Consider the following 114,507-nt stretch of genomic DNA (forward strand, 5'->3'; position numbering starts at 1 on the left):
CGTGCCGATCGTGACGCTCTGGAACGAAGACGGCGTGATGATCTACAACGACGCCTATTCCGATTTCGCCGGGCGCCGTCATCCTAATCTCTTCGGCTCGAAGGTTCGCGAGGGCTGGCCTGAAGTCGCCGACTTCAACGACCATGTGATGAAGGTCGTGCTGGCTGGCGGGACGCTTGTCTATGAAGACCAGGAGCTGATGCTCTATCGCCGTGGCACCAGCGAGCCGGAGCGGCTGTGGACGAAGCTCGATTATTCGCCGATCTGCGACGAGACCGGAAAACCGGTCGCGGTCATGGCGATCGTCGTCGAGACGACGGCCAAGGTGAAGGCGGAACGGCAGCTCAGGGCCGAAAAGGCGCGGCTGCAGAAGATGTTCGAACAGGCGCCCGGCTTCGTGGCGACGATGAGCGGGGAAGACCACCGTTTCGAAATCGCCAATGCGGCCTATCAGCAGCTTGTCGGCCACCGTAACGTCGTCGGAAAGACGATCCGCGAAGCGCTCCCTGAAGTCGAGGAGCAGGGCTTCGTCGCCCTGCTCGATCAGGTGCGCCGCACCGGCATCCCTTATATCGGCAGCGAACAGCTGGTGAAGCTGCAGCAACGGCCGGATGCCGAACTGATCGACCGCTACCTGGATTTCATCTACCAGCCGCTGACCGGCGATGACGGCGAAATCGGCGGCATTTTCGTCCAGGGCTACGATGTCACCGAGCGCAAGGAAGCCGAGGACGCTGCGCGCGAAAGTGAATCGCGCTTCAGGCTGGTCGCCGAAAATGCCCCGGTCATGCTCTGGATGAGCGACGAGGCGATGCACTGCCTTTATCTCAACGCCTCGATGCGGCAGTTCTGGGGTGTGGCGGAGCGCGATATCTCGACATTCGACTGGAACGCCACGATCCATCCCGACGATGTCCCGCCGCTGATGGACCAGGTGACAAAGGCCGTCGCCAGGCGCGAGGCCTTTGCGGTCGAGGCGCGCTATCGCAACGACGAAGGCGAGTACCGCCTCTTGCACACCGACGCCCGGCCCCGCTTCGGCGTTCGCGGCGAGTTCCTCGGCATGATCGGCGTCAACAGCGATATCACCGACGCACGGCACGAGGAGGCGCGCCGCATCGCTCTGATCGATCTCGCAGACTGCATCCGCCAAACGACCGAACCGACTGAAATTGCTTATGCCGCAGCCGAAATCCTCGGCCGGGCCATGCACGTCACCCGGGCCGGTTACGGGATCATCGATCCGGTTGCCGAAACGGTGACGATCGAGCGGGACTGGAACGTTGCCGGCAATCGGAGCATTGCAGGCACGCTGCATTTTCGCGAATACGGCACCTATATCGACGACCTCAAGCGCAACGAGACGGTGGTCTTTGCCGATGTCGACGAGGATCCGCGCACAGCTGCCACCTCCCATGCGCTGAAGGCGATCGGCGTCCATTCCGCCGTCACGGTTCCCTTGAGCGAGAATGGCCAGATTGCTGCCGTTCTCTTCCTCAACAACGCAGTGCCCCGCGAATGGCCCCAGGTCGAGCTCGATTTCATCCGTGATTTTGCCGAGCGCACCCGCACTGCCGTCGAACGCCGCCGCGCCGAAGAGGCGCTGCAGGAATTTGCCGCATCGCTGGAGAGGAAAGTCGCGGAACGCAGCGCTGAACTCGACCGCGTCTGGCGCAACGCGGGTGACATTCTCGTCGTCATGCGGCCCGATGGCGAAGTGCGGGCGATCAATCCGGCATGGTCCGAGCTGCTCGGCCACCGCCGGAAGGAAGTGGCGGGTCACCGCATGTGCGAGTTTCTGGTGACCGGCGACGCAGCGGTCTTCGACACCGCCCTGAAGCAGGCCGTTTCCGGCGGCGAATTGCAGGGCGTCGAGCTCCGGTTCAACCACAAGCAAGGCGGCCAACGCACCGTTTCCTGGCGGTTTTCTTTCGAGCAGGAGATGGTCTATGCCTATGGACGCGATGTCACGGCCGAAAAGGAACAGGCCGCGGCACTGCAGGAAGCCGAGGAACTGATCCGGCAAACGCAGAAAATGGAAGCAATCGGCCAGCTAACCGGCGGTGTTGCGCATGATTTCAACAACTTGCTGCAGGTTGTTGCCGGTAATCTCTACCTTCTCAGCAAGGATGTCGTCGGCAACGAGCGCGCGCAAAAGCGCATCGATCACGCGCTTGCCGGCGTCAATCGCGGCTCGAAACTGGCGAGCCAGCTGCTCGCTTTCGGTCGGCGCCAGCCGCTTGAGCCGAAGGTCGTCAATGTCGGGCGCTTCGTCGCCAACATGGGCGAGATGCTGCGGCGGACCATCGGCGAAGCCATCGAGATCGAGACGATCCGTGCCGGAGGATTGTGGAACACCTTCGTCGATCCGGTGCAGATCGAAAACGCCATCCTCAATCTGGCGATCAATGCCCGCGATGCGATGGATGGAGGCGGCAAGCTGACGATCGAGGTCGGCAACGCCTTTATCGACGACGACTACGCGCGCCGGCATGCCGATGTCAGTGCCGGCCAATATGTGATGCTGGCGGTCAGCGACACCGGGTCCGGCATGCCGCCCGAGGTCATCGGCAAGGTGTTCGAACCGTTCTTTTCGACCAAGCCCGTCGGCAAGGGAACCGGCCTCGGCCTTTCAATGGTCTACGGCTTCGTCAAGCAATCCGGCGGCCACGTGAAGATCTATTCGGAGATCGGACAGGGCACAACGGTACGTCTTTACCTGCCGCGCACTCTGGAAGAAGAGGATCTGCTGACCGAAGGCGACCATGGCCCGGCGACCGGCGGCCAAGAGACCATCCTTGTTGCCGAGGACGACGAGGAAGTTCGCGCCACCGTTGTCGAGATGCTTGCCGATCTCGGCTACAGCATCCTCAAGGCCAAGGACGCAGCCAGTGCCCTGACGGTCATCGAAAGCGGCATTCCGATCGATCTGCTGTTCACCGACGTCGTCATGCCCGGCCCGCTGAAAAGTGCGGAATTGGCGCGCAAGGCGAAGGAGCGCCTGCCTGATGTCGCCGTGCTGTTCACATCCGGCTACACGGAAAACTCGATCGTCCACGGCGGGCGGCTGGATGCCGGCGTCGATCTCCTGTCCAAGCCCTATAGCCGCGAGGCCCTCGCCCGCAAGATCCGCCACGTTCTGAACAATCAGCGCCAGCGCAATCTGGCGCGCGCCGCGCAGGGCGAACGGCGGAGTGCCGCAGCTGCGGCCCCGGCGGCCGCTCTGCGGATCCTCTATGTGGAGGACGACGATTTCATCCGCATGGACACCGCCGAGATGCTGCAGCAATCCGGGCACCGCGTCAGCGAGGCAGGCAGCGCAGAAGAGGCGCTGGCGAAGCTGTCACCCGACAGTTTCGACCTGCTGCTGACCGATGTCGGCCTGCCCGGCCTCTCGGGCGCCGAGCTGGCGAAGAAGGCGCGCGCCCTCGATCCCAAGCTCCCCGTGATCTTTGCGACAGGCAATACGTCTGTCGCAGGCTTCGAGGCCGATCAAAGCGCGTTTGTTCTTCTCAAGCCCTATAGCCAAGCCGATCTCGCCGCCGCAGTCTTAAGGCAGACGCGCCCGCGTTAGCGGGCGCTATCCTGCCGATCGGCATCAGCCCTTCTGCAGTTTCCAGGTCCGGATTTCGAAGGGCATGATATCGGCGGGACCTTTCCGCTCCAGCGGCTCCTCGAGGATGTTCAGAGCGCCGGAGGCCTTCCATCCGGAGGGTAGCGACAGCGAAAGCGTGCCGCGGCGCCCGGCCGGCTCGTAGAGGCGCAGCACCAGCCCCTCGCCCTCCTCTGCAGGCTTCAGGCCCGAGAAGGCCACCGGCGTGCCGGCAATGCGGACAGGTGACAGCGTTCCGGTTGCCAGTCCGCTTGCCTCGACCGTCATCAGCGGCTGGTTGAGATCGAGCGCCTCGTCGAGAACGCCGCCCTCATGCCAGGCGCCTTCGTGCGGCATCAGCGCATAGGTGAATTTCTGAGCGCCTTCGTCGGCAAGCGGATCAGGATAGACGGGCGCGCGCACGATGCTCATGCCGATGACATTGCCACGGGCGCTATGGCCGTATTTGGCATTGTTGAGCAGCGCCACGCCGAAGCCCGGCTCGCTGATATCGACGAAGCGGTGGGCGGCCGCTTCGAACATTGCCTGTTCCCAGGAGGTGTTCGTATGGGTCGCGCGCTCGACCACGCCATAAGCGCATTCGAACGTCGCCTGCCGGGCGCTGACGGCGACCGGGTTCAGGGTGCGCAGCATCGTGCGGCGGTCGTGCCAATCGATCTCGGTCTCGATATCGAGGCGCTTGGCATTGGCCGTCAGCACATAGGTGTTGGTGACGCGCGAATTTCTGTAGCGGTGGACGACGCGGATCGCCGCCCGAGACGGACCGCTCTCGACCAGCTCGATGCTGTCAGGCGTATCGAGGCGTATCGCCTTGGCGGTATAGTCGGCATCGACATCCCAGGCATCCCAGTTGCGCGGCTTGTCGGCCGGATAGACCCAGAGCTGGTTGGCTGAGCTATCGACCGCCTCACGGTCGCTTGCCTTGTGAATCAGGCTCGTCACCGAACCATCCGTGCCGATTGTCACGGAGAGATGCTCGTTCTCCAGCGCCTGCCTGGCTGCCTTCAGGCCGCCAGCCGGCTTCAGAGCGCTACGATCGAAAACCGCGACGGAAAGCGGCGCGACGATATCGGCAGACGAGATGGCCGTTCCGTCAGGCAGCGTGGCGTTCAGCGGCCGGGCTGCAAGCGACGGATTGACCACCACAAGCGCAGATGATGCCGCGCCCCTTGGCAGGACAGAGGCGAGCGCGGTCAGGCCTGACGCCTGCTCCTGGCGGGCGTTGCCGATCACGCCGTCGAGCTCGTGTTCGGCATCGGCATAGACCTCGCGGATACTTGACCCCGGCAGGATGTCGTGGAACTCATTCTTCAACACCACGCGCCAGTCGCTTTCGAGGCTCCGCGGCTTTTCCGCACCCAGCATGTGAGCGAGCGAGGCAATGGTTTCGGCGGTGATCAGAGCGCGCTCGGCCTGACGATGCTTGCGCTTGACCCCGCTCTGCGTCGTCAGTGTGGCGCGATGCAGTTCAAGATAGATTTCCCCATCCCAGACCGGCAGCTGCTTTTCCGCCGCGGTCTTGTGCGCCTGTTCGTAGTAGCCTTTCACCGTGCCCCAGCGGGCCTGCGGGATCGCCGGGAAATCGCGCAGCTGCACCTCGCGCTCGACCATTTCAGGCGTCACCCCGCCACCGCCATCGCCGTAACCGACGGCCAGAAGCGAGGTCTCGTGCTGGGTCTTGCCGCGGAAATTCTTCCAGGTCGGCACGAAGCAATCCGGCTGCACGAAGCCGTTATAGCCGTGCATCGGATTGTCGAACGTGTGGGTCAGCACCTGGCTGCCATCGAGACCCTTCCACCAGAACAGATCGGAGGGAATATGGTTGGTCTCGCTCCAGTTGACCTTGATGGTGAAGAAGCTGTCGATGCCGCCAAGCTTGAGGATCTGCGGCAAGGCGCCTGAAAAGCCGAAGCAATCCGGCAGCCAGCAGACGCTGTGGCGGATGCCGAAAGTCTTTTCGAAATAGCGCTGACCATAGAGAACCTGGCGGACCAGGCTTTCGCCTGTCGGCATATTGGTATCGGGCTCGACCCACATGCCGCCGACCGTTTCCCATTTGCCCTCGGCGACCTTCGCCTTGATCCTCTCCAGAAGCGCCGGATCATCCTCTTCCATCTGCGCATAATAATGGGCGGTGGACTGGTTGAAGCGGAAATCGCCGGAGCGCTCCATCAGCGACAGTGCGGTATTGAAGGTCCGGCGCATCTTCCGGCGCGTTTCGTTATACGGCCACAGCCAGGCGAGATCGATATGGGCGTGGCCGGTCAAAAGCAGTTCTCCATTCGGCGGGAAGCGCTTCCGCAGTTCCTTCAGTCTGATCGTCAGCGTATCGAAAGCTGCCTGCGCCGTGGCGCTCTGCTGGTCGTCGAGCCCGGCCGGATGATCCTGCAGCTCCGGCAATTCCCAGATCTTCTGCTGCATGAACGCACCCGACGTGCGGGACACATAGGCTGCCGTATCCGACGGCCAGTCGAGACTGCCGAGCGCCTGTTCTGCCGCCTCTATCATATGCGCGACAGCTTCATGCCCGTCGAGCACATCGACAGCTTCGGTGATCTGCCGCAGCAGCAGATGCAGCCGGTGAACCGGCTCGTCCAGCCAGATCAGCCGCGCCTTGTTCAGCCGCGGCGCACGGTTGGGCTCGCCGAAGGGGAAACGCGCCACACTCTCCGTCGAAATGGAAAACTCGCGACCTCTGACAGGAAACTCCTGATGATAGGGATCGAGCCCGAACGTCTCAGCCTCCTCACCGCCGTAGTTCAGCGTGACCAGACTTTCGCCACCGAGATCGAGCTGCAGGCGGATCTTGTCCAGCGGCCAGTCGGCCGGCGCTTTTGCCGAAGCGGAAAAATGCACCGTGCCCTTGCGATGCGGCCAATCCTGGTGATGGGCGATCGGCTCGCCGTCGAAGGTCCAGCCGTCGATTTCCACGCTCTGCCTGTCGCGCCAATGGGCGAGTTCGGCGGTGCGTGCTTTCAGGCTGTCGAGACGCTGGGCAATGGTGAGAGACATAGCGTGTCCTATCGAATGATGTCGAATGCTCGGGCGGGGAGAGTGGAATGGCGCGGACGAGCCGCCAGCGGCGCGGCTCCGTCTCCTCCAACAGATCGCGCGGCCTTCTTAGATTAAGTAACTTTGTTTTCACGTCAAGCATGCAAGAAATCAGTTGCGAGAGTTTCGGGCGTGATACACAAGCAAGACAGTGCTCAAGAAAGACGGTCATGCGGTATCTTCGATCAGGGCCGCGGCGTCAGACCCAGGAACCGGGCGTTGCGCGCGGCAAAACGGTTGGTTTGCGATCCGGAGAAATCGCCGACCGGAATATCCGCGTCATCCTGGAGGCGATCCGCCGACATGGGCCGCTAACGCGGATGGAGCTTGGCCAGCACTCCGGACTGACCGGCCCGGGGATCACCAACATCCTTCGCCGCCTCGGCGAGGAGGGCCTCGTGACCTCGAACCGGCGCAATGGCGCGGGCGGCGGGGCGGCCGCTGCCGAATTCGCATTGCGCCCCGGAGGCGCCTTCTCGATCGGCATCAGGATCCGTGAACGCCGCTGCGAAGCGGTGCTGATCGATCTCAGCGGCCAGGTGCATGACCGCGCCTATTTCCAGCCTGATCCGGCTGCCATGGTGACGTCCGTCCATAGCGCCATCAAGGAAATGATGGACCGCCACGCGGCTTTGCCGATCATCGGTGCAGGCATCGGCTCGAATATCTGGACGGACGAGCAAAACGAGCAGCTTGCCGCGCTTTCCGGCCTTCCGAAACCCGAAGTCGAAAACGAATGCACCGCCAGCCTGCTCGCCGAGCGCACGATCGGCAGCCCGGCAACGGTGGGCGGCCTCGCGATGATCATTCTCGATGAGGACGTCCAGGCCGGCTTCCTCGTCCGCGGCGCGCCCTATTCCGGCGTTCATGGCAGGGCGGGCGGCATTGGCGAAATGCTGACCGGTCCCGACAATGTCAGGCTGAACAGCGTGGCCGGGTTCGGAGCACTGCGCGCGGCTGTCGGCGGCGAGACCTTTGCACGCGTTCTCGAAGATGGTGAGGCCTCGCCACCCGAACTCGCTCAGTGGATTCGCGATGCCGCAAGCCATCTGCTCGACCCGATCATCGCGATCGCCGGCTTCGTCGCGCCAAGCGTCATCATGATCGGCAGCGATCTCCCGCGCGCTACCATCGAGGCGCTGATCCACCAATTGTCGGTGGAGCGCCGCGATACCTCGAAGCGCCCGTTTCTAACGCCGTGGATCTCGCCGATGAAACCGGCCAGCTTCAGCGGCGGCGGCATTGCGCTCGGAGCGGCATTGCTGCCGTTCCTCAACACCCTGCTGCCGCCGGTTTCGGCCTGATCTATGCCAGCGCCTCGTCCGTATGGCTGAGATCGGAAGCGAGCGCCTTGTCCAGAACCTTCTGGATACTGGCCGCTCGCCGGAACGACGGCTCCTGCGTCTTCCCGGCACGCACCGCCTGCACGAAGCGCTGGTAGTTGGTCTCGACGGGATCGAAACCGATATCGCGCCAGGTCGCGGTGTGCACGTCCTCGCCAAGGCAGGCGCGCAGCGTCGATTTTCCGGTGTCATAGACCATCTCGATCGAGCCGGTCTCACCATAGACCCGCAGACGAAGCTGATCCATCTGCCCCGCCGCGGTTCGCGTCGCCTGGATGGTGCCGATCGCCCCTGAGGTGAAATCGACATTCATCGTGAAGCTGTCATTGGCGTCGAGATCATACTCGCCGATCTTGTCACCCGGCGCCTTGCTGAAGGTCTTCAGCCTGGCGAAGACATGGGCGACGTCGAGCCCCGAACCGTAAGAGGCGAAATCGACGATGTGGATGCCGATATCGCCGAGCGCGCCGTTCGAGCCGTGCTTCTTGCTAAGCCGCCACAGCCATTTGCTCTCGCTCTTCCAGTCGCCCCAGTGGCGGCCGACCAGCCAGCTCTGCAGATGCGAGGCCTCGACATGCCTGACAGCGCCGATCTCGCCAGCCAGCACCATCTGCCTTCCCTTCTGGAGGGCCGGCGAATTGCGGTAGGTGAAATTCACCATACCGACCTTGCCCGATTTCTCGATCGCTTCGGTCATTTCCATCGCCTTGGTGGCGTCCGTTGCCAGCGGTTTTTCGCAGAACACATGCTTGCCGGCTGCGATCGCCTGCAGCGTCGTCGGATGATGGATCCGGTCAGGGGTGACATTGGCGACAGCATCGAATTCGCCCCAGGCCAGCGCCTCCTCAAGCGTGCTGAACTGCTTGGCGATGCCGTGTTCGGCGCAGAAAGCCGCCAGCCGCTCGGGAACGACATCGACGCCGCCGACAACGCTGACCCCTTCGATCTCCTTGAACCGCGCAGCGTGCTGGTTCGCCATTCCGCCAGTGCCGAGAATGAGTAATCGCATCGTATCCTCCATAGATTTCAGGTTCGGCCACCGCAGCGGCAGCCGGGCAAAACACATCCTTTGCGTGTTGCGATGCCGCAAGACGCCCGCTTGATCTCATGGAAATAGCGGTTTTAACCCGCCTAGCTTGTGTTGAATGTCGCCAGCATCTCATTCCTCCCAAGTGCGGCTTGACATCAAATCAAAGTAACTTAATCTAATTAATGCAGCATGGAATTGAGGAGAGGTCAACTGACCACCAGGCTGTATCCGTTGAAAATGGGGAGGAGACCCATCATGAAGAGAGCGTTCGTCGGCGCATTGGCGCTGAGCACAATGTTATTTTCAGTGCCTGCCGCATTTGCCGAAGAACTGGCGACGAAGGACAGGATCGGCCTTGCCGATGCACCGAAGTCCCTCGTCGTTCGCCTGACAAACGACAGTCCCAACAATGCCGACGCAAAGATCGCCGAAGGCTACCAGAAGCTCTTCGTCGATTTCATCAAGAAGCATCCCGACTGGAAGCTGCAGATGCAGTTCATGTCGGCCGATATCGGCACCGAACAGGCCAAGATGCTCGAGCAGGCCAAGGCCGGAAACGCGCCGGATTGCGCCGCGGTCGATTCCTTCGTGCTCTCGCAATTCATGGTCAACCATGTGCTGGCCGACTTCACGCCATACTTCTCGAAGGAAGAAGTGGACGACCTCTTCCCCTTCATCCGCGAGGGCATCACCGACAAGGACAAGAGCGTCCGCGCCTGGTGGTGGGATACCGACTTGCGCGTGCTCTATCGCAACAAGTCGATCGTCGCCGACGCGCCCCAGACATGGGACGACCTGAAGAAGGCCGGGATCGCATCGGTTGGCGAAGGAATGGAAGGCATCCTCTTCAACGCCGGCCGTTATGAGGGCTCGACCTTCGACTGGCTCGCCAACTACTGGGCACTCGGCGGCAAGCTGGTCGACGATTCAGGCAAGCCGATCTTCGGCGAAGGTGAAAACAAGGAGAAGTTCCTCAAGGCGCTCAACTATTACAAGGACCTCGTCGATTCAGGTGCCGCACCGAAGCGCGTGACGACGATCGGTAACTATGACGACCTGAACGCCGCGGCTGCGGCCGGAACCACCGCCCTCTTCATCGGCGGCAACTGGCAATACGCGCAGCTGAAGGCCACGCTCGACAACGACGAGTTCAAGAACTGGACCTTCTCGCCGATCCCCGGCCCGACCGCCGACCAGCGCTCGACCGGCACCGGTGGCTGGACGATCGCCTCCTTCGCCAAGGACAAGGACAAGGTCGAGATGTGCGCCAACCTTGCCCGCGAGGTCTATATGGGGCCGGCAAACGCTCTGCAGCAGCAGCTTCCTACGCGCAAGTCGCTGTTCACGAAGTATGACGTCTTCTCGACCGAAGCCAACAAGACCTTCGCCGACGCCCTGGTGAACGGTCAGGCGCGGCCGGGTGCACCGATCTATCCTGAGATCTCCAACCAGATCCAGATCATGATGGGTGACGTCCTCTCCGGCACCAAGAAGCCGGAAGAAGCACTGGACGGCGCGTTCAATGCGACGATGGAGGCTTACAAGCGTCTCTAGAGATTGTGATCGTGGCGGCGCCCGAAAATGGGCGCCGCCGGCATTCCCAAACCCGGACAGAGAAGCCCAATGAGCCCTATCGCCATCGAGGCCGTCAGCCCGCCTCACAGCAGATCGTTCATGCGCCGTTTCGCCGGGGCACCCTTGCCCTGGATCATGCCCGTGATCATCGTCATAGGCATCTTCTATCTTTACCCCGTCATCGACGTGTTCCGCCTGTCGTTCACCAACGCCACGCTGATCGGCGACAATCAGGATTATACGCTCGGCTCGATCTCCAATGCGCTGAGCTCGCCGCAGCTGCCTGATATCCTGTGGGCAACGCTGATCTTCGTCGGCGGCAGCGTTATCGGCCAGCAGATCCTGGGCCTTGCGGTCGCGGTGGTCGTCGTTCGCGGCGAGAAGCGCGGGCTGTTCGGCACGACGATCCTGCGCACCACGGCGCTTGTCGCCTGGGTAGTCCCGGGCATCGCCGGGGGCATCATCTGGCAGATGCTGTTCTCCGAAGCGCCTTATGGCGCGCTGAACAGCATCCTGAGAATGATGCACCTGCCCGCCGTCGCCTGGCTCTCGGATCCGTCGATCGCGCCCTGGTCGGCCCTGATATCCAACATATGGCGCGGCGCCGCCTTCTCGATGGTCGTCATGTACGCCGCGCTCAAGGCGATCGACCCCTCGCTCTACGAGGCGGCGGAAGTGGATGGCGCAACCGGATCGCAGCAGTTCTTCTTCGTTACCATTCCTCAGCTGCGCGCCGCGATCCTGGTCAACATGATCCTGATCACCATCATGACGCTGAACACCTTCGACGCGATCATCACGCTGACAGGTGGCGGTCCCGGCCGTGCGACGGAAGTCATCTCGCTTTACGTCTTCAACATCGTCTTCAGAAATTACGACCTGTCGGGCGGCAGCGTTCTCTCCGTGCTGATGCTGATCATCAGTCTCGGGCTCGCCTTCGTCTATGCGTCGTTCCTGCCCAAGGAGGAAGAGCAATGAGCGGGCGCACCGGCACGCGGTTCGGCGATTTTCTGAGCTATCTGTTCATGCTGGCGATGTTCGTCTTCTTCGCCGGCCCCCTCAGCTATCTCTTGTCGATGGCAATGCGCGACCGGCGGGAAATCTACCGCGGCGTCGCGCGCTATATCCCGCATAACCCGACGATGGAAAACTTCGTCGCCGTTCTCAACAACAGCTATTTCCCGCTTTATCTGTGGAACGGGCTGAAGCTTGCGGCGCTCAGCGGTCTCGGCGTTCTCATCGTGGCGCTGCCTGCAGCCTATGCCTTCTCGCGCTTCCACTTTCGCGGCAAGGGCCTGTCGATGATGGGGCTGCTGCTCTTCCAGATGATCTCGCCGCTTGTGATCATGGTGCCGCTCTACCGCTACATGAACAAGCTAGGCCTGCTCGACACGCATTTTGCCGTCGTCATGGTCTATATCGCCCTCGGTGTGCCGCTGGCGACATGGCTGCTGAAGAGCACGGTCGATAGCATCCCGCGCAGCCTCGACGAGGCGGCGATGATCGATGGCTGCAATCGCTTCTCGGTGTTCTGGCGGATCGTCCTGCCACTGTCGGCGCCGGGCATCGCCTCGGTCTTCATCATCACCGTCATTGCCGGGTGGTCGCAATTCCTGGTGCCTTTTCTGCTGCTGACCCAAAACAATCTGATGCCGATCGGCGTCGGTATCTTTAACTTCCGCGGCATGCAGACCGACTCGTCGATCCAGCTGCTTGCGGCCGCCTGCCTGATCTCCGTCGTACCGGCGATCGTGGCCTTCCTGTCGCTCCAGAGACTGATCCTCGGCGCGATGACCAGCGGCGCAGTCAAGGGATGAGGCCGGTCTGATGTCGATGGAAGATGAAGGATCGCGACCATGAACCAGACCGCGGGCGTCAAGCTCTCCCCCGATCTCAGCGGGGCCAATGTCGAAGATGCAGGCGAGCATAACCGCGCCGTCGTGCTGCGCTGCATCCACCGGCAGGCGCCGATTTCCCGCGCCGAGATCGCCAGGCAGACCGGCTTCACCAAGCCGGCCATCGCCCGCATCGTCGACCGGCTTCTCGATGAAGGACTGATCATCGAGGCGCGCCGCCGCCACGGTTTGCGCGGACAGCCCGCCATCGAGCTCGAGATCAATCCGGACGCGTTCTTCGCCATCGGCATCAATATCGACCGCGATCATCTCACCATCCTTGCCGTCGACGCGGTTGGCAATGTGCGTGCCCGCGTGCATCACGAAAAGCGCTACATCCTGCCCGCCGAATTCATGCAGCTGTCGGCCGACGCCATCTCGCATTTTCAGCGCAGCCGCCTGATCGACGACGCTCATCTCGCCGGTATCGGGCTCGCCATGCCCGATTGGCTCGGTGAGATTTCGTTTCCAGGCAAGCCGGCCGACTATTCGGAATGGCTGGAATTCGACGTGCGCGCGGCGATCGAAGGGCTGACGCAGCACCCCGTCTTCATCGAGAACGAAACCAATGCCGCGGCACTGGCCGAACTCGACTATGGGCTCGGCGCTGAAAGCCGCAGCTTCCTCTACATCGCCATCAATGCCTGCCCCGGCGGCGGCCTGGTGCTGGATGGCAATGGCCACCGCGGCGCCATGGGCCTCAGCGGCGAAATCGGCTGGCTGCCGATTGCCGACGGCAAGGACGAGCGGGCGCAGAAGGTGCGACTGCTCGGCGAGATCTTTTCGCTGTTCTGCCTCTACGAGTTCCTCGCGGAACACGGCATCAAGGTCAGCGTACCGCAGGATCTGCTGACGCTCGATACGCGCGGCAAGCGGCTGGTCTCGCAATGGCTGCGGGAGATGAGCGCCCATTTGGCCGTCGCTGTCCGGCATATCGGCATGATCATCGATCCCGACGCCATCCTGGTCGGCGGGCGGCTGCCGATCCGCATGATCGACGAGCTGCTGCGCTATGTGCACGAGCATCTCGATGCGGCCGACGCCGCCCTGCCCTCGCTTCACCGCGCCTCGCTCGGCGACGATGCTTCGGCGATCGGTGCTGCGGCCATGCCAATGGCGGCAGCGCTGATGCTGGCGTCGGCGGATGAGGTTCAACGCACCCGTTCACCCCTGAAATACATGGATCGCCTGAACAACTAGAACAGCCGCCGCGGCGGCGCCTGGGAGGATTTGATGAAGATCGGTTTCTATACGTCGACGTTCAACGACCGGCCGCTGGAAGAAGTGGTCGACTTCGCGGCTTCCGCCGGTTTCGATGCCATCGAGATCGATGTCGGCGGACATATCAAGACGCCCGACAAGGTTCGCTCTGCCGTGGCACTTGCCCGCGAGCGCGGCCTCTTCGTCTCCTCCATCACCTATTTCGGCAACCAGCTCGACGCCGACAATGCCAAGCGCAAGGATCTGCGCTCGCGCACCTCGGAGTTCGCCCAGGCGATCGGCGAGGTGGGCGTACCGATCTTTGTGATCTTCCCGGGACGAAACGATGAAGCCAGCGACGAGGCCAATTACGACGACTTCGCGGCCTATACCAACGGCCTGATCGCCGAGACGGCGGCAAGCGGACTCATCTTTGCGATCGAAAACTGGCCGGGACCGAAGGACAATTTCGTCGGCACGACGCCGAAGGGCTACGAGGAGCTGTTCAAGCGCATTCCAGACCGCCGCTTCGGGCTGGAATTCGACCCCTCGCATTTCCTGCGCATCGGCGTCGATCCCTATAAGGCGCTCGAGGACGTCAAGGATCGCATCGCCATCCTCCATGCCAAGGACACCGCGATCGATCCCGCCGTACAGCAGGCCATCGGCTATCATGGCAAGGGCTGGTGGCAATACAAGCTGCCCGGCCTCGGCCTGCTCGACTGGACGAAATTCCTGCGACAGGCCGTGGGCTACGGTTTCGACGGCACGATCTCCATCGAGCATGAGGATGCCGCCTATGGCTGGCCGGGCAAGGACCTGGAGGCCCGCAAGGAGGGTGAGCGCGTTGGGCTCAGCTATCTCCGAAACACCTTGAACAAGCTCTGATCGCAGCCTGGGGAGGACGATAATGGCTCATGTTTCAGTCAATAATGCACGCAAGGACTACGGCGCGTTCAAGGCCATCAAGGGCGTCTCCGTCGATATCCGCGACGGCGAGTTCGTCGTCCTTGTCGGCCCGTCCGGCTGCGGGAAGTCAACGCTGCTCAGGATGATCGCAGGCCTCGAAGGCATTACCGGCGGCGAAATCCAGATCGGCAAGCACGTCGTAAACGAACTGGCGCCGAAGGACCGGGACATCGCCATGGTGTTCCAGAACTACGCGCTCTATCCGCATATGACGGTCGCCAAGAACATGGGCTTCTCGCTGCGGCTGAAGCGCATGCCGCGCGAAGAGATCGACAAGCGCGTCGGCAATGCCGCCAAGATTCTCGGCCTCGAAAGCCTGCTCGAACGCTATCCGAAACAGCTCTCCGGCGGCCAGCGCCAGCGTGTTGCCATGGGCCGGGCAATCGTCCGCGACCCGGCCGTCTTCCTGTTCGACGAACCGCTCTCCAATCTCGATGCAAAGCTGCGCGTCCAGATGCGCTCGGAGATCAAGGAACTGCACCAGCGGCTGCAGACGACGACGATCTACGTCACCCACGACCAGATCGAGGCCATGACGATGGCCGACAAGATCGTCGTCATGAAGGACGGCCGGATCGAGCAGTCCGGTTCTCCGCTCGATCTCTACGACCGGCCCAATAATCTGTTCGTCGCGGGCTTCATCGGCTCGCCCGCCATGAACTTCATCAAGGGCAGCATGACGGATGTGGGTTTCCGCACCGAAGACGGCATCATCCTCCCAAGCGACCGCCGTCCGGGCGATGCGGTAACCTACGGCATCCGCCCCGAACATCTCCGGCTCGACCCCGGTGGCATCGAGATCACCACTGTCGTCGTTGAGCCGACGGGATCGGAAACGCTCGTCATCGCCAGACTGGGTACACAGACGATCAGCTGCGTCTTCCGCGAGCGGATCAGGGCGGCGCCCGGCGACATCTTGAAGGTTGCGCCCATTCATGATGCCGTTCATCTTTTCGATGAAGGCGAGCAGCGTATCGTCAGCGGCGAGGCCCGGCTCAACTGATAGGGAGTGACAAGCCGACGATAATTTGCGAAGACGGCTGTGTTGAGAGACAGGGGCGTTCGCCGAAAGGCGGGCTGAGAAGTACCCTTCGAACCTGAACCAGATAATGCTGGCGGAGGGAGTCGCTCGAGGCCCTCCGCAGCGATTGCCCGGCCTCCCGCGTCTTGCCCCGCTCCAAAAGGGACGCAAGATGACGACTTCGAGATCACCCGGACAATTGCTGACCGCGCTGCGCGCCGCGCCGCCACTCGTCCACTGCATCACCAACTACGTCGCGATGAACATTGCTGCCAATGTCGTGCTGGCGGCGGGCGCCTCGCCTGCCATGGTGCATGCAGAGGAGGAAGCCGGTGAGTTCGCGGCGATATCAGGGGCGCTGACGATCAACATCGGCACGCTGTCGCCCGCCTGGGTCAGTGGCATGAAGCAGGCAGCGAAGGCGGCTGCCCGCAACGGCAAGCCCTGGGTTCTTGATCCGGTCGCCCACTACGCCACTGGTTTCCGCCGCGAAACGACGGCCGCACTCCTGGACCTCAACCCAACGATCATCCGCGGCAACGCTTCGGAGATCATCGCGCTTGCCGGCAGCGAAAGCCGTGGCCAGGGCGTCGACAGCCGCGACCCCGTCGAGCAGGCCGAAGGTGCGGCGCGCAGCATTGCCGCGCAGTATGGCGCAGTCGTTGCGGTCACCGGTTCGGTCGATTTCGTCACCGATGGGACGCGTGCTGTCAGGATCGCCGGCGGCTCGGCCCTCATGCCGCAGATCACCGCGCTCGGCTGCTCGCTGACCTGCCTGACCGGCGCCTTTGCCGCGATTGCGCCCGAGGAGACTTTCGATGCGACGGTCGCAGCGCTGGCAATGTTTGCCGTCGCCGGCGAACAGGCGGCGCTGGAAGCGAAAGGCCCCGGCTCCTTCTCCTGGCGTTTCCTTGATGCGCTCGCGGCAATCGACGGTCCGGGCCTCGATCAGGCGGCAAGGATCAGCGTGGCGTGAAGACCTTCGACCTCTCCCTCTATCTCGTCCTCGATCCGGATCTCTGTGCCGGATACGGGCTTGTCGAAACCGCGCGTGCCGCCGTTGCCGGCGGGGCGACCATCGTGCAACTGCGCGACAAGACGGCGGACACCCGGCAAATGATCGAAACCGGCCGGGCTTTGCAGCATGTGCTCACGGGCAGCAACGCGCTGCTCATTGTCAACGACGATGTCGAGGCGGCGATCGCGCTCAATGCCGACGGACTGCATATCGGCCAGGACGATCTCGGCGCGATTGAAGCTCGCCGGAAGATCGGGCCGGACATGATCCTCGGCTTGTCGGTCGAGACGGCGGCGCTTGCCGCCGCGGTGGATCCCGCCATCGTCGATTATGCCGGAATCGGCCCGGTCTTTGCCACCGCGACGAAGCCTGACCATAAGCAACCGGTCGGCCTTACAGGTCTGGCCGATCTCGTTCGCGCCTGCCCGGTTCGCTCCGTAGCGATCGGCGGGCTGAAGGCCGAGCATGTCGGCCCGGTGCTTGCCACCGGCGCCGAGGGCCTTGCGGTCGTCTCGGCGATCTGCGGCCAGCCCGATCCGCAGGCGGCGACCGCAGCCATCGCAGCCAGCATTAGAAAGGCACGCTCATGATCCGTAACGTTCTCTCGATCGCCGGGTCCGACCCCTCGGGCGGCGCCGGCATCCAGGCCGATCTCAAGGCTTTCTCCGCGCGTGGCACCTACGGCATGGCCGTCCTGACGGCGCTGACGGCGCAGAACACGACCGGCGTTTCCGCCGTGCAGACGGTCTCTCCGGACTTTGTCGCCGAGCAAATCCGCATGGTTTTCGCCGATGTGCGCGTCGATGCCGTCAAGATCGGCATGATCGCCAATGCCGCGATTGCCGAGGCGGTCGCCGATGCCCTGAAGCCGCATCGCGGCATCCCCATCGTGCTCGATCCCGTCATGATCGCCAAGGGCGGCGCCACCCTCCTCGACATTGCCGCAATCGGCGCGCTGACCACGCGTCTCCTGCCGCTCGCAACGACGCTGACCCCAAACCTGCCGGAGGCGGCCGCGCTGCTGGGCGAGCAACATGCGGAAAACCGCGATGAGATGCAGGATCAGGCGCGCAGACTGCTGGCGCTGGGTGCCAAGATGGTGCTGCTCAAGGGCGGGCATCTCGGTGGCGCCGACAGCCCCGATGTCCTGGCGAGCGCCGACCACATCACCTGGTTCGAGGCACCGCGGGTTGCGACCAAGAATACCCATGGCACAGGCTGCACGCTGTCGAGCGCACTTGCCGCAGAGCTCGCCAAAGGCAAGTCGCCCGAGGCGGCGCTCGGCATTGCCAAACGATACCTCGCTGATGCGGTCGCGGCAGCCGGTGAACTGACCGTCGGTTCCGGCCACGGCCCTGTGCAGCACTTTCATGCGCTCTGGGACGGGGCCGAGTTCTGAGACTCAGCCCTTCGGCTTCCTGTTCTGCGGATAGATCGTCTCGCCTTTCGCCAGCATCTCGACGAAAGCAGCGATCTTCCGCTCCCGGCCTGCAGGCGTCTTCATATTGTGTATCCGGAAGGCGAGCGCGAAGCGGTTCTGCTCGCTGAGAGCAGCAAGCATCTCGCTTGCCTTCGGATCGGCATCGATCGCAGTCTGAAGATCGTAGGGGATCTCCATGTTCTTGCCGCTGCCATAGGCACGGTCCCAGCGGCCATCGGCCTTGGCGGCCTCGACCTCGCGCAGACCGTGACCGGTCATCCGGCCTTCGCTGATAAGGCGGGCGACATTGTCGACGTTGATCTGGCTCCATGTTCCGTTCTTCGTGCGCCGGGTGTAGCGCTGCAAATAGCTTTTCTCATCGAGGCTTTTGCGCACCGCATCGATCCAGCCCCAGCAGAGCACGGCATCGATCGCCTCGACGGGCGTGATCGATGGCAGGCCCGAGGCCACCTTGAAGATGCGGATCCAGACCTCGTTTTCTTTATCGTGATGCTTCGAAAGCCAGTCGTAGAATTCCCCCGCATTGCCGAATTCATGCACCTTGTCCGGATCGACGACGATCGGAGCCATTCGCTTTATCCCCCGTGAAGCCTGCGCCCGGCCATGGTAGCGGCCACGGCGCAAACTTCAACTCGCTCAGGACTTCACCGCTCCCGCCGTCAGGCCGGCGATGATGTGTTTTTGGGCCAGGAAGAAGACGATGATGGTCGGCATGATCGTCAGCGTGATGAAGGCAAGCACCAGCTGCCATTCGGTGCCGAACTCGCCGCGATACACCATGATGCCGAGAGGCCAAGGATACTTCGATTCCGAATTCAGCATGATCAGCGGCAGGATATAGCTGTTCCAGCTGCCGACGAAGGAGATGATGCTGACCGTGGCGATGATCGGCCGAGATAGCGGCAGCGAGATGTACCAGAAGAAGCGCAGATAGCCGCAGCCATCGACGAAGGCGGCCTGGAACAATTCTTCCGGGAGGTTGCGAAAATAGTTCCTGAACAAGAGAATGCTCATACCGAGGCCAAAGGCCACCTGCGGCAGCACCACGCCCCAATAGGTATCCAGCAGCCCGAGATCGCGGATGCGGATGAAGAGCGGCAGGATGGCGGTGGCAGCCGGGAACATCAGCCCGAGCAGGAAATAGTTCAGCAGGAAGGACGAGCCGAAGAAACGCACATGCGCGAATGTGAAGGCCGCCATCGACGAGACGATCAGCGTCAGTGACACCGTCAGCACCGCAATGACCAGCGAGTTGAAGATCTGTAGCCAGTAGCGCTCGCCGAACAGGATGTCGGTATAGTTCGACCACTGCCATTCGGCAGGCAGACCGAAGGGATTGACGCGGAGATCGCCCAGCGTCTTGAAGCCGCCAAGCGCCGTTGTCAGCAGCGGGATCAGCACCAGGGCGGCGATCAGCGTCAGCGAGACGTAGAGATAGACCTTCGTCCCCGTTTGCATGCGAATTGTGTCGGTCGTGTCAGTCATTGCGCATGAAAATCCTTTTGTAGCCAAAGGCGAGCGTCACGCAGATGATGAACAGCACGACGCCGACGGCGCTGCCGAGGCCGACCTGCATGCGCATGACGCCGTAGGTGTAGAGGAAGGTGACCATCGTCTGCGTAGAGTTCGACGGCCCGCCGCCGGTCAGCGGCATGATCATGTCGAAGAGCTGCAGGGAGCCGATGACCGCAAAGAAGATCGACAGGCGCAGCGTCGAGCCGAGCAGCGGCAAGGTGATGTACCGAAACTTCTGCCAGCCGGAAGCGCCGTCGATATCGGCTGCCTCGAGCACGTTCTTGTCCACGGATTGAAGGCCGGCGATGAACAGCATCATGTGGAAGCCGAAGTACTTCCAGACGACGACGCCGAGCACCGCATAGATCGCCACGTCCTTGTCGGCCAGCACATAGGGATTGGCAAAGCCGAAGAAGTTGGCCGTCGCAGCAAACAGGCCATAGTCGCCATCGTAGACGAAGCGCCAGATTAGACCGGCCGCGACATCCGCCAGGACGTAGGGCAGGAAGAAGATCAGCCTGTAGGTGACGACACCTGGAATGCGGTGCGCCAGCATGGTCGAAAGCCAGATCGCCAGCGGCACCTGGATGGCGATTGAGATGATGATGATCAGTCCGTTATTGATCAGCGCCTGACTGAAGGCGGCATTGCGGAACAACACCTGGAAGTTCTTGAACGCGATGAATTCGGTTGGCGTGCCGTAGCCGTTCCACTTGTAGAAACTGTACCAGGCCGCCTCGCCCATCGGCATGATGACGAAGAGCGTGAAGAGGATCAGCGCCGGCGGCAGGAAGAACAGCAAGATGGCCCAGCGGTCATGCGCGATCGAACTGCGGTTCTTTCGCGCACTCTTGGAAAGGCCTTTCGCGCCGATGCCAGTTGAAACGGAAATATCAGCCATGTGTCCTGCTTTCGCATGCGCCTGGTCAGGTCCCGGCGCCTTGCGGGCGCCGGGAAGAGAATGCGGAGTGGATCACTGCTCCAGTTCGAACGCGTCCTGGATCTGCTGCGCGCCATCCTTCGAGCTCATCTGGCCCGAGACGATTTCCACCGAGACATCATTGACGACGCGGCCGACGGCGGCGCCGAGATCCTGATCGAAGAAGTTCTGGTGCCATGTGGATCCGGCGAGCTGCTTGGCAGATTCGGCGAGCAGCGGGTTGACGACGCCGTCATCGGCACCGACAGCGACCGGCAGCAGCATGGCGTTCTTCGCCATTTCCCGCTCGTTATCGGCATTCGTCAGATAGGCGAGGAAATCGATTGCCTCCTTGGACGCCTTCTTGGTGACCACCCAGCCGTTCAGACCGCCGAGCGTATCAGTAGCTTTACCCGCGCCACCATCGACCGTCGGGAAGGCAAAGCGGCCGATATTCTCGGGCGCCAGGCCCTTGCCGTCACCGGCATTCTTGCGCTGGTTGGCTTCGGTATTCTCGAAGCCGAGGATCATCGCCGCCTTGCCGTCGCCGAAGACGCCGAGCGCCTGCGGCCAGGTCACGCCTAGATAGCCGGGTTGGAAGGGTTCGAGCTTGCCGAGTTCGGCGAGATCGTCACCGGCCTTGATGATCGCCGGATCGAGAAAGCCTTCGCCCTCGCCCTTCTTGGCAGCGTCGAACACCTTCTGGCCGCCTTCGCGCATGACGAGGTAGCTCCAGTAGAAATGGATCGGCCACTTCTCACCGCCGCCACCGGCGATCGGCACGACGCCGCCGTCCTTGAGCTTCTTCACGGCATCAAGGAAATTGGCCCAGCTCTTGATGTCTTCGGCCTTCACGCCGGCCTTGGCAAACAGCTCCTTGTTGTAGAAGAAGCTGACGAGGCCGACCTTGTAAGGAATGGCCCAGACCTTGCCGTCGAAGGACATGCCGTTCACGGAGGCGGGCGTGAACTGTTTGCGCAGCTTGCCACCATCAGCGTCGAGCGCGGCCGTGACCTCCTGCAGCGCGCCGGTTTCGGACTGCTGTTTCAGGACGCCCCCGCCCCAGCTGTAGAAGAAATCGGGCACGTCGTCGGATTGCAGAAGCGTCGGCAGCTTGGCCTTGAAGGCCTCGTTTTCCAGGAATTGCATCTGGATATCGACATCGGGATGCTGCTCTTCGTATTTCTTGACGATCTCTTCCCATTTCGCCACGAATTTCGGATCAAGCTCCAGATGCAGCCATTTGACGACAGTCTTCGCCGAAGCCGCACTGGCGCCGAGTATCAGCGAAACCCCTGCAGCGGCTGCCAGAAATGCAATGCGCTTGCCGCGAAGGGCCAGGCCCTTGTGCATATACGTCATGATTTTTCCTCCCAGGGGCTCCATCCTCACAATTTTTCCCCTATGCGGATTAATTCAACGGAGCTTTCGCACAATGTCAACCCAACTGCCCAATTTTTTGCCGTTCTGGCTTGACAGAGACCTGTTACTGCCTGTTATTTAATTCGTAACCCGTCGAAAATATTTGGGCCACGGCCCCATTCAAGCGATTGCCCGGCTAGATTTCATGAAGACCGCAGATCCCGAATTGATGCGCGCGATCAATCGCTTGAACGTGCTGGATACGATCCGCCGCCACGGGCCGATCTCGCGTGTGGAGATTAGCGAACGCACCCAGCTGTCGACGACGACTGTTTCCGCGATCACCGCTTCGCTGCTTGACGACGGCCTCATCCTGCCGCGACACGAAGGCGACATCCGCAACGAGGCGGCGCGCGGCCGACCGCGGGTGATGCTGGAGCTGAACCCGGATGCCGCCCGCGTCGTCGGCGCCAAGATCGCCGCCAACCGCATGATTTTCGTCGTCACCGATTTTCGTGGCGACGTGTTGTCAAAGCTGGCGCTTCCGATCCGCATCGACCGGCAGCCGATCGCCGTCATCGCCGATCTCGTGGAAGACGGCGTGCGCCGCTGCGTGGTCGATGCCGGGCTCTCGCTTGAGGATGTCGATACCGTCTGCCTCGGCCTTCCCGGTGTCATCGAACATCGCACCGGCCATGTGCGCAGCAGCCCGATCTTCCGCGAAGTGAATGTCGATTTCGCCGCCGAGATGACGGCGCGGCTCGGCACATCGACGATCGTCGAGAGCGACGCTCACGCCATCACGCTTGCTCATCACTGGTTCGGCAAGGCGCGTGACCTGGAAGACATGGTGCTGATTTCGCTCGAACAAACGCTGGGCCTTGGAGTGCTGCACGGCAACCAGCTCTTCCGCGGCGCGGGCGGCCTCAGCCACAATCTCGGCGACCTCGTGCTCGGCATGGGGCCGCAAGGCACGGTGCGGCTTTCAACGCAGGCAGGCGAAAGCGCTATCCTCGGCGACCAGCAGGCCGACGGCCGTTTTGCCGAAGCGATCCGGCTCGGCCGCGGCATGACCCACGCCCAGGCGCTGATCAAGGCCGAGGACAACACGCTGATCGCCTCGGCCATTCGCGCCGGTGAGGCAGTCGGCCTGACGGTCGCCAATATTGTAACACTCTTTGCGCCGCCCCGCGTCATCCTCGTAGGATCCAGCCTGGCACTGGGAGAGCCGTTCCTGAACAGCCTTCGCGACGCCTATGCGGTGGCGATCCCGCCATCTCTCAAGGGCGTGACCGAACTCATCTTCGACGATTCCAGCGACGATTTCTGGGCGCAGGGTGCTGCCGCCGTCGCACTTTACGAACTCTATGAATCGCCCTGGAGCACCACGGGGCCAGCGCTGTAGCGCTGAGACAGATACATATCCTGGGAGGAACTTATGGAAAAAGTCGGTATCGGCATCATCGGATGCGGCAATATTTCGGGCGCCTACCTGAAGGCGATGGCTTCCTTCCCGATCCTCGACATCAGGGGCGTGGCCGACCTCAACCGCGACCTGGCGGATGCGAAAGCGGCGGAATTCAATGTCCCGGCAGAGAATATCGACGAGCTTTTCGCCGATCCCAAGATCGAGATCATCGTCAATCTGACGGTGCCGAAGGCCCATGTCGCCGTTGGCCTGCAGGCGCTGGACGCAGGCAAGCACACCTATTCCGAAAAGCCGCTCGGCATTAATTTCGCGGAAGGGAAAAAATTAGCGGAAGCCGCCAAGGCGAAGAATCTTCGCATCGGCGCGGCGCCCGATACATTCCTCGGTGGCGGCCATCAGACGGCGCGGACTCTTATCGACCAGGGCGTCATCGGCCAGCCGGTCGGCGGCACGGCAACCTTCATGTGCCCCGGCCACGAGCGCTGGCACCCGAACCCGGCCTTCTACTACGAAGTCGGCGGCGGGCCGATGCTCGATATGGGGCCGTATTACATCACCGATCTCGTCAATCTCTTCGGTCCGGTCGCGCAGGTTGCCGGTTTCGCCGTGGCGCCGCGCAAGGAGCGCGTCATCACCAGCGAACCGCGCAACGGCGAGAAGATCCCGGTTCACGTGCAGACCCATGTGGCCGGTGTCATGGCCTTTGCCAATGGCGCGGTCGTGCAGATCGGCATGAGCTTCGATGTTGCGGGCCACAAGCATGTGCCGCTTGAAGTCTACGGTACCGAGGGCACATTGATCGTCCCCGATCCGAACCATTTCGGCGGCGAAGTGCAGTTCCTCAAGAAGGGCGGCAGCTTCGAGCCGCAGGAACTGACCTCGCCTTATGCCGATGGCAACTACCGCTCGATCGGCGTTGCCGACCTTGCCCATGCCATCCGCTCGAACCGGCCGCATCGCGCCAACGGCAGCCTGGCGCTGCATGTGCTCGAGGTCATGGAAGCCTTCCACACGGCCTCTGAAAGCGGCCGCACGGTCACTATCACCACGGCCACGGAGCGGCCCGCGCCGCTATCGGAATCGCTCGTCGACGGGCGGCTCGCCAAGTAATCTTCAGGAGGAATATGCATGCGTGAAGCACTGATCGTCTGGGGCGGATGGAGCGGCCACGAGCCGCAGGAATGCGCCGTCATCATCAAGGACATGCTGGAGGAAGACGGCTTCAAGGTCTATGTCGAGCACAGCACCGAAGCCTTCGCGGACCCTTCCGTGCACGATCTCAGCCTCGTGGTGCCGATCGTCACCATGTCGAAGATCGAAAAGGAAGAGATCAAGAACCTAGCAGCCGCCGTCGAAAACGGCGTCGGCATTGCCGGCTACCACGGCGGCGCCGGCGACAGCTTTCGCGAGTGCGTCGAATACCAGTTCATGATCGGCGGCCAGTGGGTCGCCCACCCGGGCAATATCATCGACTATAAGGTCAACATTACCAAGCCCAATGATCCTGTGATGGAGGGGATCGTCGATTTCCCCTACACGTCGGAGCAATATTACATGCATGTCGATCCGTCGAACGAAGTGCTGGCGACCACCACTTTCACCGGCGACCATGCCTATTGGATCGACGGCGTCGTGATGCCAGTCGTCTGGAAGCGCAAATATGGCAAGGGCCGCGTCTTCTATTCCTCGCTCGGCCATCAGGCCAAGGAATTCAGTGTACCTGAAATGAAGACCATTTTCCGCCGCGGAGCCAATTGGGCAGCGCGCTAAATCACTGATCTTGCAAGAGCCTTGGATAGCCCGGCGCAGCGCCGGGCTATTTGCGTTCTGCCGCCCCCTGCGCGGCGTTCTGTCCTCACCCAGATTCCCTGTTGACATCCAGGATCGAAACGACGAAGTCTATGTCATAAAAAGGGGATACATTCCGTAATAACGGAATATTGGAGGACGACAGGTGCCCGACCTGCTGGTAAACCTATATTCGAAGACGCTCGACGGACTGAGATTAAAGGCCGATGAAACCGGTGTCACCATCCGTCCGGCTCTGCCGCCGGAAATGCATGTCGTTACCGCCTGGGTTCGCGAGCATTTCAGCGAGAACTGGGCGAGCGAAGTCACCGTGGCGTTTTCCCGCCAGCCCAATGCCTGTCTGATCGCCGTCGATGGCCGCAAGCTTCTCGGCTTTGCCTGCTACGACACCACGGCACGCGGCTTCTTCGGCCCGACCGGCGTGGCACCTGAAGCCCGCGGCAAGGGCATCGGCCTCGCCCTCTTTTCCGCCTGCCTTCAGACGATGAAGACGCTTGGCCACGCCTATGCCTTCATCGGCGACGCAGGCCCGGTCGATTTCTACGCCAAGACCGCTGGCGCCGTACCTATCCCCGCGCCCGACAAGGGCATCTACGAAGGCATGCTCAGAAGCAAGCCAAAGACCTGAACTGATACCGGAGCATAAAGAGTGTCCAAGACCCCCCTCGCCCTTTTCGTCGGCATGCCCAACCCGACCCTGTCGGACGACGAGTTCGCGCTGTTTCGCGAAACCAATCCGCTTGGTCTCTTCGTCGGCCGCCGCGACCTGAAGACCCCCGGCGACGTCAAGGTGCTGATCGAACGCTTCCGCGAGGCTGTTGGCCGTGAGGATGCGCCGGTTTTCACCGACCAGGAAGGCGGACGCGTCCAGCATCTGGATGCCGGTCCATGGCCGCTCTTCCGCAGCTTCGGCGCCTTTGCCGAGCTCGCTCAGCGTGATCTCGAACTCGCCAAGCGTGCACTTCGCCTTTCCTCCCAGGCCATGGGCGCGATGATGACCGAGCTCGGCCTGACGAGCGGCTGCTCGCCGGTTCTCGACCTGGTCTTCCCGACCACGAGCGCCGTCATCGGCGCCCGCTCGTTCGGTGCCGATCCCGACATCATCGCCGCCCTCGGCCGCGAGGTCGTCGATGGCCTGCTCGAAACCGGTAACATGCCCGTCATGAAGCACATTCCGGGCCACGGCCGCGCAACGCTCGATTCTCACAAGGAGCGCCCGGTCGTCGACGCATCGCGCGAGACGCTCGAAGCCACCGATTTCAAGCCCTTCGTGGCGCTGAAGGACACGCCTTGGGCCATGGTCGCCCACGTCGTCTATACCGCCTATGACAAGGAACTGCCCGCCTCCATCTCGCCGGTCATGCATGACGTGATCCGCAAGGATATGGGCTACGAGGGCGTTCTGATCTCGGACTGCATCTTCATGGAATCGCTGCAGGGCACCATGCCGGAACGCGTCAAGCAGGTGCTCGACGCCGGTTTCGACATCGCGCTTCACAGCCACGGCGACATTCCGGAAAGCGAAGCAGCCGCCAGGGCCGCCCGCCCGCTGACGGATGCAGCGCTTGCCCGTATCGAGGCCGGCAAAGCCCGCCTCGGCAATCTCAAGATCGACGTCCGCGCTGCACATGCGGAAGTCGAGGACATGTTCAAGACCGTGCTGGCCGCCTGATCAGCCCGGTTCGCGAAGCAACCAACCAAGGGGAATAAAGTGAAAAAATACATATTCGCCGCCGCAACAGCTCTGTCACTGCTGTCCGGCACCGCCATGGCGCAAACCGTTTTGACCGCCAACATCGAACCGGCGACGACCTGGGTTCGCAACTTCAACCCGTTCAACCAGACCTCGTCGCGCCAGTCCACGCTCGACTTCATCTATGAGCCGCTGGTGATCTTCAACCGCTTCGACAGCAACAAGCCGGTCTTCCGCCTGGCCGAAAGCTTCAAGCAGTCCGACGATCTGAAGACGATCGAGTTCAAGCTGCGCTCGGGCCTCAAGTGGTCGGACGGCAAGCCGCTGACGGCTGCCGACGTCAAGTTCACCTACGAATATCTCAAGAAATTCCCGGCGCTCGACTTCGTCAGCATCTGGAGTTTCATCACCGGCGTCGAAGCCGTCGATGGCCAGACCGTCCGCTTCACGCTGAAGGACCCGAGCTCGCTCGCGGCCGAACAGCTGTCGCAGCTGCCGATCGTTCCCGAGCACGTCTGGAAGGACGTTGCCGATCCGGTCACCTTCGCCAACGAAACGCCCGTCGGCAGTGGTCCGCTGACCGAAGTTCCGCGCTTCACCGGCCAGACCTATGACCAGTGCCGCAACCCGAACTACTGGGATGCCGAGCACCTGAAGGTCGACTGCATGCGCTTCCCGCAGCTCGCCGACAACAACCAGATCCTGACGGCAACTGCCGACGGCACGCTCGACTGGGGCGTTTCCTTCATTCCCGATATCGACAATGTTTATGTCTCGAAGGACCCTGATCACTATCACTACTGGTATTCGCCGAGCAGCATGGTGGCCTTCCTGTTCAACCAGGAAACCGCCAACGAGAGCAACAAGAAGGCCTTCAACGACGTGAAGTTCCGCCGCGCGGTCTCCATGTCGCTGGACCGCAAGACGATGATCGACGTCGCAGGCTACGGCTATCCGACGCTGAACGAAGATCCCGGCCTGATGGGCGAGCTCTACAAGAGCTGGGCGGACCCGTCCGTGAAGGCCGATTTCGGCAAGTCGGCAGCCTATGACGCCGACGCCGCCAAGGCGCTTCTCGACGAAGCCGGCTACAAAGACAAGGATGGCGACGGCTTCCGCGACAATCCGGATGGTTCGAAGATCTCGTTCACGATCATCGTGCCGAACTCCTGGACCGACTGGATCGATACCGTCAACATCGCCATCGAAGGCATGCAGGCCGTCGGCATCGACGCCAAGATCGAGACCCCGGAAGAAGCCGTCTGGACCTCTGACTTGATCGAAGGCAAGTTCGACGCCGCGATCAACAGCCTGCCGGCCTCGTCGTCGCCCTACTATCCCTACAAGCGCGCCTTCAGCGCTTCGGACAAGGGCAAGACACGCTTCACGGCGCAGCGCTGGTTCAATCCCGAGGTCGAAGCTCTCGTCACCCAGTTCACGCAGACCGCCGATCTCGGCAAGCAGAAGGAAGCGATGAACAAGGCTCAGCGTATCGTTGCCGAAAATCTGCCGATGATCCCGGTCTTCAACAACCCGAACTGGTATCAGTACAACACCAAGCGCTTCACCGGCTGGTCGACCAAGGAGAACCCCTTCGTCAATCCGTCCATCTCGCGCACCAACCCCGCTCGCCTTCTGAACCTGCTCGCTCTCGAGCCGGTAAAGTAAGCACGGACCCTCGGGAGCGGCTCCCCTCAGCCGCTCCCGGTTTCACGGAGTTTCCATGGCTTTCCTGCTACGCCGCCTGGCTTTCTACTTGGCAGCCTTCATCGCGGCGGCAACGATCAATTTCTTCCTGCCGCGCCTGATGCCGGGTGACCCGGTGCAGATCATGTTCTCGAGCGCCGGTGCCGAACTGCCGCCGGAGAGCCTGCAGGCATTGAAGCTGACTTTCGGTTTCGTGGACGGGCCGCTGTGGCAGCAATATCTGACGTATCTCGGCAGTATCTTCACCGGTGATCTCGGCCGCTCGGTCAAGTATTTCCCGTTGCCGGTCACCTCGGTTCTCGGTCATGCCCTCGTCTGGACCGTCGGCCTGATGGGCACCGCGACGGTCATCAGCTTCACTATCGGCAGCTTCCTCGGTATTCTCGCCGCCTGGCGGCGCGGCAGCGCTTTCGACGTCATCGTCTCGGTCGTGGCGATCTTCGCGACGTCGGTTCCGGCCGTCGTCACCTCGCTGATCGTCGTCTTCATCTTCGGCTTCACGCTCGGCTGGTTTCCGAACGGCTATGCCGCCGATCCGTCGCTCGATCCGGCCTTCACGCTGCAATATATCGGCAGTGTGCTCTATCATGCCATCTTGCCGATGATCACGCTCTGCGCCGTCATGACCGGCGGCTTTGCCGTCACCATGCGCAACAACATGATCAACCTGCTCGGCGAAGACTATATCGTCATGGCCCGCGCCAAGGGCCTCTCCGACCGGCACGTGATGATCTGGTATGCCGCGCGCAACGCGCTGCTGCCGACCGTCTCGTCGCTCGCCATCGCCATCGGCACCATCCTCGGCGGATCGCTGGTCACGGAGGTGGTCTATAACTATCCCGGCCTCGGCAACATTCTCTACCAGGCAATCCTGGCCCGCGATTACCCCGTTATCCAGGGACAGCTCCTGATCATGACCACCACCATGCTGGTCGCCAATTTCATCGTCGATGTCAGCTATGTGCTGCTTGATCCGCGATTGAAGGGAGCGTGACATGAAGACCCTCATTTCCGGCCTGCTGCGCAATCGCAAGGCACTCGTCGGCGTTGCCATCATTCTCTTCATCATCATCGTGGCGATCGCCGCGCCTTTGATCACGCAATATGATCCGACCGCGCGCACCGGCCGTCCGCATCAGGCGCCGTCGCTCGATCATCTGCTCGGCACGACGCGCATCGGCCAGGACGTGTTTTCGCGGCTGATCTACGGCGCCCGCACCTCGCTTGCCGTCGGGTTCGGCGCCGGCCTGCTGATAACCATTGTCGGCACGGCGCTGGGGATCATCTCAGGCTACCGCGGCGGCAAGACAGACGAGGTCATCAGCTTCTTCACCAATATGGTGCTCGTCGTTCCGAACCTGCCACTGCTGCTCGTGCTCGCCGCCTTCATCGGCCAGGCCAGCCCGCTCGTCATCGCGCTCATCCTTGGCGGAACCTCCTGGGCCTGGGGCGCACGCGTCACCCGCGCCGAGACGCTTTCGGTCAAGCAGAAGGACTTCGTCAAATCGGCAGAAACGATGGGCGAGCCGCAATGGCGCATCATGCTGTTCGAGATCTTCCCGAACGTCATCTCCATCGTTGGCATCAATTTCATCGGCAGCGTCATCTTCGCGATCATCACCGAAGCAACGCTGGAATTCCTCGGTCTCGGCGATCCCCGGGCCGTTTCATGGGGAGCCATGCTCTATAACGCACAGAAGGCATCCGCACTCTCGGTCGGCGCCTGGTGGGACATCCTGACGCCCTGCTTCGCACTGGCGCTGCTCGGTATCGGCATGTCGCTGCTGAATTTCGCCGTCGACGAGGTGGCCAATCCACGGCTTCGCACCGGCGGTCAGCTCGGTCGCTGGAAGACATTGATCCGCACCGGGGAGGGCCGCCTGTGAGCCAGCCACTGCTGTCGGTCAAGAACCTGACCATCGATTACATCGGCGAGGAAAAGGATTTCCGCGCCGTCGACAATGTGAGCTTCGATGTCGCTCCTGGCGAAGTCTTCGGCCTTGCCGGTGAATCCGGTTGCGGCAAGAGCACCATCGCCTTTGCCATCAGCCGCCTGCACAAGCCACCGGCGCTGATCCGCAAGGGCAGCGAAATCCTGCTTGCCGGCCGCGAGGTCCTCGACCTCGACCCGCAGGCACTGGCGGCCTTCCGCTGGCGCGAAGTCGCCATGGTCTTCCAGAGCGCCATGAATTCGCTGAACCCGGTTCTGCGCATCGAGGACCAGTTCTACGATGTGCTGAAGAAGCACAAGGGAATGACCAGGGCTGAGGCCCGCGAGCGGGCAGCGGAAATGCTGAAGCTCGTCGATATCGCCCCGGACCAGATGCGCAACTATCCGCATCAGTTTTCCGGCGGCATGCGCCAGCGCATCGTCATTGCCATCTGCATGGCGCTCGATCCCAAGCTCGTCGTCATGGACGAGCCGACGACAGCGCTCGACGTCGTCGTGCAGCGCGAGATCCTGCAGCGCATCAACGAGCTGCGCCGCCAGTTCGGTTTCTCGGTGCTGTTCATCACCCACGATCTCGGGCTGATGGTGCAGTTCTGCGACCGCATCGGCATCATGCTGGCGGGCAAGCTTGTCGAGCAGAACAGCGCCGAAGACATCTACAAGAACCCGCAGCACGACTATACGGAAAAGCTCTGGGCCTCCTTCCCGTCACTGCATGGAGGCGTGCTCGCATGAGCGAAGCGATCCTCTCTCTCGAAAAGGTCGACAAGACCTTCGGACATGGCAGCTCGACGGTGCATGCCGCACGGTCGATCTCCTTCGCACTCCACCCCGGCCGCGCCCTGGCGCTGGTCGGCGAATCCGGCAGTGGCAAGACGACCTGCGCCCGCATGGCGATGCGCGAATATGCGCCGACCTCCGGCCAGATCCTCTACAAGGGCAAGCCGGTCGAGGCCGCAGGCCGAGCCGAACTCGCCGACTACAGGCGCTCGGTGCAGATGATCTTTCAGGATCCTTTTGCCTCGCTGAACCCGGCACATACGATCGCCTATCACCTGACACGGCCGCTCAAGCTGCACCGCCCCGATATCAAGGCGTCGGCGATCGAGGCAACGGTGCGCGAGCTGCTCGAGCGCGTGCGCCTTGACCCCGATCTCGTTGCCCCGAAATATCCGCACGAGCTCTCCGGCGGCCAGCGCCAGCGCGTCAACATTGCGCGTGCGCTTGCGGCGAAGCCCGAGATCATCGTGGCGGACGAGCCGACCTCGATGCTCGACGTCTCGGTGCGCCTCGGTGTCCTCAATCTGCTGAACGAGATGAAGCAGCAGATGAATCTCGGCCTTCTCTATATCACCCATGATATCGCGACCGCACGCTACGTCGCCGAGGATATAGCCGTCATGTATTCCGGCCAGATCGTCGAATGGGGACCGACTGCGGAGGTGATCGACAACCCCATCCATCCCTATACCCGGCTGTTGCTCTCGGCCGTGCCGGATCCGGATGTCCGCTTCGACGATCCGAAGACGCGGCTGAAGCCGGAAGAAGTCGATGGCATCCGCAAGGCGGCTGCGGCCACCCAGGACACCATCATCGAGGCATCACCGGGACATTTTGCCCGCAGCCTGTGACTTCATCTATCGCTTGTGCTAGGGGAGCGGCCGAACGGAAGGCGAAACGGCATGCTCCCCTGGATCGAACTCGACAAGGCAACCATCCCCGGCGACGGCGGCGACCTGCGGCTGAAGCAGCGCGGCTCGGAATTTTCCATCATGCTCGGCGCGAACGAGCTGATGAACAGCCGTCTCAGCGGCTCGGAAGAAGCCCTCGCCACCCTCTCCTACGAGCGCATCAAGAGCCACAAGCGGCCGAAGGTGCTGATCGGCGGTCTCGGCATGGGTTTCACACTGCGGGCGGCGCTTGCTGTTCTCCCTGATGACGCGGAAGTTGTCGTTGCCGAGCTCGTTCCGGCCGTCGTCGCCTGGGCCCGCGGGCCGATGGCCGAGGTGTTCAAGGGATGCCTGGATGATCCGCGCGTGACGATCTTCGAGGGTGATGTCGGCGAAGCGATCCGCGCCGCAAAGGCCGGTTTCGATGCGATCCTGCTCGACGTCGACAATGGCCCGGACGGGCTGACCCGCAAATCGAACGACAGGCTTTACGATTTCGGCGGCATAAGCGCGACCAAGGCCGCACTGCGCGGCGGTGGCGTGCTGGCCGTCTGGTCGTCGGGACCGGACACCAGCTTCACGCGCCGTCTCAAGGATGGCGGTTTTGCCACCGAAGCGGTGAGTACGCGCGCCGGCAAGGGGCGCGGCGCGCGCCACGTCATCTGGCTGGCTGTGAAGCCAAACCGTTAAGCCTTGAAGCCCTTCCGGGCGGCCGCGATCTCGCGGGCGGCGCCGTTGCGCAACTGCGTGGAGTCGCCTGCCGCGATCACCAGATCGCAACCGAGCGTCAGCATCTCGCCGGCCCGCGCTCCATCGCTGCCGAAGGCACAGACAAACTTCTTGTGCGCCCGGCAGCGGGCGATCACATGCGACAGCTCCTTGTCGATCTCCGGCGTATCAGGGGCAACCTTGGCGCCGTTGGACAGCGCGATCGAGAGATCCGAAGGGCCAACGAAAATGCCGTCGATACCTTCGACGCCAAGGATATCGTCGACTGCAGCGAGTGCTGCCCGGGTCTCGATCATGGCGATCGTCACGGTCAGATCGTTTGCGGTTTTCAGATAATCGCTCGCCGAAATCCCAGTATGGTTCAGGGCCAGGGTCGGTCCCCAGCTGCGCTCGCCGAGCGGCGGATACTTGGTGAAACTGACCAGCGCTTCGGCATCCGCCTTTGAGTTCACCATCGGCGCGATAATCCCCGAGAAACCGGCATCGAGCAGGCGCGAGGCAGCCGCGAAATCGCCGACCGGAATACGCGCCAGCGCCGGCTTTCCCGCCGCCCGGATCTGCGAGACGGTCGCCGCCGCTGTGCCGAGGTCCCACATGCCGTGCTGCATGTCGAGAACGAGCGTATCAAAATCCTCCTGCGCCAGATGATTGACCATCAGCGGCGAGGGAATGCCGATCCAGGCTGAAACAAGACCGCCGTGGCCGCCCTTTTTGATCTTTGCCGCGAAGCCGTCGATAGCCGATGGGGCGCTCATGTCATGTCTCCTTGCATTTCAAGCGATTGCGCGTTGGCGTGTGTCCAAGAAGTCCTCGATGAAGGCCTTCTGCAAAAGGATGCCATCCCACTCGTCCGCGAAGAAGGGCGAGTCATAGATCAGCGTGAACGGCCCGGCGTAACAGGCCGATCGGCTGGCCTCCAGGCATTTGCCGTAGTCCTCAGCATCCAGACCCGTTGCTTTATAATCCGCCTTGGCGTGGCAGAGCTCGGCGCGGCCCATGATATCGGCGAGACCGGCATATTTCGCAGGCGCCGCCCAGTTGCCGAGGTCACCGTTGAGGCCGATCTTGCCGTCGAGACCGTCGAGCAGCCAGTTCATCTCCTTGGGTGCCGGCAGCAGGTCGAACCAGTTCTCGACGACGACGCGGACACCGGTTCCCTCAGCCTGCGCGGCCAGCCATTTCAGGTTCGTCAGCGCCCGCTGCAGGTTTTCTTCCGACGGCTTCTGCTTGCCTGCGATGACGCGCATGTTCTCGGCGCCGAGCGCCTTTGCGATTTCGATCCAGCCGGCCATCCAGCGGATATCGCGCTCGCCGTTTTCAGGATGGCTCGGATCGCCGTCTTCGACGAGCAGCGTCTGGAACAGGATACCCGACGCCGTCATCGCGGCGCGAAACTCTGCGAGATAGGCCGGATCGAGGCTCGGCAGATGGAAGGAGCAGACTTCGAGGCGATAGATGCCGCGCTCGGCAAGCTGCTTCGGCAGTTCGATGAGCGAGGCGCCACCGGTGCCATATGGCTCCTGGCGTGCGGCGCTCTTTGCCGGATCCGGGCTGTAGGGATAGGTCGGCCCCAACAGACGGTGGAGTGACCAGGTGGAGACCGCGAAGCGGCCGTTCGGCAATGACGTCATTATCTTACTCCTCCGATTTCAGATAATTTTAGGACCCTCTCAGAACCCCTCCTGCACCGCCGGCTCGATCGCGAGCGCCGCCGAAAGCAGCGCTTCGTCGCAGTTGGCAGGCGCCGACAGCAGGAAGCCGACCGGCATATCCGCATCGCCACGGCCGCAGGGCATCGAGACGCCGCACCAGTCGAGGAAATTGCCGATGAGCGTGTTGCGCAGGGTCTTGCCGTTGACGGCGATGAAGAGCTCGTCATCGGCTTCCAGCGGCGCGATCGGCGGGGCGACATGGGCGACCGCCGGGAAGGCGAGCAACCGGCCAGCGATCAGCGCCTCGCTCTCGGCGATCATCCGCCGGCGTTCAGCCAGAATGGCGATGTAATCGGCAGTGGTCGTGCGCTCGCCGAGCCGGGTGCGCATGACGACGCGATGGTCCATCCGCGCCGCTTCCGGCCCTACCAGGCGCTCGCGGTGCAGGGCAAAGGCTTCTGCCGTGACAAGCGCACCGTATTTTGCCATCAACGCGAAAATCTCGTCGAAGACAGGCATCTTGACCCGGGTAAAGCGGACGCCCTTGCGGCTCAGCCGCTCGACTGTGGCTTCGAAGGTGGCGACAACACCGGGCTCGGCACCGTCGAATACGACATTCTCCGGAATGAGGACTTCAAGGCCCTCTATCGGGCGCCGGCTGATCTCGGACGAAGTCCGGCCGCGCATTGCCGCGTCCGCCCACACGGCATCCTGTACCGTGCGGCAGAGCGGGCCAAGCGAATCCAGATTTCCGGACAATGGGAAGACCCCGCCCATGGCGTAACGGCCGTGGGTTGCCTTGTAGCCGGTGATGCCGTTCAGCGCCGCCGGAATACGCACCGATCCGCCGGTATCGGTGCCCATGGCAACCGGCACGAGGCCCGCGGCGACGGCAGCGCCCGCACCCGAAGACGAGCCGCCCGGAATGCGCGGCTGGTCCTTGCCGTGCGGGTTGTGCGGCGTGCCGTAGTGCGGATTGATGCCGAGGCCGGAGAAAGCGAATTCGCTCATATTGGTGCGGCCGACGGCGATCATCCCGGCCTGCTTCAGCGCCGTGACGATAGCCGCGTCGCTCTTTGCCGCCGGCGCATCGGACAGAACGGCCGAGCCCGCCGTCGTCGGCATGCCCTCGATATCGAAGAGATCCTTCCAGGCAATCGGTATGCCATCGAGCACGCCGAGCGACCGGCCCTGCCTCAGGCGTTCGGCCGAAGCCTTGGCTTCTGAAAGGGCGCGCTCCCCGGTCAGTTCGAGGAAAATCGTCTGATCCGGATAGGATTTGATACCGTCGAGGATCGATTCCGTCACTGCGACAGGATCCGCTTCACCGCTTTGAATAAGGACAGAAAGCTGCGCAATGGACATTGCGCCATATGATTTGGTCATGGAAAAAATCCGCAATCTCTGCTGGGTCAAAGAACTATCGCGGATCGCCGCTCATCGCCAGTACCGGATTGGGCAATAACGTCTATTGATACCATTTTCTGAACACAGCGTTTGCTGAGCGACGGCTTAAATTCAATGAGGCGGCTACATAAATGTGTGGCGCACGCGGGCTCCCACCCGCTGTGAGCGGTTAGCTCATGGCAGGTCTCGCGGCGATACTCGGAGTTTCATGCCATGACCAATTTTGACAGTTTTAGCGCCGGCGACGGCGAGCAGGATTATGCCGAACATGTGAAGGCCCAGAGGCTTTCAGGCATCGAGCGGCTCGTCGTCGTATCAGCGATCGCGCTTCTTGCGATCGTCGGCCTCACCGGCCACTTCACCACGCCTGTCGTAACCGATCCCGTGACGACCTCGGCAATTGCTGCGCCCGTCACCGCTGTTCCGCACTCCCACCACCATCTGGATGCGTGCCGCGAATACAGCCCCTACGCCGAAAGAGGCTGCTGACGGCAGCACGTTGGAAATCCACGCCGCCTCCCATATGTTCCCCGCAAAGGGAGGCGCCCCATGTCCAGTGACCTGAATTACGATCTCGATCGTTTCATCGACGCACAAAACGGCATTTATGGCCAGGCTCTGTCCGAGTTGAAGGCAGGCCGCAAGCGATCTCACTGGATGTGGTTCATCTTTCCGCAGATCGCAGGGCTTGGAACTTCATCGATGGCGGAGAAATACGCCATCCGCTCTGCCGAGGAAGCTGCCGCTTATCTCGCCGATCCGATCCTTGGAACCAGATTGCTTCGCTGTGTCGATGCAATGCTGGCGGGGGATGGCCGGAGCGCGCATGATATCTTGGGCTCGCCCGACGACCTGAAGTTCCGGTCGTCGCTCACGCTCTTTGCTGCAATCAGCGACCACGGCTCGCCCTTTCACCGGGCGGTCGACAAATATTATGAGGGAGAATTCGACAAGCGGACTGTCGAGCTTCTGGACGCTGCAAGTTAGCCGCCCGGCGAATGTTCCAAATTGTCGATTTCCTGGGTGACTTCGCTGAGGCGCTGTCGCAGATCCGCTTCGGTACCGTCTTCTACCTCCTCGTCGCCGAAGCAGTCGCGCGCCTCATGCAGCTCGAGCTTGGCTTCCAGTTCGGCGCGCTTGGCATACAGACGATGGAGATAGGTGTAGTTCATATCACTGCCACGGGTTCTTCCTGACGAGGAAGGTAACGCCTCGCCGCCGCGGAGGTTCCACGGCGGTGTGCTTCAGCAATAGGAGGCAACGGCAGCACTTGCCGCTTTGGCGAAATGGCTGCAGCAACCATCGCTGCCCATCGACTGGCGCGTCACGCGCGCACCTTCGAGAAGCAGAGTGAGCGTATCTGCCAGAAGCTGCGGCTCGCTGGCGCCGGCTGCGGCGCAAAGCGCGACGAGGCGCTGACGCTGATCGGCCTTGTGGCGCTCGATGACGCCATAGGCCGGATGGCCCTCGCCCTTGAGCTCGATCGCCGCATTGGCAAGATCGCAGCCCGCCGGCTCGCCGTTCAGACAGTGCGCCCGTCCTTCGACCCAGGCATCGAGCTGGGCACGCGGATTACCCGGGTGAGCAGTTTCCAGATCACGCCAGATCTGCTCCGCCTTTTCAGAGGCGCGCCGCAGCGTTTCGCAGATCAGCTCATCCTTGGAGCCGAAGTGCCTGTAGAGCGTCATCTTGTTGGTGAGTGCCGCATCGGCAATGGCATCGACGCCGATGCCGCGGATGCCATGCTCGCGGAAAAGCTCCGAGGCTGTCGAGACGATGCGCTCCCGCGGGGGGATCTTTTCGTCCGTCATGCCTTGGGAGATTTCATTCGAAGTTTCTGATTTTTTTGAGGACGAAGTCCTTGACATCGATGTGACCGATCGGTAACAAATGCATTGTTACTTACCGGTAACACCGCCGATCGCGAAAGTCAATGCCGAGAGGGCAGACTGCGGCATCGGAACACGGGCGACCGCCCACGAAAGGAGGACTACCATGACAAAGGCCATAGATTTGACCATTTCCGAAGCTCTTCGCGACCCGCTGATCGCCATGGTGATGCGCGCCGACGGCGTGAAGCTTGAAGACTTCAAGCAACTCCTGGAGACGGCCGCCCGCAAACGCGAGCCGAACACCTCCAAGGTCGGCAATTTCATCAACGCCATCGCCAACCGGGCGTCCGCAAATCCGTCTTCGGTTTGCTGCTTCGGTTGACATCCGGGGACCTTCCCTGCCCCCGTGCGAAAGCCGCCGCGATCCCCCACGCGGTGGCTTTCGCTGTTTTATGCGCTTGCCCGTCACCTCTCTCCGGTAATATGACCCTCTCGAGAGTCATGAAGGCGCGGCGATGACGCAGGTTAATCTTGAAGACGTGAAGGCGCATTTCAGCGAACTTGTCGAACGCGCCGAGGCAGGCGAAACCGTGCAAATTCTGAAACACGGCAAGCCGGTGGCCGAAATCGTGCCGATCAGGAAACCCAAGACACCGATCGACCTCGAAGCGTTGCGGGCATTGCGCCAGGCGCAGCCGAAGCAGAGCGTCGATTCCGGCACTTTCATCCGCAGCATGCGCAACAGCGAACGGTACTGAATGTTCTATCTCGATACGTCCGTCATTATCGCCGCGCTGGTCAACGACGATTCAAGCGAACGGGCCAGCGCCTTTCTGTGGGACGCGGTGAACACGAGCCGCGTGGTTGTCAGCGATTGGACGCTGACCGAGTTTTCGTCGGCGATCGCGCTGAAAATTCGCGCCGGGCAGCTGAACAGCCAATATCAGGCCGAGATCCAGCAGGTTTTCGAGGGTTTGGTCCACGAAACCTTCGAGCTGGTTGCCGTCGAAAGACGCCACTTTGCCCTTGCGGCGAAACTTGCCGCCCAGCGAAACGTCGACCTGGGGGCCGGTGATGCGCTTCACCTGGCTTTGGCCGAGGAGACGCGCGCGCAACTCGTAACGCTCGACCGCCGCCTGGCGGATGCAGGCGCCGCACTCGAAATCCCTGCGCGGCTGATCTAGACCGCCACCAGATGCCCCGGTGACACTTCCCGGTATTCCAGCGGCTTGATCGCGTAATCGACGGGCCGGATCGGGCTCTTGATCTCGTCATTCGCCACCGCCCGTTTCTCGCTCCTGCGGTCGGGATCGGGCACGGGGACCGCGGCCATCAGCTTTCGCGTGTAGTCGTGCTGCGGATTTCCGAAAACCGCCGCGCGCGGACCGATCTCGACGATTTCACCCAGATACATGACCGCAACGCGGTGGCTGACGCGCTCGACAACCGCCATGTCGTGGGAGATGAAAAGGAAGGCGAGATTCAGGCTCTGCTGCAGATCGAGCATCAGGTTGATGACCTGCGCCTTGATCGAGACGTCGAGGGCCGAGACGCTTTCGTCGGCAACGATGACCTTCGGTTCGAGGGCAAGCGCCCGGGCGATGCAGATGCGCTGGCGCTGGCCGCCGGAGAATTCATGCGGGAAACGCGAGGCCATATCTGGCGTGAGCCCGACCTTGGTCAGGAGATCGGCAACGCGTTCCTTTGCCTGCTTTGCCGTTCCCATCTTGTGTTCGAGATAAGGCTCGGCAATCGCATCGCCGACACGGATGCGCGGGTTGAGGCTGGCGAACGGATCCTGGAAGATCATCTGAACGATCTTGCGCATCTCGCGCATGCCCGACTTGTCGAGCGCCAGCACATCCTTGCCGTCGGCGATGACGGAACCGCTCTGCGCCTCTATCAACCGCATGATCGCGCGGCCGGTGGTCGATTTTCCGCAACCGGATTCGCCGACCAGCGACAGGGTCTCGCCGGCATGGAGATCGAAGGATACGTTTTCGACGGCGTGAACGCGGCCGGTCAGCTTGCCGAAAAGACCGGAATGAATGTCGAAGCGCTTGGTGAGGTTCTTGACCTCCAGCACCGGGCGCGCTGTGGCTGCGACCGTATCTGATGTCTGAACCGGGATATCGGACTCGCCGGTCGCCGTGTTGACGACGGGAAAACGCAGCGGCCGCTCGTAGTTCTGCATCGAGCCAAGCACCGGCACGGCCGATAGCAGCGCCCGCGTATAGGGATGCTTGCCGCGGTGGAAGATATCGGCGGTTTCCCCGGTTTCCACCTGCTCCCCGCGATACATGACGACGGTCCGGTCGGCGATTTCGGCAACGACGCCCATGTCGTGGGTGATGGAGAGGACCGACGTGCCCTGCTCCTCCTGCAGCATCTTGATCAGATCGAGGATCTGGCCCTGGATCGTCACGTCGAGTGCCGTCGTGGGCTCGTCAGCGATCAAGAGCTTGGGACGCGAAGCGAGCGCCATGGCGATCATCACGCGCTGGCGCATGCCGCCAGAGAACCGGTGCGGATATTCGTCGAAACGCGAGGCCGCGGAGGGAATGCGCACCTTCTCCAGAAGACGGATGGTCTCGGCGCGCGCATCCGCCTTCGACATCGGCCTGTGGCAGAGCAGCGCCTCGGAAATCTGGTCACCGATCGTGAAGAGCGGGTTGAGGCTCGTCATCGGCTCCTGGAAGATCATCGCGACATCGTTGCCGCGGACCTTGCGCATACCCTCTTCGGGAAGAGCAAGGAGATCACACCCGCCAAGCATGATCTTGCCTTCGATGCGGCTCGAATCCGCCTGCAGCAACCGCATGATCGACAGCGACGTGACGCTCTTGCCCGAACCGCTTTCGCCAACGATCGCCACCGTCTCGCCGGGCGCAACATCGAAGGAAACGTCGCGAACCACAGGCTTCCAGGCGCCATCGACCAGAAACGATGTCGTCAGGTTGCGGACGGAGAGGACCGGTTCCGCCGCTGCGATGGTCTGTGCCTGGATGCCTGCCATGATCACTTCCTTCAAATTGCTACTGAACAGCGCGGATCAATCCGGCCAGCGAAGCGCGCCGTCGAAGCGGTGCTTGCTGCGGTTTTCGATCGGCGTCGCGATGATCTCGTTGGAGCCACGCGCCTTGTCGAGTTCCTCGCCCAGACGGCTGGCGACGATCTTTTCCTGGCCCGGATGCAGGTTGCACGGATCGAGATAGAAATAGTGATGCTCGACTTCGTGATCGCGCACGATGATCGGCGGCGTGCCGCGGGCGAGCGCGTCAGCCAGATCCCAGGCGGTGATGTGCGCCTCGTCGGCCTTGACGATCACGCGCATGCGGTCGAGCGGATTGTTGGTCGGATCAGGCTCGATCAGCGCGGTCACGCCCGGACGTCCCTCCAGCTTCTCCTTCCAGAGATTGAGATACCTGGTTTCCCGCTCGCGAATGCCGGCGTGATCGCGCTTTTCCCAGGCTTCCAAGGCCGCCATGACGCCGAAGATGCTTTCCTTGCCGACCTTCATGCCGCGGCCGATGCCCATGTTCTGCAGGAAGGCGTTGCGGACCAGCTCCTTCTTTCCGGCGACGATGCCCGAGGTCGGGCCGCCCAGGAACTTGTGGCCGGAATAGAGCGCAATATCTGCCCCCTGCTCGAGGAAGATCTTCAGGTCATATTCCGAGGCCGCGTCGACGATGACGGGCACGCCCTTGGCGTGAGCGATCTCGACGAATTCCTTGAGGTTCAGCAGACCGTAATCGACGACGTGGTGCGAGACGACATAGACGGCGGCGGCTGTCTTTTCGGTGATCGCATTTTCCATATGGAAGCGATGCGTCGAGGTCGCCTGTCCCACGAACACGACCTTGCCGCCGGCAAGACGGATCGCCTGATCGACCGGCGCGCCGTAGCTGACGACGTGGCCCATCTGCACGAGCACTTCGTTCTTTTCCGTCGTCACCTCAGGCAGCTTCTCGATCGCCAGCAGATTGTTGCCGGTGATGGTGCCTGCGACAGCCAGCGAGATACCTGCCGAGCAGGATGCGGTGACGAAGCCCGCCTCGCCGCCCGTCAGCCGGGCGATGACGGCGCTTGCCTTGCGCTGCAGGTCGTTGACCTCGACGAACTGCGGCAGGATCGCCGACATGGCGGCGATCGCCTCGGGAACGACGATCGACGCGCCGAGGCTAGTCATGGTGCCGGAAACATTGATGACCGGGCGAAGGCCGATCGACGTGCGGATGTCATCAGACATTTGTATCTCCAATTTCGGTGGCCGCTGCGTGAGGGGTGTTGCGATTTGCCTCAGTGACGGCTATGCCATAGTAATGTAATAAACTCGCATATTCAGACGAGGAGCGTGCAATTGGACGGCAAGACATCATCGGCAGTTTACTCCGAAGACGGCGTCTCTGTGGACGAGGCGGGCGGCGGCAAGACTGCGCGCCGTTCGCGCGTAAGCGGTATCGACCGTGCTCTGCAGGTCATTGATTATCTTTACGAAACAGGCTCTCCAGCCGGTGTCTACGCGATCGCGAAGGCCGTCAAGGCGCCGCTTTCGACCGTCTATGTGATCGTCGACGATCTGGTCGAGAAGAACATGCTGTCGCGCAATACGGACGGCTCGGTCTGGCTCGGCTCCCGGCTTTACCACTATGGTCTCGCCTATGCCCGCTCGCTGGATTTCATGAGCGTCGCCACCCATGAAATGCACGACCTCTGCCGCGAGGCGGACGAGACCGTTCAGGTCTGCGGCCGCGACGGCGACTATATGCTGGTGCTCGCCATGGCCGATGGTCCGAGCCATTTCCAGGTCGCGTCCCGCGTCGGAACCCGCGTGCCATTGAACTGGACGGCCTCCGGCCGCCTGCTCGTCGGGCACCTGCCGGAGCCGGAACGCGTCGATCTGTTCAAACGATGCGCCAAGACCTCGCCGACCGGCCGGGCGGAAATGGATGCCGAAGTGCTGTCGGGTTCGGCAGGCGCGGCTTTCCAGTCGCGCCTTTCGATCCAGGCTGGCGAATCCGACTATGCGGTCGCCTGCATCGCCTCGCCGATCTGCGATCGCGACGGCCAGTGCGTTGCCACCATCTCCATCGTCCTTCCCGAGCAGAAGGCCTTTTCGGACGAGAACCGCTACACGGCGCATGTGCGCGCGTCGGCGGAACGCATCGAAAAGATCATGGGCTGGCGCAACCACTGACATTCTCCTCTAGTCGCGCAAGGCGACGATCGCTTCGATCTCGACGGTGATATTTCCCGGCAGCGAGCCGAAACCCACCGCCGAGCGGGCGTGCTGTCCGCGCTCTTCGCCGAAAACATCGATGAAGAGATCGGAGCAGCCGTTGATGACACTCGGATGATCGAGGAAATCAGGCACCGCATTGACCATGCCGAGCAGCTTGACGACGCGCTTGACGCGCGCGAGATCGCCAAGTGCATCCTGCATGACGGATAGCAGGTTGATGCCAGTCAGTCGCGCATGCTTGTAGGCGTCCTCGACGCTGACGGAGGCGCCGACCTTGCCGGAATGCAGGAAGCCGTCGGCCTCCCGCGGTCCCTGGCCGGACAGGTAGAGAATGTTGCCTTCGATGACATGCGTCACGAAATTGGCGATCGGCGGCGGCGCCGGCGGCAAGGTGATGCCAAGCGCCGCCAGCCTCTCCTGAGGCGAACCGGATGGTTTGGCGGTGGTTGGAGACGTGTTCACGTAAGCTCCTGTCATGCGATTTCTATCTTCTTTCTTACCGGTAGGAATAGCCGTGGCTGTGACGCACGAGCTTGCGGGCACGCGGGATATAGCGGCTCGCCGTGATTGCCTCGCTGCCGATGACGGCGTAGCGGGGCTCGAAAAGCTTGTTGAGCACCGATACGTCGCCGTTTGAATCGGTCGCTTCGATGTCTGAATCGATCAGGTCGAAGATCGTGAAGTCGGCGCGCTGGCCGACGGCCAGCCGGTCTTCCATCGACAGCTTGATGACCGAGGCCGGCGCGTGGGTGACGGCTTCGACGACCTTGTCGAACGGCATTCCGACCGACAACAGCTTCGACATCGTCGTCGCTAGGTCCCAGACCGGGAAGTTCATCGAATGGCCATGCAGGTCGGTCGAGATCGAAAACGGCAGCAGGCCGCGATTGATCGCCGCTTCCGCGACCTTGAAGGAGAAGGAGGCGCCGCCATGGCCGATGTCGAGGCGGATGCCCTCTCCGGCGCAGCGTTCGGCGAGATTGAAGAGATCCTCGTCCTCCATGATGCTGGAGCCCGCCTTGCCGTTGAAGCAGTGGGTGACGACGTCGCCAGGACCGAGGATTTCTAGCACTTCGTCATAGAGTGCCGGCGGCTCGCCGACATGAACCATCATCGGGATCTTCAGGATTTTGGAGATCTTCTTGCCGAGCTTGACCGGGGTCACACCCCAGGAGCCGGTGATGACGTGGCTGGCACGCACCTTAAGGCCGACGATGTGTTCGCTGTTTTCGGCATAGCACTCGAGAATGCGGTCGAGATCGATATCCCTGATGTCACGCAGCTCCGCAACGCGGTTACAGGCGACGAGACCGATCGAGCCGAGATTCAGGAAGGCCTTGATCCGCTCTTTCGACGGCTCGATGATATATTCACGGAAGCCGTGGAAGTTGGCTTCGCCGGCAGACCCTGCATCGACAAGCGTCGTAACGCCGCGCTCGGCGCCGCATTCGGACGGGCGGATCGAAATATCGGTGCCGCCGTGCCAGATATGGACGTGCAGGTCCACCCAGCCGGGAGATATCCAGGCGCCCTTGCCATCGACGCGCGTCACCTCTTCGGAGACGGCGAGCTGCGGGCCGATCTTAGCAATCTTGCCGTCGGCATCGACCAGGATATCGACAGCGCCTGCAGGCGTTCCGGCACCGAAAGCCATCGGATTCACATTGGTGAGGAGGAGCGGCTTGCCCGCTTTTTCACCGGTCATTTACAGGTCCTTTCGAAGTTTTGGATCAAGCATGTCGCGCAGGCCGTCACCGACCATCTGGAGCGAGAGCACGGAGAGAATGATGGCGACACCCGGAAACAGCGTCATCCAGTCGGCCTGGCCGATATACTGGCGGCCAGCGGCGATCATCGTGCCCCAGGTCGGAATTTCAGGGCTGACGCCGAGGCCGAGGAAGGAGAGACCGGCTTCGGCCAGCATGGCGCTGGCAAACAGGAAGGTCGCCTGTACCATGATCGGCGACAGCAGGTTCCGAAGCACATGGCGGGTCATGATGTGGAAGGTCGAAATGCCGAGCGCCTGCGCTGCCTCGACATAAGGCAGCTCGCGGATGACAAGCGTCGAGGCACGAACGATACGGGCAAGACGCGGTGCATAGACGATCGACAACGCGATGATCACGGTTGTCAGCGACGGGCCGAGCGCGGCGACGAGCGCGATCGCCAGCAGAATATCCGGAAAGGCCATCATCGCGTCGATCAGACGAGCAATCGGCGTATCGAGCTTCTTGAAGAAGCCGGCAAGCAGGCCGAGCGTCACGCCGATCACCGATGACAGCGCCACGACCGCCACACCGACCAGCAGCGACAGCCTGCCGGCGTAGATCGTGCGCGACAGAACATCCCGGCCGAACTCGTCGGTGCCGAAGAAGTAGGTTCCGCTCGGCGGCTTCAGCCGGTTGACGATAGACAGCTTCGACGGCGAATAAGGCGCCACCCAAGGGGCCAGGACTGCCAGCAGCACGAAGATGACGAGGATGACGAGGCCGAAGGCAACCGTCTTGCGTCTCAGCAGGCGGCGGATGAACTTGCGGTTTTCGCTTTCCGCGGGCTTGATTGCGATATCCGTCATCAGTAGCGCACCCTCGGATCGACGAGCAGATAGAGCATGTCGATCGCAAAATTGATCAGGACGTAGAGTGCCGCGATCACCAGCAGCGCACCCTGGATGACCGGGTAGTCTCGCCGGAGGACGGCCGAGACCACCAGATTGCCGACACCCGGAAGGCCAAACACAGTCTCGGTGACAACAGCGCCCGAGATCAGCACCGCCGCTGTCAGGCCGAGAACGGTGAGGATCGGGATCAGCGCATTCTTCAGCGCATGCTTGAGGATCACCTTGCGCTCCACCAGCCCCTTGGCGCGGGCCGTGCGGATATAGTCGTCACCCAGCACGTCGAGCATCGAGGCACGGGTGAAGCGAAGGATCAGCGCCGATGAGACGATGCCGAGCGCGAAAGCAGGCAAGGTCAGGTGATACATTCGGTCGAGAAATGTCGAGCCCGGGCCGCCATAACCCGACACCGGGAACATGCCGAAGCGGACAGCGAAAACCTGCATCAGAATGAGGCCCAGCCAGAAGCTTGGAATGCTGGCGGCGAACATCGCCAGTGTCGTTGCCGCCTGGTCGACGAACGAGCCGCGCCGGTAGGCAGCGTAGATGCCGATCGGCAGAGCGATCAGGCTGGCGATGGCTAGCGAAAAGATCGTCAGGAAAAAGGTCGGTTCGGCACGGTCGAGCAGCGCCGACGTGACCGGCATGTTGAGGAAGATCGACTGGCCGAGATCGCCCTTCAGAAGCTGGCCGATATAATAGATGTATTGCACCACGAGAGACCGGTCGAGGCCGAGGCTGGCGCGCAGATCGGCAATGTCCTGCGGCGTCGCATCGGGGCCGAGCATCACGGCCGCCGGATCACCCGGCGTGACGCGCACGATGACGAAGACGATCGTGACGACGAGAAACATCACGACGATCATGCCCGCAAGGCGCTGGAGGATGTAGCGTATCATGGGAGCAAGATCCCGTACTCAGTTGGTTTATCTCGATGAAGCGAGGCTGCGGCCCCGCCCTCCCTCATCCCTGCGCTCGTCACAGGGATCCAGCCACGGCGCGTCTGCGCCGTGAGAGGAGTCTTCCGCGCCATGGACATGGCGCTGCTGGATTCCTGTGACGAGCACAGGAATGAGGAGAGATTGGTTGCCACCGCCATCATCAGAGGCCCTGCAGCTTACTTCTTGACGGACGCGTTCCAGAAGTAGGGCCACGGAGCCGGATCGACGCCTTCGAGTTTGGTCGACTTCGCCGAGACGGCGTTGAAGTCGCCGATCTTCATGTAGGGAAGCTCGTCATACATCGCCTTCTGGACATCGGCCCAGAGCGCGATGCGCTTCTGCGGATCGACTTCCGAGGTGAAGGCATCGACGGTTGCCTTGCGCGCCGGCGTATCCCACCAGCCGGGCGAGCTTGGTGACAGCGAACCGATCAGCGCGGGCTCCGGCAGGAACGGGCTATGGGTGATGTAGATGTCCCAGAGCTTGGAGTCCGTGCGGCGCTGCGTCAGCGTGGCCCAATCGACGACCTGCAGGTCGACGGTGAAGCCGGCAAGCTTCAGATACTCGGCTGCGACCTGTGCCATCTTGTAGTGGAATTCGTACTGGCGGCTGGTGAGAATGCGGATCGGCTCACCATTGTAACCGGCCTTTTTCGCAGCCGTTGCAGCGCCTTCGGGATCCGCGACGTTGTAATTACCCTCAACGCCGGCATCGGTGTTCCAGGCGAACGGCTTCGGATAGATATCGCCGTCGAGCGTGTAGAAATCCGTGCTGCCGAAGGCTGCCGCCAGCATGTCTTCCATGCTGAGTGCCTGACGGATCGCCTTGCGGACCTCGACATTCTTGGCAACGCCCTCTTTGGTATTGAAGACGAAGACCGGATAGCCGAACGGCTTCAGGATGACCGGCTGAGATGCGCTCGATGCCTTCAGCTTGTCGAAGGATTCGACCGGGATGGAATCGACATAATCATACTGGCCGGAGACGGCAGCCTCTACGCGGGTATTGGCATCGGGAACCGGCACGAAGCGGATTTCGTCGAGATACTGGTGGCGCGCACCGCCGTAACCGTCGCTCTCGCCGTCGCGCGACTTGTAGCCGTCGAAGCGGACGAGCTGGATATACTGGTCGGCCTTGCGCTCCTTGAGCATGTAGGGGCCGGTACCGATGAATTCCTTCATCGGCTCGTCCTGCTTTTCGGACGGGATGATGATCGCGGCCGAGTTGTTGAAGGCGAGCAGGGAGGTCAGCGGCGCATAGGGCTGCTTGAGCACGATCTTCACGGTCGCCGGATCGACGGCGGTGATCGAATCGATGAAGCCGACGACCTGCTTTCCGCGCGAAGCGATCTTCGTCCAGCGAGTGAGCGAGGCGACCACATCCTCGGACGTCATGTCGGTATTGTCGTGGAACTTGATGCCGGTGCGCAGCTTGATCGTATAGGTCTTACCGTCGGCGCTGATCTCCGGCAGGCTTTCGGCCAGAAGCGGCGTGACGTTCCACTTCTTGTCGAACGTGTAGAGCGTTTCGAAAATGTGCTGCGTGACGATGCCGACGAGATCGGCGGTGGAGGACATCGGATCAAGCGTCGGCGGTTCGCCGATCGTGGCGACGTTGATGACGCCACCCTTTTCCTGAGCCATCAATGTCGTCGGCAGTGCGACCAGCGCGGTGCCAAGAAGGAATGCGACTAGAGTCTTCATTTGCATGCTCCCGGTGAATTGTTCCACTATTATGTTATATCAGGCTTAATAATAGAATATCGGCGGAAGTGGTTCTGTCAACCGGTAAAGTGGCTCTATGAGCAGAAATGAAAAGGCGTGCGCAGAGACTGCGCACGCCATCGCCTGCGGAAGACCATATGCCTAATGATGGAACGGCGTGTATTCGAGGCGCTGGAGATGATCTGCATCGGCAATGGCCTCGATGCGCGAGATCCGGTCTCCATCGAAGGCGATGAGTGCCGCAATGCGCAGCTCGCCCTGGATATGAACGATGAAGCCAAACCCATCGTCGATGAAGGCACCCTGGGCGCCTCGCGCGCGCCCGTTGAAGGTGGTTGCCACGGCATGCGCGCCATGTAGCTCACCGGTATCGCCGAGCCGCAAGGCCGCAGCATCCGGCACGAAGGCGACGTCAGGATGCAGAAGCGACAGCAGCGCCTGGAAGTCACCGTTGCGTGATGCCGCCAGGAATGCCGTCACCAGCGTCTTTCGCCGCTCGATATCCGCAGCGGGTATCTCCGGCTTCCCCTGAATCCGCCGCCGCGCCCGGCTCGCAAGCTGCCGCGCCGCCTCGGATGTCCGGCCGATGATTGGCGCGATATCGTCGAAGGGAATGTCGAACATATCGTGCAGCACGAAAGCAACGCGTTCCGCCGGGTCGAGCTGATCGAGGACAACCAGCATGGCAACGCCGACCGAATCGGCAACCAGTGCCTCGCGCTCCGGATCCGCGGATGCCTTGGTGTCTGCTATCGTTTCGTGGACCGGAAGATCGAGCGGCTCTTCACGCCGCGTCTTCCTCGAGCGCAGCATGTCCAGGCAGATGCGGGCAACCACGGTGCGAAGCCACCCGGCGATATTGGCCACCTCCCCGGCATCCGAGCGGGAAAGCCTCAGCCACGCCTCCTGGACGGCGTCATCCGCCTCGGTGCGCGAGCCGAGCATACGGTAGGCCACCGCCTTCAGATGCGTCCGGTTGGTCTCGAACTGATCTGCCAGAAATTTCTTCTCGTCCATCGGTCACATCCTCCTCGCGTGTTCCGTCAACACCATGACGAACGGCTGCCGGCCGATGTGACAACGGATGGCAGCGTCATCGCTCAAACCACGAAACCGACAAGGAGACATAACATGCAATCAAGAATGGGAAATCCGGCCGTTGTTCTTCCTGAAGCCATGCAGGCGCTGATGGCGCTGAGCAGCGTCCCGCAAAAGGCCGGGCTGTCGCCGAAGCTGCTGGAACTGGTCAATCTGCGCGCCAGCCAGATCAATGGTTGCGGCGTCTGCGTAGACGGCCATCCGCGCATCGCGCGGAAGCTTGGAGAAACGGACGAGAGGCTCTTCGCGGTCGCTGCATGGCGCGAAGCGCCGTATTTCTCCGATCAGGAACGCGCAGCTCTGGCACTTACCGAAGCCGTCACACGGCTCAGCGACCGGGCAGACCCTGTGCCGGACGAAATCTGGGACGAGGCCACCCGTCATTTCGATGGCAAGAGCGTTGCGGCCCTCGTCATCGCCATTGCCAATATCAATGTCTGGAACCGGCTGAACGTCGCCACCCGGCAGATCGCCGGTGAATGGAAGCCCTGAACGCAAAGGGCCGCCGTTGAGACCAATGGCGGCCCGAAGCCTTGGGAGGCAATCTTCAGATGATGCCGCCGCCACCGGCAGCCGAGGCCGGGCGCTCTGCGGAGACCTTCTTGCGGTAGCCGCTGGCGCGGTAGGTTGCGACCGGGTCGATGGCGCCACCGGCGCGGCGGCGCGCTTCTGCGAGGATCGGTTCGACATCGGCGCGGTAGGCGCGCTTCAACGTTTCCGTCGCCATCAGCGCATCGTTTCCATCCTGATAGCCTGCCAGCGCCTTGCGATCGACGAGCAGCGCCTGCGCATAGGCGCGGCGGATTTCGTTGGCGCTGTTGATCAGGCTTTCGATCGGATCGGTCACGTTATGCGACTGGTCGATCATGTGAGCCGGGTTGAAGTCGTTGACGCCCCGCTGTTCGGCATCGACGAGTTCGTTGAAGACGAGGAACAGGCGGTAAGGCTCGATCGAGCCGGCGTCGAGGTCGTCGTCGCCATATTTCGAGTCGTTGAAATGGAAGCCGCCGAGCTTTCCGAACTGCACCAGGCGGGCAACGATCATTTCGATATTGGTGTTCGGCGCGTGATGGCCGAGATCGACAAGGCACTGCGCCTTGGGGCCGAGCGTCTGGGCGATCAGGTAGTTTGTGCCCCAGTCCTGCACGATGGTCGAATAGAAGGCTGGCTCGTACATCTTGTGCTCGGAGAACAGCTTCCAGTCATCAGGCAGAGCCTTGTAGATGTCAGCCATGGAGGCGAGATAGCGCTCAAAGGCCCGGGTGAAATTGCTCTGGCCGGGGAAGTTCGAGCCGTCGCCGATCCAGACGGTCAGCGCCTTCGAGCCGATCGCCTTGCCGATTTCGATGCATTCGAGATTGTGCTCGACGGCCTGCGCCCGCGTTGCCGCATCCGTGTGGCTCAGCGAGCCATATTTATAGGAATGCTTCTGGCCGGGCGCATCGGAAAAGGTGTTGGAATTCATCGCATCGAAGCCGAGGCCGAGTGACTCACCCTTCGCCTTCAGCTCCTTGGCATCCATCTTGTCCCACGGAATGTGCAGGGAAACATTGGGCGTCGCCCGCGTCAGCTCGTTGATCACAGAGCAATCTTCGAGTTTGTCGAAGATGCCGCGCGGCTCGCCGGTGCCCGGGAAGCGGGCAAAGCGCGTGCCGCCGGTGCCGACGCCCCAAGAGGGAACGGCGACGAAGAATTCCGAAACACGGCGCGTAACGGTTTCGATGTCGATGCCGCGGCGGGAAAGTGTCGCGCCCAGCGCGTCATAGTCTTCCTTGAGCGCCGCTGCACGCTTGTCGTTTTCCTGCGCGATCACATCCTGCGCGATCTTGAACTCGGCCATGATTTCCTCCCGATCTGCATCGCGGCCTGGAGAGGTCCGCGGCTCTATCCCTCATTCCTGTGCTTGTCACAGGAATCCAGCCACGGCGCGTCTGCGCCGTGAATAACTGACCAATCGCTGGAGCCTCTAGTCTCCCGCGCCCAAGGACTTGGGCGCACTGGATTCCTGTGACAAGCACAGGAATGAGGGAGGAGAGCAAGGCCCTCGCGTCATACGAAACGACGCCCCCTACCGCGGGAAGCTCTGGGCGTTGCCGGCATCGACATTGATGATGTTGCCGGTTGACTTCGCCGAGAGATCCGACGCCAGGAAGTAGATTGCCTCGGCAATATCTTCAGGGAAGACATTGAGCTTCAGCATCGAACGCTTGCGGTAATGCTCCTCGAGATCATCCACCTCGATCTTCGAGGAGGCCGCACGCTGTTCGCGCCATTCGCCGTTCCAGATCTTCGAGCCGCGTAGAACCGCATCCGGGTTGACCGTGTTGACGCGGATGCCGGCTTCTGCCCCTTCGAGCGCCAGGCAGCGGGCCAGATGGATTTCGGCAGCCTTGGCGGTGCAATAGGCGGCCGCGTTCGGCGAGGAGGCAAGGCCGTTCTTCGAAGCGACGAAGACGACGTTACCGCCGAGGTTCTGCTTGCGGAACAGCCGGAACGCTTCGCGGGACACCAGGAAATAGCCGGTCGCCAGAATGTCGATATTCTTGTTCCACATCGAAAGCTCGGTGCTTTCGATCGGTGCAGACGAGGCGATACCGGCATTCGAAACCAGGATATCGACACCGCCGAACTCGACGCAGGATTCGGCGAAGGTCGAGATCACGGCATCTTCCTTGGTCACATCCAGCTTGACGCTGCGAACGGCGTCGGCACCGAACTTCGCCTTGAAATCGGCTTCCGTCGCTTCGAGTGCGGCCTGATCGATATCGGCAAGCACGACGCAGGCGCCCTCGCCTACCAGACGTGCCGCCGTCGCGCGGCCGATACCGCCGGCGCCGCCGGTGACGAAGGCGACCTTGCCGGCCAGGCTCTTCGGCTTCGGCATGCGCTGCAGCTTGGCTTCTTCGAGCAGCCAGTATTCGATGTCGAAGGCTTCCTGTTCCGGAAGCCCCTGATATTCCGAGACCGTCGAGGCGCCACGCATGACGTTGATGGCGTTGACGTAGAACTCGCTGGCGATACGGGCGGTTGCCTTGTCGCGGGCAAAGGACAGCATGCCGACGCCGGGCACCAGGAAGATAACCGGGTTCGCATCGCGCATAGCGGGCGAGTTGTCATGCTTGCAGTCGTTGTAATAGCGGGCGTAATCGGCGCGGTAAGCTTCCAGCGCCGCGTCCAGACCAGTAATGATGGCATCGACATCCGGCTTTGCCGGATCGAAATCGACGATCAGCGGGCGGATCTTGGTGCGCAGGAAATGATCCGGGCAGCTGGTGCCCAGCGCGCCGAGCGGGCGAAGGCTCTTCGAATTGACGAACTCGAGCACTGCATCCTGATCGTCGAAATGGCCGAGCTTACGCTCCTGCTTGCCGATACGGCCGCGAATTTCAGGCATCAGACGCGCTGCAATCGCACGGCGTTCGGTGACCGGCAGGCTCTGCGCCGCAGCGCCGCCGAAGATCGTCTTGCTTTCGGTCTTTTCGGCAAACCAGACGATCGCCTTGTTGATGATATCGAGGGTCAGTTCGTAGCAGGCCTTGGCGTCGTTCGCCCAGGTAAAGAGACCGTGGCTTTCGAGCACGACGCCCTTGGCATTCGGGTTGGCTTTGACGAAGGCTTCGAGATCGAGGCCGAGCTGGAAGCCCGGGCGGCGCCAGGGCAGCCAGCCGATATCGGCGCCGAAGATCTGCTGCGTCAATTCCTTGGAATTCTTGGAAGCGGCAATGGCGATGATCGCGTCCGGATGCATGTGATCGACATGCGTGAACGGCACGAAGCCATGCAGCGGCGTATCGATCGAGGCGGCGCGCGAGTTCAGGTTGAAGGTGCAGTGGGGCAGGAAGCCGACCATGCGGTCTTCGTCCGCGGTGCCTTTGTAGATGCTCTTCAGCGAATCCAGCTTGTCCTGGTAAAGCGTGGCGAAGCCGTCGAGCTTGATGGTGCCGACGTCGCCGCCGGAGCCCTTGACCCAGAGAACCTTGACCTTTTCGCCGTTCAGCGGGTCGGTTTCCATCACCTTCGCAGAGGTATTGCCGCCACCGTAATTGGTGATGCGCTTGTCGGCGCCGAGGAGGTTGGAGCGGTAGAGCAGCTTGCCGGGCTCATCGAGCTTTGCCGCGTAGCTGTCATCCCAACGGTTATCAAGAAGCCGGATGTTGGCCGCCATGTCATCCTCCCATATGAGTTCTTTTGCGCGGAGCAATCCACGCCCTTGTCGTGACCGATATCGCTCATGAAAATGCGCGTTGTCAATCGAAAACGATCAAAAACAATTATTGTGCAGCGCAATATGAAAATTTTTGATCGTTTTTGATTGACAGCTTTTAACCGATACGAAATAAATGTGACACGGAGGAACCAATGCACGAACGCGAACGCCATCGCATCATCATGAGCGCGGTACAGGAAAAGTCGGTCGTCACGATACAGGATATCGCTGAACTGACCGAGGCTTCCGAGGCCACGATCCGTCGTGACATTGCGGCGCTCCACGTGCAGGGCAAGATCCGCCGCGTACGTGGCGGCGCCGAAGCCGTTCATCCGCCGCAGCTCGGCAATCTGGCCGGCCGCCCGTTCCGAGTTTCAGAATCAGTCAATATCGATAAGAAGCGCGCAATCGCCCGCGCTGCCGTGGATCTCTGCGATCCCGGCGATGCCATCATCATCAATGGCGGCACCACGACATTCCAGATGGTCCACTTCATGTCCGGCCACCGGATGCAGGTGATGACCAATTCCTTCGCCATTGCCGAACATCTGGTGAAGCATTCGAAGAACACCGTCACCGTGCCCGGCGGCGTCATCTATCGCGAGCAGAGCCTCATTCTCTCGCCGTTCGATAATGACGCGATACGCCATTTCTATGCGCGCCGGTTCTTCTTCGGCGCCCAGGGCGTCGGCCCGCACGGCATCATGGAAGCCGATGCGCAGATCATTCAGAGCGAACAGAAGCTGATGCACCAGGCCGACGAGCTCGTCGTCATGGTCGATTCCAGCAAGTTCCGCCGCCGCTCGAGCCTCATTCTGTGCCCGCTCGAGCGCGTTTCGACGATCATTACCGACGATGGAATTCCGGAGGAATCCGTCCGGATGATCGAAGATGCAGGTATCAAGCTCGTTATTGCGAGCGCCGCGGCGCAGGCCGCAAGGGAGGATTCCTCGTCGGTCGCCTGAGGGGCGCCGGCCGGATGTCGTTAGACTTAATCAACGTGGGAGGATGAAAGCATGAAACTCGCAAAGAAACTTGCAATCGGCGTGGCATTTGCCGTCGCCATGATGGCCGGCTCGGCCAGCGCCAAGGACATCAAGATCGGTCTCGTCGTGAAGTCGCTAGGCAACGGCTTCTTCGATGCTGCCAACAAGGGCGCGCAGGAAGCAGCCAAGGAACTCGGTGGCGTAGAAGTCATCTATACCGGCCCGACCTCGACGACGGCCGAAGGCCAGATCGAAGTCATCAACTCGCTGATCGCACAGGGCGTCGATGCCATCGCGATTTCGGCGAACGATCCGGACGCCGTCGTTCCGGCACTCAAGAAGGCTGCTCAGCGCGGCATCAAGGTCATCTCCTGGGATTCGGGTGTTGCGCCTGAAGGCCGCATCCTACAGCTCAACCCGTCTTCCAACGAGCTGATCGGCAAGATGTGCCTGACGCTCGTCAAGGATCACCTCGAAGGCGGCAAGGGCGACTTCGCCATCCTGTCGGCAACGACGACCTCGACGAACCAGAACATCTGGATCGACCAGATGAAGAAGCAGCTCAAGGACTTCGCCGGCCTGAACCTCGTCACGACTGTTTACGGCGACGACCTCTCGGACAAGTCCTATCGCGAAGCTGAAGGCCTTCTGAAGTCCAACCCGAACGTCAAGGTCATCGTCGCTCCGACGACGGTCGGCGTTCTGGCTGCTTCGAAGGTTGTCGAAGACAAGGGTCTGGTCGGCAAGGTCTACGTAACAGGCCTCGGCCTGCCGTCTGAAATGGCCGGCGCGATCAAGTCGGGTGCGACGAAGGAATTCGCCATCTGGAACCCGATCGACCTCGGCTACTCGGCAACGCAGATCGCCTATCACCTCGTCAAGGGTGATGCCGATGGCAAGCCGGGCACGGAAATCGAAGCCGGCCGCATGGGCAAGATCAAGATCGACGACAAGGGCGAAGCCGCCATGTCCGATCCGTTCGTCTACAACGCTTCGAACATCGACCAGTTCTCCAAGGTCTTCTGATCTTCGAAACACGCATGAACACCCGGCGGCTTCGTGCCGCCGGGCTTCTCTTTCTTCATGGTTTTGCTGATGACCACTGCCCTTCAAGAACCCATCGCGGCTGTCGAGCCCAAGGACGCGCCCGCCATTCTGGAAATGCGCGGCATCTCGCAAATCTTTCCGGGCGTCAAAGCGCTCGATAATGTCAGCATCGCGCTCTATCCCGGCAAGGTCACCGCCCTGATCGGCGAAAACGGCGCCGGCAAGTCGACGCTGGTCAAGATCCTGACTGGCATCTATCGCCCCAACGAAGGCGAAATCATCGTCGATGGGCAGGCCGTGAGCTTCACGAGCGCGCAGGCCGCGATCGACGCGGGCGTCACCGCCATTCATCAGGAGACTGTTCTTTTCGACGAGCTGACGGTCGCCGAAAACATCTTCCTCGGCCATGCGCCGAAAACCCGTTTCCGCACCATCGACTGGAAGGCGATGAACGAGCGCTCGCGCGAGCTGCTGATTTCGCTGGAAAGCAATATCGACCCGACGATCCGCCTGAAGGACCTCTCGATCGCGCAGCGCCATCTCGTGGCGATCGCCCGCGCATTGTCGATCGAGGCCCGGATCGTCATCATGGACGAGCCGACCGCCGCGCTTTCCCGCAAGGAAATCGACGATCTCTTCCGCATCGTCCAGGGCCTGAAGGCCAAGGGCAAGGCGATCCTCTTCATCAGCCACAAGTTCGACGAGGTCTATGAGATCGCCGACAATTTTGTGGTCTTCCGCGACGGCAAGGCCGTCGGCGCCGGGCGTCTCAAGGAAACGCCGCAGGATGCGATCGTCAAGCTCATGGTCGGCCGCGATGTCGAGAACGCCTTTCCGAAGATCGACGTGGCGATCGGCGCCCCTGTTCTCAGCGTCGAGAGATACTGTCATCGCACGGAATTCCGCGATATCACCTTCACGCTCCGCAAGGGCGAAATCCTCGGAATCTACGGCCTGATCGGCGCCGGACGCTCCGAACTCTGCCAGTCGCTTTTCGGCATCACCAAGCCCCTGTCGGGCAAGCTGACGCTGGAGGGACAGGAGATTTCGATCGGCTCGCCGCTCGACGCGATCCGCGCCGGTATCGTCTACGTGCCGGAAGAACGCGGCCGCCACGGACTGGCGCTGCCGATGCCGATCTACCAGAACATGACGCTGCCATCGCTGACGCGCACCTCGCGCAAGGGCTTCCTGAAGGCGGCCAACGAATTCGCGCTCGCCCGCAAATATGCCGAGCGGCTGGATCTGCGCGCCGCGGCGCTCTCCGTTCCCGTTGGCACGCTGTCGGGCGGCAACCAGCAGAAGGTTGTCATCGGCAAGTGGCTCGCCACCATGCCGAAGGTCATCATCCTCGACGAGCCGACCAAGGGCATCGACATCGGCTCCAAGGCCGCCGTCCACGGCTTCATCAGCGAGCTCGCCGCCGAGGGCCTGTCGATCATCATGATCTCGTCCGAACTGCCTGAGATCATCGGCATGTCGGACCGTGTGCTGGTCATGAAGGAAGGCCTTTCGGCCGGCCTCTACGACCGCGACAAGCTTTCGCCTGAGGCGCTGGTGCGCGCGGCGACCGGAAATGCGTGAGGGAAAAGCATGGCAAGACTGATCAGAAAACGGGAAACCCTGCTTTTCCTCATCATCGTCGTGATGATCGGCGTCTTCTCGACGCGCGCCGCCGATTTCGCAACGCCCGACAATCTCGCCGGTATCTTCAACGACACCTCGATCCTCATCATCCTGGCGCTGGCGCAGATGACGGTGATCCTGACGAAGTCGATCGATTTGTCGGTCGCCGCCAATCTGGCCTTCACCGGCATGGCGATCGCGATGATGAATGCTGCCTATCCCGACCTGCCGCTGGCCGTGCTGATCATTGCCGCCATCGCCATCGGCGCCTGCCTGGGCGCCATCAACGGCTTTCTGGTCTGGGCGCTGGAGATACCGCCGATCGTCGTGACCTTGGGCACGCTCACCATCTATCGCGGCATGGCCTTCGTGCTCTCGGGCGGTGCCTGGGTCAACGCCCACCAGATGACGCCGACCTTCCTCTCCGTTCCGCGCACGCCGATCCTCGGTCTTCCGGTTCTCGGCTGGGTCGGGATCATCATCGTGCTGATCATGTATGTGGTGTTGAAATACACCCAGTTCGGCCGCTCCGCCTATGCGACCGGCGGCAATCCGACGGCGGCCGTCTATGCCGGTATCGATACCGGCTGGACCAAGTTCCTGGCTTTCGTGCTGTCCGGCGCTCTGGCCGGTCTTGCAAGCTATCTCTGGGTGTCGCGCTATGCCGTCGCCTATGTCGATATTGCGAACGGCTTCGAGCTCGACAGCGTCGCGGCCTGCGTCATCGGTGGTATCTCGATTGCCGGAGGCGTCGGATCGGTGGTCGGCACGGTGCTGGGCGCGCTTTTCCTCGGCGTCATCAAGAACGCCCTGCCCGTTATCGGCATCTCGCCCTTCACACAGATGGCGATATCAGGGACCGTCATCATCCTCGCCGTCGTCTTCAACGCCAGACGCGAGCGCAACCGCGGCCGCATCATCCTGCGTGACAAGGCCGCAGCCGAAACGCCAATCGAGGTGGCAGCATGAGCACGGTTTCCACCGCACCTGAAAAACGCGTCATTCCCGATCGTCTGGGCACGCCGTTCCGCCGCATCATGTCGAGCTGGGAAGTGCTGCTGTTCGGCGTTGCGGTGCTGATCTTCATCTTCAATTCCGTGGCCTCGCCCTATTTCCTCGATGCCTGGAACCTCTCGGACGCCACCTTCAACTTCACCGAAAAGGCGATGATCGCCTTCGCCATGGCGCTGCTGGTCATCGCCGGTGAGATCGATCTGTCAGTGGCTGCCATAATCGCGCTTGCCTCGACGGCCATGGGCGCAGCAGCCCAGGCCGGCGTCGGAACACCCGGTCTCGTTGCCATCGGCATCGGTACGGGCCTCGCCTGCGGCCTCTTCAACGGCTTCCTCGTCTCGGCGCTGAAACTGCCGTCGATCGTCGTCACGATCGGCACGATGAGCCTTTTCCGGGGCATTTCCTATATCGTTCTCGGCGATCAGGCCTATGGCAAATACCCCGCCGATTTCGCCTATTTCGGCCAGGGCTATGTCTTCTGGGTCTTTTCCTTCGAATTCGTGCTGTTCATCGTGCTGGCCATCCTCTTTGCCATCCTGCTGCATGCCACGAATTTCGGCCGTCAGGTCTATACGATCGGCAACAACGACTTCGCCGCCCGCTTCTCCGGCATTCCGGTCGAGCGCGTCAAATTCATCCTCTTCATGCTGACCGGTGTGATGAGCGGCATTGCCGCCGTCTGCCTGACTTCGCGCTTGGGATCCACGCGTCCCTCGATCGCGCAGGGCTGGGAACTCGAAGTGGTGACCATGGTCGTGCTCGGCGGCGTGTCGATCCTCGGCGGTTCCGGCACGATCGGCGGCGTCGTCATTGCCGCCTTCGTCATGGGTCTCGTGACTTTCGGGCTCGGCCTTCTCAATGTACCCGGCATCGTCATGTCGATCTTCATCGGCCTGCTGCTGATCATCACCATCGCCATCCCGATCGTCGCCCGCCGCATCAAAGCCATGAGCTCGAAATGACCCTCGAAAAGCACGCCTTCAAGATGAAGCTCAATCCGGGCATGGAAGCCGAATACATCAAGCGGCATGACGAGATCTGGCCGGAGCTCGTTGATCTCCTGCACAAATCCGGTGCCAGCGACTATTCGATTCATCTCGACCGCGAGACGAATGTGCTGTTCGGCGTGCTGACGCGCCCAGTGGATCACACGATGGCGAGCCTTCCCGAACATCCCGTCATGAAAAAGTGGTGGGCGCATATGGGCGATATCATGGAAACCAATCCTGACAATTCCCCCGTCCAGAGCGACCTCGTCACCGTCTTCCATATGCCATGACCGACTACAGCCGCATCGCCGTTCTCGATATCGGCAAGACCAACGCCAAGGTCGTCGTTCTCGACACGGCGACCGGCGAGGAAATCGCCGTCTCCAGAATGGCGAACACCGTCCTGAAGGACGGCCTCTATCCGCATTATGACATCGAGGCCCTCTGGTCCTTTATGCTCGATGCCTTCCAGCGCTTCGCCAAGGCGCCAGGGTTCGACGCGATCTCGATCACCACGCACGGCGCTTCGGCCGCATTGGTCGACGCCAACGGCACGCTGGCCATGCCTGTGCTGGATTACGAGCACGAGTACCCGCAGCCGATCCGCGACGCCTACACGGCGCTCCGCCCGCCCTTCAGCGAGACCTACTCGCCGCGCCAGACCATGGGACTGAATATCGGTGCCCAGCTGCACTACCAGAAGACAGCCTTCCCTGACGAGTTTGCGAAGGTCGCGGCCATCGTCACCTATCCGCAATATTGGGCCGCGCGGCTGACCGGTGTTGCCGCCAACGAGGCGACATCGCTCGGCTGCCACACCGACCTCTGGAACCCTGGGAACGGTGAATACTCCTCTCTGGTCGATACGCTCGGTATCCGCAGCCTCATGGCGCCGATCCACTCCGCCTTCGACGCGCTCGGCCCGGTCCGTCCGGAGATAGCCGCGGAGATCGGCTCCTCCGTGCCCGTCTATTGCGGCATTCACGATTCCAATGCGTCGCTGCTGCCGCATCTGGTCTCGCGGGAAGCGCCCTTCGCGGTCGTCTCGACCGGCACTTGGGTGATCAATTTCGGCGTCGGTGGTGATCTCGAACATCTCGATCCCCGGCGCGATGCGCTCGCCAATGTCGATGCCTATGGCCGCGCCGTGCCCTCCTCGCGCTTCATGGGCGGCCGGGAATTCGAAATCCTCTCCGCCGAGATCGGCACTGTGCCAGCAAATGAGGCGCTTGCAGCGCTGCCCGCCGTGATCGCCCGCAAGATCATGCTGCTGCCGAATGTCGCGCCGGGCTCCGGCCCCTTCCCCGGACGCGAAAAGCAATGGCTGAATGCCGGCGATGCCAGCGAGGCTGAACGCTATACTGCTGCCTGCCTCTATCTGGCGCTGATGAACGAGGCCTGCCTCGGCCTGATCGGCGCCAAGGGGCCAGTGATCGTCGAAGGACCGTTTGCCGCAAACAGCACCTATCTTATCCTTCTCGCAGCGCTGACGCAGCGGACAGTGATCGCCCTTCCCGGCTCGACCGGCACCAGCCAGGGCGCCTCGCTTCTCACCGGCGTCAAACCGGCGGCAACACAGGAAACACGCTTCGAGCCCTTTGCGATAGAAGGTTTGGAAGCCTATCGCGTCGCCTGGTATGCACTGACGGAATAACAGTCTTTCCAAGCCCGCCCTTTACCCCATCTAACCCGAGCGGCTAGTTTGCGCGCACACATCAGGTGGAGGATAAACCATGACAGATTCGACCTTCGATCCGCGCGCCCTCGCGGCCAAGCTTGCAGGCCTTCGCCACGCGGGCAAGCAGGCTTCCACCGCGGAATTCCCGCTGCCCGGCGACCATCGCCAGGCCATGGACGCGCAGAACTTCCTCTCGGCTGAAGAAGGCATTCGCAGCAACGCCTGGAAGGTCTCGATGCCGGCCGACAATCAGCCGGTCACTGCCCCGCTGCATCCCTATTTCGAAGCCGTCTCCGGCGCGAAACTGCCCTGGGTCGCCGGCACGAAGTTCGAAGCTGAGATCGCCGTGCGCCTCGGCAAGGATCTGCCGATCCGCACCAGCGGCAAGTACACGCGCGCCGAAGTCGCCGATGCCATTGCGGACGCCTATCTCGGTGTCGAGATGTCCTGGACGGCCGTTGCCGAAGGCAGCAAGATTTCCCCGCTACTGTTCCTCGCCGACCGCCTTGCCAATCTCGGCTACGTGCTCGGCCCGGTGATGCCGCGATCGATCCTCGACACCTGCACCGGCACGCCGCTCAAGGTGATGTTCAATGGCCAGCCGATCTACGACGCGGCCGCCAAGCATGTGAAGGTCGACGTTCTCACCTGGCTGGTCGATTATGCCAATGACACGTTCCGCCCGGACAGCTCACTGCGTGCAGGCGCAGTGATCACGACAGGCTCGCTCTGCGGAGCGATCGAAATCGCAACCGCCGGCGAACTCGATGTGACCCTCGGCGATGCCAGCATGCAGCTGGCGCTGGTGCGGTAATCACTCCCTGTTGCGGAACATCTCGATGATGGCGGAAAAGTCCTTTCCGCCATTGCCGAGTTTTTCGAACAGGGCGTAGAGCTGTGCAGCTTCGGCACCCAGCGGGGTGGAGGCGCCGCTGGCGAGCGCTGCCTCTTGCGACAGTCTCAGGTCCTTCAGCATCAATGCCGCCGCAAAGCCCGGCTTGTAGTCGTTGTTGGCGGGAGACGCCGGCACCGGCCCCGGAACCGGGCAATAGCTATTGATCGACCAGCATTGGCCGGATGACGTCGAGGCGACGTCGAACAGCGCCTGATGCTCGAGGCCGAGCTTTTCGGCGAGCACGAAGGCCTCGCAGACGCCGATCATCGAAATGCCCAGGATCATGTTGTTGCAAATCTTCGCGGCCTGACCGGCTCCCGCCTCGCCGCAATGGACAATCTTCTTGCCCATCGCCTCGAGGATCGGCTTCGCCTTCGCAAAGCTCTCGTCCGATCCGCCTGCCATGAAGGTCAGCGTTCCGGCCGTGGCTCCGCCGGTCCCGCCGGAAACTGGCGCGTCGAGCGACAGGCAGCCGGCGCCACGCGCCAGCTCATGCGCCTTGCGCGAACTCTCTACATCGATGGTCGAGCAGTCGATGACGAGCGAGCCCTTCTCGGCCGATTGCAGGATATCGGCCCAGGCCGTCAGGACATGCTTGCCCTGCGGCAGCATGGTGAGGATGATCTCGGCACCCTTGACCGCCTGGCTCGCATGACTGGCAGGTTTCACGCCACTCTCTTCCGCGGCTTTCAATACCGTCGAAGCGAGATCGAACCCGGTCACCTCATGACCCGCCTTCACCAGATTGGCGGCCATCGGACCACCCATGTTGCCGAGGCCGATAAACGCGATCCGTGCCATTGACGTCTCCTATCTGTTGTCTTCGAGGATCATGCTGGCTGCCTTCTCGGCAATCATGATGACAGGCGAATTGGTGTTGCCCGAGGTGATCGACGGCATGACCGAGGCATCGGCGATCCTGAGCCTGGCGAGCGCCCGAAACCTCAACCGCGGATCGACGACACTGTCGCGATCGCCGCCCATCCGGCAAGTGCCGACGGGATGGAAGATCGTCGTGCCGATATCGCCTGCGGCCTGCGCGAGCTCCTCATCATTTCGATAGGCAGGACCGGGCTTGAACTCCTCGGGATTGAAACGGGCGAAGGACGGCTGAGCAACAATCCGCCGTGTCAGCTTGATCGATCTGACAGCTATGTCGCGATCGCGTTCCGTCGAGAGGTATCTTGGCGCAATGATGGGCTGCGCGGCAAAATCCGGGCTCGAGACATGCACCGAACCGCGGCTTTCCGGCCTCAGATTGCAGACGCTGGCCGTGATCGCCGGAAAGGCATGCACGGGGTCGCCGAACTTGTCGAGCGACACCGGCTGGACATGATATTGCAGATCGGGCGTTTCCTTGTCCGGCCCCGAGCGGGTGAAGATGCCAAGCTGGCTCGGCGCCATCGCCATCGGTCCCGAGCGGCGCAGCAGATATTCGAGCCCGATCGCCGCCTTGCCGATCAGCTTCGTCGCCTTCTCGTTCAGCGTCGGAACACCGGTCACCTTGTAGGCGAGGCGCAGCTGCAGGTGATCCTGCAGGTTCTCGCCGACGCCCCTGACCTCGCTGACGACATCGATCCCGGCATTCTGCAGCACGTCTCCGCGGCCGATCCCCGAAAGCTCCAGAATATGCGGCGAGCCGATCGACCCCGCCGAAAGAACCGTTTCCTTTGAGGCGTAGGCACGCTTGGCGACGCCGCCATGCTGAAACTCGACGCCGGTGACAGTGCCTTCCTCGATCAGCAGCCGCCGCACCTGTGCCTTGGTCAGAACCTTGAGATTGCCGCGCTTCATCGCCGGACGCAGAAAGGCCTTGGTGGCATTCCAGCGGATGCCGGAGCGCTGGTTTACGTCGAAATAGCCGGAGCCCTCGTTGGTGCCGCGGTTGAAATCCTCGGTGACGGGGATGCCCGCTTCCTTCGCCGCCTGCTGGAAGGCGTCAAGCACCGCCCATTTGACGCGCGCCTTCTCGACCCGCCATTCGCCGCCGGCGCCATGCATCTCGTCCTTGCCGCGATAGTGATCCTCGGACTTGCGGAAGAACGGCAGAATGTCGTCCCAGCTCCAGCCGGTGCAGCCCATCTGCCGCCACAGATCGTAATCGCGGGCCTGGCCGCGCATATAGATCATGCCATTGATCGACGAGCAGCCGCCGAGCACTTTTCCGCGGGGGTAATTCAGCGCACGGCCGTTCAGGCCATCCTCTGGCGCTGTCGTGAAGCACCAGTCGGTGCGCGGGTTGTTGATGCAATAGAGATAACCGACTGGAATGTGGATCCAGTGGTAGTTGTCACTGCCACCGGCTTCCAGCAGAAGCACGCGGTTGTTGCGGTCTTCGGACAGCCTGTTGGCCAGCACGCAGCCTGCGCTGCCTGCGCCGATGATGATATAGTCGTAGCGATCCATCTTCAGCACCGGCCGCTCAACGGCGATAGACAAAGCCCAATATGCGGCCGATCCGCGACGCATAGAACTCGCCGACGATACCACGGCGGAAGATCAGGACGCAGACCATGAAGACGACGCCGGTGATGATCGTCACCGGAAATTCCGAGGTCGCCAGGTAGTTTTGCAGCGTCACGACCAGCCCGGCGCCGAAGATTGGCCCGATCAGCGTACCGATGCCGCCGAGCAGCGTCATCAGGATCACCTCACCCGACATCTGCCAGGCAACATCGGTCAGCGTCGCGAACTGGAAGACCAGCGATTTGACGGCGCCCGCGAGCCCGGCAAGCGCTGCCGACATGACGAAGGCGCCAAGCTTGTAGCGGGCGACGGAATAGCCGAGCGAGATTGCCCGCTGCTCGTTTTCGCGGATCGACTTCAGGATCATGCCGAAGGGCGAGTTGATGAAGCGCCAGATCAGCAGCATTCCGATCAGGAACACCGCCAGCACGAAAAAATACATGTTGGTGGAATCGTTCAGATCGATGAAGCCGAAGAGATGGCCGCGCGGAACCGACTGGATGCCGTCCTCGCCCTCGGTGAACTTCGCTTGCAGGCAGAAGAAGAAGAACATTTGCGACAGCGCCAGCGTCACCATTGCGAAATAGATCCCCTGCCGCCGGATCGCCAGATAGCCCATCACCAGCCCGAGAAGCGCTGCGCCGGCGACACCGGTGAGGATGCCGAGTTCGGGTGGGAAGCCCCAGGACTTCACGGTATAGGCGGTGAAATAGGCGGCGCCACCGAAGAAGGTCGCATGGCCGAATGAGAGCAGTCCGGTATAGCCGAGCAGCAGATTGAAGGCGCAGGCGAAAAGCGCGAAGCAAAGCAGCTTCATCAGGAAGATCGGGTAGAAGAAGAACGGCGCGAGCACGAGCAGCAGCAGGCCGATGACGAGAAACGCCGCCTGGACCGACAGCGCGGTACGGCTCTTTTCCGGGCGGATGGTTTCGGTGATCTCGGTCATGTCACGCATCCCGGCCGAAGAGGCCCGCGGGCCTGATGAGAAGCACGATCGCCATGATCACGAAGATCACGATGTTCGACGCCTCAGGATAGAAAACCTTCGTCAGGCCCTCGGCGATACCGAGCACATAGCCGGTGACGATGGCGCCCATGATCGAGCCCATGCCGCCGACCACCACGACGGCGAAGACGACGATGATGATGTTCGAGCCCATCAGCGGCGAGACCTGATAGATCGGCGCGGCCAGCACCCCGGCGAAAGCCGCGAGGCCGGCACCCAACGCGTAGGTCAGCGTCAGCAGCAGCGGAACGTTGACGCCGAAGACCTGCACCAGCGTGGTGTTCTCGGTCGCGGCGCGCAGATAGGCGCCGAGCTTGGTCTTTTCGATCAGCAGCCATGTCCCGATGCAGACGACCAGCGAGACGATGACCACCCAGCCGCGATAGATCGGCAGGAACATGAAGCCGAGATTGGTGCCGCCGGCAAGTGCTGCGGGCGTCGCATAGGGCTGGCCGGAGGAGCCGTAAAGATAGCGAAACGTCCCCTCGATCGCCAGCGCCATGCCGAAGGTGAAGAGCAGGCCGTAGAGCGGATCGAGATCATAGAGCCGCCGCAGGAACAGCCGCTCGACCACCGCGCCGAACAGACCGACGACCACAGGCGCCAGGATTAGCGCCGGCCAATAGCCGATGCCGCCATAGGCGAGCATCAGATAGGCGACGAAGGCGCCGAGCATGTATTGCGCGCCGTGGGCGAAGTTGATGACGCGCAGCAGGCCGAAGATGATGGCGAGGCCAAGGCTCAGCAGCGCGTAGAAGGAGCCGTTGATCAGGCCGATCAAGAGCTGGCCGAGAAGCGCCTGGACGGGGATGCCGAAGATCATGGTCATGGGCTCGCCCCCTCGAGGTAGGCGAAAGGCGTCACGGCACCCTCTCCGCATCCCTCATTCCTGTGCTTGTCACAGGAATCCAGCCACGCGAAGTCTTTCGCGTGAAAAGAGTCCTCCGCGCCGCAGACGCAGCGCTGCTGGATCCCTGTGACAAGCACAGGGATCAGGGAGGTATTGGTGGCGGATATGGAGGTCTCATTCAGGTTCACAACCATACCCTAAACCCCCAAAACCTTGTGCAGCGTATCCATCCGCTGCGGCAGTTCCCCAACCGGGAATTCCGACACGATTTGCCCGTGATCCATCAGGTAAAACCGATCGGCAATGCGGCTGGCGAAGCGGAAGTTCTGCTCCACGAGCAGGATCGTCATGCCACGCTGCTTCAGCGTCTTCAGCACTTCGCCGATGCGCTGGACGATGACGGGAGCAAGCCCTTCCGTCGGCTCATCGAGCAGCAGCATCTTCACGCCGGTGCGCAGCACCCGGGCGATCGCCAGCATCTGCTGCTCGCCGCCGGAAAGCTTTGTGCCGGAGCTGGCGCGCCGCTCGTAAAGGTTCGGAAAGAGCTCGTAGATTTCATCGACGGTCATGCCGCCCGGCGCCACGACTGGCGGCAGCAGCAGGTTTTCCGAAACTGTCAGCGTCGAGAAGATGCCGCGCTCTTCGGGCACGAAGCCGATGCCCTTATGCGCCGTCTTGTGCAGCGGCACCTGCATCATGTCGGTTCCGGCAAAGCTGATCCTGCCCTTCCGCGCCCGCACGATGCCGGTGATGGTGCGCAGTGTCGTCGTCTTGCCGACGCCGTTGCGGCCGAGGATGGTGATCGTCTCGCCCTCGCCGACGGTCATGTCGATGCCGTGCAGGATATGGCTTTCGCCGTACCAGGCATTGAGGCCCTGGATTTCGAGCAGCGCCGCCATCAGCCCTCCTCCGAGCCCATATAGGCCTGGCGCACGCGCGGGTCCTGGCTGACGGTGGCGTAATCGCCCTCGGCCAGGATTTCGCCGCGCTGGAGCACGGTCACCTGCTGGCAGATATTGGCGACGACGGAGAGATTGTGTTCAACCATCAGCACCGCGCGATCGCGGGCGACGTCGCGGATGATGGCGGAGACGACGCTGACATCCTCCTGCCCCATGCCGGCCATCGGCTCGTCGAGCAGCAATACCTTGGGATCGAGCGCCAGCGTGGTGGCGATCTCCAGCACGCGCTTGCGGCCGTAGGAAAGATCGGCGGCCAGCGCATCGCGCTCCTTGGATAGGCCGACACTGGCCAGCAGCTGCTCGGCTCTGCCCGTCAGCTGGTCGAGCGCCGAAAGCGGCCGCCAGAACTGTGTCGACAGATTGTTCGGCCGCTGCAAGGCGACACGGACGTTGTCGAGCACGGTCAGATGCGGAAAGACCGCCGAAATCTGGAAGGAGCGGACGAGGCCCATGCGCGCCACCCGGTCGGGCGGCGTCCTGGTGATGTCGGTGCCCATCAGCATGATGGTGCCCGCCGTCGGCTGCAGGAACTTCGTGAGCAGGTTGAAGACCGTGGTCTTGCCCGCCCCGTTCGGGCCGATTAGCGCATGGACGCTGGCATCATGGACATCGAGATCGACATTTTTCACGGCCGTGAAGCCGCCGAAATCCCGGCGAAGGCCGCGGGCGGAAAGCACCACCCGCGGCTTCGCATTATTGACTGGTGCGGAAACCGCCATCGATCACTTCACCAGATCGCAGCCGCTCTTGGCGGGGTCGATATAGGCTTCTTTGCCCGGGATGGTGGCGAGCACGTTGAAGTAGTCCCACGGCTCCTTGCTTTCATCGGGCTTCTTCACCTGCAGCAGGTACATGTCATGGATCATCCGGCCGTTGGCGCCAACAGTGCCGCCGCGGCCGAAGACGTCGTCGACCGGCATTTCATGCAGTTGCTTGGCCACCGCTTCCGTCTCATCCGTGCCGGCCTTCTGGACGGCTTTCAGATACTGGAGAACGGCGGAATAGGTGCCTGTGTGAATCATGTTCGGCATCTTGCCGGTGCGGTCGAAAAACTTCTTGCCGAACGCACGGCTTTCATCGTCGCGGTTCCAATAGAAGCCTTCTGTCAGCGTCAGGCCCTGGGCCGCTTCGAGGCCGAGGCCGTGCACTTCGGCGAGCGTGAAGAGCAATGCGGCAAGCCGCTGGCCGCCCTGGACGATGCCGAATTCGGCCGCCTGCTTGATGGCATTCGCTGTGTCGAGGCCGGCGTTCGCCAGGCCGATGACCTTGGCGCCCGAAGACTGCGCCTGCAGCAGGAAGGACGAGAAGTCCTGACTGGACAGCGGATGACGCACGGAGCCGACGATCGTGCCGCCATTGGCCTTGACGAAGTCGCCGGTCTGCTGCTCAAGCGAATAGCCGAAGGCATAGTCGGCGGTCAGGAAGAACCAGCTGTCGCCGCCCTGCTTGACGAGCGCACCACCGGTGCCGACCGCCAGCGCATGGGTGTCATAGGCCCAGTGGAAGCCGTAGGGGCTGCAGGCCTTGCCGGTCAGATCGGTGGTCGCGGCACCGGTGACGATATCGATCTTCTTCTTTTCCTTGGCGACGGCCTGGACGGCGAGCGCCACCGAGGATGTCGTGAGCTCCATGATCGCATCCACCTGCTCGGTATCATACCACTGGCGGGCAATATTGGAGGCGACGTCAGGCTTGTTCTGATGGTCGGCATCGACGATCTCGATCGGCATATCGAGCACCTTGCCGCCGAAATCCTCGACCGCCATCTTGGCGGCCTCGACAGAAGATTTGCCGCCGAAATCGGCATAGACGCCGGACTGATCGTTCAGAATGCCGATCTTGACCTTACCGTCGGACACCGCCCCGCTTTGGGCGAAAACGGCTGTGCTGCTTGCCAGAAGAAATGCAAGTGACGCAATGAAGCTCTTTCGCATAAGTCTCTCCTCCCAGAGATTGGCAGATCGCGATCTGTTCAAATTTGACGAGCCACCCTCCTCAAGGCAGCCACTCAACGCCCACGATCACGGAATTTCCACGATGAGGCAACCAGACGTTTACAATTAATTCCAAACAGTATCTGTTCATTTTTGCACAGAACCGTACCGAAAGCGCTGAAACCGGCCTCTCTGCGGCGCATCACGCGCAGCTGCATTAGACCAAAGACTAAGGCCAACACGGACCTTCGATGACCAACTCCTCGCAGTTTACTTGGAACGATCTGCAGTTTTTTCTAGCCGTGGCCAGAACCGGGCAGCTGTCGACTGCGGCGCGGCAGCTCCGGAGCAGTCATGCCACCGTTTCGCGGCGGATCGACCGGTTGGAATTCGCGCTGAAGGTCAAACTCTTCGAGCGCAACCCGCGCGGCTATGTGCTGACGGCGATGGGCAACCGCTTCGTTGATACGGCCGAGAAGATGGAGCAGGAGACGGAGCGGCTGCGGGCCGACCTTGCGACTGGTGCCATGGCGCAGCGCGGCGTGGTGCGGCTGAGTGCTCCCGAAGGGTTTGCGAATTTCTTCTTTGCGACGGTGCTGCCGCAATTTGCCGAACGCCACCCGCATCTGTCGCTGGAACTGGTGACGATCCAGCAGATCATGTCGCTGTCGCGCAAGGAGGCGGATATCAGCGTCATCCTCGACGAGCCGAAGGGCGGACCCTATTATGCCGAGAAACTCACCGACTATCATCTGCAGGTCTATGGCTCGCGAGACTATCTGGCCGCCAACGCCCCGGTCGTCAGCCGTGAGGATCTGCTGTCGCATCCCTTCATCAGCTATATCGAGGAGATGATCTTCGCGCCGGGGCTCGATTATCTCGGTGACGTCCATCCGCGCATCAAGCCGCAATTCCAGAGCTCCAGCATCTTCGCGCAGCTGACGGCGACGCGAAACGGGCTTGGGCTCTGCGTGCTCCCCTATTTCTTCGCCAGCCGCTATCCCGAGCTCGAACGCGTATTGCCTGACGAGGTGGATCTGAACCGCAGCTACTGGATCACCTGCCACCAGGACCAGAAGCAGGCGCCGCGCGTGCGCGCTGTCATCGATTTCCTGCGCGAAGCCGTTACCTGGCCGGATGCGCGCTTCATTCCGCCCTTCGCAACACCGGCCGCCCGTAGGGGCGGCTGACGCCCCGGCAGTCCCGCGAAAACCTGGCGTAGCGGCTTGCGTGCAGCCTGAGGCAGGGTCCATGATGCGCCGTCTTTTCGAGTCCATTTGCCCCATGAATTCAGAACCTGATATTGCCATCATCGGAGCGGGCGCCGCAGGCGTCGGCGCAGCAAGAAGGCTTGCAAAGAGCGGCCTTTCCGTTTCGGTCTTCGAAGCCTTGCCCCGGATCGGCGGCCGCGCCTGGACATTGAACACGCCTGTTGCCGCGATCGATCTCGGCTGCGGCTGGCTGCATTCGGCCGACCGCAATCCCTGGACGCGGATTGCCGAAGAGGCCGGCATTAAGGTCGATAGCAGACCAAGCGCCTGGCACCGGCAGGATCGCGATTTCGGTTTTCCGCGCGCCGAGCGCGATGCCGCCCGCGCTGCCTTTGGCCGCTGGGCCGAGCGCGTTGCCGAGGCACCACCTCCGAGCGACTGTGCCATGGACGCTGTGGAGGCCGGCGAGCCATGGCTTGCCTATATACAGGCGCTGAGCGGGTATATCAGCGGCGATGAGCTGGAGCGCATCTCGGCGGAGGATTATGCCGCCTATGACGAGGCCTCGACGGAGAACAACTGGCGTCTCGAGACCGGCTATGGCGCGCTTGTCGCCGCCACGATGCCGGCGTCGGTGGAGCTGCATCTGGCAACGCCGATCCAGTCGATCTCCGTCGACGGCAGCCGTTTGACGGTGCGGACGGAGCGCGGGACCATCAGGCCGCGAGCACTGGTCATCACCGTTTCCACCAATGTGTTCGCCGGCGATGCCATCGCCATGCCTTCCTCGCTCGACCCGTGGCGCGAGGCCGCATTGCAGCTGCCGCTCGGCAACAACGAAAAGCTCTATTTCGAAATCACCGGCGGTCACTGTTTCGACGACGAAAGCCATGTGATCGGCAATCCGCGCGATCCGAAGACGGCAAGCTACTATATCCGCCCATTCGGCAAGCCCGTCATTGAGGTCTTCCTCGGTGGAAGCGGCGCCCGCGCCGTGGCCGAAAACCCGGAAGCGGCTTTCCCACGTGCAATTGAGGAGCTTTCGACCCTGTTCGGTTCCGGCATTCACAGGGAACTTCGCCCGCTTGCCGCGTCCGAGTGGACCAACACCCCCTCGATCCGTGGTGGCTACAGTCATGCCCTGCCCGGCCATGCAGCGGCACGGCAGGCCTTAGCACGGCCGTTCGACAACCGGATCTTCTTCGCCGGCGAGGCAACCAACCGCACAGATTTTTCGACTGCGCACGGCGCCTATGAAAGCGGGCTTCGGGCCGCCGAAGAAGCGCTGCGGGCGCTCGGCCGGTAGAGCCGTATCCCCCAATTGCAACCGGTAGAGCTTTATGCCACGCTGGCCGTGCCGTTTCGGCATTCGCTGAGGAAGGGGACCCCTCGCATGCTTCTATTTCTTGCATTTTTGATCGGGATCATTGCCGGCCTTCGGGCCATGACCGCACCGGCCGCCGTCGCCTGGGGCGCAGCCCTCGGCTGGTTCGATGTCTCGCAGACGCCGCTTGCCTTCATGGGTTACAAATGGACACCGTGGATCTTCACGGTGCTGGCCGCCGTTGAGCTGATCACCGACCAACTGCCGACCACGCCGAGCCGCAAGGTGCCGATGCAGTTCGGCGCCCGCATCATCATGGGCGCGCTGACCGGCGCCACGATCGGCGCATCCGGCGGCTCTTTGGTGGGCGGCCTGATTGCTGGTATCGTCGGCGCGGTCGTTGGAACGCTCGGCGGTGCAGCCGTGCGCGGCAAGCTTGCTGCCACCTTCGGCAAGGATGCGCCGGCAGCCCTCATCGAGGACGCGATCGCCATTGTCGGCGCGCTCCTGATCGTATCGGCCGTCGCATGAAGACCCTTGACGCCATCTTCATCGGGGCCGGTCAGGCCGGCCCCTTTCTCGCTGCCCGCATGGCCGAGAAGGGCATGAAGGTGGCGCTGATCGAGCGCAAATATCTCGGCGGCACCTGCGTCAATGCCGGCTGCATGCCAACAAAAACGCTGGTCGCCAGTGCCCGCGCCGCGCATGTGGCCCGGACCGGCGGCGACTACGGCGTCAGGATTTCCGGCGCCATTGAGATCGACATGAAGACGGTGCGCAAGCGCGCCGAGACGGTGACCATGAATGCCCGCAACGGCCTGATCGGCTGGTTCTCGGGCATGAAGACCATGGAGGTCATCTATGGTCATGCGAAATTCAGCGGCGCCAAGACCGTCGAGGTGAACGGCGAGACGCTGACCGCGCCGCTGATCTTCCTGAATGTCGGCGCCCGCCCGACCGTTCCGGATTTTCCAGGCCTTGCCGATATCGATTACCTCACCAGCACCTCGATCATCCAGCTCGATACCCTGCCCCGTCATCTCGTGGTGATCGGCGGCAGCTATATCGGCCTTGAATTCGCGCAGATGTACCGCCGCTTCGGCGCCGAGGTGACGGTTATCGAACGCGGCCCGAAGCTCGCCTCCCGCGAGGACGAGGATGTTTCGGATGCGATCGAGGAGATCATCGTTTCCGAAGGCATCACGGTTCACACCGGCGCGGAGAACATCGCTTTCGCCAACGCGGCTGACGGTGTCGCTGTCTCGATTTCCGGCAAGCCGGATATCCAGGCAAGCCATGTGCTCGTCGCCACCGGCCGCACGCCGAATACCGGCGATCTCAGCCTCGAAGCGGCTGGCGTCGCGACCGACAAGCGCGGCTTCATCACCGTCGATGACCGGCTGATGACCAATGTGGACGGCATCTATGCGCTCGGTGACTGCAACGGCCATGGCGCGTTCACGCATACATCCTACAACGATTTCGAGATCGCCGCCGCCAACCTGCTGGATGGCGGCGACCGCAAGGTCTCCAGCCGCATTCCGGCCTACGCGCTCTATATCGACCCGCCGCTCGGCCGCGCCGGCATCACCGAGAAGCAGGCCCGCGCCTCGGGCCGCAAGGTCATGGTCTCCAAACGGCCGATGAGCCGGGTCGGCCGCGCCAACGAACGTGGCGAGACCAAGGGTTTCATGAAGATCGTCGCCGATGCGGAGACCAAGGAAATCCTCGGCGCCGCCTTCCTGGGCATCGAGGGCGACGAGGCGATTCACGGCATCATCGATGCGATGAACGCCGGAACCCGCTATCCGGTGCTGCAATGGTCGGTGCCAATCCATCCGACGGTCTCGGAACTCATTCCGACCATCATCGGCGATCTCAAGCCGGTTTGATCAGACAGGCCATCTGACGCCGTTTCCGGACTTGCATTCTTTCCAATTTTGGATTTACCTCGCCCTGTTCTCAGGGCGGGGTGCAATTCCCCACCGGCGGTATCGGGTTTACGCCCGGAGCCCGCGAGCGCTTCCAGCAATGGAAGGTCAGCAGATCCGGTGAGATGCCGGAGCCGACGGTATAGTCCGGATGGAAGAGAGCATGCAGGCAAGAACCTCTCCAGGGAGAGGTGACTGATGCTGTTCGCCCAAGGGAGAATTGGGCCGCCGCGGCGGCTCGAAGCAACAGCCAGAGATGGCACCCTTGAAAGGCAGAGACATGACAATCGCAACCAAACCGCAGGGTCACCGGATCGCCATCGTGCGTGCCCGCTGGCACGCCGGTATCGTCGATCAATGCGTGAATTCCTTTATCTCGACATGGAAGGCGCAGAGCGCCAACGCGGCGGAGGTCGACGTCTTCGACGTGCCGGGCGCGCTTGAAATCCCGCTCCATGCACAGACGCTGGCCCGGAGCGGCAAGTATGCGGCGATCCTCGGCTGCGCCTTCGTCGTCGACGGCGGCATCTACCGGCACGACTTCGTCGCCGGAACCGTTCTCGACGGCCTGATGCGCGTCCAGCTCGATACCAATGTACCGGTGCTGTCGGCGGTGCTGACGCCGCATCACTTCCAGGAAAGCGAAGCGCATATCGAGTTCTTCATGAACCACTTCGTCATCAAGGGTCAGGAAGCGGCCAATGCGTGCCGGGCGATCCTTGAGGCCCGCAGCAATCTCGCGGTCGCTGCACTCTGATATGGCAATGCGCCGGAGAACCATTCCGGCGCATTGATCACTTCGCCGTAAAACGGGGCGCCTTGGCGCGTTCCGTAGCCGGCGCCGTACTGGTCAGCATCTGGCCGTGAAAACGGCTGAGCTGGCCGGTGACGTCGGCGATTTCGCTTTCGACACGCGCCGCGTCCCAAAACAAAGCGGCGGCTGCGATGCCGGCGATTTCCCGCAACCCCTCGATCGTCAGGCGCCCCTCGATTGCCAGCGTCGTGCGGCGAAGCACGATATCAGCGACATGAACGATAAGTTCGTTGCGGGTGATCCAGTCGATTTCCTTGAAGCTGTGCTGTGGCGCACCGGTCAGCCTGGTATCGTCGGAATGAACGGAAGCGGATGTGAGGATCGCCGCGGTCGTCGTGCCGTACCGGCTCAGCAATTCGTCGGCACGCTCGATCGTCACTCCACCCTTGGCTGCCAGATCCTTGATCCAGTGACCGCGCTTCTCGCCATTGGCGGGGAAGCCCTTGCCGCCGCCGATCGCAAGGTAGCGGGTCGATGCGCTGCGGTTCCGCTGCAGGCGCGAGAGAACGGTATCGGCAACCTCCTCGGCGAAACCCCGGAACGTCGTCCACTTACCGCCAACCAGCGAGACGATCGGGAACGGGCGGTTGCCTTCGGGTTCCTTTACCGGTGCGGAATGGTCGCGGCTGATGAGGCCCGGCGCCGTCGCATCCGATGCCGGGAGCGGGCGGATGCCGCTATAGCTGTAGACGATCTGATCGCGGTCGAAGCGCAGCGTCGGCAGCAACGAACGGACGCTTTCGAGGAAATAGTCGGTCTCCGGTTCCTCGCAGCGAACGTCATCTGGATTATCGGCTGGAATATCGGTCGAGCCGACCAACGCCAGGCCGAGGTAGCTGTAGACCAGGCAGATGCGGCCATCGTCGGCTTCGAAATAGATCATGTGGCCGTTCAGGCTGCGTACCAGTTCAGGATGATCGAGCAGGATATGCGAGCCCTTGGTGCCGCCGATCATCTTCGAGGGCGCGCCGAGTGCGGCGTTGACATGATCGATCCAGGGACCGGCGGCGTTGACGACCAGCTTCGGCTTTACCGCGAACTCGCGGCCATCGGCCTGCCGGAATGTCAGCGATCCGCCTGAGACCGTTTCCATCGTGGTGAAATTGGCAGCCAGACTTTTCGGATTGGCATCGAGGCCATCGCGCACGAGTTCATAGACCAGCCGCTCAGGCCGGCTGATCTTGGCGTCATAATAGATACCGCCGGCGACGATCGCTGGCGTCACATGCGGCATTTCCTTGCGGGCCTGCTTCTTCAGGATCAGCCGGTGCTTCGGCATCACCTGATCGCGGGAGCCGAAGAAGTCGTAGAGCCGCAGGCCGATCTTGATCAGCACCGCACCGCGGCTGCGCGGCGCCGTCTTGGAACCAAAGAGCGTGCGGATCGCCGCCCAGATGCCGCGTGTCCAGGAAAAGACCGGGATGAAGGTCGGCAGCGGCTCGACGCAGTGCGGCGCGTTCTTGAGCAGCAGATTGCGCTCCAGCGTCGATTGCGCGACGAGGCCGAATTCGCCGGTCTCCAGATATTTCAGCCCGCCATGGATGAGCCGCGACGGTGCAGCACTCGTGCCCGAACCGAAATCGGCCTTATCGACGATAAGGCAATTGACGCCCTGCACCGAGAGATCGCGAAACAGCCCGGCGCCATTGATGCCCGCGCCGATGATGAGAACGTCGATATCGCCCTCGCCGAGATCGGAGAAGCGCTGCTGCAGGTCGGCTGTCATGATGTCATCGTCCTAAATCGCCCGCCGCAGCAGGCATCATTCATTTCAGTTCACGGCCTGATCAGGCGCAAGCGCCGCGATCTTCGGCCAGAGCGGCGTCATGGCATCGGCGATTTCGCGAAATACCTGGTAACGCTTCTCGTAGTCGGCGCTGCGCGCCGGGTCCGGCTGGCAGGTTTTCTCGATGCTTGCGGTATCGCGCGGATCGCTCTGCGGATCGGCATAGATCCCGGCGCCCGATCCGGCGCAGAGCGCTGCACCCCAGGCCGCCGCTTCGTCGGTTTCAGTCACGGTGACAGGCATGCCGAGGATATCGGCAAACATCTGCACGACAGCGGGATTGCGCGAGATGCCGCCTGCCAGACGCGCCCGGTCAAATGAGAACCCGTCGCGGAGCGCATCGACATGGATGCGGTGGTTGAACGCAATCCCCTCAAGCACGGCGCGAAGCATGTCGCCGCGATCGTGCCAGCCGCCGAGCCCGAAGAACCCGGCGCTCGCCTCCGCGCCATAGGGCGAGCCGAAAAGATAGGGATGAAACAGGGCGGTCGAGGGCCGCTGGAATGCCGCATCGATCTCCGGGGCAAGTAACGCGTGTACGGAGCGGCCGCTCGCCTCGCCCTCCTGCCGCTTGGCAGCGCAGAGCTTGTCGAGAAACCAGTCGTAATTGGCCGTCGACGCCGGCGAGATCGACATGCTGTTCCAGATGCCGGGCGCAATGCCGTTGCGGCAAAACCAGCGCCTGTCGACTCGCGGTTCGGACGATAGCGTCTCGTTGATCGAGTAGGTGCCGGCGATGATGGCGACGACGCCTTTGCCGTATCCCCCGGCGCCGAGCGCCGAGGCGGTGACATCATGCAGACCCGCCATAACGGGCGTGCCTTCAGCAAGACCAGTCAGATTTGCGGCCTCGCGCGTCACCCGGCCGACGATCTGGTCGGAACGTGAAGCCGGCGGCAAGGCGTGAACGAGCTTCTGCAGACCGAAGAGCCGTAGCGCGTCCTGACTGTAGTCCTGTGTCTTCACGTCGGTGAAAGAGGTGCTGGACTCGGTTCGATCCGTGCCGATGATCCCCGTCAGGCAGAAGCGCAGCCAGTCCTTGCAGCTGATGAAATGGCCGATGCGCTTATAGCGCTCGGGCTCCATCTCGCCGATCCAGGCGAGCAGCGCCGAGGGTGCGGAGACATGCGGGATTTGGCCCGTCAGTTCGATGGCGCGCTGGGCGACATCGCCGTCGGTCCATTCGTTGACGATCGGCCCTGCCCGGCTGTCGAGCGACAGGATGGCGCGGCCAAGCGGCTGCTGATCCTCGTCGAGCAGATAGATGCCGTCGCCATGCGCGGTGGCGGCTATACCCTGGATATCGCTTGCGGGGCGCTTGCTGAGCGCGATCGCCTCGCGGATCGCATCGGCCGTTGCCGTCCAGAGTTCGCCCATGTCGCGCTCGATATGGCGCGCCTTGGGAATGAACTGCGTGACGCGGCGCCTGCTGACTGCGAGCGGCGTGCCGTCAATGTCGAAAATGACGGCCTTGGTGACCGTCAGGCCACTATCGATCCCGAGCAGACTCGGCATTCGCCTTCCTCACTGTCAGCAACCGGTGGCCGGGTTACGAGCGCCCTCCGGCGCTCTTGGCGACCACCACGTTGATATCCTTGGACCGCATGCGGTCGATGTGCACGGCGTCGGTCTTGTCGTCGACGATGACGCCGTCGAACTCGTCCAATGCTGCGAAACTATGGAGTGCCCGCCGTTCGAACTTGGTGTGATCGGCAAGCAGGATCCGTTTGACGGAACAGTCGAACATGGCGCGCTTGGTATCGACAGTCTCCGGCGACTGGTGCAGCACCGTGCCGTCGCTGATCGCCGACATGGAGATGAAGGCGATATCCGCCCGCAGCCCCTTGATTTCGCTGATCGTCATCCGGCCCATGAAGGCGTTGCACCAGTTGTAATACTGGCCGCCGAGCGCCAGCAGCGTCACGTCATGCATGCCCGTCAGCGCGTTCATCAGCGTCAGCGAATTGGTGATCGCGGTGACAGGCACCTTCGACGGCAAGTGCGCCGCCATCTGCAGAACCGTCGTCGAATCGTCGAAGAAGATCGCCTGCCCGGGCTCGACGAATTGCATCGCTGCCTCCGCAATCAGCTTCTTCTCCGTTGCCTGCCGGTTCGAGCGATAGACGTCGCTCGATTCGATCAGGTTCGTCGCCGCGGCGGTAACGATGCCGCGCGTCTTGCGGAAAAGCCCACGGCTCACGAGTTCATCGACATCGCGATGGGCCGTCATCAGGCTGATCCCGAAACGATCCGTCAGGTCTTCGATCCGCATCGAGCCTTCATTCATCACGGCCTCCGCGATCATGCGGCGGCGCGCGATCTGGCGCGTCTGCCGGCTGTCGCTTGTCAGCTCTTCCAACAGATCTTCGCCCTGGCTCGTCTTCTGTGTCACGGGGTCACCCTTGTCGCTGAATTCTGGATCCCAGCTTCGTACAGTGATTGCCACGCCAAGGCAAAAAGGTGAAACGGAACGGGCGGTTGCGGCCGCGGGCACCATTTCAGGCATTGCGGAAGCCGGGCGGGTGGATGCCGCCCGGCTCTGAAAGAGCGCCCTGCCGGGCGCCCCTTCGATGTTACTGCGACAGGACGAACGGGCCGGTATACTTGTCGACATTGTCCTTGGTGATCAGCAGGCAATCGAAGAGCTGCTTTTCGCTCTTGGCGCCGGTGCTGCCATTCTTGATGACATTGTCGGCCTGCTTGACGGCTTCTTCAGAGAAGACGGCAACCGGCTGGAGAACGGTGTACTGCAGTTCGCCGGCCTTGATCGCCGCAACAGCGTCCGGAGAACCGTCGAAACCACCGACCTTGATGTTGGCGAGCTTGCCGGCTTCCTTGAGCGCTGCGATCGCGCCGAGGGCCATTTCATCGTTGCCAGAGATGACGCCGACGATGTCAGGATTTGCCTGCAGCATGGACTGCATCTTGTTGTGACCGTTGGTGCGGTCCCAATCGGCAACTTCCTTAGCAACCTTCTTCAGGTCCGGGTACTGCGACAGCACGGTTTCATAACCGTTCGAACGCGTTGCGGCGTTGTTGTCGGAGGGAGCGCCGAAGAGTTCGGCATAGTTGCCCTTGTCGCCGACAGCTTCGACCCACTGCTGCGCACCGAGGGCGGCACCCTGGGCGTTGTTGGAAACGAGCTGCGCCTTCGCCAGGCCTTCCTGGTTGATTTCAGCGTTGACGAGGATGACCGGGATACCGGCGGCAACAGCCTTCTTCACCGCACCGACCGAACCGTCGGCATTGGCCGGGTCGAGAATGATCGCGACCGACTTGTTGGTGATTGCCGTGTCGATCAGGTTGCTCTCGGTGTTGGTGTCACCCTTGTGGGCGCTGACCGAAGCCGTGTAGCCGAGCTTTTCGGCAGTGGCCTTGGCAACATTGCCTTCCGTCAGCCAGTAGGGGTTCGACGGATCGTTGACGATGATCGTCATCGCGCCGGCTGCCCAGGCGGACGTTGCGAGAAGCGGTGCGACGGCCGCGGCGGCGAGAAGAATGCGCATGCCTTTTTTAAACATAGTCTCTCTCCCATTAGTGAGCTCAGTTGTGCCGGGAACCGGCGTTGCTTTCCCCAATCGGCCTTCTTGGAACCCCAGCCTGCCGTCGTGGATAAGTTTCAGTCGCAGCCGTCAGGACGATTTGACCCGGCGGCCGTATTGGATGCTGTTCATCAAGACGGCGAGGACGATCACCGCTCCGGTAAAGACCGTCTGCCAGTAGGCGGAGACGCCGATGATCACGAGACCATCCGACAGAAAGCCGATGACGAAGGCGCCGAGCATGGTGCCGCGCACCGTGCCGCGACCGCCGGTGAGGGCCGCGCCGCCGATGACGACGGCAGCAATCGCGGTCAGTTCGTAGGTCGTGCCGGCGGTCGGGCCCGCCGAGGTCAGCTGCGAGGAGAGCACCAGGCCGGCGATCGCGGCGCAGACGCCTGACAGCACATAGACGATGATCTTGACGCGCTTGACCGGAACGCCGGAGAGGTCGGCCGCACGCTCGTTGCCGCCCGATGCATAGAGCCAGCGGCCAAAAGCCGTACGGCTGAGCACGATGCCGCAGACGATGGCGAGCACGGCAAGCACGATGACGCCGATCGGCACACCGCCGAGGCGATTGAAGCCGAGCCAGTCGAAGCCGGTATTGCCAAGCTCCGGACGGCCGCCGAGATTATTGTAGGTCAGACCGTTGGTCATCAACAGCGCGATGCCGCGGGCCACATAGAGAACGCCGAGCGAGGCAACGAAGGCCGGCACCTTGAGATAGGCGACCAGCACGCCGTTGACCGCACCGACCAGGGCGCCGAGCGCGCAGGTCAGCACTACGACGGCCCAGACCGGCGGATAAAGGATGACGCCGAAATAGCTGAGCGTCACGCCCTGCATCAGGAAGCCAGCGATGCAGCCCGCGAGCCCGAGCGTCGAACCGACCGAGAGGTCGATGCCGCCGTTCAGGATGACCAGCAGCATGCCGATCGCCAGAATGCCGAAGATGGCGACGTGTGAGGCCATGATCAGGAAGTTGTTGAGGCTGAAATAATAGGGCGACAGGAACGAGAAGACCGCGATGATGACGATCAGTGCGAAAAACGCCCTGCCCTCGAGGATGAGACGCACGATATTGGTGTTGCGCTTCTGCCCGTTCGGAACTGTCTTCTTCTGGGTGATATCTGTGACTGACATAATCAGTGCTCCATAATTCCGGGCTAGTGCGCGACCACGGCTTCGCCGGAGGCGGCCATGATCTTTTCCTTGGTGACGTCAGAGCTGAACTCGGCCGAGATCCGGCCGCGGTGCATGACGATGATGCGATGCGCGATGCTCAGGCATTCGTTGACTTCGGAGGTCGAATAGACGACCGCGAGCCCCTGCTTGGCGCGCTCGGCAAGCAGCTTGAAAACCTCAGCCTTGGCGCCGATATCGATGCCGCGGCTCGGTTCGTCGAGCAGGATGACTTTCGGCTGGGTGGCCAGCATCTTGCCGATGACGACCTTCTGCTGGTTGCCGCCGGAGAGCGAGCCGATCGACGCCTCGCCGCCATCTGTCTTGACGTGAACGCGGCGGATCGCATCGTTGACCAGTTCCCGTTCGCGCCGGCCCGAGGTGAAGAGCCCCTTGGTGAAGGCGCCGATGCTGGCAAGCGACAGATTGGTGCCAACAGTCATCGTCTGCACCAGGCCATCGCGCTGGCGATCTTCGGGAACGAGAACGAGGCCGCTCTCGATACGCCCGGCAATGCTGAGGCCGCCGACATCCCGGCCCTCAAGCAGAACCCGGCCGCCGCTCGAGCGCAGACGTCCGGCGACGCATTCCAGAAGCTCGGTACGCCCCGCGCCCATCAGGCCATAGATGCAGACCACTTCTCCCGCGCGCACTTTCAACGACAGCCGGTCGACGGCGTTATAGGCAGCGCCCGACGGACCGGGCACGCTGAGATTCTCGATCGACAGCGCCACCTGGCCGAACTGATGGCCCTCCGGCGGGCTGCCGAGATCGAAATTATCGCCGACCATGTTGCGGACGATCCATTCGAGATCGATGTCCTTGCGCTCGGCATAGGCAGTCATGGTGCCGTCGCGCAGGACGACGGCGTGATTGGTGATCTGCAGCGCCTCTTCGAGATGATGCGAGATATAGACGATCGAAACGCCGCGGCTCGTCAGGTCGTGGATGACCTTGAAGAGCACCTCAACCTCGGTTGCGCTCAGCGCCGAGGTCGGTTCGTCCATGATCAGAATGCGCGAATTGACCGAGAGCGCGCGGGCGATCTCGACGATCTGCTGCTGGCCGAGGCGCAGGTCCTCGACGCGCGTCAGCGGATCGATGTCTTCCTCGAGTTCTGCCAGAAGCGCGCGTGTCTGGCGCTCTTCCTCGGCGAAATCGACCATGCCGCCGGTGATGATCTCTCGGCCCATGAAGATGTTGTCGCGGACGCTGAGATTGGGCGCCAGGCTGAGTTCCTGGTGAATGATCGAGATGCCGTGTTCACGCGCATGGGTCGACGAGGTGAAGCTGATCGGCGAGCCATCGAGGATGATCTCGCCCGAGCTCGGCTGCACGACGCCGGAAAGGATCTTCATCAAGGTTGATTTGCCAGCGCCGTTCTCTCCGAACAGCGTGGTCACCTGACCGCGATGGATGTCGAAATTCACGCCCTTGAGGGCATGCACATTGCCATAGGACTTGGCGATGTTGCGGGCGGCGAGAACGACTTCGCCCTGCACTCCGTTACTGCGCAGCGGCTGGCTCATTTGACTTCGACCTTGACGGGCGTGACCAGCCAGTTTTTTGGATTGATCAGCTTGAACACGCCGACCACGGTCGCGGATTTCCCATCCAGCGTTTCCGAATCGAGGCCGGTGAAGACCGACTTCTTCATCTCGTTGTTGATGGCCGATCCGGCGTCCTGATACTGGATCTGGTTGGTGAACTGGCCGAACTCGATGGTGCCGGTGGCATCGCGGAGGTCCGTGCCGTTGACCGCAGGACCGGTCTGGACACGGACCACCGTCTCGGGAGGCAATCCATCGACTTTGAGTTCGTTGGTGTTCGATTTGCGGGCGCCGAACGTGCCGGTCAGCGTGACGGGAATGACCGGTCCGGTGCTCGTCGCGGTGCCGTATTTCTCGGCGGCCGCCTTCTTGTCGGCGGCGATGGCGGCAGCAAGATCGGCGGCCGGCACGGCGCGCTTCTGCACATTGGCCAATATCTTCGGGAACTGCTCGGCGCCAAAGGTTTCCGGCGAGAAGACCTGCTGCCTGACGTCGTTTTCGGAGCCGATCTTGACCACCGTCGTGTCAACAGCGATGGCGCCGACGACGGCAACAACGAATGCCACGCCCACGATGAGCTTCAGATTGCCGCTGCTCGGCTTCGGTGCTGCGTAATCGGACTGTGTGCTCATGTCGAGACGGCCTTTGACTGGGAGACGATAAAGCGAAGGGGCTGGCGGCAGTTACGATCGCAGACGCGCCACCGCATGGCATCGCGCCGGATCAGAACCCGGCAGGCAGCCCGCGAAAGCGCAACTCTGGACGAAAATCCGCATTGGAAGCCTCCTCTTCAGGACACGGCGCCAGTCTCCTCCGACCGCCTGATCCTGCAATCACCCATCAGGAAGCAGGCTTCCGTGATAGAACTGTGTTACTTATGCCGGAAACAATGTTATAAAATCAGAAGGCTGTCAACGGCACTTTTATGAGAACCTGCGCATCAATGCGGCGCTTCACAGCTTGTTTATCGCGTTGCGGCGCAACATAGGAAGGCAGCAAATGCACAAATAAATACCTGTAAAAGAATTTGGAAAACTCAGTCATAGCATTGATATTTAATATAAATTAAAGACACGCGATATTCGCGGCAAAAGCGGCGACTGCAGTCTTGCGCAAACAGAGGCGGCCGCCACTCATCAAGCTGACGCCCACTATTTTAGCTGAAAAAATTTTCATGACTAGAAAAATCTTGCTGGCCTTGTGATATCTTTATGTTATGTTTATCGGTGAGGCCCATGGGAGGTTTCGGCAGATATTCGATTCATTGCCGGCGGCAGACACACGCTTGCGGCCCGTCACCATGGAATCGATCATGCGGCCGAAGCAGAGCGATGGAATTCGGCCGATCGGGAGGACTGCATGATGAATTGGACGCGCGTATTGCCCGCCGCAGCGTTCCCGGCATTGGCGGGATAACCCTGCGATGACATCGACACAGAATATCATCATCGGCATCGACGCCGGCACATCCGTGATCAAGGCGGTTGCCTTCGATCTTTCCGGACGCCAGATTGCTGCCGCATCCGTACGCAACAGATACGCGACCGGCGACGACGGCTCGGCGACGCAGCCGCTTGCGCAGACATGGGCGGATTGCGCCAGCGCACTGCGCGGCCTCGGCGAGAAAGTCCCCGATCTTGCGGCGCGCACCGCCGCCGTTTCCGTCACCGGACAAGGTGACGGCACGTGGCTCGTCGCTCGTGAGAATGCCCCGGTCGGCGATGCCTGGCTGTGGCTTGATGCGCGCGCCGCATCGACCGTGGTTTCGCTTGCATCCAAGCCGAACAACCGCGCCCGCTTCGAGGCGACCGGCACCGGCCTCAACACCTGCCAGCAGGGCACCCAGCTCGCGCATATGGACCGTTTCGCGTCCGATCTCCTTGATCGCGCCGAAACGGCGCTGCACTGCAAGGATTGGCTTTATCTCAACCTCACAGGCATTCGCGCCACCGATCCGTCGGAGGCGAGTTTCACCTTCGGCAATTTCCGCACCCGGCAATATGACGACGCCGTCATCGATGCGCTTGGCCTCGAACACCGGCGCAAGCTGTTGCCTGACATCATCGACGGGACCGAAATCAGCCATCCGCTGACATCGGATGCCGCCAAGGCCTGCGGGCTGCTGGCAGGAACACCCGTCTGCCTCGGCTATGTCGATATGGTCATGACCGCGCTCGGCGCCGGCGTCCGTAGCGGCGGGCGCAACGCCGCCTGCTCGACGATCGGCTCGACCGGCGTCCATCTGCGCGCCAAGAAAGTCGACGATGTCCACCTCAACAGCGAGGGCACCGGCTATGTGATCGCCCTGCCGATCCCGGGCATCGTCACCCAGGTGCAGACGAATATGGGATCGACGATCAATATCGACTGGATCCTCGATATCGCCGCCTCGCTGATGGCAGACGCCGGCAAGACGGTTTCGCATGCGGAACTGATCGCGCGCATCGATGGCTGGTTTGCCGATAGCAAGCCGGGCTCCGTGCTCTATCACCCCTATATTTCCGAAGCCGGCGAGCGCGGCCCGTTCGTCAACGCCAATGCGCGTGCCGGCTTTGCCGGACTGTCCACGCGCCATCGTTTCCCCGATCTCGTGAGAGGCGTGGTCGAAGGCCTGGGCCTCGCGACCCGCGATTGCTATGCGGCGATGGGAGCGATGCCGGAAGAGCTGCGCATCACCGGCGGCGCCACGCGTTCGCCAAGCCTGCGCCGCTCGCTATCCGCCGCCGTCAACGCCCCGATCCGCCAGTCGCAGCGCGAGGAGACCGGGGCTGCCGGTGCCGCGATGATGGCTGCGGTTGCCGTCGGCGTGTATCCGACGATGGATGATTGCATTGCCGACTGGGTGTCGCCGCTGCTTGGCGAACCCGAGGTTCCCGATGCCGCCGAGGCGGCCCGGTTCGACACGCTTTTCGCAGCCTATACCGACATCCGCCAGGCAATGGCGCCCGCCTGGGACAAGCTCGCCTCGACCGCGACGGCGACACCAGGCGCATAACTCAAGTTCTGATGCGCTGGCATCAAAGGAGCATGACATGACCGAACCCGAAACCCTGGACCTCTTCGTCATCGGCGGCGGCATCAACGGCGCCGGTATCGCACGCGATGCGGCCGGCCGTGGGCTCAAGGTGGCGCTGTGCGAAAAGGATGATCTGGCGCAGGGAACCTCGTCGCGGTCAGGCAAGCTGGTGCACGGCGGGCTGCGCTATCTCGAATATTACGAATTCCGTCTGGTGCGCGAAGCGCTGATCGAACGCGAGGTGCTGCTCAATGCCGCCCCGCACATCATCTGGCCGATGCGCTTCGTGCTGCCGCACAGCCCTGAGGACCGCCCGGCCTGGCTGGTCCGCCTCGGCCTCTTCCTCTACGACCACCTCGGCGGCCGCAAGAAGCTGCCGGGTACCCGCACGCTCAACCTGCTGCGCGATCCCGAGGGCACGCCGATCCTCGATCAATACAAGCGCGGCTTCGAATATTCCGATTGCTGGGTCGATGACGCCCGCCTCGTCGTGCTGAACGCCGTCAGCGCCGCCGAAAAAGGCGCGATCGTCCTGACCCGTTCGCCCGCCGTCTCCGCCCGGCGCGAGAATGACGCATGGACTGTCGTCACCAAGAACAGCACGACAGGCGAGACGCGCACTTTCAGGGCCAAATGTCTGGTCAATTGCGCCGGCCCCTGGGTCACCGACATCATCAACCGCGTGGCCGGATCGAACTCGGCCCGCAATGTGCGCCTGGTCAAGGGCAGCCACATCATCGTCCCGAAATTCTGGGCGGGCTCGAATGCCTATCTCGTCCAGAACCACGACAAGCGCGTCATCTTCATCAACCCTTATGAGGGCGACAAGGCGCTGATCGGCACCACCGATATCGCCTATGAAGGCCGCGCCGAGGATGTCTCGGCCGACGAGAGCGAGATCGATTATCTGCTGAAGGCGGTGAACCGCTACTTTAAGGAAAAGCTCCGCCGCCAGGACGTGCTGCACAGTTTCTCCGGCGTCCGTCCGCTCTTCGACGACGGCAAGGGCAATCCGTCCGCCGTGACCCGTGACTATGTCTTCGATCTCGACGAAACCGGCGGCGCGCCGTTGCTCAATGTCTTCGGCGGCAAGATCACCACCTTCCGTGAGCTTGCCGAGCGCGGTCTGCACCGCCTGCGGCACATCTTCCCCGGCATGGGCGGCGACTGGACGCAGACGGCCCCCCTGCCCGGCGGCGAAATCCCCAATGCCGATTACGAGACCTTCGCCAACAGCCTGCGCGATACCTATCCCTGGATGCCGCGCAAGCTCGTGCATCACTATGGCCGCCTCTATGGCGCCCGCACCAAGACCGTCGTTTCAGGAGCAACCAGCATCGAGGCGCTCGGCCGCCATTTCGGCGGGCAGTTCTACGAGGCGGAGGCCCGCTACCTGGTCGCCACCGAATGGGCGGAGACGGCGGAGGACATCCTCTACCGCCGCACCAAGCACTATCTGCACATGAGCGAGGCCGAGCGCGCTGCCTTTGCCGACTGGTTCGCCTCCTCCCGCCTCGCCGCCGCCTGAAGGAGGTTTCGATGACGCTGACGCTTTCGTTGAACACCAATCCGCTGGTCAACCGCTTCGCGGAGCCCGACGATCTGATCGACACGGTGGCGCGCGACCTGAAGATCCGCGACCTGCAGCTGACCCACGAGTTCATCAATCCAAGCTGGCAAGCGCCCGTGATCCGCCGCCTGACGCGCAGCATGAACACGGCGCTGCGGCGCACCGGCGTTCGCGTCACCTCGGGCATGACCGGCCCCTACGGCCGTCTCAACCATTTCGGCCATCCGGATGCCGAGGTCAGGCGCTACTATATCGACTGGTTCAAGACCTTTGCCGATATCACCGCCGATCTCGGCGGCGATTCCGTCGGCACGCAGTTTGCGATCTTCACCTACAAGGATTTCGACGACCCCGTTCGCCGTGAGGAACTGATCAAGATCGCCATCGACAGCTGGGCCGAGGTCGCCGAGCACGGCCGTGCCGCCGGTCTTTCCTATGTTTTCTGGGAGCCGATGAGCGTCGGCCGCGAGTTCGGCGAGACGATCGCCGCCTGCCTCTCGCTGCAGGAGCGGCTGACGGCGGCGAAAATGGCGATCCCGATGTGGATGATGGCCGATATTGACCATGGTGACGTCACCTCCGCCAACCCCGACGATTTCGATCCCTATGCCTGGGCGCGCGCCGTGCCGCCGGTGTCGCCGATCATCCACATCAAGCAGAGCCTGATGGACAAGGGTGGCCACCGTCCCTTCACCGCTGATTTCAACGCCAGGGGCCGCATTCAGCCGGCGCCGCTGCTGAAGGCCTTTGCCGATGGCGGTGCTGTCAACAACGAGATCTGCCTCGAACTCTCTTTCAAGGAGCGTGAGCCGAACGATCGCGAGGTCATCCCGCAGATCGCCGAAAGCATCGCGTTCTGGTCGCCGTATATCGACACCGGCATCGACGACTTGAACATCTGAGATGGAGAATTTTAAAAGGCAGCACCACGACGCGGCGGAATCGCCACGCAGGACATTCGAAAGGAAGCGGCTGTGACGGATGCCGATGATACGCTTGCCGTACGTGCCGCATGGCTGCATTACGCCGGTGGATTGACCCAGTCGGAGGTCGCCCGGCGCCTCGGTGTGCCCTCGGTCAAGGCGCACCGGCTGATCGCGCGCGCCGTCGCCGATGGCGTGGTGAAAGTCACGATCGACGGCGATATCGTCGAATGCGTCGAGCTCGAATCCCGCCTTTCGGAGCGTTTCGGGCTGCAATATTGCGAAGTGGCACCCGATCTCGGCGAGGAAGGCCTGCCGCTGCGCGCGCTCGGCCATGCCGGCGCCGGATATCTGAAGCGCGAGATCGAGCGGGGCGACAACAAGGTGATCGGCCTCGGTCATGGGCGCACACTGTCGGCGGCCGTCCAGTACATGCCGCGCATCAACGCCAAGGACCTGCGTTTCGTCTCGCTGCTTGGCGGTTTGACGCGGAACTACGGCGCCAATCCTTACGACGTGATGCACCGGATCGCCGAAAAGACCGGGACGCATGCCTATGTGATGCCCGTCCCCTTCTTCGCCAATACCGGCGAGGACCGTAAGGTGCTGAAGGCGCAACGCGCCGTGAAGGAAGTCTTCGACCTCGCCAACAATGCGGATCTCAAGCTCGTCGGCCTTGGAACCGTCGATGCCGAAGCGCAGCTGGTGCTCTCGGGCATGGTCGAGCCCAGCGAAATCCAGGATATCGCCGCGGCCGGTGGCGTCGGCGAAATTCTCGGCCATTTCTTCGATGCCGATGGCCAGGTGCTGGACACGGCGCTGACCGCCCGCACGCTTTCGGCCTCCTTCCCGAAGTCGAAGACCGAACGTCTCGTCGCGCTCGCCGGCGGCCAGTCGAAGGTCGCGGCGATCCGCGCCATCCTCAACAGCCGCCGCCTTTTCGGCCTCATCACCGATGAGAAGACCGCACAGACGCTGTTGCAATAGCCACCAAAGCAACATTATTTGATCGCAAAATCACATCATGTATGTTGCTTATCACGAAATATCCGTTACCTTAACACCATAGACTTGGGTGGAGACCGGAATGAAGCGGGAAGAGCGGCAGCAGCTGATCGTCAATCTGCTCGTCGAAAACAAGACCGTCGATCTCGACGACCTTGCCGATCGCTTCACCGTGTCGAAGATGACTGTTCACCGCGATCTCGACGACCTCGAGCAGGCCGGCGTGCTGCGCAAGGTCCGCGGCGGCGCGACGATCGACGCCGGAACCCAGTTCGAAAGCGATTTCCGCATCCGCGAGCGCCAGGGCGGCGAAGCCAAGATCGCCATGGCGCAGAAGGCATTGGAGCTGGTCGAGCCCGGGATGACCGTGATGGTCAATGACGGGTCGATGGCGGCGGTGCTTGGCGAAATGCTGCTGCAGAAGCGGCCACTGACCGTGATCACCAACAACGCCGCGATCATGGAGCGGCTGAAGAGCGAAAACGGCATCACGCTGATCGCGCTCGGCGGCATCTACTCCGCCAAGTTCAACGCCTATCTCGGCGTCGTCACCGAGGAAGCGCTGTCGAAGCTCAGGGCCGATATCGCCTTCATCTCGACTCCCGCCGTCAGCGGCAGGCTCGCCTATCACATGGATGACAACGCCGTTCGCGCCAAGCGGGCGATGATCGCTTCGGCATCGAGGAGCTGTCTCCTGGTCAACCACGAGCGCATCGGACACACGGCCCTGCACGTGATGGCCGATCTTGCCGGCTTCGACGCCGTGATCACCGACAAGGCGCCCGAAAAGGCCGCCCTCGACGAATTCGAACAGGCGGGCATCTTGCTCACCATCACATCAGAACAGGATCCGACATGACCGAAAAGCCGCGCTTCTGGATCGGCACCAGCTGGAAGATGAACAAGACACTTGCTGAAGCGCAAGCTTTCGCCCGCGGCCTCGAAGCTGCCGATGCGGCGCGCGATCCGCGCATCCAGCGCTTCGTCATCCCGCCCTTCACCGCCGTGCGCGAAGTCAAGGCGATGCTGGCCAAGACATCCGTCAAGGTCGGCGCGCAGAACATGCATTGGGCCGATCAGGGCGCCTGGACCGGCGAGGTCTCGCCGGTGATGCTGAAGGACTGCAATCTCGATATCGTCGAACTTGGCCATTCCGAGCGTCGCGAGCATTTCGGCGAGACCGACGAGACCGTGGGTCTGAAGACCGAAGCGGCCGTCCGCCACGGCCTGATCCCGCTCATCTGCATCGGCGAGACCCTTGCCGACCGCGAAAGCAGCAAGGCTGCGGAGATTCTGGCAACGCAGGTGCGCGGCGCCCTCTCGAAGCTGTCTGCCAGTCAGAGATCGGCCGAGATCCTGCTCGCCTATGAGCCCGTCTGGGCAATTGGCGAACACGGCATTCCGGCGAGCGCCGACTATGCCGACGCCCGCCAGGCCGAAATTATTGCGGTTGCCGAAGAGGTGCTCGGCCGCAAGATCCCTTGCCTCTATGGCGGATCGGTCAATCCGGGAAACTGCGAAGAACTGATCTCGAGCCCGCATATCGACGGGCTCTTCATCGGCCGTTCGGCCTGGAACGTCGAGGGCTATCTCGACATCCTCGCCAAATGCGCCGCCAAACTCTAAGGAGAACGACAATGAAGCTTGCCATTGCAGGAGACAGCGCCGGCGAAGGTCTCGCCAAGGTTCTGGCCGATCATCTGAAGGATCGCTTCGAGGTGCACGAAGTCTCGCGCACCAACGAAGGCGCCGATCCGTTCTACGCCAACCTCTCCGACCGCGTCGCATCCGGCGTCATCGACGGCACCTACGACAAGGCGATCCTCGTCTGCGGCACCGGCATCGGCGTCTGCATCTCGGCCAACAAGGTCCCCGGCATCCGCGCCGCGCTGACCCACGACACCTATTCGGCCGAACGCGCAGCGCTCTCCAATAACGCCCAGATCATCACCATGGGCGCCCGCGTCATCGGCACCGAACTGGCAAAGTCGATCGCCGACGCGTTTCTGGCGCAGACGTTCGACGAGAACGGCCGCTCTGCGGGGAATGTGAAGGCGATGGACGAGCTGGACGCTAAGTACAACGTTCGGTAATTTTGGGGGGCTGTACGTTGTCGAGCCCTACTATGAGTTACGGCAGCCTCCCCTATCTGCGCCCTACACGCTTCCCTCATCCCTGTGCTTGTCACAGGGATCCAGCAGCCGCGCGTCCGCGCGGCGGAGATTTTTACGCTTACTCAAGAATCATTCACGGCGCGGACGCGCCGTGAATGATTCCTGTGACAAGCAGAGGAATGAGGGCAGTGAGGAGGCAACGTCGCAGGACAGCGACACTGCCATTTCACAAAGTCTCGCCAGCGAAGATCCCCTCACCCGAAACTCGCAGCCATCGTCCCGATAATCAGCGCCGCCGACACCGCCCCCGGATCGGCATGCCCAAGCACGCGCTCACCCAACCGCGACGCCCGCCCCTTGGTTGCCAGCATCGATTTCGTCGCCTCCGCACCGGCATTTGCCGCATCCGCAGCCGCCTTCAGGCAGACAGCAAGCGAAGAGCCCTTGGCAAACTCCGCCTCCGCCGCATCCGCAGCAGGACGCCAGGCATCGACCATCGTCTTTTCGCCCGGCACAGCCTTGCCGCGATCCTCGATGCCCTTGGCCATGGCGGCAAACGCCTTCACCATGTCCTCGTCGCCAGCGGACGTCTTGCCCTTCAGCGCCGCACCGGCGCGCATGAAGGCCGTAGCATAAAGCGGTCCCGATGAGGCGCCGACGGCGTTCAGGAACGATTTGGCAGCGAGATTGAAGATCGCGCCGAGATCACTCTCCGCCTCATTGGCGGCGAGGCTGGTCTTAACTGTAGAGAGGCCGAGCTCCATGGTGATGCCATGGTCGGCATCGCCGATGACGCCGTCGAGTTCACTGAGGCGGTCGCGGTTTTCCGTAATGGTCGCGGCGATCGCCGAGAACAGGGCGCGCAGGTCCTGTGCAGTGATCTCAGCCATCAGTGGCCGCTCCTGAACATGGCGCAATCGCAGGGGTGGTCGAGCAGCGATTGCAGCTCATCGTCGAGATGCATGAGGGTCACCGAGGCGCCCATCATGTCGAGCGAGCTGCAATAATTGCCGACGAGCGTCGAGTGGATGACAAGGCCCTCACCATCAAGCCGCTGCTTGACGCGGGCCATCATGATGTAGAGCTCCATTAGCGGCGTGGCGCCGAGGCCGTTGACCAGAACGGCAACGCGGTCACCGCGGGCGGCTTTCATCTCGGGCAAGATCTTGTCGAGCAGATCGTCGGTGATCGCATTGGCGCTTTTCAGCGGGCCGCGCGCTACGCCGGGTTCGCCATGGATGCCCATGCCGATTTCCATCTCGTCGGGGCCGAGCTCGAAATTCGGCTTGCGCGTCTGCGGCAGGGAACAAGGGCCGAGCGCCACCCCCATGGTGAAGGTCCGGTCGTTGGCCTTTCGGGCGGCAGCCTCGCAGGCATCGATATCCATCATCCGGTCGCTGGCGGCACCGGCGATCTTGAAGACGAAGACATTGCCGGCCACGCCGCGGCGGTCGGAGCGACGCTCGCGCGGTGCGGACGCCACGTCGTCGGTCGTCAGCACGGTGCGCACTTCGATATCGTCCATCGCCGCCATCTCGGCAGCCATGTCGAAATTCATGACGTCGCCGGCATAGTTGCCATACATGAAGAGCACGCCGGCGCCGCCATCGACGGCCTTGGCGCATTCGAGAATCGGGTCCGGCGGCGGCGAGGCGAAGACATTGCCGATCGCCGCGCTATCGGCGAGACCGCGCCCGACAAAGCCGACGAAGCTCGGTTCATGACCGGAGCCGCCACCGATCACCAAGCCGACCTTGCCTTGACGCGGACCATCGACTGCGACAACCGAGCGGGTGGTGCCCTCGATCAGCTTGAGATGATTGGGATGGGCAGCCAGCATGCCCGCCAGCATTTCGTCGACGGCGTCGGCGCCGTTGTTGATGATTTTCTTGACCGTCATCGATCCTCCTTCGATGCATGCAGCCGCCCCTCTTCCCAGGCGGCAGGCACACCTATTTCGTATAGAGCGCCCGTGAGCGCTCAAGATGCTTCAGCACCGCCGATTCTGCACCATCGGCATCGCGCGCCGCAAGACGCTCGACGATCTCTTCGTGCTCGACCAGCGTGAATTTTTCCTTGCCGGTCCAGATCAGCATTTCCGTATGATATTCGCGCAGCCACGCCAGCATTGCCTCGCTGACGGCGGCAAAGATCGGGTTGCCGGAGATCTGCGCGATGCGGGTGTGAAACTGCATGTCGGCGGAGATGAAATCCTCAGCGTTTCCAAGCGACTCGCGCTGGCGGTTGATGATCGTTTTCAGCGCCTCGATATCGGCTGACGTCGCGCGCTGCGCCGCTTCCCGCGCCATGCCGCGCTCGAAGAAGATACGGGCGCTCTTCAGGTTTTCGAGACTGTCGTTGGATTGCGACAGCATGATCTTCGCCGTCAGGTCCACCTGCCGGAAGATCGACTGCGCCGTCAGTTTCAGCACCTTGGCGCGTTCGCCATGGGAAATGTTGACGAGGCCCATGCCTGCCAGCGACTGCATCGCCTCTCGGATCGCCGGGCGGCCGACGCCGAAGCGTTCCATCAGCACGCGCTCGGAGGGCATCTCGTCACCGGGCTTCAGTTCGCCCGAGGTGATCATGCGTTCGAGCCTGTCGAAAACCTCGTCGGAGAGCTTCCGGCGAACGATCTGCTCGATTGGTTGGGTCATGATGTCTCGCTGGCTCAGAATTGCCTCCCCATAGCATTTTGCGCGGCGGCGACAAAGGCCGCGATACGATCATTCGGCAGCGCTCGAAAAATTTTCCATTTGCGAAATTGGAATACTCATTATACCAGTTAGGCAATGATTGCCAAGATGCTGGGCTTGGCCTGAGGAGCATTAAAGACGTGAGCATGATCACCCTTACCTACCGCATCGAAACGGCGGGCAGCGTCGAAGCTATGGCCGACAAGATCGCTTCGGATCAGTCGACAGGGACCTTTGTGCCTGTTCCAGGCGAGACGGAAGAGCTGAAGGCGCGCGTGGCCGCCCGCGTGCTGGCGATCCGCCCTCTCGAGGATGCGAAGACGCCCGGCTGGCCGGAAGTTGCCGAAGATCACGGACCGCTCAAGCGCGCCGATGTCGATATCGCCTTCCCGCTCGATGCCATCGGCACGGATCTTTCGGCGTTGATGACGATTGCCATCGGCGGCGTCTATTCGATCAAGGGGATGACAGGCATCCGCATCGTCGATCTGAAGCTGCCGGCGGAATTCAAGGGCGCCCATCCGGGGCCGCAGTTCGGCGTTACAGGCAGCCGCAAGCTGACGGGCGTCGAGGGTCGCCCGATCATCGGCACCATCGTCAAACCGGCGCTGGGCCTGCGTCCGCATGAAACGGCGGAACTCGTCGGCGAACTGATCGCATCAGGCGTCGATTTCATCAAGGACGACGAGAAGCTGATGAGCCCGGCCTATTCGCCGCTCAAGGATCGCGTCGCCGCGATCATGCCGCTGATCCTCGATCACGAGCAGAAGACCGGCAAGAAGGTGATGTATGCCTTCGGCATCTCGCACGCAGATCCGGACGAGATGATGCGCAACCACGATCTTGTCCTCAAGGCGGGCGGCAATTGCGCCGTCGTCAATATCAATTCGGTCGGCTTCGGCGGCATGAGCTTTTTACGCAAGCGCTCCGGACTGGTGCTCCACGCCCACCGCAACGGCTGGGATATCCTGACCCGCAACCCGGCCACCGGCTTGGATTTCAAGGTCTATCAGCAATTCTGGCGCCTGCTCGGCGTCGATCAGTTCCAGATCAACGGTATCCGCGTCAAATACTGGGAGCCGGACGAAAGCTTCGTCGAATCCTTCAAGGCGGTGAGCACGCCGCTCTTCGATGAAACGGATTGCCCGCTTCCCGTCGCCGGATCCGGCCAGTGGGGCGGCCAGGCACCGGAGACTTACCAGCGCACCGGGCGCACCACCGACCTCCTCTATCTCTGCGGCGGTGGTATCGTCAGCCATCCGGGCGGCCCGGCAGCCGGTGTGCGCGCCGTGCAGCAGGCCTGGCAGGCGGCGGCCGCTGACATCCCGCTTGAGACCTATGCCAAGGACCATCCGGAGTTGGCCGCCTCGATCGCCAAATTCGCTGACGGCAAGGGCGCGTGACTGCCATGTCCGAGCTGCTTCTCAGCTATTACGGCGACGATTTTACCGGCTCCACCGATGTCATGGAGGCGCTCGCCTCCAACGGTGTGAAGACAGCGCTGTTTCTCGGCATTCCAAGCGCTGAGACGCTCGCCAAATTTTCAGACTGCCAGGCGATCGGCATTGCCGGAACGAGCCGTAGCCAGACGCCGGAGTGGATGACGGACAATCTTACGCCCGCCTTCGCATGGCTGAAGGGGCTCGATGCGGCGATCTGCCATTACAAGGTTTGCTCGACCTTCGACTCCAGCCCCCGCATCGGCAATATCGGCAAGGCGATCGAGATCGGCCGCGAGATTTTTGCGCAGGATTGCGTGCCCGTCATTGTCGGCGCACCGCAGCTGAAGCGCTACACGGCTTTCGGCCATCTCTTCGCCGCCTATCAGGGCAAGGTCTACCGCATCGACCGCCATCCGGTGATGAGCCGCCATCCGGTGACACCGATGGCCGAGGCGGACCTGACGATCCATCTTGCCGCGCAGACTGACCTGCCGATCCGGCTTGCTGATTTGGCAATGACGGCGGCTGATGCCGCATCCGCTATCGACGCGCTGCTGGCCGACAAGCCTGGCATCCTGTTGATCGATGTCGATGGACCCGCATCGCAGACTGTTGCAGGCGAACAGGTCTGGCGCCTTCGCGGTGGCGATGGTCTCTTCGTCGCAGGTTCATCCGGCATTCAATACGCGCTGCTGCATGCCTGGGAGCGCGAGGGGCTGACCTCCGGCAAGATCGAATTCCCGGCTCCGGGCGCTGTGGATCGCCTCGCGGTCGTCTCGGGCAGCGTATCGCCGACGACCGAGCGGCAGATCCGCAATGCGACGGAGAATGGTTTCGACGGCATTCCGCTCGATCCGCTGGCGCTTGTCGGCGAGAGCGGCGATGCGGCGATCGAGGCGGCTGTCGCGTCGGGTACTGAAATACTGAAATCCGGCCGCAGCGTCATCCTGCATACCGCGCTCGGCCCCTCGGCCGACCGCGGCAGCGAGATCGACCGAATTCCCGAAGCCCGCAATCGCCTGGGTGCCTGCCTCGGCACCATCCTGCGCCGCCTGATCGAAGCCGAACAACTGACGCGGGCGGTCATCGCCGGTGGCGATACGTCGAGCCATGCCTTGAGCGAATTGCGCGTCGAGGCACTGACGACGCTGCTGCCTCTGCCGCAGACGCCGGGTTCGCCGCTCTGCACCGCCCACGGCTCCTATGCCGCAACGAACGGCCTGCAAATCGCGCTGAAAGGCGGACAGGTCGGATCCGACGGTTATTTCGCGCAGATCCGCGATGGGCGCCGCGTGTAGGATCATCAAATTCTTGGGATCAACTGTTATGGTGATTGACTCATCATACCAGTTAAGTTAGTTGATAGAAAAATCGAAAGGCGAGGAAACATGACTTCAATTGCCCTCTTCGGCGCCGGCGGCAAAATGGGCTACCGGCTCGCCAAAAATCTCAAAGGCTCGCGTTTCGATGTTCGTCACGTCGAGGTCAGCGACGGCGGCAAAGCGCGCCTCAAGAACGATCTCGGCATCGATTGCGTCGGTCCGGATGAAGGTCTTGCCGGTGCTGACGTCGTCATTCTCGCTGTTCCCGACACGGCGATCGGCAAGGTTGCCGCCGGCATCGCCGAAAAGCTGAAGCCGGGCACGATGGTCGTCGCGCTCGACGCTGCGGCACCCTTTGCCGGACATCTGCCGGAGCGCGCCGATCTCACCTATTTCGTGACGCATCCCTGCCATCCACCGATCTTCAACGACGAGACCGACATGCAGGCGAAGAAGGATCACTTCGGCGGTCTTTTTGCCAAGCAGCATATCGTCTCTGCTCTGATGCAGGGTCCGGAAGCCGCCTACGATCTCGGCGAAGAAATCGCCAAGGTTATCTGGGCGCCGGTCATGCGCTCGCACCGCGTCACCGTCGATCAGATGGCGATGCTCGAGCCGGGTCTCTCCGAAACCGTTTGCGCCTCGCTGCTCGTCGTCATGCGTCAGGCTATGGACGAATGCGTTGCCCGCGGCGTTCCGGCGGAAGCTGCCCGCGACTTCCTGCTCGGCCACATGAACGTGCTCGGCGCCGTCATCTTCAAGGAAGTCGACGGCGTGTTCTCGGATGCCTGCAACAAGGCGATCGAGTTCGGCATCCCCGCGCTGATGCGCGACGACTGGAAGAAAGTCTTCGAACCTCAGGAGATCGCCGAAAGCATCCGGCGCATCACCTGACAATGCCGCGGCGGGGTTTACGCCCTGCCGCTTCGCCGGCCCGGTGGGGAGTCCAAGAGACGGTCCGGCAATGAATATCGCATGAATTCTGGTTGGGCCGGGGTGGCCCGGCCCATGCGTCAAACTCGGGAGGAGAAACCATGACTTTTACACGCAGACTGACCCTTGCGGCCTTCGCCGGTGCCCTTTCGCTCGGCGTTGCCATGCCGGCATTTTCGGCTGATCTGATCGCCATCATCACGCCGGCTCACGACAACCCGTTCTTCAAGGCTGAAGCCGTCGGCGCCGAAGCCAAGGCCAAGGAACTCGGCTACGAAGCGCTCGTCATGACCCATGACGACGATGCCAACAAGCAGTCGGAAATGATCGACACGGCCATCGGCCGCGGCGCCAAGGCCATCATTCTCGACAACGCCGGTGCCGACGCCTCCGTCGCCGCAGTCAAGAAGGCCAAGGATGCAGGCATCCCCTCCTTCCTCATCGACCGCGAAATCAACGCCACCGGTGTTGCCGTCGCCCAGATCGTGTCCAACAACTACCAGGGTGCCCAGCTCGGCGCGCAGGAATTCGTCAAGCTGATGGGCGAGAAGGGCAACTATGTCGAGCTCGTCGGCAAGGAATCCGACACCAATGCCGGCATCCGCTCGCAGGGCTATCATGACGTCATCGACGACTATCCGGATCTGAAGAGCGTTGCCAAGCAGTCGGCCAACTGGAGCCAGACCGAAGCCTACGCCAAGATGGAAACGATCCTGCAGGCAAACCCTGACATCAAGGGCGTCATCTCCGGCAACGACACGATGGCCATGGGCGCGATCGCCGCTCTCCAGGCTGCCGGCCGCAAGGACGTGATCGTCGTTGGCTTCGACGGTTCGAACGACGTTCGCGACTCGATCAAGGCTGGCGGTATCAAGGCCACTGTTCTTCAGCCGGCATATGCGCAGGCCCAGATGGCCGTCGAGCAGGCTGATGCCTACATCAAGAACAAGACGCTGCCGAAGGAAGAAAAGCAGCTGATGGATTGCGTTCTGATCAACGCCGACAACGCTTCCAAGCTCGAAACCTTCGCGATTTCGAAGTAACCGGCATAAAACACACCGCAGAGGGTCCGGGAAGCCGCGCCCTCTGCGGCCTATTTCACGAAATTCGAGGTTCACAGCATGTTGAGGATCAGGGGCGCCCTGATCGCCGCTCTCGTGGCGGCGGCATTGCCAGGCTGCAAGATCATCAAGACGCCGACTGCCGAGGAAAAGGCAGCCGCGGCCGCAAAGACCGCGTTCGATCCGAATGCCAAGGTCGAGGCCATCTGGCAGTCGCAGGCTGTTCCCTATTATCAGAAGCGCGCGGGTGAGCTGAAGGACGTCGTGGCCGCTGTTGCCGCAGGCCCCGATCAGGCCGGCGAGAAATACGGCAATCCGAAGAAGCAGGCGAGCGCGCCCTGGACCTATGCGGTGAAATTCACCGGCAAGGTCGTGGCTGCGGACACGCAATCGCGCGCCGCGACGCTCGACGTCGATGCCGATGGCGACGGCAAGGCGGATGCCAAGGTGCAGATCGGCCCGGCGCTGCGCGGCACCGCGCTGCGCGACACGCTCGATTTCGTCAATTTCAACGAATTCAAGAACCAGATCGAATGGGCCCAGTTCGGCAAGGCCTTCAACGAGAAGGCCAATACCGCCTTCCTGTCGGCCCTGCCGCGAGACGGCATAACCGGCAAGACGGTCACGGTCGTCGGTGCCTTCCCGCTGCCATCGGGGAGCGACCTGCCGCTGGTCACCCCTTCTGAGCTGACGGTGGCGCCATGACCGTTGACGCTGCCAAGGACGATATCATCCTGCGCCTCGACGATGTCTCGAAGGTCTATTCGGGCATCGTCGCCGTCAAGCGCGCCAATCTCGAGCTGCGCCGCGGCGCCGTCAACGTTCTCGTCGGCGAGAATGGCGCCGGCAAGTCGACGCTGATGAAGATCATCGCCGGTGTTGAGCGCCCGACACTCGGCAAGATCATTCTGGATGGCAAGCAGGTCTCGTTCGACAGCCCGGCCGATGCGCAGGCACACGGCATCGGCATGATCTTCCAGGAACTCAATCTCTTCGCCAACATGACGGTTGCCGAGAACATCTTTGCCACCCGCGAAATCACCCGCGGCGTGCTGGGGATCGATCACAAGGCGCAGGTGGAAAAGGCCAACGGCTTCCTGAAGCGCCTCGACGCCGGGATCGACGCCGAAACCATGGTCGAAGACCTGCCGATCGGCCAGCAGCAGCTGGTGGAGATCGCCAAGGCCATGTCGCTCGATGCCCGTATCCTGATCATGGATGAGCCGACCTCGGCGCTCTCGGCTGCCGAAGTGGAGATCCTTTTCAAGGTCATCGCCGAACTGAAGGCGCAGGGTGTTGCGATCGTCTATATCTCGCACCGGCTGGAAGAGTTGATGCGGATCGGCGACTACATCACCGTGCTGCGCGACGGCCAGATCACCGGCCAGGCGATGGTGAAGGATATCGACACCCGCTGGATCGTCCGCTCGATGATCGGTTCGGATGCCAAGGACTTCGCCAAGGCAGACAATCATGCGTTGGGCGGCGAAATGTTCCGCGCCGAAGACATCAGTCTGCCGCGCCCGACCGGCGGGCTTGCCGTCGATCACGTCTCGCTCTCGGTCAAGTCGGGCGAAATTCTCGGCATCTACGGCCTGATGGGCGCCGGGCGCAGCGAATTCTTCGAATGCGTCATCGGCCGCCACATGCATTCCACCGGCAAGATCTTCATCGACGGCCAGGAAGTCCGCGCCCGCGACACGACCCGTCGCATCCGCCGCGGCCTGGCGCTGATCCCTGAGGATCGTCAGCGCGAGGGCCTGGTGCAGGTTCTGTCGATCGCCAGCAATCTGACGCTCGCCAGCCTCGGCCGCTTCGCCCGCTTCTTCCATATCAGCGCATCGGCGGAGAAGAATGCGATCCGCGAAGCCATCAAGAACCTCTCGATCAAGGCGCCCAACCCGGATTTTGAGGTCACCTCGATGTCGGGCGGTAACCAGCAGAAGGTGGTCATCGGCAAGGCGCTGATGACCAATCCGAAGGTCCTCCTGATGGACGAGCCGAGCCGCGGCATCGATGTCGGCGCCAAGGCCGACGTCTTCCGCACCATGCGGCGGCTGGCGGCCAACGGGCTTGCCATCTTGTTTTCGACTTCTGACCTCGAAGAGGTCATGGCGCTTTCCGATCGCATCGCGGTCCTGAGCAACGGACGGCTGATCGCCGTCTTCGATCGCAGCGAAGCGACGGAAGATGCCATCATCGCGGCTTCGGCCAAGGGACACGGACAGCAGACAGGGAAACTCGCGTCATGACGGCGGCTACCACGACTACCACAGCGCCGAAGGGCGCCAACGGCTCCGCACTTCTGACGCTGATGAAGCTCAGAACCTTCATCGCGCTGTTTGCCGTCATCATCTTCTTTGCGATCTTCGCGCCGAATTTCACCTCGACGGCGAACATGATCCTGATGTCGAAGCATGTGGCGCTGAACGCCTTCCTCGCCATGGGCATGACCTTCGTCATCATTACCGGCGGCATCGACCTTTCGGTCGGCTCGATCGTCGGCCTCTGCGGCATGGTCGCCGGCGGCCTGATCCTCTACGGGATCGAGCTCCCGATCGGCTATACGATCTTCTTCAACCTCTTCGAGATCGTGCTGATCACGCTCGCCGTCGGCCTTGCCATCGGCCTGATCAACGGGCTGCTGATCACCAAGCTCAATGTCGCGCCGTTCATCGCGACGCTCGGCACGCTCTATATCGCCCGCGGCCTGGCGCTGCTCTCCTCGGACGGCCAGACCTTCCCGAACCTCGTCGGTCGCCCGGAATACGCGACGACCGGCTTCGACTTCTTCGGTGCCGGCCGCATCCTCGGCCTGCCGGTGTCGATCTGGATCCTGATCGTGCTGGCGCTCGTTGCCGCCTATGTGGCGCGCTCCACGCCGATCGGCCGCCACATCTTCGCCGTCGGCGGCAATGAGCGGGCGGCGCGCATGTCTGGCATCCGGGTCGATCTCGTGAAGATCTTCGTCTACATGTTCTCCGGTCTGTGCGCCGCGATCGTCGGGGTGGTCATCTCCTCCGAACTGATGGCAGCGCATCCGGCGACCGGCGAAAGCTTCGAACTGAACGCCATCGCGGCGGCCGTTCTCGGCGGCACCTCGATGTCGGGCGGCCGCGGCACGATCGGCGGCACGATCATCGGCGCCTTCGTCATCGGCATTCTATCGGACGGACTGGTGATGATGGGCGTGTCGTCCTTCTGGCAAATGGTCATCAAGGGCCTCGTCATCATCATCGCCGTCGTCGTCGATCAGGCACAGCGCCGCCTGCAGCAGCGCGTTACCCTCATGCAGATGGCAAAGGCAGGTTGAAATGACGGAATTGAAGGGTGCCCTGATCGGTTGCGGTTTCTTCGCGGTCAACCAGATGCATGCCTGGCGCGAAGTCGAGGGCGCCGGGATCGTGGCGATCTGCGACCGCGATCCGGCCCGCCTGAAGGCTGTCGGCGACCAGTTCGGCATCGAACGGCGCTATGCGGATGCGGCCGAACTCTTCGCCGCCGGCGGCTTCGATTTCGTCGATATCGCCACCACGGTTCCGAGCCACCGCCCGCTGGTGGAAATGGCCGCCAGCCACAAAATCCCGGTCATCTGCCAGAAGCCCTTCGCAAAGTCGCTGGCAGACGCGAAAGCCATGGTAGCGGCTTGCCGCGAAGCGGGCATTCCACTGATGGTGCATGAGAATTTCCGCTGGCAGACGCCGATCCAGGCGGTGCGCCGGCTGCTCGACAGCAAGGCGATCGGCACGCCCTTCTGGGGCCGCTTCTCCTTCCGTTCCGGCTATGACGTCTTCTCCGGCCAGCCTTATCTTGCGGAGGGCGAGCGCTTCATCATCGAAGATCTCGGCATTCATACGCTGGATATCGCTCGCTTCATCTTGGGCGACGTCAAGACGCTGACCGCGCGCACCAAGCGGGTGAACCCCAAGATCAAGGGCGAGGACGTCGCGACGATCCTGCTCGATCACGAAAGCGGCGCGACCTCTGTCGTCGATGTCAGCTATGCAACGAGGCTCGGTACCGAGAATTTCCCGGAAACGCTGATCGAACTCGATGGCACCGATGGCACGATCCGGCTGTCGGCAGGCTATCGCCTCGAGGTCACCAACGCGGCCGGTACCGTCGTCTCCGACGCCTCGCCGCAGCTGCTTTCCTGGGCCTCGCGCCCCTGGCACAATATTCAGGAAAGCGTCTATGCGATCCAGGAACACTGGGTCGAGCGTCTCAAAAACGGCGGCGAGCCTGCGACTTCCGGCGCCGACAACCTGAAGACCTTCGCGCTGGTCGAGGCCGCCTATGAAAGTGCGGCCTCCGGCAAGACTGTCGATATCGAGACGATGCTCGGATGACATCGGAAACCTTCGCCCTCTATGGTACGCACGAGGCCGAAGAGCAGCCGGTGACGCTTTCCGCCGGGCGGCTTTCCGCCGATCTCGCAAACGGCAATCTGCGAACGATCCGCTACAATGGTATCGAGGTGCTGCGGGCCGTTTCCTATCTCGTGCGCGATCGCGACTGGGGTACCTACAGCCCGCGCATCGACGATCTGACCATAGAACAGGGCGATGGCCGCTTTGCCGTTCGCTATACCGCCCATTGCGCCGGCCCTGATGGAAGCACGCTCGCCATCGCCGTACGAATTGCCGCTACGGAAACCGAACTGACATTCGAGGCCGATGCGCTTTCGGCGACCGGCTTCGAAACCAACCGTTGCGGCTTCTGCATCCTGCATCCGATCGTCGGCGTGGCCGGAGCTCCGGTCAGGGTCGAAGACGTCGATGGCCACGTGGCAGACACGGTCTTTCCTGAACTGATCGATCCCTGGCAGCCCTTCAAGGATATGCGATCCATCACGCATGCCGTTGCCGAAGGCATCCTGGCAAAATGCCTGATGGAGGGCGACACGTTCGAAATGGAGGACCAGCGCAACTGGTCCGACGCGTCCTATAAAACCTACGTGCGCCCGCTGGCGCTTCCCTGGCCTTACCGGATCGGTGCGGGCGAACCGGTGCGCCAGCGCATCGTGCTGACGATCGACGACCGCCGCAAGGGTTTCGCATCGGCGAAAACGGCGCAGCGGGTGGTCGAGATCAGGAAGGGTGACCGGTCAGGCACCATGCCGCCGATCGGCATCGTCGTGACACCTGAAGAAGCCCGCGCCACATTGGCGGCGAAAGAGATGCTGGACGAGATCGCGCCGCAGCATCTGCTCTTTCATTTCGATCCGCTTGCCGGGCATGGACGCGCGGTGCTCGACGACTTCGCGGCAATCGCGAGAGGCCATCGGGGCTCGGCGGCGATCGAAATCGCCTTGCCCTGCGTCAGGTCACCGGCGGAAGAAGCACGCGACATCGCGGCGCTGATGAAGGCGGCACATTTCTCACCCGACGCGATCGTCGTCTCCCCCTCCGTCGATCGCCAATCGACGCCGCCGGGCAGCAAGTGGCCGGAATGCCCGCCGCTGGAAGAAGTCTATGCGGCGGCACGTGCCGCATTCGGCGAGGTGAGCCTCGGCGGCGGCATGCTCAGCTATTTCACCGAGCTCAACCGCAAACGCGTGCCGGCCTGGCACCTGGATTTCGTCACCCATTGCACCAACCCGATCGTGCATGCGGCGGACGACCTGAGCGTCATGCAGACGTTGGAGGCATTGCCTTTCATCACCCGCTCGGTGCGGGCGATCTATGGCAGCAAGCCGTACCGGATCGGCCCTTCCACCATTCCCATGCGCCAGAACCCCTATGGCAGCCGGACGATGGACAACCCAGGCCATGCCCGCATTCCGATGGCCAACAGCGATCCGCGCCAGAATGGCCGTTTCGCCGAAGCCTTCGCTTTTGCCTACGGGATTCAGGTGGCCGATGCTGGCCTGGAATGTCTGACGCTTTCGGCGCTGACGGGACCTTTCGGTCTGATTGCCGGAGACGGCGAGCCGTCACCACCCGGTTCGCCGCGACCACTCTTCAACACGGTCAAAGCCTTGGCCGGCATGGCCGGCTACAGCTGGCGCGAATGCCGGTCGGCAGTGCCGTCAGATGTTCTGGCATTGCTGGCGCAGGACGCTAGCGTGCAGTCGCTGTGCCTCGTCAACATCACGCCGCGTGTTCAGGAAGCCGCTGTCGGAAGCTTCTATCCCGCAGGCGGTGGACAGGGTCTGATCAGACTTGCGCCCTATTCCGTGGAGCGCGTCCGCCTGCCCTGATGGTACCCATTCGCGCATGCGACGGCATGCTGCGTTTGACGCGGATTTCTTCCTTGGCCATCTGCAGAAGATAGGCCAGGAGCTCTGAACCCTCGGCCCTGGCAAGTTTGATGGCGATGTCGAGATGGTCGGTAAGATGAGAATTGCGCATCATGAATTCCCCGCTCAGATACATATATCAATAATTGCTAATGAATCTTGCGCGGGCATTACCAATGGCATCCAACAACCTAACGTGAGGAATTCATACTCGTAGCCATACGCCTTGTGAACCATCCCTAATAATAGGGATAGTTGACGGAAACGTACAGGATTCGTTCTTTGGTTGTTCTCACGTGCATTAGATCTTTCTAATCTAAAGCAGCCTATACGAGATTTGTACGATCACAGGACAATCTGTAGCTTCACATCATCCGGGCGCGCTTCAACGGCGCGATCGAAAGCCTTGATCGAATCCTCGAAGGCAAAGGTCTCGGAAATCAGTGGCTTGAGATCGACACGCCCGGAACCGAGGAGCGCGATCGACCGCTCGTATTGATGCGCGTAGCGGAACACGGTCTCGATACGGATTTCCTTGGTCGAGGCAGTCGAGACGTCGAAACCAACCGGATTGACCGGCAGACCGACAGCGACGATGACGCCGCCCGGACGCGGCAGCTGCATGATCGTCTCCCATGCCTTCGGCGAACCGGAGCATTCGAAGATCACGTCGGCGCCCCATCCATCCGTCAGCCGCGATACCTCGTCGGCAAGGCGCTTCTCACGGATATTGACCGGAATGACGCCCTGATACTGGGCGGCGATATCGAGCTTCGGCTGCGCCAGATCGGCGACGATGGCACGCGAGCAGCCGCCGGCAAGGGCAGCGATCGCGACCATCGTGCCGATCGGACCGGCGCCGAGCACCACGGCGGTATCGCCAGGCGCAATCTTCGCCTTCGACGCCGCCTGCATGCCAACGGCAAAGGGCTCGACCATCGCGCCCTCGGCAAAGCTGACATTGTCAGGCAGCTTGAACGTGTAATTGGCGGGATGAACGACCTCGGCTGTCAGAACGCCATGAATGGGCGGTGTAGCCCAGAAGGTCACGGCCGGATCGACATTGTACATGCCGAGGCGGCTCGCCTTGGAATTCGGATCGGGAATGCCGGGCTCCATGCAGACGCGGTCGCCGATCTTCAGATGCGTGACGCCCTCGCCGACCTCGATCACCGTTCCCGCTGCCTCGTGGCCGAGCACCATCGGCTCGTTGACGACGAAGGGGCCGATCTTGCCGTGGGTGTAATAATGCACATCCGAACCGCAGACTCCGACCGTATGGATCTTGATCTTCACTTGGCCGGGGCCCGTGTCCATCGGCAGATCGATGTCGCGAAGCGCGAGCTCATGCTGACGCTCCAGAACGAGAGCACGGACTTTGGTCATGGCGGTTTCCTTCCCTGTGGCGCTTACGATTCAGCTGCGCCGTTGGTCCAGACTATAGAACCGCCCGCAGGCGAAATTCAATCGCGGCATTTCAGCTTTTGCTCATGACGCGACGAAATGCTCAGTTTGGCACATAAAGGCATTTATAAGATTTTTATATTGGCGCCACATGGCGCGTCTCGAACCTTAATGCGCTTCGGCCGCATATAAATGCCCGAGAGATCAAACCGATTATCTCCACGCCAGAAAGCATAAAGGTGCCGATCCCGAGGGAGCGGCGCCCTTGTCTTGTCTGACTCCAACAAGAACACCAGGAGTCAAGATCATGATGGATATCATTCTACTAGGCACCGCGATCGTCTTTTTCGGACTGTGCTTTGCCTATACCCGCGCCTGCGACAGGCTTTGAAGGAGAAGCGACGATGACCCTCGATTATATCCTGAGCGGCGCCGTGACCGTTTTCCTCACCGTTTACCTCACCTACGCCCTCATCCGCCCCGAGCGCTTCTGATAGCGCCGGCCGGATACCCGAAAGTTTCCTCCCATGACCCTCAACGGATGGCTACAGATCCTCGTCTTCTGCGGGATCCTCATTGCGCTCGTCAAACCGCTCGGCGGTTACATGACGCGCGTCTTCAGCGGAGAGCGCACGCTGCTCTCCCCCGTCCTCGTTCCGGTGGAACGGGGACTTTATGCGCTTGCCGGCACCAGCGACCGCGAGGAGCAGCATTGGACCTCCTATGCGTTTTCGCTGCTGATGTTCAACCTGCTCGGCACGCTGGTCCTTTATCTGCTACTGCGCTTCCAGGATATCCTGCCCTATAACCCGGCCGGAATGGCCGCGGTCGGGCCGGAGCTCTCCTTCAACACCGCCACCAGCTTCGTCGCCAACACCAACTGGCAGAGCTATGGCGGCGAAAGCACCATGTCCTATCTGTCGCAGATGGCCGGCCTGACCGTGCAGAACTTTGTTTCTGCCGCAACTGGCATGGCGATCGCCATCGGCCTGATCCGCGCCTTCTCGCGTGCCTCGGGCAAGGCGATCGGCAATTTCTGGGTCGATATGATCCGCGCCACGCTCTATGTGCTCCTGCCTGCATGCATCGTGCTAACGCTTGTCTATGTCTGGCTCGGCGTGCCGCAGACGCTTGGCCCCTATGTCGACGCGACGACGCTCGAAGGCGCCAAGCAGACGATCGCGCTCGGCCCTGTTGCTTCGCAGCTTGCCATCAAGATGCTCGGCACCAATGGCGGAGGCTTCTTCAACGCCAACTCGGCCCATCCCTTCGAAAACCCCGACAACATCTCGAACATGATCCAGATGCTGTCGATCTTCGCGATCGGCGCCGCCTTCACCAACGTCTTCGGCCGCATGGTTGAAAACCAGCGTCAGGGCTGGGCGATCCTCGCCTCGATGGGCATCCTGTTCCTCGTCGGCGTCGGCATCACCTATTGGGCGGAAGCTGCAGGCAACCCGCTGATGCATCAGCTCGGTCTTGCAGGCGGCAACATGGAAGGCAAGGAAGTCCGCTTCGGCGTCGCCATGTCCTCGCTGTTCGCCGTCATCACCACGGCGGCCTCCTGCGGCGCGGTCAATGCCATGCACGGCTCGTTCACCGCACTCGGCGGCCTGATCCCGCTGATCAACATGCAGCTCGGCGAAGTCATCGTCGGCGGCGTCGGCGCGGGCTTCTACGGCATCGTCCTCTTCATCATCGTCGCCGTCTTCGTGGCAGGCCTCATGGTCGGCCGCACGCCGGAATATCTCGGCAAGAAGATCGAGGCGAAGGAAATGAAGATGGCTGTTCTCGCCATCCTCTGCCTGCCACTCGCCATGCTGGTCTTCACGGCAATCGCCAGCGTCCTGCCGTCTGCCGTCGCCTCGGTCGGCACGGCTGGTCCGCACGGCTTCTCGGAAATCCTCTATGCCTATACCTCGGCTGCGGCCAACAATGGTTCCGCCTTTGGCGGCCTGACGGCCAATACGCCCTGGTACAACATCACGCTCGGCATCGGCATGCTGATGGGCCGCTTCCTGGTCATCGTTCCGGCGCTTGCGATCGCTGGCTCGCTGATCAGCAAGAAGACGGTACCGGCCTCCGCTGGCACCTTCCCGACAGATGGCCCGCTGTTCGTCGGCCTGCTTGTCGGCACGATCCTGATCGTCGGCGGCCTGACCTTCTTCCCGGCGCTGGCCCTCGGCCCTGTTGTCGAACACCTGGTGATGATCGCAGGGCAGACGTTCTGAGGTGACGCCGATGATCATCCGTCACGCATTCCGCAAATCGATCCACCCACGCCACGGTTCGCCGGGGCGTGGGGCAAGGCCCGGCCTGCGCGGGACCGACGCAATCCTGCTGATGCTGGCTGGCCTGCTCGTCGCGGCCGCCGTTCTCAGACTTTTTCACGGCTGACCGGCCCGGCCGGTTCCGCCTCACTCTTTCAAGCTGGAGTCTCTTATGAGCCAGGCAAAATCCGCGAGTATCCTGGATAGTCGCATCCTCATTCCGGCTGTCGGCGCCGCTTTCAAAAAGCTCAACCCGCGCACGCTGGCCCGCAATCCGGTCATGTTCGTTGTGGCAACTGTCTCGGCGCTGACCACCATCCTTTTCGTCCGCGATATCGCCACCGGCGGCGGCAATCTCGGCTTCTCGTTCCAGATCAATCTCTGGCTCTGGTTCACGGTACTCTTCGCCAATTTCGCCGAAGCCGTTGCCGAAGGCCGCGGCAAGGCACAGGCGGATTCACTGCGCAAGGCGCGCACCGAAACGCAGGCCAAGCTTCTGACCGCCAATAACGGCTCCGGCTACCGCATGGTGCCGGGCACGAGCCTCAAGGTCGGCGATCTCGTTCTGGTCGAGGCCGGCGACATCATCCCGTCCGACGGCGAAGTCGTCGAGGGCGTCGCCTCGGTCAACGAGGCAGCGATCACCGGTGAATCCGCCCCTGTCATCCGTGAATCCGGCGGCGACCGCTCGGCAGTCACAGGCGGCACGCAGGTTCTGTCGGACGTCATCCGCGTCCGCATCACAGCCGCCGCCGGCTCGACCTTCCTGGACCGGATGATCTCGCTCGTCGAAGGCGCGGAGCGCCAGAAGACACCGAACGAAATCGCGCTCAATATCCTGCTCGCAGGCATGACGCTGATCTTCGTGCTCGCCACCGCGACGATCCCGAGCTTTGCCGCCTATGCCGGTGGCTCGATCCCGATCATCACGCTGGTTGCGCTCTTCGTGACGCTGATCCCGACAACGATCGGCGCCCTGCTTTCTGCCATCGGCATTGCCGGCATGGACCGTCTCGTCCGCTTCAACGTGCTTGCCATGTCCGGCCGCGCCGTCGAAGCCGCCGGCGACGTCGATACGCTGCTGCTCGACAAGACCGGCACGATCACGCTCGGCAACCGTCAGGCCACGAGCTTCCGCCCGGTCCGCGGCGTCACCGAACAGGAACTGGCCGATGCGGCCCAGCTCGCGTCGCTTGCTGACGAAACACCCGAGGGACGCTCGATCGTCGTGCTCGCCAAGGAGAAATATGCGATCCGCGGCCGCGACATGGCCAGCCTGCAGGCGACCTTCGTTCCCTTCACCGCCCAGACCCGCATGAGCGGTGTCGATATCGGCGGCTCGTCGATCCGCAAGGGTGCGGTCGAAGCCGTGCTGACCTATGTCGGCGCCAACAACGCGCCGTCGAACGGCAATGCGGCGATCGCTCTGCGTCCTGAGACCGATGTCGTGCGCGAACTCCAGGCAATTGCCGACGAGATCGCCAAGGCCGGCGGCACGCCGCTCGCAGTTGCCCGCGACGGCAAGCTGCTCGGCGTCATCCAGCTGAAGGACATCGTCAAGGGCGGCATCCGCGAGCGCTTCTCCGAGCTGCGCCGCATGGGCATCCGCACCGTGATGATCACCGGCGACAACCCGATGACCGCAGCCGCAATCGCCGCCGAAGCCGGGGTCGATGACTTCCTTGCCCAGGCGACGCCTGAGAACAAGCTGTCGCTGATCCGCGAGGAACAGGCCAAGGGCAAGCTCGTCGCCATGTGCGGTGACGGCACCAACGACGCCCCGGCACTTGCCCAGGCCGATGTCGGCGTCGCCATGAACACCGGCACCGTAGCCGCCCGCGAAGCCGGCAACATGGTCGATCTCGACAGCGACCCGACGAAGCTGATCGAGATCGTCGAGATCGGCAAGCAGCTGCTGATGACCCGCGGCGCGTTGACGACCTTCTCGATCGCCAACGACATCGCCAAGTATTTCGCCATCATCCCGGCGATGTTCCTGACATTCTACCCGCAGCTCGGCGTGCTCAATATCATGGGCCTCGCCACGCCGCAGAGCGCCATCCTCTCGGCGATCATCTTCAATGCGCTGATCATCGTGGCACTGATCCCGCTGTCGCTGAAGGGCGTGAAGTACCGCGCCATCGGCGCCGGTGCGCTGCTGTCCCGCAACCTCGTCATCTACGGCCTCGGCGGCATCGTCGTCCCGTTCATCGGCATCAAGGCGATCGATATGGCCATCACGGCCCTCGGTCTCGCCTAAGGAGCACATGCAATGTTGAAAGAATTTCGTCCGGCAATCGTCATGATCGTTGCCACCACCGCCATCACCGGCCTGCTCTACCCCATCGCGATGACCGGTGCGGCCCAGGCCCTCTTCCCCAAGCAGGCGAACGGCAGCCTGATCGAGAAGGACGGAACCGTCATCGGCTCGACGCTGATCGGCCAGGCCTTCACCAGCGACAAGTATTTCCACGGCCGCCCGTCGGCCGCGGGCGACGGCTACAACGCCGCCTCATCCTCAGGCTCGAACCTCGGCCCCACCAGCCAGAAGCTGATCGACCGCGTAAAGACCGACTACGAGGCCGCCAAGGCCACCAACCCTGGCGCCGACGTACCGATCGACCTCGTCACCGCCTCGGGCAGCGGGCTTGATCCCCACATCACCCCCGATGCCGCCTACTTCCAGGTCGCCCGCGTCGCCAAGGCCCGCGGCCTCGACGAGGCGAAGGTCAAGGCGCTGGTCGATGCCGCCGTCGAAGCGCGTGAGCTTGGGTTCCTGGGTGAGCCTGTGGTCAATGTGCTTGCGTTGAACCAGAGACTCGATGCCTCTATGACTCAGTGAGTTGAACTTTCGATACTCTCCCTCATTCCTGTGCTTGTCACAGGAATCCAGCCACGCGAAGTCCTTCGCGTGAAAGAGTCTTCCGGCATCGCAGACGCGACGCCGCTGGATCCCTGTGACAAGCACAGGGATGAGGGATCGTTAGGTTCGTGCAAACCCTGATACCAGTCCGTAGAAAGACGAAGCCGAATGCCAGACGACAACCGCGAACAGGCCGGCAGGCCTTCGCCCGACGCGCTTCTCGAAAAAGCGCGGGCCGAAACACGCGGCCGTCTGAAGATCTTTCTCGGTGCGGCGCCCGGCGTCGGCAAGACCTACGAGATGCTGGTGTCCGGCCGCGCCAAGATTGCCGATGGGCTGGACGTGGTGATCGGTGTCGTCGAGACTCATGGGCGCAAGGAAACCGAGGCGCTGCTGGCCGGTTTCGAGATCATCCCGCGTGTCGCAGTCGCCTACAAAGGCCACTCGCTCGACGAAATGGACCTCGACGGAATCCTCGCCCGCAGGCCCGATCTGGTGCTGGTCGATGAGCTTGCCCATACCAATGCCCAGGGCAGCCGCCATCCGAAGCGCTATCTCGACGTCCGGGAACTGCTCGATCGCGGCATCGATGTCTATACGACGCTCAACATCCAGCATGTCGAAAGCCTCAATGATGTCGTCTCGCAGATCACCCGTATCCGGGTGCGCGAGACGGTGCCGGACTCGGTCATCGACGTTGCCGACGACATCGAGATCATCGACCTGACGCCCGACGACCTGATCAAGCGGCTGCATGACGGCAAGGTCTATGTGGCGCGCACGGCCGAGCGGGCGCTGACCAACTATTTCACGCCCGGCAATCTGACCGCACTGCGCGAACTGGCGCTGCGCAAGACTGCGCAACGCGTCGACGACCAGCTGCTGACCCATATGCAGGCGCACGCCATTTCCGGCCCCTGGGCGGCAGGCGAGCGCGTGCTGGTTTCCGTCGATCACCATGCGCGCTCGGCCTCACTGGTCCGCTACGCCTCGCGGATGGCAGCACGGCTTCGCGCACCCTGGTCGGCCGTCTATATCGAGACCAATCGTTCGATCAATCTGACGGAAGGCGAGCGCGACACGATTGCTGCGACGCTGCGGCTGGCCGAACAGCTCGGCGGCGAGGCACTGACGCTGCCGGGCCGCGAGGTCTCGGAAGAACTGCTGCGCCATGCGGGCGCCAACAACGTCACCCATATTGTCATCGGCTCACCGAAGAAGCCGACATGGCGGGAATGGCTGCAGCCTTCGGCGACCGACCAATTGATCCGCCGGGCGGGCGATATCAGCGTCCACGTCATCTCCGGAAGCGAGAAGGACACGGCGGCCAAGAGCGGTGTGAAAGCGGCCTCCGCCGCGACCGCCTTCGATATCCGCGCCTATATTCTGGCGACGGGCTATGTGGTTGTGGCGCTCGCCGCCGGCATCGTGCTCGATCAGGTGCTCGATGTCCGCAATCTGGCACTGGTGTTTCTGATGGCGGTGCTGACCTCGGCCGTCATCCACGGCCTGCGCCCGGCGCTCTATACCTGCATCATCAGCGCGCTGACCTTCAACTTCTTCTTCCTGCCGCCGCGTTACACGCTGACGATCAGCGATCCTGAGAGCGTGCTAGCGCTGTTCTTCTTCCTCGGCGTGGCAATCATCGCCTCCAACCTGACGGCAACCGTGCAGAGGCAGGCCGCGGCCGCAAGGCAGCGCGCCAGGACGACGGAAGATCTCTACCTCTTCTCGAAGAAGCTCGCCGGAACAGGTACGCTGGATGACGTGCTCTGGGCGACAGCCTTCCAGATCGCCTCGATGCTGAAGGTCCGCGTCGTGCTGCTGCTGCCGGAAGATGGCGGCATTGCCGTCAAGGCCGGTTATCCGCCTGACGATACGCTCGATGACGCCGATATCGCCGCCGCCCGCTGGGCCTGGGAGCACAATCATGCCGCCGGCCGCGGAGCCGATACGCTGCCCGGCGCCAAGCGCCTCTATGTGCCGCTGCGCACCGGTCGCACCGCCGTCGGCGTCATCGGCCTCGATAGCGACCGGCGCGACGGACCGTTGCTGACGCCGGAGCAGCAGCGATTGCTCGATGCGCTGGCGGATCAGGCAGCCCTTGCGATCGAACGCGTCCAGCTCGTCGCCGATGTCGACCGCGCCAAGCTGGCGGCAGAAGCCGATCGCCTGCGCTCGGCACTGCTCACCTCGATCTCGCATGACTTGAAGACCCCGCTTGCGGCGATCCTTGGTGCGGCGGGAACGCTCCGCGACTATCTGAGCTCGATGACCGAGGAGGATCGCAACGATCTCCTGTCGACCGTCGTCGATGAATCCGAGCGTCTCAACCGCTTCATCGCCAACCTGCTCGACATGACGAAGATCGAATCCGGCGCCATGGAGCCGAACTATGCGCTGCATTATGCGGGCGACATTGCCGGAAGCGCACTGCGCCGCGCCGCCAAGATCCTCGACCGGCACAGGACGGAAATGAACATTCCGGAAGACCTGCCGATGGTGAAGGTCGATCCGGTGCTTTTCGAGCAGGTGCTGTTCAACCTGCTCGACAATGCCGCCAAATACGCGCCCGAAGCATCGACCATCCGCATCCGCGGCTTCTCCGATGCCTTCAGCGTTGCGCTTGAGGTCTCCGATGAAGGCCCAGGCATTCCCGAAGGCGATCTCGATCGCATCTTCGACACCTTCTACCGTGTCCGCAAGGGCGATCAGGTTCGCGCCGGCACCGGGCTCGGGCTTTCCATCTGCCGCGGCTTCATCGAGGCCATGGGCGGCACCATCACGGCAGAAAACCGGAAGGATCGCCCAGGCGCGGTCTTCACCATCCGGCTTCCCAGACCCAATGACACTCTCAAACTGGATGAACTCAAATGAGCGGTTCGCCCGTCAAGATCCTCGTCGTCGATGACGAGCCCCCTATCCGCAAGCTGCTGCGCGTCGGACTGACAGCCCAGGGCTACGAAGTCCACGAGGCAGCCAATGCGCTGGCCGCCCGGCAATCGGTGGTCGATGACCTCCCCGATCTCGTCGTTCTCGATCTCGGCCTCCCAGACACGCCGGGGCATGATCTGCTGCAGGAGTGGCGGGACGACGGGCTGACCATGCCTGTCGTGATCCTCTCCAGCCGCACCGACGAGGCCGGTATCGTCAAGGCGCTGGAAACCGGCGCCGACGACTATGTCACCAAGCCG

At 62.2% G+C, this 114,507-nt stretch carries 104 protein-coding genes and 2 riboswitches (2 of these 106 cut by a window edge); of the genes, 65 read left to right on the plus strand and 39 right to left on the minus strand.

Annotation, left to right across the window (positions count from 1 at the left end; all coding sequences use genetic code 11):
- A protein-coding gene (locus AC1DV9_RS00520; protein ID WP_477945528.1) for a PAS domain-containing protein crosses the window boundary here: on the plus strand, positions 1–3,574 show its 3' portion. It extends 158 nt beyond the left edge of the window; the window shows 3,574 of its 3,732 coding nt (coding positions 159–3,732); its start codon lies off the left edge, out of view; its stop codon occupies positions 3,572–3,574.
- A 24-nt stretch (positions 3,575–3,598) separates the two neighbouring features.
- Here the strand turns inward: AC1DV9_RS00520 and AC1DV9_RS00525 are convergent, their stop codons facing one another.
- Positions 3,599–6,625, minus strand: coding sequence for an alpha-mannosidase (locus AC1DV9_RS00525; RefSeq protein WP_477945530.1), 3,027 nt, complete (start codon positions 6,623–6,625; stop codon positions 3,599–3,601).
- A gap of 209 nt (positions 6,626–6,834) precedes the next feature.
- On the opposite strand from AC1DV9_RS00525, the gene AC1DV9_RS00530 reads away from it, so the two are divergent.
- Complete coding sequence (locus AC1DV9_RS00530) at positions 6,835–7,968, plus strand: ROK family protein (RefSeq protein WP_477945532.1); 1,134 nt, start codon at positions 6,835–6,837, stop codon at positions 7,966–7,968.
- A 1-nt stretch (position 7,969) separates the two neighbouring features.
- Here the strand turns inward: AC1DV9_RS00530 and AC1DV9_RS00535 are convergent, their stop codons facing one another.
- Complete coding sequence (locus AC1DV9_RS00535) at positions 7,970–9,016, minus strand: Gfo/Idh/MocA family protein (RefSeq protein WP_477945534.1); 1,047 nt, start codon at positions 9,014–9,016, stop codon at positions 7,970–7,972.
- A gap of 276 nt (positions 9,017–9,292) precedes the next feature.
- Here AC1DV9_RS00535 and AC1DV9_RS00540 point away from each other — a divergent pair, with 276 nt between their 5' ends.
- The 9 genes from AC1DV9_RS00540 to thiD all read left to right on the plus strand — a co-directional run bounded on the left by AC1DV9_RS00540 (position 9,293) and on the right by thiD (position 18,114).
- Positions 9,293–10,591, plus strand: coding sequence for an extracellular solute-binding protein (locus AC1DV9_RS00540; RefSeq protein WP_477945536.1), 1,299 nt, complete (start codon positions 9,293–9,295; stop codon positions 10,589–10,591).
- Between the two features lie 69 nt (positions 10,592–10,660).
- Complete coding sequence (locus AC1DV9_RS00545) at positions 10,661–11,590, plus strand: carbohydrate ABC transporter permease (protein WP_112388396.1); 930 nt, start codon at positions 10,661–10,663, stop codon at positions 11,588–11,590.
- Complete coding sequence (locus tag AC1DV9_RS00550) at positions 11,587–12,429, plus strand: carbohydrate ABC transporter permease (protein WP_112388397.1); 843 nt, start codon at positions 11,587–11,589, stop codon at positions 12,427–12,429. The genes AC1DV9_RS00545 and AC1DV9_RS00550 overlap by 4 nt, the downstream gene beginning before the upstream one ends.
- Before the next feature lie 39 nt (positions 12,430–12,468).
- On the plus strand, positions 12,469–13,707 hold the full coding sequence (locus AC1DV9_RS00555; RefSeq protein WP_477945538.1) for an ROK family transcriptional regulator: 1,239 nt from the start codon (positions 12,469–12,471) through the stop codon (positions 13,705–13,707).
- Between the two features lie 33 nt (positions 13,708–13,740).
- On the plus strand, positions 13,741–14,595 hold the full coding sequence (locus AC1DV9_RS00560; RefSeq protein WP_477945540.1) for a sugar phosphate isomerase/epimerase family protein: 855 nt from the start codon (positions 13,741–13,743) through the stop codon (positions 14,593–14,595).
- 22 nt (positions 14,596–14,617) lie between these two features.
- Positions 14,618–15,679 carry an ABC transporter ATP-binding protein gene (locus tag AC1DV9_RS00565; protein WP_477945542.1) on the plus strand — a complete coding sequence of 354 codons (1,062 nt, stop codon included), beginning with the start codon at positions 14,618–14,620 and terminating at the stop codon, positions 15,677–15,679.
- Between the two features lie 41 nt (positions 15,680–15,720).
- Positions 15,721–15,817, plus strand: a riboswitch (TPP riboswitch).
- A 52-nt stretch (positions 15,818–15,869) separates the two neighbouring features.
- Positions 15,870–16,673, plus strand: coding sequence for a hydroxyethylthiazole kinase (thiM, locus tag AC1DV9_RS00570; RefSeq protein WP_477943253.1), 804 nt, complete (start codon positions 15,870–15,872; stop codon positions 16,671–16,673).
- Positions 16,670–17,305 (plus strand): thiamine phosphate synthase, encoded by a 636-nt coding sequence (gene thiE, locus AC1DV9_RS00575; protein WP_477945544.1) that lies wholly within the window; start codon positions 16,670–16,672, stop codon positions 17,303–17,305. The genes thiM and thiE overlap by 4 nt, the downstream gene beginning before the upstream one ends.
- Positions 17,302–18,114, plus strand: a complete 813-nt coding sequence (thiD, locus tag AC1DV9_RS00580) for a bifunctional hydroxymethylpyrimidine kinase/phosphomethylpyrimidine kinase (RefSeq protein WP_477945546.1) — start codon at positions 17,302–17,304, stop codon at positions 18,112–18,114. Before thiE ends, thiD begins: the two co-directional genes overlap by 4 nt.
- A 3-nt stretch (positions 18,115–18,117) precedes the next feature.
- Here the strand turns inward: thiD and AC1DV9_RS00585 are convergent, their stop codons facing one another.
- The 4 genes from AC1DV9_RS00585 to AC1DV9_RS00600 all read right to left on the minus strand — a co-directional run bounded on the left by AC1DV9_RS00585 (position 18,118) and on the right by AC1DV9_RS00600 (position 21,952).
- Positions 18,118–18,726, minus strand: a complete 609-nt coding sequence (locus AC1DV9_RS00585) for a YdeI/OmpD-associated family protein (RefSeq protein ID WP_477945547.1) — start codon at positions 18,724–18,726, stop codon at positions 18,118–18,120.
- A gap of 66 nt (positions 18,727–18,792) precedes the next feature.
- Positions 18,793–19,641, minus strand: coding sequence for a carbohydrate ABC transporter permease (locus AC1DV9_RS00590; RefSeq protein ID WP_112596703.1), 849 nt, complete (start codon positions 19,639–19,641; stop codon positions 18,793–18,795).
- The gene (locus AC1DV9_RS00595) at positions 19,634–20,572 is read right to left on the minus strand and encodes a carbohydrate ABC transporter permease (RefSeq protein WP_477945549.1); all 939 of its coding nucleotides are present in this window, start codon (positions 20,570–20,572) and stop codon (positions 19,634–19,636) included. Before AC1DV9_RS00595 ends, AC1DV9_RS00590 begins: the two co-directional genes overlap by 8 nt.
- Positions 20,573–20,644: 72 nt before the next feature.
- Positions 20,645–21,952 carry an ABC transporter substrate-binding protein gene (locus tag AC1DV9_RS00600; RefSeq protein ID WP_477945551.1) on the minus strand — a complete coding sequence of 436 codons (1,308 nt, stop codon included), beginning with the start codon at positions 21,950–21,952 and terminating at the stop codon, positions 20,645–20,647.
- Between the two features lie 205 nt (positions 21,953–22,157).
- Here AC1DV9_RS00600 and AC1DV9_RS00605 point away from each other — a divergent pair, with 205 nt between their 5' ends.
- The 11 genes from AC1DV9_RS00605 (at position 22,158) to AC1DV9_RS00655 (ending at position 32,901) form a co-directional block, all read left to right on the plus strand.
- Positions 22,158–23,357 carry an ROK family protein gene (locus AC1DV9_RS00605; protein ID WP_477945553.1) on the plus strand — a complete coding sequence of 400 codons (1,200 nt, stop codon included), beginning with the start codon at positions 22,158–22,160 and terminating at the stop codon, positions 23,355–23,357.
- 33 nt (positions 23,358–23,390) lie between these two features.
- Complete coding sequence (locus AC1DV9_RS00610) at positions 23,391–24,491, plus strand: Gfo/Idh/MocA family protein (protein ID WP_477945555.1); 1,101 nt, start codon at positions 23,391–23,393, stop codon at positions 24,489–24,491.
- Between the two features lie 18 nt (positions 24,492–24,509).
- Positions 24,510–25,151, plus strand: a complete 642-nt coding sequence (locus AC1DV9_RS00615; RefSeq protein ID WP_477945557.1) for a ThuA domain-containing protein — start codon at positions 24,510–24,512, stop codon at positions 25,149–25,151.
- A gap of 184 nt (positions 25,152–25,335) precedes the next feature.
- Positions 25,336–25,818, plus strand: coding sequence for a GNAT family N-acetyltransferase (locus tag AC1DV9_RS00620; RefSeq protein ID WP_477945559.1), 483 nt, complete (start codon positions 25,336–25,338; stop codon positions 25,816–25,818).
- A 21-nt stretch (positions 25,819–25,839) separates the two neighbouring features.
- Positions 25,840–26,862, plus strand: coding sequence for a glycoside hydrolase family 3 N-terminal domain-containing protein (locus tag AC1DV9_RS00625; protein WP_477945561.1), 1,023 nt, complete (start codon positions 25,840–25,842; stop codon positions 26,860–26,862).
- Positions 26,863–26,901: 39 nt separating this feature from the next.
- Positions 26,902–28,551 carry an ABC transporter substrate-binding protein gene (locus AC1DV9_RS00630; RefSeq protein WP_112388412.1) on the plus strand — a complete coding sequence of 550 codons (1,650 nt, stop codon included), beginning with the start codon at positions 26,902–26,904 and terminating at the stop codon, positions 28,549–28,551.
- Between the two features lie 55 nt (positions 28,552–28,606).
- Complete coding sequence (locus tag AC1DV9_RS00635; protein ID WP_477945563.1) at positions 28,607–29,584, plus strand: ABC transporter permease; 978 nt, start codon at positions 28,607–28,609, stop codon at positions 29,582–29,584.
- 13 nt (positions 29,585–29,597) lie between these two features.
- Positions 29,598–30,476, plus strand: a complete 879-nt coding sequence (locus tag AC1DV9_RS00640) for an ABC transporter permease (protein WP_405049567.1) — start codon at positions 29,598–29,600, stop codon at positions 30,474–30,476.
- Entirely contained in the window at positions 30,473–31,276 is an 804-nt protein-coding gene (locus AC1DV9_RS00645) for an ABC transporter ATP-binding protein (RefSeq protein WP_477945565.1), read from the plus strand. The genes AC1DV9_RS00640 and AC1DV9_RS00645 overlap by 4 nt, the downstream gene beginning before the upstream one ends.
- Entirely contained in the window at positions 31,273–32,172 is a 900-nt protein-coding gene (locus tag AC1DV9_RS00650) for an ABC transporter ATP-binding protein (RefSeq protein ID WP_477945566.1), read from the plus strand. Before AC1DV9_RS00645 ends, AC1DV9_RS00650 begins: the two co-directional genes overlap by 4 nt.
- A gap of 51 nt (positions 32,173–32,223) precedes the next feature.
- Positions 32,224–32,901, plus strand: coding sequence for a spermidine synthase (locus tag AC1DV9_RS00655; protein WP_477945567.1), 678 nt, complete (start codon positions 32,224–32,226; stop codon positions 32,899–32,901).
- On the opposite strand, the gene AC1DV9_RS00660 is transcribed toward AC1DV9_RS00655, so the two are convergent.
- Genes AC1DV9_RS00660 through AC1DV9_RS00670 form a run of 3 tightly spaced genes read right to left on the minus strand, consistent with a single transcriptional unit; the run spans position 32,898 to position 35,978 of the window.
- The gene (locus AC1DV9_RS00660) at positions 32,898–33,695 is read right to left on the minus strand and encodes an HpcH/HpaI aldolase family protein (RefSeq protein WP_477945568.1); all 798 of its coding nucleotides are present in this window, start codon (positions 33,693–33,695) and stop codon (positions 32,898–32,900) included. The two genes, AC1DV9_RS00655 and AC1DV9_RS00660, sit on opposite strands and share 4 nt — an antisense overlap.
- Before the next feature lie 18 nt (positions 33,696–33,713).
- The gene (locus tag AC1DV9_RS00665) at positions 33,714–34,571 is read right to left on the minus strand and encodes a sugar phosphate isomerase/epimerase family protein (protein WP_477945569.1); all 858 of its coding nucleotides are present in this window, start codon (positions 34,569–34,571) and stop codon (positions 33,714–33,716) included.
- A gap of 39 nt (positions 34,572–34,610) precedes the next feature.
- Positions 34,611–35,978, minus strand: coding sequence for an amidase (locus tag AC1DV9_RS00670; RefSeq protein WP_477945571.1), 1,368 nt, complete (start codon positions 35,976–35,978; stop codon positions 34,611–34,613).
- A gap of 234 nt (positions 35,979–36,212) precedes the next feature.
- Here AC1DV9_RS00670 and AC1DV9_RS00675 point away from each other — a divergent pair, with 234 nt between their 5' ends.
- Both AC1DV9_RS00675 and AC1DV9_RS00680 read left to right on the plus strand, forming a co-directional pair.
- Positions 36,213–36,488 carry a hypothetical protein gene (locus AC1DV9_RS00675; RefSeq protein WP_477945573.1) on the plus strand — a complete coding sequence of 92 codons (276 nt, stop codon included), beginning with the start codon at positions 36,213–36,215 and terminating at the stop codon, positions 36,486–36,488.
- 60 nt (positions 36,489–36,548) lie between these two features.
- Entirely contained in the window at positions 36,549–36,986 is a 438-nt protein-coding gene (locus AC1DV9_RS00680; protein ID WP_477945574.1) for a DUF1810 domain-containing protein, read from the plus strand.
- On the opposite strand, the gene AC1DV9_RS00685 is transcribed toward AC1DV9_RS00680, so the two are convergent.
- Positions 36,983–37,171, minus strand: a complete 189-nt coding sequence (locus tag AC1DV9_RS00685) for a hypothetical protein (protein WP_112514810.1) — start codon at positions 37,169–37,171, stop codon at positions 36,983–36,985. The two genes, AC1DV9_RS00680 and AC1DV9_RS00685, sit on opposite strands and share 4 nt — an antisense overlap.
- Before the next feature lie 72 nt (positions 37,172–37,243).
- The gene (locus AC1DV9_RS00690) at positions 37,244–37,867 is read right to left on the minus strand and encodes a TetR/AcrR family transcriptional regulator (protein ID WP_477945576.1); all 624 of its coding nucleotides are present in this window, start codon (positions 37,865–37,867) and stop codon (positions 37,244–37,246) included.
- A 127-nt stretch (positions 37,868–37,994) separates the two neighbouring features.
- Here AC1DV9_RS00690 and AC1DV9_RS00695 point away from each other — a divergent pair, with 127 nt between their 5' ends.
- The 3 genes from AC1DV9_RS00695 (at position 37,995) to AC1DV9_RS00705 (ending at position 39,015) form a co-directional block, all read left to right on the plus strand.
- Positions 37,995–38,213 (plus strand): hypothetical protein, encoded by a 219-nt coding sequence (locus AC1DV9_RS00695; protein ID WP_112514807.1) that lies wholly within the window; start codon positions 37,995–37,997, stop codon positions 38,211–38,213.
- Between the two features lie 133 nt (positions 38,214–38,346).
- Positions 38,347–38,589, plus strand: a complete 243-nt coding sequence (locus tag AC1DV9_RS00700; protein WP_477945579.1) for a type II toxin-antitoxin system Phd/YefM family antitoxin — start codon at positions 38,347–38,349, stop codon at positions 38,587–38,589.
- Positions 38,590–39,015 (plus strand): type II toxin-antitoxin system VapC family toxin, encoded by a 426-nt coding sequence (locus AC1DV9_RS00705; RefSeq protein WP_477945581.1) that lies wholly within the window; start codon positions 38,590–38,592, stop codon positions 39,013–39,015.
- Here the strand turns inward: AC1DV9_RS00705 and AC1DV9_RS00710 are convergent.
- Positions 39,012–40,847 (minus strand): ABC transporter ATP-binding protein, encoded by a 1,836-nt coding sequence (locus tag AC1DV9_RS00710; RefSeq protein ID WP_477945582.1) that lies wholly within the window; start codon positions 40,845–40,847, stop codon positions 39,012–39,014. The two genes, AC1DV9_RS00705 and AC1DV9_RS00710, sit on opposite strands and share 4 nt — an antisense overlap.
- A 36-nt stretch (positions 40,848–40,883) precedes the next feature.
- The gene (locus tag AC1DV9_RS00715; protein WP_442208733.1) at positions 40,884–42,080 is read right to left on the minus strand and encodes an aminotransferase class V-fold PLP-dependent enzyme; all 1,197 of its coding nucleotides are present in this window, start codon (positions 42,078–42,080) and stop codon (positions 40,884–40,886) included.
- A gap of 105 nt (positions 42,081–42,185) precedes the next feature.
- Here AC1DV9_RS00715 and AC1DV9_RS00720 point away from each other — a divergent pair, with 105 nt between their 5' ends.
- Positions 42,186–43,028 carry an IclR family transcriptional regulator gene (locus AC1DV9_RS00720; RefSeq protein ID WP_477945584.1) on the plus strand — a complete coding sequence of 281 codons (843 nt, stop codon included), beginning with the start codon at positions 42,186–42,188 and terminating at the stop codon, positions 43,026–43,028.
- Positions 43,029–43,037: 9 nt separating this feature from the next.
- Here AC1DV9_RS00720 and AC1DV9_RS00725 read toward each other — a convergent pair whose 3' ends face one another.
- From AC1DV9_RS00725 to AC1DV9_RS00750, 6 genes are all read right to left on the minus strand, one after another.
- Complete coding sequence (locus tag AC1DV9_RS00725) at positions 43,038–43,550, minus strand: RidA family protein (RefSeq protein ID WP_477945586.1); 513 nt, start codon at positions 43,548–43,550, stop codon at positions 43,038–43,040.
- Positions 43,551–43,569: 19 nt separating this feature from the next.
- Positions 43,570–44,778: an amidohydrolase/deacetylase family metallohydrolase gene (locus AC1DV9_RS00730; protein ID WP_477945588.1), complete on the minus strand. Its 1,209-nt coding sequence runs from the start codon at positions 44,776–44,778 to the stop codon at positions 43,570–43,572.
- A complete protein-coding gene (locus AC1DV9_RS00735; protein ID WP_112388433.1) occupies positions 44,779–45,648 on the minus strand; it encodes an ABC transporter permease in 870 nt (289 codons plus the stop codon).
- Entirely contained in the window at positions 45,648–46,589 is a 942-nt protein-coding gene (locus tag AC1DV9_RS00740; RefSeq protein ID WP_162698694.1) for an ABC transporter permease, read from the minus strand. The genes AC1DV9_RS00735 and AC1DV9_RS00740 overlap by 1 nt, the downstream gene beginning before the upstream one ends.
- 218 nt (positions 46,590–46,807) lie before the next feature.
- Complete coding sequence (locus AC1DV9_RS00745; RefSeq protein ID WP_477945590.1) at positions 46,808–48,334, minus strand: ABC transporter substrate-binding protein; 1,527 nt, start codon at positions 48,332–48,334, stop codon at positions 46,808–46,810.
- 162 nt (positions 48,335–48,496) lie between these two features.
- Positions 48,497–49,372 (minus strand): sigma-70 family RNA polymerase sigma factor, encoded by an 876-nt coding sequence (locus AC1DV9_RS00750; RefSeq protein WP_477945592.1) that lies wholly within the window; start codon positions 49,370–49,372, stop codon positions 48,497–48,499.
- A 114-nt stretch (positions 49,373–49,486) separates the two neighbouring features.
- On the opposite strand from AC1DV9_RS00750, the gene AC1DV9_RS00755 reads away from it, so the two are divergent.
- Positions 49,487–49,945 carry a carboxymuconolactone decarboxylase family protein gene (locus AC1DV9_RS00755; RefSeq protein ID WP_477945594.1) on the plus strand — a complete coding sequence of 153 codons (459 nt, stop codon included), beginning with the start codon at positions 49,487–49,489 and terminating at the stop codon, positions 49,943–49,945.
- Between the two features lie 55 nt (positions 49,946–50,000).
- Here the strand turns inward: AC1DV9_RS00755 and rhaI are convergent, their stop codons facing one another.
- Positions 50,001–51,293: an L-rhamnose catabolism isomerase gene (gene rhaI / locus AC1DV9_RS00760; protein WP_112514793.1), complete on the minus strand. Its 1,293-nt coding sequence runs from the start codon at positions 51,291–51,293 to the stop codon at positions 50,001–50,003.
- A 228-nt stretch (positions 51,294–51,521) separates the two neighbouring features.
- Entirely contained in the window at positions 51,522–53,618 is a 2,097-nt protein-coding gene (locus AC1DV9_RS00765; RefSeq protein ID WP_477945595.1) for a bifunctional rhamnulose-1-phosphate aldolase/short-chain dehydrogenase, read from the minus strand.
- A gap of 194 nt (positions 53,619–53,812) precedes the next feature.
- Between AC1DV9_RS00765 and AC1DV9_RS00770 the strand changes: the two genes are divergently transcribed.
- The 8 genes from AC1DV9_RS00770 to AC1DV9_RS00805 all read left to right on the plus strand — a co-directional run bounded on the left by AC1DV9_RS00770 (position 53,813) and on the right by AC1DV9_RS00805 (position 61,814).
- Positions 53,813–54,625, plus strand: a complete 813-nt coding sequence (locus AC1DV9_RS00770) for a DeoR/GlpR family DNA-binding transcription regulator (RefSeq protein ID WP_112388440.1) — start codon at positions 53,813–53,815, stop codon at positions 54,623–54,625.
- Positions 54,626–54,676: 51 nt separating this feature from the next.
- The gene (gene rhaS / locus AC1DV9_RS00775) at positions 54,677–55,672 is read left to right on the plus strand and encodes a rhamnose ABC transporter substrate-binding protein (protein ID WP_112388441.1); all 996 of its coding nucleotides are present in this window, start codon (positions 54,677–54,679) and stop codon (positions 55,670–55,672) included.
- A gap of 69 nt (positions 55,673–55,741) precedes the next feature.
- Positions 55,742–57,277, plus strand: coding sequence for a sugar ABC transporter ATP-binding protein (locus AC1DV9_RS00780; RefSeq protein WP_477945596.1), 1,536 nt, complete (start codon positions 55,742–55,744; stop codon positions 57,275–57,277).
- 9 nt (positions 57,278–57,286) lie between these two features.
- A complete protein-coding gene (locus tag AC1DV9_RS00785) occupies positions 57,287–58,288 on the plus strand; it encodes an ABC transporter permease (protein WP_477945597.1) in 1,002 nt (333 codons plus the stop codon).
- Positions 58,285–59,295: an ABC transporter permease gene (locus AC1DV9_RS00790; protein WP_477945599.1), complete on the plus strand. Its 1,011-nt coding sequence runs from the start codon at positions 58,285–58,287 to the stop codon at positions 59,293–59,295. Before AC1DV9_RS00785 ends, AC1DV9_RS00790 begins: the two co-directional genes overlap by 4 nt.
- Positions 59,292–59,612 carry an L-rhamnose mutarotase gene (gene rhaM, locus AC1DV9_RS00795; RefSeq protein ID WP_477945601.1) on the plus strand — a complete coding sequence of 107 codons (321 nt, stop codon included), beginning with the start codon at positions 59,292–59,294 and terminating at the stop codon, positions 59,610–59,612. The genes AC1DV9_RS00790 and rhaM overlap by 4 nt, the downstream gene beginning before the upstream one ends.
- A complete protein-coding gene (locus AC1DV9_RS00800) occupies positions 59,609–60,976 on the plus strand; it encodes an FGGY-family carbohydrate kinase (protein WP_477945603.1) in 1,368 nt (455 codons plus the stop codon). Before rhaM ends, AC1DV9_RS00800 begins: the two co-directional genes overlap by 4 nt.
- Positions 60,977–61,055: 79 nt before the next feature.
- Positions 61,056–61,814 (plus strand): fumarylacetoacetate hydrolase family protein, encoded by a 759-nt coding sequence (locus AC1DV9_RS00805; RefSeq protein ID WP_477945605.1) that lies wholly within the window; start codon positions 61,056–61,058, stop codon positions 61,812–61,814.
- Here AC1DV9_RS00805 and mmsB read toward each other — a convergent pair whose 3' ends face one another.
- The 7 genes from mmsB to AC1DV9_RS00840 all read right to left on the minus strand — a co-directional run bounded on the left by mmsB (position 61,815) and on the right by AC1DV9_RS00840 (position 69,113).
- Complete coding sequence (gene mmsB / locus AC1DV9_RS00810) at positions 61,815–62,696, minus strand: 3-hydroxyisobutyrate dehydrogenase (protein WP_477945607.1); 882 nt, start codon at positions 62,694–62,696, stop codon at positions 61,815–61,817.
- 9 nt (positions 62,697–62,705) lie between these two features.
- Entirely contained in the window at positions 62,706–64,301 is a 1,596-nt protein-coding gene (locus AC1DV9_RS00815) for a GMC family oxidoreductase (protein WP_477946342.1), read from the minus strand.
- A 16-nt stretch (positions 64,302–64,317) separates the two neighbouring features.
- Positions 64,318–65,307, minus strand: coding sequence for a branched-chain amino acid ABC transporter permease (locus AC1DV9_RS00820; RefSeq protein ID WP_477945609.1), 990 nt, complete (start codon positions 65,305–65,307; stop codon positions 64,318–64,320).
- Between the two features lies 1 nt (position 65,308).
- On the minus strand, positions 65,309–66,196 hold the full coding sequence (locus tag AC1DV9_RS00825; RefSeq protein ID WP_112514775.1) for a branched-chain amino acid ABC transporter permease: 888 nt from the start codon (positions 66,194–66,196) through the stop codon (positions 65,309–65,311).
- A 218-nt stretch (positions 66,197–66,414) separates the two neighbouring features.
- Positions 66,415–67,116 carry an ABC transporter ATP-binding protein gene (locus tag AC1DV9_RS00830; protein WP_477943214.1) on the minus strand — a complete coding sequence of 234 codons (702 nt, stop codon included), beginning with the start codon at positions 67,114–67,116 and terminating at the stop codon, positions 66,415–66,417.
- Positions 67,116–67,898: an ABC transporter ATP-binding protein gene (locus AC1DV9_RS00835; protein ID WP_477943213.1), complete on the minus strand. Its 783-nt coding sequence runs from the start codon at positions 67,896–67,898 to the stop codon at positions 67,116–67,118. Before AC1DV9_RS00835 ends, AC1DV9_RS00830 begins: the two co-directional genes overlap by 1 nt.
- A 3-nt stretch (positions 67,899–67,901) precedes the next feature.
- Positions 67,902–69,113: an ABC transporter substrate-binding protein gene (locus tag AC1DV9_RS00840; RefSeq protein ID WP_112388453.1), complete on the minus strand. Its 1,212-nt coding sequence runs from the start codon at positions 69,111–69,113 to the stop codon at positions 67,902–67,904.
- A gap of 251 nt (positions 69,114–69,364) precedes the next feature.
- Here AC1DV9_RS00840 and AC1DV9_RS00845 point away from each other — a divergent pair, with 251 nt between their 5' ends.
- The 5 genes from AC1DV9_RS00845 to AC1DV9_RS00865 all read left to right on the plus strand — a co-directional run bounded on the left by AC1DV9_RS00845 (position 69,365) and on the right by AC1DV9_RS00865 (position 74,336).
- Positions 69,365–70,303, plus strand: a complete 939-nt coding sequence (locus AC1DV9_RS00845) for a LysR family transcriptional regulator (RefSeq protein WP_477945611.1) — start codon at positions 69,365–69,367, stop codon at positions 70,301–70,303.
- Between the two features lie 64 nt (positions 70,304–70,367).
- On the plus strand, positions 70,368–71,630 hold the full coding sequence (locus AC1DV9_RS00850) for a flavin monoamine oxidase family protein (RefSeq protein WP_477946344.1): 1,263 nt from the start codon (positions 70,368–70,370) through the stop codon (positions 71,628–71,630).
- 87 nt (positions 71,631–71,717) lie between these two features.
- Entirely contained in the window at positions 71,718–72,179 is a 462-nt protein-coding gene (locus tag AC1DV9_RS00855; protein WP_477945613.1) for a DUF4126 family protein, read from the plus strand.
- A complete protein-coding gene (locus AC1DV9_RS00860) occupies positions 72,176–73,540 on the plus strand; it encodes an FAD-containing oxidoreductase (protein WP_477945615.1) in 1,365 nt (454 codons plus the stop codon). The genes AC1DV9_RS00855 and AC1DV9_RS00860 overlap by 4 nt, the downstream gene beginning before the upstream one ends.
- A 62-nt stretch (positions 73,541–73,602) precedes the next feature.
- Positions 73,603–73,746: riboswitch (FMN riboswitch) on the plus strand.
- 113 nt (positions 73,747–73,859) lie between these two features.
- The gene (locus tag AC1DV9_RS00865) at positions 73,860–74,336 is read left to right on the plus strand and encodes a 6,7-dimethyl-8-ribityllumazine synthase (RefSeq protein WP_477945617.1); all 477 of its coding nucleotides are present in this window, start codon (positions 73,860–73,862) and stop codon (positions 74,334–74,336) included.
- 37 nt (positions 74,337–74,373) lie between these two features.
- Here the strand turns inward: AC1DV9_RS00865 and AC1DV9_RS00870 are convergent, their stop codons facing one another.
- The 7 genes from AC1DV9_RS00870 to AC1DV9_RS00900 form a co-directional block, all read right to left on the minus strand.
- Positions 74,374–76,119, minus strand: a complete 1,746-nt coding sequence (locus AC1DV9_RS00870; RefSeq protein WP_477945619.1) for a glycerol-3-phosphate dehydrogenase/oxidase — start codon at positions 76,117–76,119, stop codon at positions 74,374–74,376.
- A gap of 45 nt (positions 76,120–76,164) precedes the next feature.
- Positions 76,165–77,694 (minus strand): FGGY-family carbohydrate kinase, encoded by a 1,530-nt coding sequence (locus tag AC1DV9_RS00875; protein WP_477945621.1) that lies wholly within the window; start codon positions 77,692–77,694, stop codon positions 76,165–76,167.
- 34 nt (positions 77,695–77,728) lie between these two features.
- Positions 77,729–78,571, minus strand: coding sequence for a DeoR/GlpR family DNA-binding transcription regulator (locus AC1DV9_RS00880; protein ID WP_477945622.1), 843 nt, complete (start codon positions 78,569–78,571; stop codon positions 77,729–77,731).
- A 181-nt stretch (positions 78,572–78,752) separates the two neighbouring features.
- A complete protein-coding gene (locus AC1DV9_RS00885) occupies positions 78,753–79,700 on the minus strand; it encodes a substrate-binding domain-containing protein (protein ID WP_477945624.1) in 948 nt (315 codons plus the stop codon).
- A gap of 111 nt (positions 79,701–79,811) precedes the next feature.
- A complete protein-coding gene (locus AC1DV9_RS00890) occupies positions 79,812–80,864 on the minus strand; it encodes an ABC transporter permease (RefSeq protein WP_112514762.1) in 1,053 nt (350 codons plus the stop codon).
- A 23-nt stretch (positions 80,865–80,887) separates the two neighbouring features.
- Positions 80,888–82,432, minus strand: coding sequence for a sugar ABC transporter ATP-binding protein (locus AC1DV9_RS00895; protein WP_477945625.1), 1,545 nt, complete (start codon positions 82,430–82,432; stop codon positions 80,888–80,890).
- Positions 82,429–83,085, minus strand: a complete 657-nt coding sequence (locus tag AC1DV9_RS00900) for a DUF2291 domain-containing protein (protein ID WP_477945626.1) — start codon at positions 83,083–83,085, stop codon at positions 82,429–82,431. Before AC1DV9_RS00900 ends, AC1DV9_RS00895 begins: the two co-directional genes overlap by 4 nt.
- A 791-nt stretch (positions 83,086–83,876) precedes the next feature.
- Between AC1DV9_RS00900 and AC1DV9_RS00905 the strand changes: the two genes are divergently transcribed.
- The 7 genes from AC1DV9_RS00905 (at position 83,877) to derI (ending at position 91,060) form a co-directional block, all read left to right on the plus strand.
- Complete coding sequence (locus tag AC1DV9_RS00905; RefSeq protein ID WP_477945627.1) at positions 83,877–85,448, plus strand: FGGY family carbohydrate kinase; 1,572 nt, start codon at positions 83,877–83,879, stop codon at positions 85,446–85,448.
- Between the two features lie 37 nt (positions 85,449–85,485).
- The gene (locus tag AC1DV9_RS00910) at positions 85,486–86,997 is read left to right on the plus strand and encodes a glycerol-3-phosphate dehydrogenase (protein WP_477945629.1); all 1,512 of its coding nucleotides are present in this window, start codon (positions 85,486–85,488) and stop codon (positions 86,995–86,997) included.
- 11 nt (positions 86,998–87,008) lie between these two features.
- Positions 87,009–87,941, plus strand: a complete 933-nt coding sequence (locus AC1DV9_RS00915; RefSeq protein WP_477945631.1) for a sugar phosphate isomerase/epimerase family protein — start codon at positions 87,009–87,011, stop codon at positions 87,939–87,941.
- Positions 87,942–88,013: 72 nt separating this feature from the next.
- A complete protein-coding gene (locus AC1DV9_RS00920; protein ID WP_112388469.1) occupies positions 88,014–88,949 on the plus strand; it encodes a sugar-binding transcriptional regulator in 936 nt (311 codons plus the stop codon).
- 100 nt (positions 88,950–89,049) lie between these two features.
- Complete coding sequence (locus AC1DV9_RS00925) at positions 89,050–89,826, plus strand: DeoR/GlpR family DNA-binding transcription regulator (protein ID WP_477945632.1); 777 nt, start codon at positions 89,050–89,052, stop codon at positions 89,824–89,826.
- On the plus strand, positions 89,823–90,593 hold the full coding sequence (locus tag AC1DV9_RS00930; RefSeq protein ID WP_477945633.1) for a triose-phosphate isomerase: 771 nt from the start codon (positions 89,823–89,825) through the stop codon (positions 90,591–90,593). Before AC1DV9_RS00925 ends, AC1DV9_RS00930 begins: the two co-directional genes overlap by 4 nt.
- Positions 90,594–90,604: 11 nt before the next feature.
- The gene (derI, locus tag AC1DV9_RS00935; protein ID WP_112388472.1) at positions 90,605–91,060 is read left to right on the plus strand and encodes a D-erythrulose-4-phosphate isomerase; all 456 of its coding nucleotides are present in this window, start codon (positions 90,605–90,607) and stop codon (positions 91,058–91,060) included.
- Between the two features lie 275 nt (positions 91,061–91,335).
- Here the strand turns inward: derI and dhaL are convergent, their stop codons facing one another.
- The 3 genes from dhaL to AC1DV9_RS00950 are packed head-to-tail and all read right to left on the minus strand — an operon-like array spanning position 91,336 to position 93,738.
- Positions 91,336–91,971, minus strand: coding sequence for a dihydroxyacetone kinase subunit DhaL (gene dhaL / locus AC1DV9_RS00940; RefSeq protein WP_477945634.1), 636 nt, complete (start codon positions 91,969–91,971; stop codon positions 91,336–91,338).
- On the minus strand, positions 91,971–92,981 hold the full coding sequence (locus tag AC1DV9_RS00945) for a dihydroxyacetone kinase subunit DhaK (RefSeq protein WP_477945635.1): 1,011 nt from the start codon (positions 92,979–92,981) through the stop codon (positions 91,971–91,973). The genes dhaL and AC1DV9_RS00945 overlap by 1 nt, the downstream gene beginning before the upstream one ends.
- 52 nt (positions 92,982–93,033) lie before the next feature.
- Complete coding sequence (locus AC1DV9_RS00950) at positions 93,034–93,738, minus strand: transcriptional regulator NanR (protein ID WP_477945637.1); 705 nt, start codon at positions 93,736–93,738, stop codon at positions 93,034–93,036.
- Between the two features lie 185 nt (positions 93,739–93,923).
- Between AC1DV9_RS00950 and oiaX the strand changes: the two genes are divergently transcribed.
- The 9 genes from oiaX to apnL all read left to right on the plus strand — a co-directional run bounded on the left by oiaX (position 93,924) and on the right by apnL (position 104,737).
- Positions 93,924–95,180, plus strand: coding sequence for a 3-oxo-isoapionate-4-phosphate decarboxylase OiaX (oiaX, locus tag AC1DV9_RS00955; protein WP_477946346.1), 1,257 nt, complete (start codon positions 93,924–93,926; stop codon positions 95,178–95,180).
- Between the two features lie 5 nt (positions 95,181–95,185).
- Positions 95,186–96,517 carry a four-carbon acid sugar kinase family protein gene (locus AC1DV9_RS00960; protein ID WP_477945639.1) on the plus strand — a complete coding sequence of 444 codons (1,332 nt, stop codon included), beginning with the start codon at positions 95,186–95,188 and terminating at the stop codon, positions 96,515–96,517.
- A gap of 90 nt (positions 96,518–96,607) precedes the next feature.
- Positions 96,608–97,435, plus strand: coding sequence for a phosphogluconate dehydrogenase C-terminal domain-containing protein (locus AC1DV9_RS00965; protein WP_477945640.1), 828 nt, complete (start codon positions 96,608–96,610; stop codon positions 97,433–97,435).
- A 140-nt stretch (positions 97,436–97,575) separates the two neighbouring features.
- Positions 97,576–98,517 (plus strand): D-ribose ABC transporter substrate-binding protein, encoded by a 942-nt coding sequence (locus AC1DV9_RS00970; protein WP_112388479.1) that lies wholly within the window; start codon positions 97,576–97,578, stop codon positions 98,515–98,517.
- 78 nt (positions 98,518–98,595) lie between these two features.
- A complete protein-coding gene (locus tag AC1DV9_RS00975) occupies positions 98,596–99,240 on the plus strand; it encodes a DUF2291 domain-containing protein (RefSeq protein ID WP_112596846.1) in 645 nt (214 codons plus the stop codon).
- A complete protein-coding gene (locus AC1DV9_RS00980) occupies positions 99,237–100,787 on the plus strand; it encodes a sugar ABC transporter ATP-binding protein (protein ID WP_477945641.1) in 1,551 nt (516 codons plus the stop codon). Before AC1DV9_RS00975 ends, AC1DV9_RS00980 begins: the two co-directional genes overlap by 4 nt.
- Positions 100,784–101,848 (plus strand): ABC transporter permease, encoded by a 1,065-nt coding sequence (locus AC1DV9_RS00985; RefSeq protein ID WP_477945643.1) that lies wholly within the window; start codon positions 100,784–100,786, stop codon positions 101,846–101,848. The genes AC1DV9_RS00980 and AC1DV9_RS00985 overlap by 4 nt, the downstream gene beginning before the upstream one ends.
- 1 nt (position 101,849) lies before the next feature.
- Positions 101,850–102,884 carry a Gfo/Idh/MocA family protein gene (locus AC1DV9_RS00990; RefSeq protein WP_477945644.1) on the plus strand — a complete coding sequence of 345 codons (1,035 nt, stop codon included), beginning with the start codon at positions 101,850–101,852 and terminating at the stop codon, positions 102,882–102,884.
- Positions 102,881–104,737, plus strand: a complete 1,857-nt coding sequence (gene apnL, locus AC1DV9_RS00995) for a D-apionate lactonase (protein ID WP_477945645.1) — start codon at positions 102,881–102,883, stop codon at positions 104,735–104,737. Before AC1DV9_RS00990 ends, apnL begins: the two co-directional genes overlap by 4 nt.
- 384 nt (positions 104,738–105,121) lie before the next feature.
- On the opposite strand, the gene AC1DV9_RS01000 is transcribed toward apnL, so the two are convergent.
- On the minus strand, positions 105,122–106,162 hold the full coding sequence (locus AC1DV9_RS01000; protein ID WP_477945647.1) for an NAD(P)-dependent alcohol dehydrogenase: 1,041 nt from the start codon (positions 106,160–106,162) through the stop codon (positions 105,122–105,124).
- Positions 106,163–106,584: 422 nt separating this feature from the next.
- On the opposite strand from AC1DV9_RS01000, the gene AC1DV9_RS01005 reads away from it, so the two are divergent.
- The 7 genes from AC1DV9_RS01005 to AC1DV9_RS01035 all read left to right on the plus strand — a co-directional run.
- Entirely contained in the window at positions 106,585–106,674 is a 90-nt protein-coding gene (locus AC1DV9_RS01005) for a K(+)-transporting ATPase subunit F (RefSeq protein WP_016556800.1), read from the plus strand.
- Between the two features lie 33 nt (positions 106,675–106,707).
- Positions 106,708–108,411 carry a potassium-transporting ATPase subunit KdpA gene (kdpA, locus tag AC1DV9_RS01010; RefSeq protein WP_477945649.1) on the plus strand — a complete coding sequence of 568 codons (1,704 nt, stop codon included), beginning with the start codon at positions 106,708–106,710 and terminating at the stop codon, positions 108,409–108,411.
- A gap of 10 nt (positions 108,412–108,421) precedes the next feature.
- Positions 108,422–108,577 carry a hypothetical protein gene (locus AC1DV9_RS01015; protein WP_310291017.1) on the plus strand — a complete coding sequence of 52 codons (156 nt, stop codon included), beginning with the start codon at positions 108,422–108,424 and terminating at the stop codon, positions 108,575–108,577.
- 45 nt (positions 108,578–108,622) lie between these two features.
- Entirely contained in the window at positions 108,623–110,710 is a 2,088-nt protein-coding gene (gene kdpB / locus AC1DV9_RS01020; RefSeq protein ID WP_477945651.1) for a potassium-transporting ATPase subunit KdpB, read from the plus strand.
- A gap of 12 nt (positions 110,711–110,722) precedes the next feature.
- Positions 110,723–111,292, plus strand: coding sequence for a potassium-transporting ATPase subunit KdpC (gene kdpC, locus AC1DV9_RS01025; protein ID WP_477945653.1), 570 nt, complete (start codon positions 110,723–110,725; stop codon positions 111,290–111,292).
- 189 nt (positions 111,293–111,481) lie between these two features.
- Positions 111,482–114,190, plus strand: coding sequence for a DUF4118 domain-containing protein (locus AC1DV9_RS01030; protein WP_477945655.1), 2,709 nt, complete (start codon positions 111,482–111,484; stop codon positions 114,188–114,190).
- Positions 114,187–114,507, plus strand: partial view of a response regulator transcription factor gene (locus tag AC1DV9_RS01035; protein ID WP_112388490.1) — the 5' portion only. Its footprint extends 372 nt past the window's final position; only the first 321 of its 693 coding nucleotides appear in the window; it begins with the start codon at positions 114,187–114,189; its stop codon lies beyond the right edge, outside the window. Before AC1DV9_RS01030 ends, AC1DV9_RS01035 begins: the two co-directional genes overlap by 4 nt.

Source organism: Rhizobium sp. 01L410 (genome assembly GCF_056400165.1).

Excerpts from the sequence above, each read along its gene's own strand:
- AC1DV9_RS00815 (WP_477946342.1), bottom strand. The coding sequence starts at position 64,301 with ATGGATCGCTACGACTATATCATCATCGGCGCAGGCAGCGCAGGCTGC.
- AC1DV9_RS00885 (WP_477945624.1), bottom strand. The coding sequence starts at position 79,700 with ATGTTTAAAAAAGGCATGCGCATTCTTCTCGCCGCCGCGGCCGTCGCA.
- AC1DV9_RS00970 (WP_112388479.1), top strand. The coding sequence starts at position 97,576 with ATGACTTTTACACGCAGACTGACCCTTGCGGCCTTCGCCGGTGCCCTT.
- AC1DV9_RS01005 (WP_016556800.1), top strand. The coding sequence starts at position 106,585 with ATGACCCTCGATTATATCCTGAGCGGCGCCGTGACCGTTTTCCTCACC.
- AC1DV9_RS00600 (WP_477945551.1), bottom strand. The coding sequence starts at position 21,952 with ATGACGTATATGCACAAGGGCCTGGCCCTTCGCGGCAAGCGCATTGCA.
- AC1DV9_RS01000 (WP_477945647.1), bottom strand. The coding sequence starts at position 106,162 with ATGACCAAAGTCCGTGCTCTCGTTCTGGAGCGTCAGCATGAGCTCGCG.
- rhaM (WP_477945601.1), top strand. The coding sequence starts at position 59,292 with ATGACCCTCGAAAAGCACGCCTTCAAGATGAAGCTCAATCCGGGCATG.
- AC1DV9_RS00730 (WP_477945588.1), bottom strand. The coding sequence starts at position 44,778 with ATGACCGGTGAAAAAGCGGGCAAGCCGCTCCTCCTCACCAATGTGAAT.
- mmsB (WP_477945607.1), bottom strand. The coding sequence starts at position 62,696 with ATGGCACGGATCGCGTTTATCGGCCTCGGCAACATGGGTGGTCCGATG.
- AC1DV9_RS00675 (WP_477945573.1), top strand. The coding sequence starts at position 36,213 with ATGACCAATTTTGACAGTTTTAGCGCCGGCGACGGCGAGCAGGATTAT.
- AC1DV9_RS00845 (WP_477945611.1), top strand. The coding sequence starts at position 69,365 with ATGACCAACTCCTCGCAGTTTACTTGGAACGATCTGCAGTTTTTTCTA.
- AC1DV9_RS00735 (WP_112388433.1), bottom strand. The coding sequence starts at position 45,648 with ATGACGGATATCGCAATCAAGCCCGCGGAAAGCGAAAACCGCAAGTTC.
- AC1DV9_RS00990 (WP_477945644.1), top strand. The coding sequence starts at position 101,850 with ATGACGGAATTGAAGGGTGCCCTGATCGGTTGCGGTTTCTTCGCGGTC.
- AC1DV9_RS00770 (WP_112388440.1), top strand. The coding sequence starts at position 53,813 with ATGCACGAACGCGAACGCCATCGCATCATCATGAGCGCGGTACAGGAA.
- AC1DV9_RS00715 (WP_442208733.1), bottom strand. The coding sequence starts at position 42,080 with ATGTCTGATGACATCCGCACGTCGATCGGCCTTCGCCCGGTCATCAAT.
- AC1DV9_RS00905 (WP_477945627.1), top strand. The coding sequence starts at position 83,877 with ATGACATCGACACAGAATATCATCATCGGCATCGACGCCGGCACATCC.
- apnL (WP_477945645.1), top strand. The coding sequence starts at position 102,881 with ATGACATCGGAAACCTTCGCCCTCTATGGTACGCACGAGGCCGAAGAG.
- AC1DV9_RS00985 (WP_477945643.1), top strand. The coding sequence starts at position 100,784 with ATGACGGCGGCTACCACGACTACCACAGCGCCGAAGGGCGCCAACGGC.
- AC1DV9_RS00545 (WP_112388396.1), top strand. The coding sequence starts at position 10,661 with ATGAGCCCTATCGCCATCGAGGCCGTCAGCCCGCCTCACAGCAGATCG.
- AC1DV9_RS00655 (WP_477945567.1), top strand. The coding sequence starts at position 32,224 with ATGCTCCCCTGGATCGAACTCGACAAGGCAACCATCCCCGGCGACGGC.
- AC1DV9_RS00555 (WP_477945538.1), top strand. The coding sequence starts at position 12,469 with ATGAACCAGACCGCGGGCGTCAAGCTCTCCCCCGATCTCAGCGGGGCC.
- AC1DV9_RS00765 (WP_477945595.1), bottom strand. The coding sequence starts at position 53,618 with ATGGCGGCCAACATCCGGCTTCTTGATAACCGTTGGGATGACAGCTAC.
- AC1DV9_RS00605 (WP_477945553.1), top strand. The coding sequence starts at position 22,158 with ATGAAGACCGCAGATCCCGAATTGATGCGCGCGATCAATCGCTTGAAC.
- AC1DV9_RS00540 (WP_477945536.1), top strand. The coding sequence starts at position 9,293 with ATGAAGAGAGCGTTCGTCGGCGCATTGGCGCTGAGCACAATGTTATTT.
- rhaS (WP_112388441.1), top strand. The coding sequence starts at position 54,677 with ATGAAACTCGCAAAGAAACTTGCAATCGGCGTGGCATTTGCCGTCGCC.
- AC1DV9_RS00975 (WP_112596846.1), top strand. The coding sequence starts at position 98,596 with ATGTTGAGGATCAGGGGCGCCCTGATCGCCGCTCTCGTGGCGGCGGCA.
- AC1DV9_RS00870 (WP_477945619.1), bottom strand. The coding sequence starts at position 76,119 with ATGACAGCCGACCTGCAGCAGCGCTTCTCCGATCTCGGCGAGGGCGAT.
- AC1DV9_RS00780 (WP_477945596.1), top strand. The coding sequence starts at position 55,742 with ATGACCACTGCCCTTCAAGAACCCATCGCGGCTGTCGAGCCCAAGGAC.
- AC1DV9_RS00850 (WP_477946344.1), top strand. The coding sequence starts at position 70,368 with ATGCGCCGTCTTTTCGAGTCCATTTGCCCCATGAATTCAGAACCTGAT.
- AC1DV9_RS00680 (WP_477945574.1), top strand. The coding sequence starts at position 36,549 with ATGTCCAGTGACCTGAATTACGATCTCGATCGTTTCATCGACGCACAA.
- AC1DV9_RS00740 (WP_162698694.1), bottom strand. The coding sequence starts at position 46,589 with ATGATACGCTACATCCTCCAGCGCCTTGCGGGCATGATCGTCGTGATG.
- AC1DV9_RS00565 (WP_477945542.1), top strand. The coding sequence starts at position 14,618 with ATGGCTCATGTTTCAGTCAATAATGCACGCAAGGACTACGGCGCGTTC.
- AC1DV9_RS00635 (WP_477945563.1), top strand. The coding sequence starts at position 28,607 with ATGGCTTTCCTGCTACGCCGCCTGGCTTTCTACTTGGCAGCCTTCATC.
- AC1DV9_RS00945 (WP_477945635.1), bottom strand. The coding sequence starts at position 92,981 with ATGACGGTCAAGAAAATCATCAACAACGGCGCCGACGCCGTCGACGAA.
- AC1DV9_RS00875 (WP_477945621.1), bottom strand. The coding sequence starts at position 77,694 with ATGCCGAGTCTGCTCGGGATCGATAGTGGCCTGACGGTCACCAAGGCC.
- AC1DV9_RS00590 (WP_112596703.1), bottom strand. The coding sequence starts at position 19,641 with ATGACTGACACGACCGACACAATTCGCATGCAAACGGGGACGAAGGTC.
- AC1DV9_RS00925 (WP_477945632.1), top strand. The coding sequence starts at position 89,050 with ATGAAGCGGGAAGAGCGGCAGCAGCTGATCGTCAATCTGCTCGTCGAA.
- kdpC (WP_477945653.1), top strand. The coding sequence starts at position 110,723 with ATGTTGAAAGAATTTCGTCCGGCAATCGTCATGATCGTTGCCACCACC.
- AC1DV9_RS00650 (WP_477945566.1), top strand. The coding sequence starts at position 31,273 with ATGAGCGAAGCGATCCTCTCTCTCGAAAAGGTCGACAAGACCTTCGGA.
- AC1DV9_RS00665 (WP_477945569.1), bottom strand. The coding sequence starts at position 34,571 with ATGACGTCATTGCCGAACGGCCGCTTCGCGGTCTCCACCTGGTCACTC.
- AC1DV9_RS00530 (WP_477945532.1), top strand. The coding sequence starts at position 6,835 with ATGCGGTATCTTCGATCAGGGCCGCGGCGTCAGACCCAGGAACCGGGC.
- thiD (WP_477945546.1), top strand. The coding sequence starts at position 17,302 with ATGATCCGTAACGTTCTCTCGATCGCCGGGTCCGACCCCTCGGGCGGC.
- AC1DV9_RS00910 (WP_477945629.1), top strand. The coding sequence starts at position 85,486 with ATGACCGAACCCGAAACCCTGGACCTCTTCGTCATCGGCGGCGGCATC.
- AC1DV9_RS00615 (WP_477945557.1), top strand. The coding sequence starts at position 24,510 with ATGCGTGAAGCACTGATCGTCTGGGGCGGATGGAGCGGCCACGAGCCG.
- AC1DV9_RS00915 (WP_477945631.1), top strand. The coding sequence starts at position 87,009 with ATGACGCTGACGCTTTCGTTGAACACCAATCCGCTGGTCAACCGCTTC.
- AC1DV9_RS00725 (WP_477945586.1), bottom strand. The coding sequence starts at position 43,550 with ATGACAGGAGCTTACGTGAACACGTCTCCAACCACCGCCAAACCATCC.
- AC1DV9_RS00690 (WP_477945576.1), bottom strand. The coding sequence starts at position 37,867 with ATGTCAAGGACTTCGTCCTCAAAAAAATCAGAAACTTCGAATGAAATC.
- AC1DV9_RS00960 (WP_477945639.1), top strand. The coding sequence starts at position 95,186 with ATGTCCGAGCTGCTTCTCAGCTATTACGGCGACGATTTTACCGGCTCC.
- AC1DV9_RS00535 (WP_477945534.1), bottom strand. The coding sequence starts at position 9,016 with ATGCGATTACTCATTCTCGGCACTGGCGGAATGGCGAACCAGCACGCT.
- AC1DV9_RS00840 (WP_112388453.1), bottom strand. The coding sequence starts at position 69,113 with ATGCGAAAGAGCTTCATTGCGTCACTTGCATTTCTTCTGGCAAGCAGC.
- AC1DV9_RS00785 (WP_477945597.1), top strand. The coding sequence starts at position 57,287 with ATGGCAAGACTGATCAGAAAACGGGAAACCCTGCTTTTCCTCATCATC.
- AC1DV9_RS00855 (WP_477945613.1), top strand. The coding sequence starts at position 71,718 with ATGCTTCTATTTCTTGCATTTTTGATCGGGATCATTGCCGGCCTTCGG.
- AC1DV9_RS00705 (WP_477945581.1), top strand. The coding sequence starts at position 38,590 with ATGTTCTATCTCGATACGTCCGTCATTATCGCCGCGCTGGTCAACGAC.
- AC1DV9_RS00835 (WP_477943213.1), bottom strand. The coding sequence starts at position 67,898 with ATGGCGGTTTCCGCACCAGTCAATAATGCGAAGCCGCGGGTGGTGCTT.
- AC1DV9_RS00585 (WP_477945547.1), bottom strand. The coding sequence starts at position 18,726 with ATGGCTCCGATCGTCGTCGATCCGGACAAGGTGCATGAATTCGGCAAT.
- AC1DV9_RS00560 (WP_477945540.1), top strand. The coding sequence starts at position 13,741 with ATGAAGATCGGTTTCTATACGTCGACGTTCAACGACCGGCCGCTGGAA.
- AC1DV9_RS00825 (WP_112514775.1), bottom strand. The coding sequence starts at position 66,196 with ATGACCATGATCTTCGGCATCCCCGTCCAGGCGCTTCTCGGCCAGCTC.
- thiM (WP_477943253.1), top strand. The coding sequence starts at position 15,870 with ATGACGACTTCGAGATCACCCGGACAATTGCTGACCGCGCTGCGCGCC.
- AC1DV9_RS00750 (WP_477945592.1), bottom strand. The coding sequence starts at position 49,372 with ATGGACGAGAAGAAATTTCTGGCAGATCAGTTCGAGACCAACCGGACG.
- kdpA (WP_477945649.1), top strand. The coding sequence starts at position 106,708 with ATGACCCTCAACGGATGGCTACAGATCCTCGTCTTCTGCGGGATCCTC.
- dhaL (WP_477945634.1), bottom strand. The coding sequence starts at position 91,971 with ATGGCTGAGATCACTGCACAGGACCTGCGCGCCCTGTTCTCGGCGATC.
- AC1DV9_RS00965 (WP_477945640.1), top strand. The coding sequence starts at position 96,608 with ATGACTTCAATTGCCCTCTTCGGCGCCGGCGGCAAAATGGGCTACCGG.
- AC1DV9_RS00865 (WP_477945617.1), top strand. The coding sequence starts at position 73,860 with ATGACAATCGCAACCAAACCGCAGGGTCACCGGATCGCCATCGTGCGT.
- AC1DV9_RS00895 (WP_477945625.1), bottom strand. The coding sequence starts at position 82,432 with ATGAGCCAGCCGCTGCGCAGTAACGGAGTGCAGGGCGAAGTCGTTCTC.
- AC1DV9_RS00950 (WP_477945637.1), bottom strand. The coding sequence starts at position 93,738 with ATGACCCAACCAATCGAGCAGATCGTTCGCCGGAAGCTCTCCGACGAG.
- AC1DV9_RS00685 (WP_112514810.1), bottom strand. The coding sequence starts at position 37,171 with ATGAACTACACCTATCTCCATCGTCTGTATGCCAAGCGCGCCGAACTG.
- derI (WP_112388472.1), top strand. The coding sequence starts at position 90,605 with ATGAAGCTTGCCATTGCAGGAGACAGCGCCGGCGAAGGTCTCGCCAAG.
- AC1DV9_RS00820 (WP_477945609.1), bottom strand. The coding sequence starts at position 65,307 with ATGACCGAGATCACCGAAACCATCCGCCCGGAAAAGAGCCGTACCGCG.
- AC1DV9_RS00805 (WP_477945605.1), top strand. The coding sequence starts at position 61,056 with ATGACAGATTCGACCTTCGATCCGCGCGCCCTCGCGGCCAAGCTTGCA.
- AC1DV9_RS00710 (WP_477945582.1), bottom strand. The coding sequence starts at position 40,847 with ATGGCAGGCATCCAGGCACAGACCATCGCAGCGGCGGAACCGGTCCTC.
- AC1DV9_RS01030 (WP_477945655.1), top strand. The coding sequence starts at position 111,482 with ATGCCAGACGACAACCGCGAACAGGCCGGCAGGCCTTCGCCCGACGCG.
- AC1DV9_RS00660 (WP_477945568.1), bottom strand. The coding sequence starts at position 33,695 with ATGAGCGCCCCATCGGCTATCGACGGCTTCGCGGCAAAGATCAAAAAG.
- AC1DV9_RS00550 (WP_112388397.1), top strand. The coding sequence starts at position 11,587 with ATGAGCGGGCGCACCGGCACGCGGTTCGGCGATTTTCTGAGCTATCTG.
- AC1DV9_RS00610 (WP_477945555.1), top strand. The coding sequence starts at position 23,391 with ATGGAAAAAGTCGGTATCGGCATCATCGGATGCGGCAATATTTCGGGC.
- AC1DV9_RS01015 (WP_310291017.1), top strand. The coding sequence starts at position 108,422 with ATGATCATCCGTCACGCATTCCGCAAATCGATCCACCCACGCCACGGT.
- AC1DV9_RS00695 (WP_112514807.1), top strand. The coding sequence starts at position 37,995 with ATGACAAAGGCCATAGATTTGACCATTTCCGAAGCTCTTCGCGACCCG.
- kdpB (WP_477945651.1), top strand. The coding sequence starts at position 108,623 with ATGAGCCAGGCAAAATCCGCGAGTATCCTGGATAGTCGCATCCTCATT.
- AC1DV9_RS00800 (WP_477945603.1), top strand. The coding sequence starts at position 59,609 with ATGACCGACTACAGCCGCATCGCCGTTCTCGATATCGGCAAGACCAAC.
- AC1DV9_RS00755 (WP_477945594.1), top strand. The coding sequence starts at position 49,487 with ATGCAATCAAGAATGGGAAATCCGGCCGTTGTTCTTCCTGAAGCCATG.
- AC1DV9_RS00890 (WP_112514762.1), bottom strand. The coding sequence starts at position 80,864 with ATGTCAGTCACAGATATCACCCAGAAGAAGACAGTTCCGAACGGGCAG.
- AC1DV9_RS00700 (WP_477945579.1), top strand. The coding sequence starts at position 38,347 with ATGACGCAGGTTAATCTTGAAGACGTGAAGGCGCATTTCAGCGAACTT.
- AC1DV9_RS00525 (WP_477945530.1), bottom strand. The coding sequence starts at position 6,625 with ATGTCTCTCACCATTGCCCAGCGTCTCGACAGCCTGAAAGCACGCACC.
- rhaI (WP_112514793.1), bottom strand. The coding sequence starts at position 51,293 with ATGGCCGAGTTCAAGATCGCGCAGGATGTGATCGCGCAGGAAAACGAC.
- AC1DV9_RS00980 (WP_477945641.1), top strand. The coding sequence starts at position 99,237 with ATGACCGTTGACGCTGCCAAGGACGATATCATCCTGCGCCTCGACGAT.
- AC1DV9_RS00900 (WP_477945626.1), bottom strand. The coding sequence starts at position 83,085 with ATGAGCACACAGTCCGATTACGCAGCACCGAAGCCGAGCAGCGGCAAT.
- AC1DV9_RS00670 (WP_477945571.1), bottom strand. The coding sequence starts at position 35,978 with ATGACCAAATCATATGGCGCAATGTCCATTGCGCAGCTTTCTGTCCTT.
- AC1DV9_RS00830 (WP_477943214.1), bottom strand. The coding sequence starts at position 67,116 with ATGGCGGCGCTGCTCGAAATCCAGGGCCTCAATGCCTGGTACGGCGAA.
- AC1DV9_RS00860 (WP_477945615.1), top strand. The coding sequence starts at position 72,176 with ATGAAGACCCTTGACGCCATCTTCATCGGGGCCGGTCAGGCCGGCCCC.
- AC1DV9_RS00930 (WP_477945633.1), top strand. The coding sequence starts at position 89,823 with ATGACCGAAAAGCCGCGCTTCTGGATCGGCACCAGCTGGAAGATGAAC.
- AC1DV9_RS00595 (WP_477945549.1), bottom strand. The coding sequence starts at position 20,572 with ATGGCTGATATTTCCGTTTCAACTGGCATCGGCGCGAAAGGCCTTTCC.
- AC1DV9_RS00790 (WP_477945599.1), top strand. The coding sequence starts at position 58,285 with ATGAGCACGGTTTCCACCGCACCTGAAAAACGCGTCATTCCCGATCGT.
- AC1DV9_RS00745 (WP_477945590.1), bottom strand. The coding sequence starts at position 48,334 with ATGAAGACTCTAGTCGCATTCCTTCTTGGCACCGCGCTGGTCGCACTG.
- oiaX (WP_477946346.1), top strand. The coding sequence starts at position 93,924 with ATGATCACCCTTACCTACCGCATCGAAACGGCGGGCAGCGTCGAAGCT.